The 115,343-nt window shown below is 35.8% G+C and carries 103 protein-coding genes, 4 pseudogenes and 2 riboswitches (2 of these 109 cut by a window edge); of the genes and pseudogenes, 62 read left to right on the forward strand and 45 right to left on the reverse strand.

Translation table 11 applies throughout. The annotated features are described in order from the left end of the window. The 6 genes in view from aroC to AB3K24_RS04615 are tightly spaced (at most 44 nt apart) and all read left to right on the forward strand, a layout consistent with a single transcriptional unit that may run on beyond the window. Positions 1-291: the 3' portion of a chorismate synthase gene (gene aroC / locus AB3K24_RS04590; protein WP_367974019.1), read on the forward strand. Its footprint begins 888 nt before the window's first position; the window shows 291 of its 1,179 coding nt (coding positions 889-1,179); its start codon lies beyond the left edge, outside the window; the stop codon is at positions 289-291. 44 nt (positions 292-335) lie between these two features. After that, positions 336-1,640, forward strand: coding sequence for a 3-phosphoshikimate 1-carboxyvinyltransferase (gene aroA / locus AB3K24_RS04595; protein ID WP_367974020.1), 1,305 nt, complete (start codon positions 336-338; stop codon positions 1,638-1,640). Beyond that, on the forward strand, positions 1,637-2,479 hold the full coding sequence (locus AB3K24_RS04600) for a prephenate dehydrogenase (protein WP_367974021.1): 843 nt from the start codon (positions 1,637-1,639) through the stop codon (positions 2,477-2,479). The genes aroA and AB3K24_RS04600 overlap by 4 nt, the downstream gene beginning before the upstream one ends. A 16-nt stretch (positions 2,480-2,495) precedes the next feature. Next, positions 2,496-3,296, forward strand: a complete 801-nt coding sequence (locus AB3K24_RS04605) for a shikimate kinase (RefSeq protein WP_367974022.1) — start codon at positions 2,496-2,498, stop codon at positions 3,294-3,296. 3 nt (positions 3,297-3,299) lie between these two features. Beyond that, positions 3,300-3,854 carry a hypothetical protein gene (locus tag AB3K24_RS04610; protein WP_367974023.1) on the forward strand — a complete coding sequence of 185 codons (555 nt, stop codon included), beginning with the start codon at positions 3,300-3,302 and terminating at the stop codon, positions 3,852-3,854. Next, positions 3,851-4,744 (forward strand): type I 3-dehydroquinate dehydratase, encoded by an 894-nt coding sequence (locus AB3K24_RS04615; protein WP_367974024.1) that lies wholly within the window; start codon positions 3,851-3,853, stop codon positions 4,742-4,744. The genes AB3K24_RS04610 and AB3K24_RS04615 overlap by 4 nt, the downstream gene beginning before the upstream one ends. A gap of 36 nt (positions 4,745-4,780) precedes the next feature. Here the strand turns inward: AB3K24_RS04615 and AB3K24_RS04620 are convergent, their stop codons facing one another. Next, on the reverse strand, positions 4,781-4,978 hold the full coding sequence (locus AB3K24_RS04620; protein ID WP_367974025.1) for a YjzD family protein: 198 nt from the start codon (positions 4,976-4,978) through the stop codon (positions 4,781-4,783). 127 nt (positions 4,979-5,105) lie between these two features. On the opposite strand from AB3K24_RS04620, the gene AB3K24_RS04625 reads away from it, so the two are divergent. The 10 genes from AB3K24_RS04625 to AB3K24_RS04670 all read left to right on the forward strand — a co-directional run bounded on the left by AB3K24_RS04625 (position 5,106) and on the right by AB3K24_RS04670 (position 16,733). Next, on the forward strand, positions 5,106-8,453 hold the full coding sequence (locus AB3K24_RS04625) for a DNA polymerase III subunit alpha (protein WP_367974026.1): 3,348 nt from the start codon (positions 5,106-5,108) through the stop codon (positions 8,451-8,453). Between the two features lie 95 nt (positions 8,454-8,548). Further along, the gene (gene pyk / locus AB3K24_RS04630; RefSeq protein WP_367974027.1) at positions 8,549-9,970 is read left to right on the forward strand and encodes a pyruvate kinase; all 1,422 of its coding nucleotides are present in this window, start codon (positions 8,549-8,551) and stop codon (positions 9,968-9,970) included. Between the two features lie 195 nt (positions 9,971-10,165). After that, positions 10,166-11,362, forward strand: a complete 1,197-nt coding sequence (locus AB3K24_RS04635) for an ammonium transporter (RefSeq protein WP_367974028.1) — start codon at positions 10,166-10,168, stop codon at positions 11,360-11,362. Between the two features lie 61 nt (positions 11,363-11,423). Then, positions 11,424-12,434 carry a PhoH family protein gene (locus tag AB3K24_RS04640; protein WP_367974029.1) on the forward strand — a complete coding sequence of 337 codons (1,011 nt, stop codon included), beginning with the start codon at positions 11,424-11,426 and terminating at the stop codon, positions 12,432-12,434. Further along, the gene (ybeY, locus tag AB3K24_RS04645) at positions 12,415-12,897 is read left to right on the forward strand and encodes an rRNA maturation RNase YbeY (RefSeq protein ID WP_367974030.1); all 483 of its coding nucleotides are present in this window, start codon (positions 12,415-12,417) and stop codon (positions 12,895-12,897) included. The genes AB3K24_RS04640 and ybeY overlap by 20 nt, the downstream gene beginning before the upstream one ends. Beyond that, positions 12,881-13,357 (forward strand): diacylglycerol kinase family protein, encoded by a 477-nt coding sequence (locus AB3K24_RS04650; RefSeq protein WP_367974031.1) that lies wholly within the window; start codon positions 12,881-12,883, stop codon positions 13,355-13,357. Before ybeY ends, AB3K24_RS04650 begins: the two co-directional genes overlap by 17 nt. Before the next feature lie 107 nt (positions 13,358-13,464). Then, complete coding sequence (era, locus tag AB3K24_RS04655; RefSeq protein WP_367974032.1) at positions 13,465-14,376, forward strand: GTPase Era; 912 nt, start codon at positions 13,465-13,467, stop codon at positions 14,374-14,376. A gap of 43 nt (positions 14,377-14,419) precedes the next feature. Continuing rightward, complete coding sequence (gene recO, locus AB3K24_RS04660; RefSeq protein ID WP_367974033.1) at positions 14,420-15,211, forward strand: DNA repair protein RecO; 792 nt, start codon at positions 14,420-14,422, stop codon at positions 15,209-15,211. Continuing rightward, on the forward strand, positions 15,208-16,176 hold the full coding sequence (locus AB3K24_RS04665) for an asparaginase (protein ID WP_367974034.1): 969 nt from the start codon (positions 15,208-15,210) through the stop codon (positions 16,174-16,176). The genes recO and AB3K24_RS04665 overlap by 4 nt, the downstream gene beginning before the upstream one ends. Further along, positions 16,173-16,733, forward strand: coding sequence for a histidine phosphatase family protein (locus AB3K24_RS04670; protein ID WP_367974035.1), 561 nt, complete (start codon positions 16,173-16,175; stop codon positions 16,731-16,733). The genes AB3K24_RS04665 and AB3K24_RS04670 overlap by 4 nt, the downstream gene beginning before the upstream one ends. Before the next feature lie 124 nt (positions 16,734-16,857). Here the strand turns inward: AB3K24_RS04670 and AB3K24_RS04675 are convergent, their stop codons facing one another. Genes AB3K24_RS04675 through AB3K24_RS04685 form a run of 3 tightly spaced genes read right to left on the reverse strand, consistent with a single transcriptional unit; the run spans position 16,858 to position 20,382 of the window. Continuing rightward, positions 16,858-18,216 carry an aspartate kinase gene (locus AB3K24_RS04675; RefSeq protein WP_367974036.1) on the reverse strand — a complete coding sequence of 453 codons (1,359 nt, stop codon included), beginning with the start codon at positions 18,214-18,216 and terminating at the stop codon, positions 16,858-16,860. Position 18,217: 1 nt separating this feature from the next. Further along, positions 18,218-19,099 (reverse strand): homoserine kinase, encoded by an 882-nt coding sequence (gene thrB, locus AB3K24_RS04680; protein WP_367974037.1) that lies wholly within the window; start codon positions 19,097-19,099, stop codon positions 18,218-18,220. Next, complete coding sequence (locus AB3K24_RS04685; protein ID WP_367974038.1) at positions 19,096-20,382, reverse strand: homoserine dehydrogenase; 1,287 nt, start codon at positions 20,380-20,382, stop codon at positions 19,096-19,098. The genes thrB and AB3K24_RS04685 overlap by 4 nt, the downstream gene beginning before the upstream one ends. A gap of 105 nt (positions 20,383-20,487) precedes the next feature. On the opposite strand from AB3K24_RS04685, the gene thrC reads away from it, so the two are divergent. The 4 genes from thrC (at position 20,488) to AB3K24_RS04705 (ending at position 24,564) form a co-directional block, all read left to right on the forward strand. Beyond that, positions 20,488-21,948 (forward strand): threonine synthase, encoded by a 1,461-nt coding sequence (gene thrC, locus AB3K24_RS04690; protein ID WP_367974039.1) that lies wholly within the window; start codon positions 20,488-20,490, stop codon positions 21,946-21,948. Between the two features lie 114 nt (positions 21,949-22,062). Then, complete coding sequence (gene glyA / locus AB3K24_RS04695) at positions 22,063-23,295, forward strand: serine hydroxymethyltransferase (protein ID WP_367974040.1); 1,233 nt, start codon at positions 22,063-22,065, stop codon at positions 23,293-23,295. Between the two features lie 47 nt (positions 23,296-23,342). Further along, the gene (locus AB3K24_RS04700; RefSeq protein WP_367974041.1) at positions 23,343-23,879 is read left to right on the forward strand and encodes a 5-formyltetrahydrofolate cyclo-ligase; all 537 of its coding nucleotides are present in this window, start codon (positions 23,343-23,345) and stop codon (positions 23,877-23,879) included. 172 nt (positions 23,880-24,051) lie between these two features. After that, positions 24,052-24,564, forward strand: a complete 513-nt coding sequence (locus AB3K24_RS04705; protein WP_367974042.1) for a Crp/Fnr family transcriptional regulator — start codon at positions 24,052-24,054, stop codon at positions 24,562-24,564. A 44-nt stretch (positions 24,565-24,608) separates the two neighbouring features. Here AB3K24_RS04705 and AB3K24_RS04710 read toward each other — a convergent pair whose 3' ends face one another. Then, positions 24,609-24,908: a hypothetical protein gene (locus AB3K24_RS04710; RefSeq protein WP_367974043.1), complete on the reverse strand. Its 300-nt coding sequence runs from the start codon at positions 24,906-24,908 to the stop codon at positions 24,609-24,611. Further along, positions 24,908-25,810 carry an N-acetylmuramoyl-L-alanine amidase gene (locus AB3K24_RS04715; RefSeq protein ID WP_367974044.1) on the reverse strand — a complete coding sequence of 301 codons (903 nt, stop codon included), beginning with the start codon at positions 25,808-25,810 and terminating at the stop codon, positions 24,908-24,910. Before AB3K24_RS04715 ends, AB3K24_RS04710 begins: the two co-directional genes overlap by 1 nt. Before the next feature lie 148 nt (positions 25,811-25,958). Between AB3K24_RS04715 and AB3K24_RS04720 the strand changes: the two genes are divergently transcribed. After that, positions 25,959-27,206 carry an acetate/propionate family kinase gene (locus AB3K24_RS04720; RefSeq protein WP_367974045.1) on the forward strand — a complete coding sequence of 416 codons (1,248 nt, stop codon included), beginning with the start codon at positions 25,959-25,961 and terminating at the stop codon, positions 27,204-27,206. A 92-nt stretch (positions 27,207-27,298) separates the two neighbouring features. Here AB3K24_RS04720 and AB3K24_RS04725 read toward each other — a convergent pair whose 3' ends face one another. Continuing rightward, positions 27,299-28,237 carry a dihydroorotate oxidase gene (locus tag AB3K24_RS04725; protein ID WP_367974046.1) on the reverse strand — a complete coding sequence of 313 codons (939 nt, stop codon included), beginning with the start codon at positions 28,235-28,237 and terminating at the stop codon, positions 27,299-27,301. Positions 28,238-28,340: 103 nt separating this feature from the next. Between AB3K24_RS04725 and AB3K24_RS04730 the strand changes: the two genes are divergently transcribed. The 31 genes from AB3K24_RS04730 to AB3K24_RS04880 all read left to right on the forward strand — a co-directional run bounded on the left by AB3K24_RS04730 (position 28,341) and on the right by AB3K24_RS04880 (position 62,757). Next, positions 28,341-30,221 (forward strand): ABC-F family ATP-binding cassette domain-containing protein, encoded by a 1,881-nt coding sequence (locus AB3K24_RS04730; protein WP_367974047.1) that lies wholly within the window; start codon positions 28,341-28,343, stop codon positions 30,219-30,221. 113 nt (positions 30,222-30,334) lie between these two features. After that, positions 30,335-31,201 (forward strand): DNA-processing protein DprA, encoded by an 867-nt coding sequence (dprA, locus tag AB3K24_RS04735; RefSeq protein WP_367974048.1) that lies wholly within the window; start codon positions 30,335-30,337, stop codon positions 31,199-31,201. 40 nt (positions 31,202-31,241) lie between these two features. After that, positions 31,242-33,329, forward strand: coding sequence for a type I DNA topoisomerase (topA, locus tag AB3K24_RS04740; protein WP_367974049.1), 2,088 nt, complete (start codon positions 31,242-31,244; stop codon positions 33,327-33,329). Between the two features lie 274 nt (positions 33,330-33,603). Continuing rightward, the gene (locus AB3K24_RS04745; RefSeq protein WP_367974050.1) at positions 33,604-34,038 is read left to right on the forward strand and encodes a PTS sugar transporter subunit IIA; all 435 of its coding nucleotides are present in this window, start codon (positions 33,604-33,606) and stop codon (positions 34,036-34,038) included. A gap of 15 nt (positions 34,039-34,053) precedes the next feature. Continuing rightward, on the forward strand, positions 34,054-34,548 hold the full coding sequence (locus tag AB3K24_RS04750) for a PTS system mannose/fructose/N-acetylgalactosamine-transporter subunit IIB (protein WP_367974051.1): 495 nt from the start codon (positions 34,054-34,056) through the stop codon (positions 34,546-34,548). 24 nt (positions 34,549-34,572) lie between these two features. Then, positions 34,573-35,433, forward strand: a complete 861-nt coding sequence (locus tag AB3K24_RS04755) for a PTS mannose/fructose/sorbose/N-acetylgalactosamine transporter subunit IIC (protein ID WP_367974052.1) — start codon at positions 34,573-34,575, stop codon at positions 35,431-35,433. A gap of 1 nt (position 35,434) precedes the next feature. Continuing rightward, positions 35,435-36,289, forward strand: a complete 855-nt coding sequence (locus AB3K24_RS04760) for a PTS system mannose/fructose/sorbose family transporter subunit IID (RefSeq protein ID WP_367974053.1) — start codon at positions 35,435-35,437, stop codon at positions 36,287-36,289. A 24-nt stretch (positions 36,290-36,313) separates the two neighbouring features. After that, complete coding sequence (locus tag AB3K24_RS04765; RefSeq protein WP_367974054.1) at positions 36,314-36,616, forward strand: PTS sugar transporter; 303 nt, start codon at positions 36,314-36,316, stop codon at positions 36,614-36,616. A gap of 201 nt (positions 36,617-36,817) precedes the next feature. Then, on the forward strand, positions 36,818-38,173 hold the full coding sequence (locus AB3K24_RS04770; RefSeq protein WP_367974055.1) for an MATE family efflux transporter: 1,356 nt from the start codon (positions 36,818-36,820) through the stop codon (positions 38,171-38,173). 205 nt (positions 38,174-38,378) lie between these two features. Beyond that, positions 38,379-39,773 (forward strand): hypothetical protein, encoded by a 1,395-nt coding sequence (locus AB3K24_RS04775; protein WP_367974056.1) that lies wholly within the window; start codon positions 38,379-38,381, stop codon positions 39,771-39,773. After that, positions 39,754-41,406 (forward strand): lectin-like domain-containing protein, encoded by a 1,653-nt coding sequence (locus AB3K24_RS04780; RefSeq protein WP_367974057.1) that lies wholly within the window; start codon positions 39,754-39,756, stop codon positions 41,404-41,406. Before AB3K24_RS04775 ends, AB3K24_RS04780 begins: the two co-directional genes overlap by 20 nt. Before the next feature lie 215 nt (positions 41,407-41,621). After that, on the forward strand, positions 41,622-42,650 hold the full coding sequence (locus tag AB3K24_RS04785) for an acyltransferase (RefSeq protein ID WP_367974058.1): 1,029 nt from the start codon (positions 41,622-41,624) through the stop codon (positions 42,648-42,650). Next, positions 42,650-43,861: a glycosyltransferase gene (locus AB3K24_RS04790; RefSeq protein WP_367974059.1), complete on the forward strand. Its 1,212-nt coding sequence runs from the start codon at positions 42,650-42,652 to the stop codon at positions 43,859-43,861. Before AB3K24_RS04785 ends, AB3K24_RS04790 begins: the two co-directional genes overlap by 1 nt. Before the next feature lie 7 nt (positions 43,862-43,868). Continuing rightward, on the forward strand, positions 43,869-44,144 hold the full coding sequence (locus AB3K24_RS04795; RefSeq protein WP_367974060.1) for a hypothetical protein: 276 nt from the start codon (positions 43,869-43,871) through the stop codon (positions 44,142-44,144). Next, positions 44,137-45,039, forward strand: coding sequence for a polysaccharide deacetylase family protein (locus AB3K24_RS04800; RefSeq protein WP_367974061.1), 903 nt, complete (start codon positions 44,137-44,139; stop codon positions 45,037-45,039). Before AB3K24_RS04795 ends, AB3K24_RS04800 begins: the two co-directional genes overlap by 8 nt. Before the next feature lie 336 nt (positions 45,040-45,375). Beyond that, a complete protein-coding gene (gene dnaG, locus AB3K24_RS04805) occupies positions 45,376-47,232 on the forward strand; it encodes a DNA primase (protein WP_367974062.1) in 1,857 nt (618 codons plus the stop codon). Positions 47,233-47,295: 63 nt separating this feature from the next. Next, complete coding sequence (gene rpoD / locus AB3K24_RS04810) at positions 47,296-48,594, forward strand: RNA polymerase sigma factor RpoD (RefSeq protein ID WP_367974063.1); 1,299 nt, start codon at positions 47,296-47,298, stop codon at positions 48,592-48,594. Positions 48,595-48,655: 61 nt separating this feature from the next. Next, positions 48,656-48,702: riboswitch (PreQ1 riboswitch) on the forward strand. A gap of 6 nt (positions 48,703-48,708) precedes the next feature. After that, positions 48,709-49,272, forward strand: coding sequence for a QueT transporter family protein (locus tag AB3K24_RS04815; RefSeq protein ID WP_367974064.1), 564 nt, complete (start codon positions 48,709-48,711; stop codon positions 49,270-49,272). After that, on the forward strand, positions 49,272-50,009 hold the full coding sequence (locus tag AB3K24_RS04820; protein ID WP_367974065.1) for a 3-oxoacyl-ACP reductase: 738 nt from the start codon (positions 49,272-49,274) through the stop codon (positions 50,007-50,009). Before AB3K24_RS04815 ends, AB3K24_RS04820 begins: the two co-directional genes overlap by 1 nt. 184 nt (positions 50,010-50,193) lie before the next feature. Continuing rightward, on the forward strand, positions 50,194-51,240 hold the full coding sequence (locus AB3K24_RS04825; protein ID WP_367974066.1) for a 2,3-butanediol dehydrogenase: 1,047 nt from the start codon (positions 50,194-50,196) through the stop codon (positions 51,238-51,240). An 89-nt stretch (positions 51,241-51,329) separates the two neighbouring features. Beyond that, positions 51,330-51,809, forward strand: a complete 480-nt coding sequence (locus tag AB3K24_RS04830) for a glutathione peroxidase (RefSeq protein WP_367974067.1) — start codon at positions 51,330-51,332, stop codon at positions 51,807-51,809. Positions 51,810-51,924: 115 nt separating this feature from the next. Further along, on the forward strand, positions 51,925-52,923 hold the full coding sequence (locus AB3K24_RS04835; protein WP_367974068.1) for an AI-2E family transporter: 999 nt from the start codon (positions 51,925-51,927) through the stop codon (positions 52,921-52,923). A 137-nt stretch (positions 52,924-53,060) separates the two neighbouring features. Then, a riboswitch (FMN riboswitch) is annotated at positions 53,061-53,204 on the forward strand. A 119-nt stretch (positions 53,205-53,323) separates the two neighbouring features. Beyond that, positions 53,324-54,367: a bifunctional diaminohydroxyphosphoribosylaminopyrimidine deaminase/5-amino-6-(5-phosphoribosylamino)uracil reductase RibD gene (gene ribD / locus AB3K24_RS04840; RefSeq protein ID WP_367974069.1), complete on the forward strand. Its 1,044-nt coding sequence runs from the start codon at positions 53,324-53,326 to the stop codon at positions 54,365-54,367. Then, a complete protein-coding gene (locus AB3K24_RS04845; RefSeq protein ID WP_367974070.1) occupies positions 54,352-54,948 on the forward strand; it encodes a riboflavin synthase in 597 nt (198 codons plus the stop codon). Before ribD ends, AB3K24_RS04845 begins: the two co-directional genes overlap by 16 nt. Then, positions 54,941-56,134 (forward strand): 3,4-dihydroxy-2-butanone-4-phosphate synthase, encoded by a 1,194-nt coding sequence (gene ribB, locus AB3K24_RS04850; protein WP_367974071.1) that lies wholly within the window; start codon positions 54,941-54,943, stop codon positions 56,132-56,134. Before AB3K24_RS04845 ends, ribB begins: the two co-directional genes overlap by 8 nt. A 14-nt stretch (positions 56,135-56,148) precedes the next feature. Continuing rightward, entirely contained in the window at positions 56,149-56,625 is a 477-nt protein-coding gene (gene ribH / locus AB3K24_RS04855; protein ID WP_367974072.1) for a 6,7-dimethyl-8-ribityllumazine synthase, read from the forward strand. Between the two features lie 125 nt (positions 56,626-56,750). After that, on the forward strand, positions 56,751-57,671 hold the full coding sequence (locus tag AB3K24_RS04860) for an aldo/keto reductase (RefSeq protein WP_367974073.1): 921 nt from the start codon (positions 56,751-56,753) through the stop codon (positions 57,669-57,671). A gap of 313 nt (positions 57,672-57,984) precedes the next feature. Further along, the gene (locus AB3K24_RS04865) at positions 57,985-60,624 is read left to right on the forward strand and encodes a cation-translocating P-type ATPase (RefSeq protein ID WP_367974074.1); all 2,640 of its coding nucleotides are present in this window, start codon (positions 57,985-57,987) and stop codon (positions 60,622-60,624) included. A 192-nt stretch (positions 60,625-60,816) separates the two neighbouring features. Beyond that, positions 60,817-62,139 carry a Y-family DNA polymerase gene (locus AB3K24_RS04870; RefSeq protein WP_367974075.1) on the forward strand — a complete coding sequence of 441 codons (1,323 nt, stop codon included), beginning with the start codon at positions 60,817-60,819 and terminating at the stop codon, positions 62,137-62,139. Then, complete coding sequence (locus tag AB3K24_RS04875; RefSeq protein ID WP_367974076.1) at positions 62,132-62,503, forward strand: hypothetical protein; 372 nt, start codon at positions 62,132-62,134, stop codon at positions 62,501-62,503. Before AB3K24_RS04870 ends, AB3K24_RS04875 begins: the two co-directional genes overlap by 8 nt. Beyond that, positions 62,500-62,757, forward strand: coding sequence for a hypothetical protein (locus AB3K24_RS04880; protein WP_367974077.1), 258 nt, complete (start codon positions 62,500-62,502; stop codon positions 62,755-62,757). The genes AB3K24_RS04875 and AB3K24_RS04880 overlap by 4 nt, the downstream gene beginning before the upstream one ends. A 12-nt stretch (positions 62,758-62,769) precedes the next feature. Here AB3K24_RS04880 and AB3K24_RS04885 read toward each other — a convergent pair whose 3' ends face one another. After that, positions 62,770-63,423, reverse strand: coding sequence for an Rgg family transcriptional regulator (locus tag AB3K24_RS04885; protein WP_367974078.1), 654 nt, complete (start codon positions 63,421-63,423; stop codon positions 62,770-62,772). Beyond that, positions 63,353-63,610 carry a helix-turn-helix domain-containing protein gene (locus AB3K24_RS04890; protein ID WP_367974079.1) on the reverse strand — a complete coding sequence of 86 codons (258 nt, stop codon included), beginning with the start codon at positions 63,608-63,610 and terminating at the stop codon, positions 63,353-63,355. Before AB3K24_RS04890 ends, AB3K24_RS04885 begins: the two co-directional genes overlap by 71 nt. A gap of 154 nt (positions 63,611-63,764) precedes the next feature. Between AB3K24_RS04890 and AB3K24_RS04895 the strand changes: the two genes are divergently transcribed. After that, positions 63,765-68,375 carry a glycoside hydrolase family 70 protein gene (locus tag AB3K24_RS04895; protein WP_367974080.1) on the forward strand — a complete coding sequence of 1,537 codons (4,611 nt, stop codon included), beginning with the start codon at positions 63,765-63,767 and terminating at the stop codon, positions 68,373-68,375. Positions 68,376-68,557: 182 nt separating this feature from the next. Here the strand turns inward: AB3K24_RS04895 and AB3K24_RS04900 are convergent, their stop codons facing one another. Further along, positions 68,558-69,529, reverse strand: coding sequence for a LacI family DNA-binding transcriptional regulator (locus tag AB3K24_RS04900; protein WP_367974081.1), 972 nt, complete (start codon positions 69,527-69,529; stop codon positions 68,558-68,560). Between the two features lie 130 nt (positions 69,530-69,659). Continuing rightward, positions 69,660-70,439, reverse strand: coding sequence for an SDR family oxidoreductase (locus AB3K24_RS04905; protein WP_367974082.1), 780 nt, complete (start codon positions 70,437-70,439; stop codon positions 69,660-69,662). 191 nt (positions 70,440-70,630) lie between these two features. Here AB3K24_RS04905 and AB3K24_RS04910 point away from each other — a divergent pair, with 191 nt between their 5' ends. The 5 genes from AB3K24_RS04910 (at position 70,631) to AB3K24_RS04930 (ending at position 75,602) form a co-directional block, all read left to right on the forward strand. Continuing rightward, entirely contained in the window at positions 70,631-71,962 is a 1,332-nt protein-coding gene (locus AB3K24_RS04910) for a gluconate:H+ symporter (RefSeq protein WP_367974083.1), read from the forward strand. Positions 71,963-72,054: 92 nt separating this feature from the next. Continuing rightward, positions 72,055-73,020 carry a Gfo/Idh/MocA family protein gene (locus AB3K24_RS04915; RefSeq protein ID WP_367974084.1) on the forward strand — a complete coding sequence of 322 codons (966 nt, stop codon included), beginning with the start codon at positions 72,055-72,057 and terminating at the stop codon, positions 73,018-73,020. Positions 73,021-74,399: 1,379 nt separating this feature from the next. After that, positions 74,400-74,648, forward strand: a complete 249-nt coding sequence (locus AB3K24_RS04920) for a transposase (protein ID WP_367974085.1) — start codon at positions 74,400-74,402, stop codon at positions 74,646-74,648. Positions 74,649-74,670: 22 nt separating this feature from the next. Beyond that, complete coding sequence (locus AB3K24_RS04925) at positions 74,671-74,823, forward strand: hypothetical protein (RefSeq protein ID WP_367974086.1); 153 nt, start codon at positions 74,671-74,673, stop codon at positions 74,821-74,823. A gap of 41 nt (positions 74,824-74,864) precedes the next feature. Next, positions 74,865-75,602 (forward strand): IS3 family transposase, encoded by a 738-nt coding sequence (locus tag AB3K24_RS04930; RefSeq protein ID WP_367974087.1) that lies wholly within the window; start codon positions 74,865-74,867, stop codon positions 75,600-75,602. A 61-nt stretch (positions 75,603-75,663) separates the two neighbouring features. Here the strand turns inward: AB3K24_RS04930 and AB3K24_RS04935 are convergent, their stop codons facing one another. The 6 genes from AB3K24_RS04935 to AB3K24_RS04960 all read right to left on the reverse strand — a co-directional run bounded on the left by AB3K24_RS04935 (position 75,664) and on the right by AB3K24_RS04960 (position 82,903). Beyond that, the gene (locus AB3K24_RS04935; protein ID WP_367974088.1) at positions 75,664-77,220 is read right to left on the reverse strand and encodes a hypothetical protein; all 1,557 of its coding nucleotides are present in this window, start codon (positions 77,218-77,220) and stop codon (positions 75,664-75,666) included. Between the two features lie 199 nt (positions 77,221-77,419). Beyond that, entirely contained in the window at positions 77,420-77,959 is a 540-nt protein-coding gene (locus AB3K24_RS04940) for a hypothetical protein (RefSeq protein ID WP_367974089.1), read from the reverse strand. A 66-nt stretch (positions 77,960-78,025) separates the two neighbouring features. Then, positions 78,026-78,445: a hypothetical protein gene (locus AB3K24_RS04945; protein WP_367974090.1), complete on the reverse strand. Its 420-nt coding sequence runs from the start codon at positions 78,443-78,445 to the stop codon at positions 78,026-78,028. Between the two features lie 218 nt (positions 78,446-78,663). Then, the gene (gene dcm / locus AB3K24_RS04950; protein WP_367974091.1) at positions 78,664-79,908 is read right to left on the reverse strand and encodes a DNA cytosine methyltransferase; all 1,245 of its coding nucleotides are present in this window, start codon (positions 79,906-79,908) and stop codon (positions 78,664-78,666) included. Positions 79,909-80,022: 114 nt separating this feature from the next. After that, positions 80,023-80,670 (reverse strand): hypothetical protein, encoded by a 648-nt coding sequence (locus AB3K24_RS04955; protein WP_367974092.1) that lies wholly within the window; start codon positions 80,668-80,670, stop codon positions 80,023-80,025. Between the two features lie 211 nt (positions 80,671-80,881). After that, positions 80,882-82,903 carry an RNA-directed DNA polymerase gene (locus tag AB3K24_RS04960; protein WP_367974093.1) on the reverse strand — a complete coding sequence of 674 codons (2,022 nt, stop codon included), beginning with the start codon at positions 82,901-82,903 and terminating at the stop codon, positions 80,882-80,884. Between the two features lie 241 nt (positions 82,904-83,144). Here AB3K24_RS04960 and AB3K24_RS04965 point away from each other — a divergent pair, with 241 nt between their 5' ends. Then, positions 83,145-84,317, forward strand: coding sequence for a reverse transcriptase domain-containing protein (locus tag AB3K24_RS04965; RefSeq protein ID WP_367974094.1), 1,173 nt, complete (start codon positions 83,145-83,147; stop codon positions 84,315-84,317). Positions 84,318-84,993: 676 nt separating this feature from the next. On the opposite strand, the gene AB3K24_RS04970 is transcribed toward AB3K24_RS04965, so the two are convergent. Then, a complete protein-coding gene (locus AB3K24_RS04970) occupies positions 84,994-86,058 on the reverse strand; it encodes a hypothetical protein (RefSeq protein ID WP_367974095.1) in 1,065 nt (354 codons plus the stop codon). A 409-nt stretch (positions 86,059-86,467) separates the two neighbouring features. Here AB3K24_RS04970 and AB3K24_RS04975 point away from each other — a divergent pair, with 409 nt between their 5' ends. Next, a complete protein-coding gene (locus tag AB3K24_RS04975; RefSeq protein WP_367974096.1) occupies positions 86,468-87,226 on the forward strand; it encodes an SDR family oxidoreductase in 759 nt (252 codons plus the stop codon). A gap of 93 nt (positions 87,227-87,319) precedes the next feature. Here the strand turns inward: AB3K24_RS04975 and AB3K24_RS04980 are convergent, their stop codons facing one another. From AB3K24_RS04980 to AB3K24_RS05020, 9 genes and pseudogenes are all read right to left on the reverse strand, one after another. Next, a complete protein-coding gene (locus AB3K24_RS04980; protein WP_367974097.1) occupies positions 87,320-88,240 on the reverse strand; it encodes an IS30 family transposase in 921 nt (306 codons plus the stop codon). A gap of 140 nt (positions 88,241-88,380) precedes the next feature. Further along, positions 88,381-89,652, reverse strand: a complete 1,272-nt coding sequence (locus tag AB3K24_RS04985; protein WP_367974098.1) for an SMODS domain-containing nucleotidyltransferase — start codon at positions 89,650-89,652, stop codon at positions 88,381-88,383. Continuing rightward, positions 89,639-90,205 (reverse strand): SLATT domain-containing protein, encoded by a 567-nt coding sequence (locus AB3K24_RS04990; protein WP_367974099.1) that lies wholly within the window; start codon positions 90,203-90,205, stop codon positions 89,639-89,641. The genes AB3K24_RS04985 and AB3K24_RS04990 overlap by 14 nt, the downstream gene beginning before the upstream one ends. A gap of 101 nt (positions 90,206-90,306) precedes the next feature. Continuing rightward, a pseudogene (locus tag AB3K24_RS04995) lies at positions 90,307-90,560 on the reverse strand (hypothetical protein). Beyond that, a complete protein-coding gene (locus AB3K24_RS05000) occupies positions 90,557-90,826 on the reverse strand; it encodes a DUF3781 domain-containing protein (protein WP_367974100.1) in 270 nt (89 codons plus the stop codon). Before AB3K24_RS05000 ends, AB3K24_RS04995 begins: the two are co-directional and overlap by 4 nt. Next, a pseudogene (locus tag AB3K24_RS05005) lies at positions 90,823-91,191 on the reverse strand (hypothetical protein). The gene AB3K24_RS05000 and the pseudogene AB3K24_RS05005 overlap by 4 nt, the downstream one beginning before the upstream one ends. Beyond that, positions 91,184-92,043 (reverse strand): annotated as a pseudogene (locus AB3K24_RS05010) (DinB/UmuC family translesion DNA polymerase); the annotation flags it as partial. The pseudogenes AB3K24_RS05010 and AB3K24_RS05005, both read right to left, overlap by 8 nt. A gap of 127 nt (positions 92,044-92,170) precedes the next feature. Further along, complete coding sequence (locus tag AB3K24_RS05015; RefSeq protein ID WP_367974101.1) at positions 92,171-93,268, reverse strand: hypothetical protein; 1,098 nt, start codon at positions 93,266-93,268, stop codon at positions 92,171-92,173. A gap of 469 nt (positions 93,269-93,737) precedes the next feature. Further along, positions 93,738-94,400 carry a hypothetical protein gene (locus AB3K24_RS05020; protein ID WP_367974102.1) on the reverse strand — a complete coding sequence of 221 codons (663 nt, stop codon included), beginning with the start codon at positions 94,398-94,400 and terminating at the stop codon, positions 93,738-93,740. A gap of 644 nt (positions 94,401-95,044) precedes the next feature. On the opposite strand from AB3K24_RS05020, the gene AB3K24_RS05025 reads away from it, so the two are divergent. Further along, positions 95,045-95,848, forward strand: a complete 804-nt coding sequence (locus AB3K24_RS05025) for an IS3 family transposase (protein WP_367975574.1) — start codon at positions 95,045-95,047, stop codon at positions 95,846-95,848. A gap of 739 nt (positions 95,849-96,587) precedes the next feature. On the opposite strand, the gene AB3K24_RS05030 is transcribed toward AB3K24_RS05025, so the two are convergent. From AB3K24_RS05030 to AB3K24_RS05105, 16 genes and pseudogenes are all read right to left on the reverse strand, one after another. Continuing rightward, positions 96,588-98,189: a UvrD-helicase domain-containing protein gene (locus AB3K24_RS05030; protein WP_367974103.1), complete on the reverse strand. Its 1,602-nt coding sequence runs from the start codon at positions 98,187-98,189 to the stop codon at positions 96,588-96,590. Next, entirely contained in the window at positions 98,174-100,150 is a 1,977-nt protein-coding gene (locus AB3K24_RS05035) for an ATP-dependent nuclease (protein WP_367974104.1), read from the reverse strand. The genes AB3K24_RS05030 and AB3K24_RS05035 overlap by 16 nt, the downstream gene beginning before the upstream one ends. A gap of 510 nt (positions 100,151-100,660) precedes the next feature. Then, on the reverse strand, positions 100,661-101,233 hold the full coding sequence (locus AB3K24_RS05040) for a serine/threonine-protein kinase (protein WP_367974105.1): 573 nt from the start codon (positions 101,231-101,233) through the stop codon (positions 100,661-100,663). A 751-nt stretch (positions 101,234-101,984) separates the two neighbouring features. Then, complete coding sequence (locus AB3K24_RS05045) at positions 101,985-102,926, reverse strand: AbiH family protein (protein ID WP_367974106.1); 942 nt, start codon at positions 102,924-102,926, stop codon at positions 101,985-101,987. Positions 102,927-103,452: 526 nt separating this feature from the next. Further along, positions 103,453-103,551 (reverse strand): annotated as a pseudogene (locus tag AB3K24_RS05050) (putative holin-like toxin); the annotation flags it as partial. A 586-nt stretch (positions 103,552-104,137) separates the two neighbouring features. Next, positions 104,138-104,347 carry an HAD hydrolase family protein gene (locus AB3K24_RS05055; protein ID WP_367974107.1) on the reverse strand — a complete coding sequence of 70 codons (210 nt, stop codon included), beginning with the start codon at positions 104,345-104,347 and terminating at the stop codon, positions 104,138-104,140. Between the two features lie 4 nt (positions 104,348-104,351). Next, positions 104,352-104,915: a hypothetical protein gene (locus tag AB3K24_RS05060; protein WP_367974108.1), complete on the reverse strand. Its 564-nt coding sequence runs from the start codon at positions 104,913-104,915 to the stop codon at positions 104,352-104,354. 5 nt (positions 104,916-104,920) lie between these two features. Next, a complete protein-coding gene (locus tag AB3K24_RS05065) occupies positions 104,921-105,454 on the reverse strand; it encodes a hypothetical protein (protein WP_367974109.1) in 534 nt (177 codons plus the stop codon). Positions 105,455-105,459: 5 nt separating this feature from the next. Next, positions 105,460-106,206 (reverse strand): hypothetical protein, encoded by a 747-nt coding sequence (locus tag AB3K24_RS05070; RefSeq protein WP_367974110.1) that lies wholly within the window; start codon positions 106,204-106,206, stop codon positions 105,460-105,462. 10 nt (positions 106,207-106,216) lie between these two features. Then, complete coding sequence (locus AB3K24_RS05075; protein WP_367974111.1) at positions 106,217-107,059, reverse strand: phosphotransferase family protein; 843 nt, start codon at positions 107,057-107,059, stop codon at positions 106,217-106,219. 11 nt (positions 107,060-107,070) lie between these two features. After that, positions 107,071-107,640, reverse strand: a complete 570-nt coding sequence (locus AB3K24_RS05080) for a glycosyltransferase family 2 protein (RefSeq protein ID WP_367974112.1) — start codon at positions 107,638-107,640, stop codon at positions 107,071-107,073. 52 nt (positions 107,641-107,692) lie between these two features. Further along, a complete protein-coding gene (locus AB3K24_RS05085) occupies positions 107,693-107,857 on the reverse strand; it encodes a hypothetical protein (protein ID WP_367974113.1) in 165 nt (54 codons plus the stop codon). A 510-nt stretch (positions 107,858-108,367) separates the two neighbouring features. Beyond that, entirely contained in the window at positions 108,368-109,669 is a 1,302-nt protein-coding gene (locus AB3K24_RS05090; protein WP_367974114.1) for an McrC family protein, read from the reverse strand. A 1-nt stretch (position 109,670) separates the two neighbouring features. Continuing rightward, a complete protein-coding gene (locus tag AB3K24_RS05095) occupies positions 109,671-110,774 on the reverse strand; it encodes an McrB family protein (protein WP_367975575.1) in 1,104 nt (367 codons plus the stop codon). A gap of 40 nt (positions 110,775-110,814) precedes the next feature. Beyond that, on the reverse strand, positions 110,815-111,093 hold the full coding sequence (locus tag AB3K24_RS05100; protein ID WP_367974115.1) for a hypothetical protein: 279 nt from the start codon (positions 111,091-111,093) through the stop codon (positions 110,815-110,817). 53 nt (positions 111,094-111,146) lie between these two features. Continuing rightward, on the reverse strand, positions 111,147-112,079 hold the full coding sequence (locus tag AB3K24_RS05105) for a hypothetical protein (protein WP_367974116.1): 933 nt from the start codon (positions 112,077-112,079) through the stop codon (positions 111,147-111,149). A 459-nt stretch (positions 112,080-112,538) separates the two neighbouring features. On the opposite strand from AB3K24_RS05105, the gene AB3K24_RS05110 reads away from it, so the two are divergent. Beyond that, positions 112,539-112,727, forward strand: coding sequence for a hypothetical protein (locus tag AB3K24_RS05110; RefSeq protein WP_367974117.1), 189 nt, complete (start codon positions 112,539-112,541; stop codon positions 112,725-112,727). A gap of 265 nt (positions 112,728-112,992) precedes the next feature. Here the strand turns inward: AB3K24_RS05110 and AB3K24_RS05115 are convergent, their stop codons facing one another. Next, positions 112,993-114,444, reverse strand: a complete 1,452-nt coding sequence (locus AB3K24_RS05115; protein ID WP_367974118.1) for a peptide MFS transporter — start codon at positions 114,442-114,444, stop codon at positions 112,993-112,995. Between the two features lie 359 nt (positions 114,445-114,803). Further along, positions 114,804-115,343 carry the 3' portion of an NADPH-dependent F420 reductase gene (locus AB3K24_RS05120; protein WP_367974119.1) on the reverse strand. It continues 147 nt past the right edge of the window, so only the last 540 of its 687 coding nucleotides appear in the window; its start codon lies off the right edge, out of view; the stop codon is at positions 114,804-114,806.

The following is a 115,343-nucleotide window of genomic DNA, read 5'->3' on the forward strand; positions in this document are numbered from 1 at the left end:
GGATTTGAAGGCGGCATGACAACCGGTGAGGCGATTACTGTTCGTGGTGTCGTAAAACCGATTCCAACCTTATATCGTCCGATGAAGTCAGTTGATATTGATACGCATCAAGAGCATAAAGCTTCTATTGAACGTTCAGATACAACTGCAGTTACAGCCGCCGCGGTTATTGCTGAATCTATGGTAGCGATTGAACTTGCAATAGCTATTTTGGATAAGTTTGATGCGGATAACATTGAGCGCATGAAAGAACAAGTGGCAGCATATCGTGAAGAGATTCGTACGTTTTAATAAGTAGCCTTGGCTACGTACATACTTAAAAAGGTAGAATAAATATGATTAAACTAACAAAAGCGCCAAAATCAGGTCTCCATGGTGAGATTACCGTACCTGGGGACAAATCCATTTCTCATCGGGCATTAATGTTTGGTGCTATTGCAACGGGTGACACGATCGTTGACAATTTTTTAATGTCAGATGACGTCATGCGGACAATGACATTATTTCGTGAACTTGGTGTTAATATTAGTCAAGTGGGGCCACAAATTAAAGTGATAGGAAAAGGGTTGGCTGGCTTTACGAAACCAAAGCATGCACTTAATATGGGTAATTCTGGGACATCAACGCGCCTTTTAATGGGCTTATTAAGTAAGCAGCCTTTTGATATGCCTTTTTTTGGTGACGAGTCACTGAGTAACAGACCATTAGGCCGCGTGGCAAAGCCATTATCATTAATGAACGCTAAGTTTGACTTAACAGCGGACGAATTTTTACCGGGAACGATCAAAGAAAATAACAGATTGCAGGGCATGACATACGAAATGCCGGTGGCATCAGCACAGGTTAAAAGTGCTATTTTATTGGCTGGTATACAAGCAGAAGGCGAAACCGTTGTTATTGAAAAAATGCCTTCAAGAGATCATACAGAACGTATGTTACGGCAATTTGGCGGAACCATTGTCACAGACAATGGGGTAATTACTGTGCAGCAACAGCGGCAATTGCATGGACAACATGTACTGGTACCCTCGGATATTTCAAGTGCAGCATTCTTTATGGTTGCGGGATTAATTACCCCAAACTCTGAAATAACCTTAAAAAAAGTGGGTGTTAATCCAACGCGTGTTGGGGTGATTAAATTACTTGAACGTATGGGTGCTAATATTATGCAAGAACCAATTCCTTCGGACGGAGAAGCGTTAGCAGATATTATCGTCAAATCACAATCTTTGCATGGCATTAATATTACGGCAGATGATATTCCAAGCGCGGTTGACGAGCTACCTATTTTGGCATTGGCCGCAACACAAGCGCAGGGGGACACTGTGATTAGTGGTGCGGCAGAATTACGCGTGAAAGAGACAGATCGTATTGCGACTGTAATTAGTGAACTGACAAAAATTGGTGCTGATATTGAAGAAAAGCAAGACGGGATGATTATTCATGGCGGAACGCCGCTTCATGTACCGCAAGGTTCAATATTACTGGATTCGCATGGGGATCACCGTATCGGTATGATGAACGCAGTTGCTGCATTGATTACTGAAGGGGATGTTATCTTAACTGGCGAAGATGCTATGGGTGTTTCATATCCTGGATTTTTAGCAGATTTAGTCTTATTAATGAGAGAAAAAATATGACAAATATAGTTGTTGTTGGTCTAGGTGAAATGGGTGCATCGTTGGCTAAAATTTTAACTGCTCAGTCTGACAATTATGTTGTCGGCGTGGATATGAGTGAACAGTCTTTGCGTTACGCATTAGAAAATCATCTCGTCTCAGCGACTAATTCTCGGTTGCGGGATGTGGCGTCACAAGCTGATGTCATTATCTTGGCCACACCGGTAACCAGTATTGAAAAAAGTATGCAGCAACTAGCAACAATGTCGTTGAAAAAAAGCGTTATAATAACTGATACAGGATCAACAAAACGAGATATTATGGCAGTGGCTGAACAAGTATTAACCCCAATGAATATGAAGTTCATTGGTGGACATGCCATGGCGGGCACACACCAAAGTGGGGTGACCTTTGCTAATGAGAACTTGTATAGACACATGACGTACTTCTTAGTACCCAGTTCAATTAGTGAGAGTAGTCAATTACAAACAGTACTGCAACCATTAGCAGCTAAATTTATGACTATTGATGTTGCAAGGCACGATGCGTTAATGGCGACAATCAGTGATGTACCACATATTGTCGCATTTTCATTAATGAATGCGGCGACGACACAATTAGGCCCATCGACAATGTTTGGCCAATATGTTGCTGGTGGATTCAAAGATACAACACGCATAGCTGCTAGTGAGCCAAAGCTTTGGGCAGACGTGTTATTAAGCAATAAAGAAGCAGTGCTAGCGAGTCAAACGCAGCTGCGCAAACAGTTAGATTTGTTTGCGCAGGCAATTGAAAATAATGACGATGATGCATTAATAGCGCTTATTTCATCTGCACGAGAATCAAGAGAAAATTTATAAGTAAAGTGAGAAAATAATGATTAAAGAACCGGATACATTGATGCTTATTGGGTTTATGGGTGCTGGGAAAACGACCGTAGGCAAAGAAATAGCACGGCAACATCATTCTAAATTTATTGATATTGATTCTGAAATTGAACGTGTCGCGGGACAAACTATCGCTGAAATTTTTGAAAATCGCGGTGAAGAAGGATTTCGTCAATTAGAGACTGAAGTTTTAAACGATGTACAAACATTTAAAGGTATTGTTGCAACTGGCGGGGGTGTCGTAGAACAGCAAGAAAACTTGGCGGTATTGCAACGTTCACCAGCAACGGTAATCTATCTACACGGTAACTTGGAAAGTACGATTGGGCGATTAATATTGGAGGGGCAACGTCCTTTGTTGCAAGAAAAATCTACAGCGGAATTTTTCGCTTTGTGGCAAAAACGCGATCCAAAATATCAACGAGTCGCTAATTTTACTGTAGAAACTGTTGGTAAAAAGCCATCGCGTATCGCTGCTGAAATTATTGCGCTATTTAGTGCTAATCAAGATGAATTGGCATTATTACAGTTACGGTCACAAATTGATGCTTTTGATCGTCAAATTTTTCAAACAATTGCTGAACGTTTTCAAGTGGTTGAAGATGTTGCGCGTTATAAAGAAAAGTTTGGTATAGCAGCAATACAAAATAATCGTATGGTTCAGCAACGAATAGCTTTGAAAAGTGATTTTAATACCAATCCAGATATCACTGATGAGATGATTGATGATATTATGACTATTTTAATGCAAGCAGCTATTGATAAAGAAGTGAAACAATTGAATAGGTGACTTATGAATATACATACACTTGGTCCTACTGGGACTGATTCATACCGCGCGGCAAAACATTATTTAACAAATGAAACGTTGATTTTACATGCTAGTTTTGAAGAAATTGTAGTAAATTTTCACAATTATCGTGGCGATAAAATAGTGATGCCAGTTGCCTTTAAGTCTAACAAACTGGATGGCGTGGACTGGGCAGAGTTTAATTACTTGAACTGGATGAATCTTGAGATTGAAAAGACATTTTCTCTACCTTTAATGACAATGAGTCTTGTTGAAAATACGCAGTATCAGCGAAATATTGCACTGATTCATGCTGCAACAGAGGGGTTGATGAAGCGTTATTTAACAAAAAGAGATTTAAATAATGCATCTGGACCATCAATCGTGTTTGCCCCGAGTAAAATTGTGGCATTACAGGACTTTATAAAAAATCAAAATCGGTTTACAATTATTTCAGAAGAACAATTCAAAGAAATTCCAGAAAGCAGTGACGAGAAATATCAAATTAGGCAAGCGTTAAAGCCTCAAATGGTATGGGTCGTCTATAAAATACTATGACACTTAGAGAATTATTACAGTTGCCAAGCACCAATAATAAACCAATTATTACGGTACCTTTAACGTTAGGACCTGCTGAAAAATTTGGTCCGTTCACACAAAAATTGCAGCAACAAAATCCAGATATGGTTGAATGGCGTGCAGATTATATCGCTGATAGCTTTAGTCAGGCAGTGATGTGGCAACAAGTTAAATTAGGGGCGCAAAACGAACTCGCGCAAAAAGACGTGTCAGTGATGACTGAAGCAAAAATGTTAGCTGAAATAGACAATGCGAAGCAGGAGTTCGAGGCCAACTGGCCGGTAATGAATCAGCAAATTATTAAAGAATTAATTGGGACTGTCTTTGATAGTATTGGTGAATTTCCGGTCATTTTGACGTATCGGACCACAGCGCAGGGTGGACAAGGTGAGATGTCGGCTGTTGAGTATGCGACATTTGTGGTTACTGCATTATATTCTGGTTATCCATTTGCAGCCGTTGATATTGAATACTCATTAGATGAACTTTTACGTCAAAAAATTATTGATGCGGCACACAAAGTGGGGATACCTGTGATATTGTCATATCATGATTTTAATATAACGCCAAAAAACAGCGCAGCAATTATACTAGATATGGCAAAACAGTCAGCAGATATTATTAAGTTAGCAGTTATGTCACAGTCTGAAAAAGATACGCAATACTTACTAGACGTAACGAAAAGCGTTGCCGCTAGTATCAGTCAACCATTGATTACTATGAGCATGGGTGACTTTGGTAAACGTTCACGTATAGAGGGCTATCATTATGGCTCAGAAATGACATTTGCTGTACTTGATGGCACACGCCTCAGTGCACCAGGTCAGTTAACGGTTATTGATCTGGCGCGAGCTTGGCAACAAGAATAATAAAAAGACGTGAATAATTAAATTCACGTCTTTTTATTATTCTTCAATGGTAGCTTTTTGTGATGCAGCCGATCCTGAAATTGCAGGGATTGCAATGACTGCAATTTCACCGATAACCACTGCGATAACCGCAACGGTTATGAATGAATAGGTTCCTTGCGTCAATTGCGAAACAATGTATCCTAAAATTTCACCAAAAATTGCTGACCAAACAGCGACAGTAATAAACTTCATAAGTTTCACCTCTTTACAAAACTATCATACGCTTCTTATAAAAAATCGCAACCTTTTCAGGCAATTTTCGTGTATAATTAAAGGGAACAAAGTTTCGTATAACTGTATGAAACATATCGGAGGCCTAATGTACGCACCCTTGCAAATTGTGAGCGCCTATAGCTTATTGAAAAATCCTAATACAATTGAAGAAATTATTCAAACTGCCAAAAATCGTCACTATCAGGCTATTGCTTTAACCGATATAAATGTGATGTATGGCGCTGTTAAATTTTACCAAGTGGCTGAAAAAAATAATATCAAGCCGCTATTTGGTTTGACTTTACAAGTTAACGGATTAGTTAATACCGCAACGCCGTTTCCAATCATACTCATTGCGGAAAATCAAATAGGCTACCAGAATTTAATGTGGATTTCATCGGCCAAAATGACGACTAGGGCAAGTGAGATGACATTAGATGTGATTTCTGATCATTTGATAGGAATCAATGTTATTTTGCCTAATGATAGTGAAATGTCGCAATTTATTGCATCTGAGTACGGTCAGGCTGCTGATTATTGGCAACAACTTATCACAAAAATTGATCCCCAAAAATTATATTTAGGAATTAACCCACAATTAGCGCCACAGATTCAAGAACGATTAGTTGATTTTAGTGAAAAAAATCAAGCAACACTTATTGCGTTGGATAATGTTGACTATCTTAATCCTGACGATGCTTTTACAACACAAGTTTTAAAGGCAATTGACGCAACTGTTAAATTAGATGGGATTAAAGTATTATCGCAGCAGCTGGGAACCCATGTGTTGCAAGATCTAAATGATATTAAGACAGCTTATTTTGTTAATGATGCGTTAAAGACAGCTTATTTAAACAATGAATTACTTGTATCAAGCAGTCATGTTAATATCATATTTAAGCAAACTGCGACCTTACCAAAATTTAGTATACCAGATGGCGAGCAGACTGCAGGTGAGTATTTACGTCATATTTCTGAACAAGGGTTATCAGAACGTCTCAAAAGAAAACAAGTTACTTTAGAACAGTACGAGAAACGTTTACAATACGAATTAAAAATCATTGACAGTTTAGAATTTAATGATTATTTCTTAATTGTTTGGGATATTATAATTTTTGCACACCAAAAAAACATTCAAATGGGTGCTGGGCGTGGTTCTGCAGCAGGTTCTTTAGTAGCTTATGCTTTACGAATTACTGATGTCGATCCGTTACAGTTTGGCTTACTATTTGAGCGTTTTTTAAACCCGCAACGTATCCAAATGCCAGATATTGATATTGATTGGCCAGATAATAAACGTGACTTAATATTAACCTACTTGCACGATAAATATGGTCAACGTAATTTCGCACAAATTCTGACATTTGGGACTTTAGCTGCCAAACAGTCTTTACGTGATACCGCACGTGTATTTGGCGTATCGCAACAAATGATGACACGCATGAGTAATGCTGTTCCTCAAGGTAAGCAAGGGCATAAAGTGTCAATTCAAGATGCATTGAATGAATCTGATCGCTTGCAAACTGTTTTATCTGATATTGATAACGGTGACTTATTACTTAAAGTGGCACAGCATATCGAAGGATTACCACGTAATTATTCAACTCATGCGGCTGGTGTAGTATTAAGCTCAGAGCCACTGGTTAAGACACTACCAGTGCAATCTGGGACAGATGAGCGTTTACTGACGCAATTCGAAAAAAATCCAGTCGAAGCATTGGGTTTGCTTAAAATTGATGTTCTAGGTTTATCCAATTTATCGATTTTAGCGCAAACGTTGTATGATGCTAAAAAGCAGTTACCAGAACATTTTGACATTAGCAACATACCACTTGATGATTCAAAAACTTTGGCTTTATATGCTAAGGGAGACACGAATGGGGTCTTTCAGTTTGAATCAGCAGGAATTAAAAATGTTTTGCGACAATTAGAGCCAACAACGTTTGAACATATTGTTGCGGTTAATGCGCTTTATCGACCAGGACCAAGTCGTAATATTCAAGCGTTTATTCAACGACGTCATGGGCGCGAAAGTGTCACAATAATTGATCCAAGTCTCAAACAAATTTTGGCACCCACTTTTGGTATTATTGTCTACCAAGAGCAAGTGATGTTAGTTGCAGAGGCTTATGCTGGTTTCACTTTGGGCGAAGCTGATCTTTTACGAAGTGCGATGTCAAAGAAAAAGTTAGAAAAAATGGCGGCAATGCATGAAAAGTTTGTGCAAGGCGCAGTATCTTTAGGTCATGATGTTAAACAAGCTGAACAAATTTTTGCTTATATAGACGAGTTCGCAAATTATGGTTTTAATCGCTCGCATGCCGTTGCATACAGTAAGTTATCTTTTGAGTTAGCTTACATGAAAGCGCATTATCCCATTGCTTTTTTTACTGCATTATTAAATGCTAATATTGGGTCCCCTGAAAAAATACGAAGTTATGTTATGGAAGCAAAGAAGCGCAAGATAGTGGTCCGACCCCCTAATATTAACCAATCACAACGATTTTGGACAGCAAATAATCAAGAACTACAGATGGGATTGAATAATATCCGAGGTGTGCGAACTGATTTTGTGTCGGCTGTCTTAGAGGAACGACGAGATAATGGCAGTTTTAAATCCATTCAGTCATTTATTCGTCGATTGCCTGATAAATTGCGCAAACAAGATACTTTGGTACAACTGGTTTATGCTGGGGCATTAGACACTTTTGGTTATAATCGGGCAGAATTAATAATGGCTTTGGCTGATCTAATTGAAGCAGCTGGATTTGGAGATTTTATTTTAAATGAAACTAAAATAAAAAGAAGCGATGACATGATATTGACTGAAAAATTAGCACATGAAAAAGAAGCCATTGGCACTAATTTATCGGGACATCCATTGGATGACTATTCAGATTTAATTGTGAGTCAAAAATTTGATCAAATTGCCGGTTTGACCAAAAAAGACCAAAAAGCCAAAGTAATCGTTCTCATTGACAGTGTTCGCAAAACACGTACAAAAAAAGGTGAAGAAATGGCCTTTATGACTATTTCTGACATAACCGGTATAATCGGTGTCACGGTGTTTAGTCATGTGTTAGATAAGGTAGGCGATCTACTAAAGGTAGGGACCATTCTTGCAATAAATGGCAAAGTAGATAGTTATAATGGTAAGCTATCGGTTATTGCAAATCAAATATATACTGTGCCTGATGAACAACCAATAGAAAAATCAGCAGGTACTTGGTTTTTACAGTTTGACAACGAACATGACACAGTTGGCAATCGAAATGACGTCATTGAGGTGCTAAAAAAGCATCATGGTGCTAATCCGGTTGTGATATATTGGCAAAATACTGAACAAAAACAAACACTTAATTCAAAATTTTGGGTTGGCTATGAAAACGCTGTCATTGTTGAATTATCAACGTTATTAGGCTACGAAAATGTCGTCTTTCGACGCAGTCAGTAATATTGTGACTTGTATAAACGCTTAATAATGTATAAAATAGACTTTGGGTAGAGTTGCACAAGCAACAACCAAGATAACTAAGGAGCTATTTAACCATGAAAAAGACGAAAATCGTCTCAACACTTGGTCCGTCATCATCTGATGTCGAAACAATCGTAAAGTTAATCCAAGCGGGTGCCAATGTATTCCGTTTTAACTTCTCACATGGCGACCATGAAGAACATTTGGGTCGTATGAATGCAGTTCACGAAGCTGAAAAAATCACTGGTAAAACAGCTGGTATTTTGTTGGATACAAAGGGTGCAGAAATCCGTACAACAAAACAAGCTGATGGTAAGATTGAATTCCATACAGGGGATACATTGCGTATCGCAATGGATGAAAATCTTGAAGGCACAAAGGACAAAATTGCTGTTACTTATGCTGGCTTGTTTGATGATGTTAACGTAGGCGGACAAGTGTTGTTCGATGACGGTTTGCTTGGTACAACTGTTCTTGAAAAAGACATGGCTAATCGCGAACTTGTCGTTCGTATTGACAACGATGGTATTTTGGGTTCACGTAAGGGTGTTAACGCACCTGGTGTTTCAATTAATTTGCCTGGTATCACTGAAAAAGATGCTGATGATATTCGTTTCGGTTTGGATCACGAAATTAATTATATCGCTGCTTCGTTTGTTCGTAAGCCTGAAGATGTGCTTGAAATTCGTGCACTATTAAAGGAAAAGAACATGGAACATGTTCAAATTATTCCTAAGATCGAATCTCAAGAAGGTATTGACAACCTTGATGCTATTCTTGAAGTTTCGGATGCATTAATGGTACCACGTGGTGACATGGGTGTTGAAATTCCTGCGGAAAATGTGCCTTTGGTACAAAAAGACATGATTCGTAAGATGAACAAGTTTGGTTTGCCTGTTATTACAGCAACACAAATGCTTGATTCAATGGAAGAAAATCCACGTCCTACACGTGCTGAAGCTTCCGATGTTGCCAATGCTGTGTTTGATGGTACTGATGCAACAATGTTATCAGGTGAATCAGCTAATGGGGATTACCCAGTCGAGTCTGTTGCTACAATGGCTGCAATCAACGAAAAGGCTGAAACATCATTGCGCGAAAATGGTCGTCATCAAGATATTTTGTTTGACGAATCTAGTGCAACTGAGTCTGTTGCCTCTGCTGTTACACGTATCTCACGTAGTGTTCATGCTAAAGCAGTTGTGGTATCAACTAATTCAGGTTACACAGCACGTATGGTTTCAAAGCACCGTCCTGACGTCAATGTATTAGCGATAACTTATTCAGAACGTGTACAACGTGGTTTGACTTTGAACTATGGTGTCGTGCCTGTTGTTTATGATGCCCCATCAACAATCGATGAAATGATTGCTTTGGCTAAAACAGCTGTTAAGGAGCAAGGCTTGGCCAACTCAGGTGACACAATTGTTATCGCAGCTGGTGTGCCAATGTCACAATCTGGAACAACGAACATGATTACTGTTCAAACTGTATAAATCATATATTTTAGTAACAAGAGTTGTATTTGTTTGATTATAATATAAAAAAACAACCGTTTCTTATGAAATGGTTGTTTTTTTGTATTCAAAAATTAAAAAATAGTTAGATGTTATAAAACCTGTCATAATCAATTCAATATAATTGGTCTACCTGTTATGATTATAACAACGAAAGACAGAGGAGCGGTTTTTATGAATACAGGTGATTTAGCATGGGTATTAATATCTGCGGTTTTGGTATGGTTAATGACACCAGGATTAGCACTTTTTTATGGTGGTTTAGGTGAAAAACGCAACTTATTGCACACGATGTTTGTACCAATTTTAATTATTGGTATTGCCACACTAGTTTGGTTTGTTGTGGGGTATTCATTGGCCTTTGGCGGATCAGGGAATGTGATCGGTAATTTTAATCATATGTTTATGACTGGCGTATCATTTACAAAGTCAACGAAAGGTTTAACGATTCCTGATGGTGCCTTTGCCTTGTTTCAAGGGATGTTCCCGATTATCACAGCAGCAATTATTACCGGATCAGTTATTGGTCGTGTTCGCATTAAAGCGATGATTGTATTCATTACTTTGTGGTTGATTTTTATTTACTCACCTTTGGCACATATGGTTTGGGGTGGTGGCTTATTGGCACAGTTAGGTGCGATTGATTTTGCTGGTGGCACGGTGGTTCATATTTCAAGTGGTGTGACTGGCTTAGTATTAGCGTTAATGATTGGACATCGACATCATGATAAGCATATTCCAGTGAGACCATCTTACGTTTTAATTGGTGGTGCGTTGCTATGGGTTGGTTGGTTTGGATTCAACTCAGGATCAGCTTTGGCTGCTAATGGGATAGCTGTATTGGCTTTGGTTAATACATGGTTCGCTTCAGCGGTAAGCGTTTTAACTTGGGGATTATCTGAGTATAAACTGCATGGTCGTGCAACCTTGGCTGGCATTACAAGTGGTGGTGTGGCAGGCTTAGTGGCTATCACACCTGCAGCTGGATTTGTTGCACCTTGGGCTGCTGTGATTATGGGATTGGTAGCTGGCTTTGTTGGTTTTGCTGGCATTACGTTTGTTAAAAATAGTTTTGGTTATGATGATACCTTAGATGCTTTTGGCATTCATGGTATTGGTGGAACCGTTGGCGCAATTTTGACCGCAGTGTTTGCTGATAAAAGTATTGGCGGCGTTGCTGGTGTTATCAATGGTGACGTGTCATTGCTCTGGAAACAGTTTGTCGCAATCTTGTTTACCATAGCTTTTGCAGCAATTGGCACATTTATTTTAGCAAAAATCACCGAAGTTATTGCCTCACCTCTTCGTTTGACGGCATCTGAAGAGGCACAAGGATATGATGATATTCTGCATGATTTAACAATTGAATGATGGGCATTAGCCTTTTTTTTGTGTTAAAATTAAAAGAAAGACTATAAAGGGGATCTGTCATTTGTCAGCACAAATACAGCAAGTTTTTACATTCGAAAATGCAGAACAACAAGCAAAATTAATTGGCGTTAATGATAATATTCTGCGTCTAATAGAAGAAGGTTTGACGGTCCATTTACATGCACGTGGCGACCAAATGACTATTTCTGGTGATGAAGACAAAGTCCAGTTAGCCAACTCGGTATTGCATGAATTAACTGATTTAATTAAACACCAAATTAATATTTCACCAACTGATGTTGTTAGTGCAGTTACTATGGCACAACGTGGTACTTTGGAATATTTTAGTGATTTGTATTCCGAGACATTGATTAAAGACAACAAAGGACGTGCTGTGCGCGTTAAAAATTTTGGACAACGTCAATATGTACAGGCTATACGAAAGAGTGATATCACGTTTGGCATTGGTCCTGCAGGGACAGGAAAAACTTATCTAGCAGTTGTGATGGCCATTGCGTCACTAAAGCGTGGTGAAGTGGAACGTATTATCATTACGCGTCCGGCTGTTGAGGCTGGGGAATCACTCGGATTTTTGCCCGGAGATCTGAAAGAAAAAGTAGATCCATATTTACGGCCAATCTATGATGCCATGAATGCTATTATTGGTGCAGAGCACACGCAACGTTTAATGGATCGTGGCGTGATAGAAATTGCACCTTTAGCCTATATGCGAGGCCGCACGTTAGATGATGCCTTTATTATTTTGGACGAAGCGCAAAATACAACAAATCAACAGATGAAAATGTTTTTAACACGTTTAGGGTTTGGCTCAAAAATGATTGTCAATGGTGATATTTCGCAAATTGATTTACCACGTGGTGCGCAATCAGGTCTGATTTCTGCGCAGCATATTTTAAAAGATGTCAAGCGTATAACGTTTATCAACTTTAGTAGTGCTGACGTGGTACGCCATCCGGTGGTGGGATTAATAGTGAATGCGTATGAAGCCGCAGAGACTAAATTAGTAGCGTTGAAAAAGGAGCAAAATGCTAATGGATTTAGCAATAATTGATCAAACAAAAGATAGTGTCACACAGTACCACAAAGATTTAGTATCTACGCTTTTAAATTTTGCCGGAAAAGCTTTAGAATTACCTGATAATACGGAAATGTCAGTAACATTTGTTAATAATGATGAAATTCAACGTTATAATCGTGATTACCGTGGTGTCGATAAACCAACAGATGTTATTAGCTTTGCGTTAGAAGAGGGGGATGACACATTTGACTTATCACCTGAAGGTGATTGGGCAGATGATATCGTTAAAAATATTGGCGATATTTTAGTATCTGTTGATATTATTTCATCACAAGCTGACTATTTAGGTCATAGTTATGAACGTGAACTTGGTTTTTTGGTAGTTCATGGTTTCTTACATTTGAATGGTTATGATCACATGATTGGTGATGCTGAAGAGAAAGAAATGTTTGATTTACAACGAAAGATTTTGGATGATTATGGCCTCAAGAGATAACGAACAAACAGAATTAGAAGGTTTACCAGCGCATGAAAAGCGACAAACAGTGCGCAATAGTAGTTTTTTTAAAGCTATGCGTAACTCATTGAATGGTATATGGCTGATTTTAGTTCGTGAACGCAACATGCGAATTCATGTTGTTCTAGCTTTTTTTATTTTGGTTGCGGGTCTCCATTATGGCTTATATCGCGCAGACTGGTTGTGGGTTACAATGGCTATTTTTATCGTCGTCTTTAGTGAGTTTTTAAACACAATTATTGAAGCTGTGGTAGACTTAGTTGTTGAGAAAAAATATCATCCGCTTGCGAAACTTGCTAAAGATGTTGCAGCTGGTGCAGTACTGGTAGCTGTCGGCGTTGAAATCATTATTTTATTGCTTATTTTTCAACCATATGTATGGCGTCAATTTGGTATTGTAACTAATTTTTCGGATTTATTGCATCAGTTTCAGCAATAAACGGTGGTATGAATACAAACGCGACATATTTAATATTAGGATATAACGTTGGGCAAGATGCCCGCGTATACAATAGGAGAAAGTCGACCTAGGCGTCGCATTTATTTATGACAGAAACACCATTTAAATCAGGATTTGTTACCATTATTGGGCGACCAAACGTTGGAAAATCCACGTTACTTAATCGTATTGTTGGCGAAAAAATTGCCATTATGTCAGATAAAGCACAAACAACACGTAACAAAATACAAGGTATTTATACCACAGATTCAGCGCAAGTTGTATTTATTGACACACCAGGCATACATAAGCCACAGAACTCATTAGGCGATTTCATGGTTAAGTCAGCATTTTCTGCCTTGCATGGCACAGATGCCATTTGGTTTGTTGTGGACGCAACAATGGCGCGTGGACGTGGTGATGATTTTATCATTAATCGTTTAAAAGAAATTAAAAATACGCCAATCTATTTGTTAATTAATAAGGTCGATGTATTAGCGCCCAAAGACCTATTAAACATTATTGCAAGTTATCAAGAAGATGCACCTGAGTGGGCGGAAGTATTCCCAATTTCGGCGCGTGAAGGCGATAATGTACCCGAACTACTAGACAACATTATTGTCGGTCTTGAAGAAGGCCCACAATATTTTGATGCTGATCAGCTAACAGACCATCCAGAACGTTTTGTAATTGGTGAATTGATCCGTGAAAAAGTATTACAATTAACACGACAAGAAGTGCCACATTCAGTTGCTGTTGTTATTGATAAAATTTCACGTGAAAGCGAAGAAAAAATACACATTCAGGCTTCTATCGTCGTAGAACGCCCCACGCAAAAAAATATTATTATCGGTAAACAAGGTGCAATGATTAAAGATATTGGAACACGAGCACGTAAAGATATTGAACGTTTAATGGGCGACAAAGTCTTTCTTGAAACTTGGGTTAAAGTCGAGCCACGTTGGCGTGAACGACCACAAGCATTACAATCTTTAGGATACAGTGAAGACGATTATTAACATTAAATGATGTGCGATTTTGCGCATCTACGAGGGTAACCCTATGGCAGTAATCAAAGGCATTGTGCTGTATACAAGACAATATAAAGATAATGACTTGTTAGTTCGTATTCTCACAGAAACACGTGGGTTACGGACTTTTTTGGCGCGAGGTGCAAAAAAACAAAAGTCGCATTTAAGTGCGGCTATGCAACCTTATACGGTAGTCGTGTTTGAAGGGGCTTTCCCAAAACAAGCGGTTGGGCTAGGTTATATTAATGATATTCAACAGGCAACATATTATCAACGACTTGTTGAAGACATTGAAGCAAATGCCTATGCTGCGTTGATTACTAGTTTAATCGATGAAACTTTTGAAGAAGGGGAACCCATTACTCGTTGGTACAATCAATTGTTATTGGCACTTCGGAAGCTTGATGAGGGATTAGACCCACAAATTATTGCTAATATTTTTGAAATCCAATTATTAGTACCATTGGGAGTGGCACCAAATTGGCAAGCTGATCCAATTAGTGGGAAAACAGATGGTCGCTTTGACTATTCTGAAAAATACAATGGTATTATTTCTGAAAATCATTATGAATTGGATGAACATCGATTAATGTTAGATCAAAAAACAATGTTTTATTTGAGACAATTTAGTGTCATAGATTTGAGACAAATCCATCAAATTAAAATTTCAGTGACTACAAAGCGTGGTTTACAACGTGTCATTGATTATATTTATGACAATCAAGTTGGGTTAAAGCCGCGGGCCAAAAAATTTATTGAACAAATGCATGCATGGCAAAATACCCTAAAAAACTTTAGGCAGAAAAAAGAAGGCACATCATGACAACTAAAAAAATTCTGGTGCTTCATACGGGTGGCACAATTTCAATGTACGAGGATCAAGATGGCGATGTTGAAACAGGCGCAGATAACCCATTAACTGATGTCAAACTGGTCATACCAAATGTTGATTTAACTGTCGAAAGTATTTTTAATCTACCTAGTGAGCATATCGGACCAGTACATATGTTGCAATTACAGCAACGTATTTTAGAAGCAGGTAATGAATTTGACGGGGTTGTCATTACACATGGCACTGACACATTAGAAGAAACGTCCTTTTTTCTAGATAGCACATTGTCTACACATTTTCCAATTGTGATGACAGGCGCAATGCGTTCGTCCAATGAGTTGGGATCTGATGGTATATATAACTATCAATCAGCTTTACGTGTTGCAGCTAATGACAATTCATGGGACAGAGGGGTCTTAGTTGTCATGAATGATGAAATTCATGCAGCGCGATTTGTAACGAAAACGCATACAACGAATGTCGCCACATTTGGCTCACCAATCAGTGGCACAATGGGTCTTTTAACAAAGCGTCAAATTATTTATTTTTATAATTTACCTAAACGTCGTGTATTGCCAGTGTCAAATGTCCAAAAAAGCATCCCCGTATTAAAGGCATATGCAGGAATGGATGGGCAGTTATTAGAGCTGCTCGCTGCAGCAAATATTGATGGCATTGTTATTGAAGCGTTAGGTGCTGGTAATTTATCTAAAGAAGCGGCAAATGGGGTCCTGTATCTTTTATCACGAGATATTCCCGTTGTCATCGTGTCGAGAAGTTTCAATGGTGTTGCTGAACCAGTTTATGATTATTTGGGTGGTGGTGTGCAATTAGAAAGAGATGGGGTTATTTTTGCAACTAGTATTAATGGTCAAAAAGCACGTTTAAAGTTATTAATTGGGTTAGATAATCAACTAACTGATAATGATTTGCGTGAGTACTTGCATCAATTATGAAGATGATAACAAATGTTTATTTTATACGACATAGTATTCGTGATATGGCCATTCAAGACGATAGGTCAGCACCTTTGACAAAAGCGGGTTATTTGTTGGCGGAAGGGTTAACTTCTTTGTTTAAAGAAGTGCAGATAACTGCTATTTATTCATCACCATATAATCGTGCGCGTCAAACAGTTCAACCAACTGCCACGTTACTTAATTTACCTATTATAACGGTTGATGATTTGCGTGAACGGCGCACAATCCCTTGTCAAGACTGGGAAGCACATTTGCAACGCTTATGGACCGATTTTAACTTATCTTGGCAGGGCGAAGAAAGTTTAATGGCAGTTTCGAATCGGGTTGTAGCGGCATTTAAAACTATTTTGTCTTCAAAATCAGGTGATTTTATTATTGCAAGTCACGGCACTGCGTTGGCGGTGTTATTTCATGCGTTAACTGACGGTCAGTTTACTTTTGAGGATTGGCAAAAAATGTCAATGCCTGAAGTGTATGTTGCGCAATTTGAGGCACAAAAATTATTGTCTTTCAAAAAATTACAAATTAACTAAAAAGCGTGTTGACTGGTAATATCAAGTCATTTATTATGAAAGACTAATTAAAAAAATCCTATGCTTGAAGGAACCCGACTAGATTATCTAGCTGTAGGTTGCATTTTCAAGTATAAGATTTTTTTTAGGCTTTGAATATATTGTCATAAATGGCTTTGACTGCCCGATTGGCTAAATCAGGTTGAATACCAAGCATAATTGAAATTTCACTTGCCCCTTGATTGACCATTTGTAGGCTAATGCCATGCTCTTTTAAAGGTGTGACGATTTCGGTTAGTGCACCAATACGATTACGCATGCCTTCGCCAACAATCATGATAATACCATAGCTAGGCAGCCATTTTAGGGTGTCTGGTTTAATATCACTTGCTATGTCTGCTAGCATGTTGTCAACTTGCTCTTGTGAAAGACTTGTTTTATCAAAAATAATGGTTAAATCATCGATTCCTGAAGGCATATGCTCATAAGAAATATTATGACGTTTTAATATTTCTAATATACGCAAAGTAAAACCAACTTCTTTGTTCAAAAGATAACGGTGCAAATATAAAGCTGCAAAACGATTTGAATTGGCAATACCTGTCACAGGACGTGTTTGCTGCACTTCGGTGGGTGGTACGATAAATGTGCCAGGTGCGTCTGGTTCATTTGTATTTTTGATATTGATTCGAATACCACCTTGAATGGCAGGAATAATGGCTTCATCATGGAAAACAGCGAAACCAGCATAGGAAAGTTCCCGCATTTCGTCATAAGTCATTTGTTGAATGGCTGCAGGATGATCAATGATTGTTGGATTGACCGCATAAATGGCGCTAACATCCGTAAAGTTTTCGTACAAATCCGCACTCAAACCACGTGCCATGATTGCACCTGTAATGTCAGATCCGCCTCGTGAAAAGGTTGCCATGTCGCCATGTTTTGTATAACCAAAAAAACCAGGTATGATGAGACGCTCGCTTGTATTTAAGTCAAGTTGGGCAATTGTGGTATATGATTTCACATCAAATGTAGCGGCACGTGCATTGTCATCTACTTGCAAACCAATTTCTTGTGGATCAACAAATCGTGCGGGAACACCAAGATGACTGAATATTTTAGCAACGAGTTGTGCATTTAAATATTCCCCATGGGCAGCAAAAGCAGCATAGAGATAATCAAATGAACGATAATGTTTTGTTGCCAGGTGATCGATCTGTTCATCGATGTCTGCTAACTCATATGCTGGGAGTTTGAAATGATTGCCAATCGCATGGTAACGATTTTTAATCGTCTCGATAACTTCAGTTGCATCCGTGTCTTCGACAGTTGCCTTAGCATATGTAAGCAATAAATCAGTTACTTTTGTGTCATCTTTAAAGCGTTTTCCTGGGGCAGAGACAACAATAACTTTACGATTGTCATCAGACTGGATAATGTCGAAAACACGTTGTAATTGTCGGCCGTCAGCGAGGGAAGAACCACCAAATTTTGAAACTTTCATGCTATTTTTCTTCTTTCATTATTTTTAAACCTGTCAGATCTTGTTTGAGAATTTTTACTCGACCTGGCAAGTTTTCTGCTAATAAGGCCGATACTAAACTATCTGTCTGATCTTTGGGAACAATCGTCATAACAGTTGGCCCAGCACCAGATAAATAGGTGCCGACAATGTTTAGTTTGTGTGCTATTTGACGAATGATTGCCAAATGAGGGACTAACGTAGCGCGGGCATTTTCATGAAAATGATCTTGCTCAATCAATGCGCTTGCGGTTGTCAAATCATTCGCGTTTAAAGCAGCGACTAACGTATTACTAATGGCACTTGCTGCAACACTTTCCTGAAATGATAAACTGTGAGGTAATGCTGATCGTGCTGCAGACGTTAACAGTTCGTAACTCGGAATAAATGTCACAAAATCAACGTCTTTAGGCACTTTTAATGGTGCATGAAAAACACGGGCACCGTCATAATATGCGGCGACACCACCGCCTAATAGCGCTGGTGCGACATTATCAGGGTGCCCTTCTAATATCGTAGCTTGGTGTAGTAGTTCGTCATGAGATAAGTTTAATTGCGACAAGACGTTAGCCATGGCTAATCCGGCTAATAGCGCTGATGACGATGAGCCTAAGCCACGTGCTAAAGGAATATCAGATGTGACAATGATATGATGTGGTTTGAGAGTAGGCGACAAAGAAAGTGCTGTCTGCACGATAAAATGTCTCTCATCATGAGGCATGTCATTTTCAAAATCGTGATCAACTAACCAAGTCGTCGTTTCTTCGTGAATTTCTAGTGTCAAGTAAAGTTGTAAGGCCACACCAAGTGAATCAAATCCGGGGCCAATATTTGCACTTGTTGCAGGCACTGTAATTGTTATCATGAGAATATTTTATACTCCGCGGCTAAGTTAATCCCGTCTGCATTACGAAGGGTTGTATGGATAACATTTAATTGTGCATCACTTGCTGGATGTGTTAAAGCAATCAAGCGTGCTGTACCATTAGCTGCTGGTGTTTGTTTTAAGTCAGTAAAGCTCATTTTTGCTGCGGCAAACATACCAGTGACAGAATACATGGCACCAGGTGTATCATCAACTTCAACCACGATAAAACGTCGAGCAATGCGTTGTGAAGGTTTAGCTAAGTCCAGATCTTGATTGAATGAATTAAAAGGATGGCCAGGTGTATTTAAGGCTAAATCTGTGGCGACATTTGTTAGATCACTTAAAACAGAGTTAGCGGTCGGCATTTCACCAGCACCAGGACCATATAACATAACTTCACCAACGGATTCGCCATTGACGAGGACAGCGTTATTTTCATTATGGACAGTTGCGAGTGGATGCGTGAGGGGTACGAGCTGCGGCGACACTTCAATGCTAATGGCTTCTTTGGTGCTGCCAACTCGTTGTGCAACGCCAAGCAATTTAATGACATAACCAAAAGCATGTGCATCGGTTATATCGGCATCGGTTACGTTAGCAATACCAGTAATTGCCAGGTCGCCTAGAACAGGTTGTACGCCAAAAGCAAAATTTGACAAAATAATTAATTTGTAAGCAGCATCAAAGCCTTCAACATCATTTGTTGGGTCGGATTCTGCAAACCCCTTATCTTGAGCTAATTTCAAGGCATTAGCGTATGACAGATTGTTACTTGCCATCTGCGTTAAAATAAAGTTACTCGTACCATTAATGATACCAGCAACACGTGAAATTTCATCCGCAGTGAAGCTAGTTGATAGCGTTCTTAGTATCGGGACACCACCTGCAACTGCAGCTTCGAAAAACAAATCAACACCATTTTTTTCTGCAATACTCACGAGTTCTTGTCCACGACTTGCAATAAGATCTTTATTTGCCGTCACCACATGTTTTTTTGCATTCAGTGATCGCTTAATAATATCGTAAGCTTGATCTAAGGTGCCCATGACTTCAACGACAATTTGAATATCAGGGTTATCTAAGATATCCGTTGCTTGATTTGTAATGGGAAAATTTTTAACAAAGCCGGTACGTTCTTTTGCTAAATTGTAAACGACAGCATGCTTGACGATTAGTCGAGAACCGGTGCGCTTTGTGATTTGCTCTGCGTTTTCTTGTAATATCTTAACGACGCCACTACCAACTGTTCCTAAGCCGAAAAGGCCAATTCCAATATCCATAATCCATTCCTTCATTCGTTATTCTTATAATTCTATCATTTTTATTCATAATTATGTCGTTATTTGTTATAATTTAATAAATTAGATAAAAGGAAGTTGCACACGATGAAATATGTTTCCACACGTGGCCAGGCGCCAACGGTAACAGCCAGTCAAGCTATTTTGAATGGTATTGCACCGGATGGCGGGCTTTACGTACCAGAAAAATGGCCTGAAATAACATTGGATTGGTCGGCTTTGAAAACGCAAACCTATGCAGATTTAGCAACATTAATATTTGATGCTTTCTTTGATGATTTTAGTGTCTCTGAAATTGATTGTATTATTGAGAAAGCCTATGGCAAACAGTGGCAAAGGGACAATGTGGTATCATTTCACAAAGAAAATAATTTAACCTATCTTGAGTTGTTTCATGGGCCAACGCTGGCGTTTAAAGATGTTGCCTTACAGGCGTTACCACATTTAATGACTGCTGCGGCAAAAAAACAAGCGACTAGTGACAAGATTATCATTCTAACAGCAACGTCAGGTGACACAGGAACAGCTGCTATGAGTGGCTTTGGCGATGTCCCCCAAACAGAGATCGTTGTCTTTTATCCAGAAGAAGGTGTTAGTGCTATTCAAAAACAGCAAATGCAAACAGAATCAGCGGATAATGCGCATGTTGTTGCAATTACTGGTAACTTCGATGATGCACAAAAAGCAGTTAAAACGCTACTTGCTGATGATAACCTAGCACAAGACTTAAAGGCTAAAGGGTTAAAATTTTCATCAGCAAATTCAATTAATATTGGCCGTCTCGTGCCGCAAATCGTTTACTATATATATGCCTATGCCCAGATGATTAAAGCGGGTGAAATTCAAGCCGGGGATGATATTAATGTTGTTGTACCGACTGGGAATTTTGGCAATGTTTTGGCCGCCTATTATGCGAGTCAAATTGGGTTGCCAGTGAAACAGTTTGTGGTTGCTTCAAACGAAAACAATGTATTAACTGATTTCTTTGAAACAGGTATATATAATCGTAAGCGTGATTTTAAAGTAACGAATGCGCCGGCAATGGACATCCTTGTTTCTAGTAATTTAGAACGCTTGTTGTACTTTGCTAGTGGTCAGAATGGGGATGAAATTCAAACCTATATGACAGAACTGCTTGAAAAGGGTGAATATGTTGTAAATGCTGACACACGTGCTAATTTAAGCAAATTTGTTGCTAAATTTGCGACACAAACGCAGGTGTCTGACACAATTAAAAAAATTGCCGACACAACAAACTATACAATTGATCCGCACACAGCTGTTGGCCGTTATGTTTATGAGCAAACGGGCGTGACAGGACCAACTTTGATTGCCGCGACAGCGAGTCCTTATAAGTTTGCAGAAACTGTCTTACAAGCATTTAATATGGCAACAGACTCGGGGCAAGCAGCATTGAACCGGTTGTCAGAAGTGACAGGAACTGACATTCCTGTTCAAATTGCGACGTTATTTAATCAACCCATACGTCATAAAAAGCTGATAGATTCAAAAGAAATTCTGGCGACGTTACAGCATGAAATTTTTTAAAAGCGAACAATGTTGTTTGTTATTTCAAATAATTCGTGATTATCCGGATTATTCAACCGCAAAAACAGTTTTGAATACGTTATAATTAGGTTATTAACGTATTAGGAGAATAACATGTCATTTAAAGAGCACGATCCCGAAGTTTGGAGCGCCATTCAACAAGAAGGTGCGCGTCAAAACCGCACGATTGAATTAATTGCTTCAGAAAACTTTGCCTCACAAGGTGTTCGTGCAGCGCAAGGTTCGGTTTTAACAAATAAGTATGCTGAAGGCTATCCTTATAAGCGTTACTATGGTGGCACAGAGTATGTTGACATCGTGGAACAACTCGCTATTGATCGCTTAAAAGAACTCTTTGGCGCCGAATATGCCAATGTGCAGCCACATTCTGGTTCACAGGCCAATGCTGCTGCTTATATGGCATTTTTGAAGCCTGGCGACAAGATTTTGGGTATGAATTTAGATGCAGGTGGACACCTCACACATGGTGCTAAGGTGTCATTTTCTGGTAAAATGTATGATTCATATACTTATGGATTAGATTCCGAGACAGAACAACTTGATTATGAAGCCATTGCGAAACAGGCACGAGAAGTACAACCACAATTAATAGTTGCTGGTGCGTCTGCCTATTCACGTATCATTGACTTTACAAAATTTCGTGCAATTGCTGATGAAGTTGGCGCTTTCTTGATGGTTGATATGGCGCATATTGCAGGTCTTGTAGCCGCTGGATTACATCCCAACCCAGTCGGTATCGCTGATGTTGTGACGTCAACGACACACAAAACTTTACGAGGCCCACGTGGCGGTGTTATCTTATCACAAGAAAAATATGCTAAGAAAATTAATTCTGCTATTTTCCCTGGTTCACAGGGTGGCCCATTGGAACACGTGATAGCTGGAAAAGCAATTGCCTTTGGTGAAGCGCTACAACCTGAATTTAAGGTATACGCAGCACAAGTCATTAAAAATGCACAGGCAATGGCTGATGTTTTTAATCACACTGAAGACATTCGCGTTGTAGCAGGTGGCACAGATAACCATTTATTTAACTTAGATTTGACAAAAACTGGTTTGAACGGTAAACAAACACAAGAGTTGTTAGATACTGTTTCAATTACGACTAACAAAGAGGCGCTACCAAATGAGACATTGAGTCCATTTGTAACATCTGGTATTCGAATTGGTACGCCTGCAATGACGACACGCGGCTTTAACGAGGCTGATTCGCGACAAGTCGCCGACTTAATTGTGACAGCTATTCATAATTATGATGATCCAAAAGTACTAAAAGCAGTTAAAAAAGATGCTGAAATTTTAGCTATGACACATTTATTTGAATAAATAAATGACAAGTCGACTCAGGTCGGCTTTTTCTATTAGGAGCAAGTATGTTAGATAAAAAAACATTGCGTATCATGCAGAAGCAACGATTAGCTGATTATGTTGGCGCTCAGCGTGTGGATGAAGAAGTAATATTACGAGATTTGTTATTTCGCAGCAACCAGTGGCAGGCAGCTAAAATCATTGCTGTCGTATTGAGCACTGCTTCAGAAGTTAACACACAGCCAATTATCTCGCGTGCATGGGCAGAAAATAAACGGACAGTTGTGCCTAAAATTATTAATAAACAGATGATATTTGTTGAAATAACGGCTCATTCAACATTTTATGTAGGTCAAATGAACATTAAAGAACCAACAGACAGTACAATTTTTGCTATTAATTTGATTGATTTAGCAATTATTCCGGGGTTGGCATTTACTAGACAAGGGGAACGACTGGGTTTTGGTGCTGGTTACTATGATCGTTTTCTAGCAGTTTTTAATGGTGATACGGTTGCATTATCTTTGAACATACAACTTGTGACAACGTTGCCACTGGCAGCTCACGATCAAAAGGTCAGTCATATTTTGATTCAAAGTTGACAATCATATTAATGGCACTAACCATTAGAATGACGGCTACCTCGTCATTCTTCGTTTGAGACAATGCAATCGTGTGAAATCAAATTGTTTGACTTTTCACAATGCACTCTGTATACTTACTATTTGTAATAGGAATTAGAATACAATACGCATAGTATAAGGAGAACATATCATGATGACATGGCTTCGCAACTCACGAGTTGCAATGTGGATTTTAACAATTTTGCGTGTGTACCTTGGCTTTCAATGGACCTTGGACGGTTGGGCAAAAATAACTGCTAAAGGTGGTTTTGATGCTTCTGGTTTGATTATGGGGGCTATAAAAAATCCCGTTCTAACGCCAGATAAAACAAAAGCTTTTCCTTGGTATGATTTGTTTCTGCGTGTGACGACAAATGATGGTCAAAACACGTCAGTTTTTTCATTTCTTGTATCTTGGGGTGAGTTGCTGGTTGGTTTAGGGTTGATTTTTGGTACGCTGACATTGGCTGCAGCTTTTTTCGGACTAGTTATGAATTTTTCATATCTTGGCGCTGGTGTTGTATCAGTTAATCCAACGTTCATATTCATCGGGACAATTTTGTTGATTGGTGGCTACAATTCTGGTAAAATCGGGTTGGATTATTGGGTTACACCTTTCTTACGAGAGAAATTACCCTTTTTGAAAAACGATATTAAGGTTTAAAAAAAATGACATCATCCTTGTAAGAAGGAAGGTGTCATTTTTTGTTAATCAACTAATGGTAAAATATTGACAATAGAAATGCGGTCACTATCGTCATTTTTTAAACGTGAAATAATTTCGTTGTAACGCTGTTCTGATAGTGGTTCTTTTTTGTCGAAAGTTAGAATTTTATTGTCAATATGATTGCTCGTACTTGGATATTCTTCGATACGATAAATAATCAATAATTTTTTATAGGCAAATGGTTGGACAATCATACCATCCAAATGTTCTTCCACTTGCTCTGTTGTTTGAGTAGCAATGTTGTCTTCAAATGCCTGTTTTGTTTTCTTAAATAATGCCATTATTTCATCTCCGTATGCTGTTTAAAGTAAGTTTCTAATCCGTGAGTAATTAAGGTAGCAACTGCCATTTGGTATTTTTTCGTACGAATTTTTTTAAAGTTTTCAGGATTGTTGATGTAACCAAGCTCAAGCAATGTCGCGGGACGGGTTACCCGATCCAATACAACATATTGTGTACGATCAATCCCACGATTATTAATCGGTAGACTATTAAGTGCCTCGCTAAGAGCGGTAGCAAGTGCATGACTATTTTTATGATAATAGAATTGTGACACACCACTTGCAGTTGTCGCACCATCTTCATTACCTGCGTGATCAAAATGAATTGAAATTTGTGCATCTGCTTGATATTTTTCAGCTAAGCGTGGGATGTGTAGTAAAGGCACAAGAACGTCTTTGTCACGTGTCATGAATACACGGGCACCAGTCTTTTGCAAGGCTGTGCGCATATGTCGCGCTGTGCGTAGCGTATATGTTTTTTCAAAATACTTACCGTTGACAGATGAAGAGCCATTATCACCTGACAAACCATCGTATTTTTCTCCTGGCTTGCCACCATGTCCAGGGTCTAAAACAATTGTAGCTTCACTAATTGGTGTTGCTGTACGTAAAGTTTTTGATTCAGCCACCCAACCGGCTACCCAACCAATTTTTTCGTTATCTGCACGTCTTACTTTGTACCAACCACGAGTTTTTTTCAAAATAATGAGGTTAGTGCCACGCTTAAGAGCGGCCGTAGATTTGTATGTTCGCGCAGGTCCAGAACGAAACTGTACGTTATTGGGTTGTGTTGATATTTTATCTTTATTAACCAGTGAATAAACCATGCCAAATGTAGTAGTTAATACAAAGACAGTGATTATGACACCGATTAAATTGCTTAAGAGCCATTTTTTAATCATTAATATACCTGCGTGAGTAATTTTATATGCATAAATATTGTAACATATATCAACGTGTCCTTTATTTTCAAAAAATGTTACAATAATTCTATGACATAGCAAACGTCGTATGTTATGAATATACTTAAAAGGTAAAAAGGTAGACATAATGTCAAAAGTAATGGCGGTCAACGCCGGCAGTTCATCACTCAAATTTCAATTATTAGAGATGCCTGAAGAAAAGGTATTGATGCAGGGAATTATTGAGCGTATTGGACAAGAAAACGCTGTAATTTCAATCAAGTACGGCCAAAACATTGAGCCAAAACGTTTGATTGGTGCCGAAGAGGGACATATCACACTGACAAAAAACGGTGGTCAAAAATTCGAACACGACATGGCAATTAAAGATCATGATCAAGCGATTGACATCTTACTACAAAAGTTAACAGATCTTGGTATTGTTAAAGATTTTAATGAGATTACAGGCGTTGGTCATCGTGTTGTTGCCGGTGGTGAGTGGTTTAATCATTCTGTTGTTGTGACTGACGACGTTTTGACAAAAATTGACCGTTTGGCGGATTATGCACCATTACATAATCCTGCCAATGCTATGGGTATCCGTGCTTTCCAAAAATTGCTCCCGGATGCACTTTCTGTTGCGGTATTTGATACCTCTTTCCATCAAACAATGCCCGAAAAGAATTATCTTTATAGTATTCCTTATGAATTTTATGCACGCTATGGGGCCCGTAAATACGGTGCTCATGGCACATCACATCGATATGTGACAGAACGTGCGGCAAAAAAGTTAGGCATTCCGCTTGAAAAATTCAATGCTATTTCATTCCACTTAGGTGCAGGTGCTTCCGTTACTGCAATTAAAAATGGTAAATCATATGATACATCAATGGGATTCACGCCGTTAGCAGGTTTGACAATGGCGACACGTTCTGGAGATATTGATCCATCATTAGTTTACTATATTCAAGAGCGTGAAGGTTTGTCAAATGAAGAAATGTTGTCAGTATTAAACAAAAAATCTGGCTTGTTAGGTATATCAACGATTTCAAGTGACATGCGTGATTTGGAAGAAGTTCGAGAAACTAATAAACATGCTAAATTAGCACTGGATATGTTCTATGATCGTGTTATCCGTTATGCTGGGCAATACTTTGCTGAACTTGGTCGCGTCGATGCGGTTATCTTCACGGCTGGCATTGGTGAAAATGATGCACTAACACGTGCCAAGGTATTGGCGTCGTTGGCGTTTGCTGGCGTTAAAATAGATGATGCAGCAAACAATGTCCGTGGCAAAGAAGCTATTTTGACTACGGCAGACTCAACTGTCGCTGGCTTGTTGATTCCGACGAACGAAGAATTAATGATTGCTCGTGACGTGGAAGCCTTGCGTTAAAATTAATATCATTATAAAGTTTATTATTTTACAGTATATAATTTAAAAAAAGCGGGTGATATTTTAAAATATCACCCGCTTTTTTTATAGATTTATGATATGACTTTTAATTGACCACGCACGTCATCTAAAGAAGTATAGCCTTTTGCTGTAAGTATCTCGGTTAATTCTGTTTCTAACCGTTCAAAGACATTGATGCCTTCAATAGCGAGTTGTGAGCCAACTTCAACTAAATCAGCACCACACAAAATGTGATCGTATACATCACGGCCAGTTGTCACACCACCAGTGCCAATAATTTTAATGGTTGTATTTAATCTGTTACGGAGTGCGCGAACATTGGCTAATGCTGTTGCTTTGACTAATGTGCCACCAATGCCACCAAAACCGGCTTTAGGTTTAATAACGACCGTATCTGTGTTCTCATCAATGACTAAGCCATTACCAATAGAATTAATGGTGTTAACAAAAGCTAAGGGGAATTTATTTAGGACAGCAGCAATATCGTCAAAATGAACAATATCAAAATAAGGTGGTAATTTAACACCTAAAGGCTTTGTAAAGAAAGCAAAGGCCTCAGTTAATATTTGTTCTGTGGCTTCAAAATCATAACCGGTTTGCGGTTTACCAGGGACATTTGGGCATGACAAATTTAATTCAATGAGACCGTCAAAGTCGGCGTCTTGTAGTTGATGTAACATATCGATGTTTTCTTGCTTAGATAAGCCAGCAATTGAAAAGAAAATTGGCTTATCAGTTTTCTTGGCTGAGACATAGTTCATGTAATAGTCAAACCCTTCATTTGGCAAGCCCATTGAGTTAATAGTGCCTAAGCCATGATTCAATTCATAGTAACGTGGTGAGGGATTACCAGGACGTACTGCCGGTGTGGCAGATTTAGTGACAACAGAGCCAGTATATTTAGAGGTTAAGACGGTATCAAGTTCTGTCGTTGTTTGACACATGACACCAGCAGCATTGAGTAAAATATGATTAAAATGGTAATTTTGAATGTTGGCAGTTAGTTGCATAATTGGTCTCCTGTGACTTATGTAATTTCCTCGTGAAATGTTTATCTAAGTATAACAAAAAAATAACACGATAAAAAGGTCGAATGTTGGGTATAATAATAATATGAAACAATTTAGAGTAGACAATTTAAAAAGTACATATGGCGAGAAGTTGTTGTTTAACGATATCTCATTTTTAATTACAGAAGGTGACCGTATTGGTCTGATTGGTGTCAATGGATCAGGGAAAACATCCTTGCTCAATGCTATTTCTGGTGTCAATTTGGCAGATTCGGGTAAAATATTCAAACAAAATGATTATACCATTGGGTATTTAACACAAAATCCAGAATTAGATGATAATGCCTTAGTCATGGATGCGATTTTATCAGGCGATCAACCTGTTTTTAAAACGATTCGACAGTATCAATATGCATTGCAACAATTTGGTGAGCAGCCGACGAATAGTAGTATCGCACAAAAGTTTGAAGATGCACAAAATGCCATGGATCGCGACGAGGCATGGACAACAGAAGCGCAAATCAAATCGATTTTAACACAGTTACATATGCCTGATTTACAACGTCAAATTAGTGAACTATCGGGTGGCCAGCGGAAACGTGTCGGGTTAGCACAAATATTAATTGAAGCACCTGATTTATTGATTTTAGATGAACCAACGAACCATTTAGATTTTGATTCAATTGCGTGGTTAGAAAAATATCTTACCAATTACAAAGGTGCTGTATTAGCAGTAACACATGATCGCTACTTTTTGGATGCGGTGACCACGCGCATTTTTGAGTTGTCATTTGGTGACCTTTATGAGTATAAAGGCAATTATCAAGACTATATGATTGGTAAATCGCAACGTGTTGAGCAAAGTAAGGTGGCTGACCACAAGCAACAACAGCTTTATAAGCAAGAGTTGGCCTGGATGCGTAAGTCAGCACGTGCGCGTACAACGAAACAAACAGCACGTGAAAATGCTTTTTCTGAATTAGCGTCACAAATGGATAATTTGAAATTAGACGATGATGTTGCTGTGAATTTAGGTCAGCAACGTTTAGGTAAAAAAGTAATTGTTATTGAAGATGCCAGTATTAAGTTCGATGATAAAGTGATTTTTAAAAATTTCAATTTACGTATCGCAGCTGGGGATCGTATCGGAATCACCGGTGAGAATGGTGCCGGAAAGTCCACCTTTTTAAATGCAATTGCGGGTCGCTTACCAGTAACAAGTGGTGTCATTGAATTAGGTGAAACGGTCAAAATGGCCTATTATACGCAAAGTACAGAAGACATACCGGATGACAAGCGCGTCATTGCTTATTTATCAGATGTTGCTGAATCGGTGACAGATAAACATGGTAATCAGGTGAGTGTTTCTGAGCTGTTAGAGCAATTTTTGTTCCCACCGTTCATGCATGGTACATTGATACGTAAGTTGTCTGGTGGTGAAAAGCGCCGATTATATCTCCTAAAACTATTGTTACAACAGCCAAATGTCTTGTTATTAGATGAACCAACAAATGATTTAGATATTGGTACGTTAACTGTCTTAGAGGACTTTTTGTCAGGATTTTCTGGGGCGGTTATTACTGTCTCGCATGACCGTTACTTTTTAGATAAAGTTGCCAATCAGTTATACATGTTCCAAGGAAATGGTGTGGTTGAACGTTATGATGGCTTATTTAGTCAGTATCTGGCACAACATGCGGACGATCGACCAGTGACATCAGAAAAAAATTCTGTTGAAAAGTCCAAACCAGTGACGATACAAAAGAAAAAATTGACTTATAATGAGAAAAAAGAATGGGCCACTATTGAAGATGATATCGCAAAGTTGGAAAGTAGATTGGGCGACATACCAGATGACATGGCAAAAAATGGGACAGACTATGTTAAACTTGGTGATTTGCAAAAGGAATTAGATCAACTTGAAACGGTACTTGATGGCAAAATGACGCGTTGGGAATACTTAAGTGAAATTGTAGAAGGTTAGGTCTAATTTAATAGGTGAACACATAGGTAATTGTTGTAGTTCTGGTTAATGTTGGGTCAACTTTTTTGTGACAATAAGACTGCGACACCGTATCATTTTCTGAGGGAAACGATATGAACTTAAAACAGCAATTACTGGCTATTCATTTAACACAAGGCATCGGCATGACGACAGAGGCACGTATTATTGGCGCGATTAATGATAATTTGTTACCCATAATTTATCCTTGGCCGTTAGACTTAATATTGCAGATAACCAACCATAGCTATCATGATAGTATTCGTGCGACCTATGTGCATGCCTTGCAACGTGCGAGTAATTTCAAAGCACACTATATCACCTACTATGATCAAATTTATCCCCAGCGGTTACGAGAAATCTTTGAACCACCACTTGTCTTGTTTTATGAAGGGCAATTAGCTGCCTTAAATTTACCGAGTTTGTCAGTTGTTGGGACACGTTCAGCGACAGCTTATGGCTTGAAAAGTTTACGTCAATTGTTACCACCCGTCATTCAATCGGGCGCAGCGATAGTTTCAGGTTTGGCACAGGGAATAGATGTCATGGCTCACCAAATAACCTTTGCTACTAGCGGTGTCCCAATAGCTGTGATTGGGACAGGGACAGATATAGCTTATCCGAAACGCAATGCATCCTTGCAAAAGCAGATTGGACAACAAGGATTAATAATAAGTGAGTACGCACCTGGTGTGGGTCCACAACGATCTCACTTTCCTGCAAGAAATCGTATCATTGCTGGATTATCTTCAGCCACCTTAGTCATTGAAGCGAAAATAAAATCAGGTAGCTTAATTACAGCTAACATCGCTTTACAAAATAATCGTGAGGTGCTATCGGTACCAGGTTCTATTTTTTCAGAAGAATCACAAGGTACGAATGAATTGCTCAGTCTTGGGGCAAAATTAGTGACAAAACCACAAGATATTATAGAAAGTATCCAAATACTTGATATAATCTGATATGCTATATACTAAGAAGTAAATTATAAGGCATATTCTAATGGTTGAGACAAAAAATAAAACAACAAAATCAGTTACAAAGAAACCAGCAAAACGTAAGCGAGCTAAGGCTAAGAAAAATCTTGTTATTGTTGAAAGCCCGTCGAAGGCAAAAACAATCGAGAAATATCTTGGAAGCTCCTATAAGGTTGTTGCAAGTTTAGGGCATATCCGTGATTTGCCAAAGTCAACGTTGGGCGTTGATGTTGAACATGATTACGATCCAAAATATATTAACATCCGCGGTAAAGGGGATGTTATTAAAGGATTGCGTAAAGAGGCAAAAGCAGCAAAAAAAGTCTATCTTGCTAGCGATCCGGATCGTGAAGGAGAAGCCATTGCTTGGCACTTACAACATATTTTAGATTTGGATCCTGAAGAGCCTAATCGCGTAGTGTTTAATGAAATTACGAAAGATACGATAAAAAATGCTTTAAAAACCCCGCGTAAGATTAATCAAGATCTGGTTGATGCACAACAAGCGCGCCGTATTTTGGACCGCTTAGTCGGGTATTCAATTTCACCAATTTTATGGAAAACGGTCAAACGTGGGTTATCTGCGGGACGTGTACAATCAGTTGCATTGGGGTTGATTATAGCGCGTGAACGAAAAATTCAAGCATTTGAACCAGAGGAATATTGGACATTAGATTCTGAATTTAAGAAATCACGTTCAAAGTTTAAGTCGTCATTTTATGGCTTTGATGGCAAAAAACAACCTTTACCGGATAATGACAGTGTGCAAAATGTATTCAAGCGGATTGATCAAGCGGCTGATTTTAATATTATCAAAGTTGAAGCAAAGGAGCGAAAACGTAATCCACAACAACCTTTTACAACATCGACGATGCAACAAACTGCTAATACACAGTTAAATTTTCGGACGCGTAAAACGATGATGGCTGCCCAACAATTGTATGAAGGGGTTAATTTAGGCCGTGGCATTGGTCAAATTGGTTTGATTACCTATATGCGTACAGATTCAACACGTATTTCATCTCTTGCACGTAATGCAGCAGCGTTATATATTCATGATACTTGGGGAGAAGAATATTCTCAACATAAACCGATTCAAGGTAAATTGCCAGAAGGCGCGCAAGATGCGCACGAAGCTGTTCGTCCGACTGATGTCGCAAGAACGCCTGAAAGTATAAAGGATAAGTTAACCCCGGATCAATTTAAACTCTATTCGCTTATCTGGTCGCGTTTTGTGGCCAGTCAAATGACGCCTGAAATTTTGGACACTATGGCAGTGACCATTGAACAAAATGATGTTATTTTCCGAGCGAACGGTTCTAAAACTAAATTTCAAGGCTTTACTAAAGCATATCCAGCAGCCAAAGAAAAAGATAACGCCCTACCAGATTTGTCCGAAGGGGATAAAGTCAAGTTAATTAATACTAATCCAGAGCAACACTTCACATTACCACCTGCACGTTACTCTGAAGCGGCATTAATTAAAGCTTTGGAAGAAAATGGTGTGGGTCGACCGTCAACTTATGCACCAACATTGGATACAATCCAACGACGAAACTATGTTAGAATTGATGCGCGTAAATTTGTCCCCACTGAGTTAGGTGAAATTGTACAAACAATTGTTGAAGAGAGCTTTCCAGATATTACAGATACACATTTTACAGCTAGCATAGAACGTGAACTAGATGAAGTGGAAATAGGTGATAAGCACTGGGTACCGGTCATTGATTCGTTTTTTAAGCCGTTTTCAAAAGAGGTTGAACAAGCAGAAGCTACGTTAGAAAAAGTCATTATGCATGACGAACTTGCCGGTATGAATTGCGAAGTTTGCGGTGCACCAATGATTGTCAAGATGGGCCGTTATGGTAAGTTCTATGCTTGCTCACGATTCCCAGATTGTCGTAACACACAAACAATTATTAAAGAGATTGGGCTGTTATGTCCAAAATGCCACAAAGGGCAAATTGTTGAACGTAAAACGAAACGGCAACGCACATTTTATGGGTGTTCTCGTTATCCAGATTGTGACTTTGTGTCATGGGATAAGCCAACGGAAAAAACATTATCAGACGGTACGACGCCAAAAACAGATAAAAATGGCGTAACAGCGTAGTAAAATAGGTTGATTTGTCGTCAGTAATCAATAGATCAATTATTGTTAACAAAGCTTAGTTGTGAAGAAAAACCCGCCAAGTTTGTTAGATTTTTTCTAACAGACTTGGCGGGTTTTCTTAGAGGCACGAAGCTTTTTTTACTGTGGTTAAGGTGTTAGACATTATTTGAGGCACGTTATTGTTTTTTATTAAATAAAAGCGTAAAATAATAATTAAAGTTATGTAAGCGCTTACGTAAAAATGTTGCGAATTGTGTTAAAAAGGGAGGAAAAAATGAATGAACTTATTTTAGTCAGTCATGGCAGATTTTCAGAAGGGCTGAGAGATGCGCTTGGTATGTTTATTGGCGAGAATATGGCTTCAGTACACGCAATAGGACTTCAACCGGGCGAAGACACACACATTTTGGCGGCACGTTTTAAAAAGCTCATGTCTGAATTGCAGCCTGATGCGAAACTTATTGTACTAGGAGACATTATTGGCGGTAGTCCGCTAACTACCATAACCAATGTTTTGTACCAAGAAGGTATATTAGAAAAAGCAGTTGTCTTGGGCGGGATGAATTTTCCAATGGCATTGAATGCGGCAATTCTAAAAGATAGCCTCAAACAACAGGAATTCGTAGCAGCTGTGATGAAAGAAGCTGTATCAGCAGTGCAACAGTTTTCATTAGTTGAAAAATCAGATGAAAATGATGAAGATATTTAAAAGGGAGAGCAGATTATGAGCATTTCATTTGTACGTATTGATGATAGAATTATTCACGGGCAGACAGTCACACGTTGGGCGAAAGAATATCCATGTGACGGGTTAATCGCGGTAAATGATGCGGCAGCATCGAATCCAGTTCTAAAAGAGGCTTTTATAAGTGCTTCTGAAAAAAAGACGTTTGTTTGGACGTTGGCACATTTTAAGGAAAAAGAAGCGCAAGTTTTGGCATCTAAGCGACAATATTTTCTGATCACTAAAACACCGCAGGATATGAAAACAATTCTTGTTGACTTTGGATTTGTACCAGGAGATGTTAAAAAAGTTATTGTTGGACCGGCTAATGATCGACCTCATGCGGTTAAACTAGGAAATAATCAATCTATTCTTCCTGAAGAGGCAGTAGCTTTCGAAGCTATTCAAGCGCAAGGTTATCAAGTTAAATTCCAATTATTACCGGATGTGTCAATTGGTTATTGGAATGATTTCAAGGGAAAATTTGATTTGTAATTTTATATAAAAGAGGTGAGAGAGATGACAATTAGTTGGATACAAGCGAGTATCTTAGGCATATTTGCCAGTTTGTCCTCTATGCCAGGTATGGCAGGATCTACGATTGGTAATTATACGTTAGGACGCCCGTTAGTTGGTGGTTTAGTCTGTGGCCTTGTTCTGGGAGATCTGAAAACAGGTATTGCTGCTGGCGTAGCCATGCAGTTAGTATACATTGCATTAGTAACGCCAGGTGGTACGGTTTCAGCCGACTTGCGCGCGGTATCATATATTGGGATACCGCTTGCTATGGTGGCTATTCACTCGCAAGGTTTAGCGGCAACATCTGCTAATGCCGCAGATTTAGCCAAGTCAATGGGGACATTGGTTGGCACTGTTGGGACAGTATTGTTCTATGGTACTGCAACGATGAATTTGGTTTGGCAACATATAGGTTGGCGTGCGGTTGAAAAAGGTGATTTTAAAAAATTGTACGCAGTTGATTGGGGTTATCCTTGGATTTCGCATTTGTTCTTCTCTTTTATTCCAACAGTCTTAATGACGCATTTTGGTTCGAGTGCTGTTCATGCACTTAGGACAGCGCTGCCTATGGATGGGTTACCAATGAAAACATTATTTACTGTGGGTGCCTTACTACCCTGTGTTGGTATTGCCATTTTGTTGAAGCAAATCGTTGAAGGCCCAATTGATTTTATACCGTTCTTTGTTGGATTTACATTTGCGGCTTCACTAAAATTAAACTTAGTTTCAGTCACTGTCATATCACTTATTTTTGCAATGATTTTTTACAAGTTGGATATGGCAATTAGTACCAATCGACAGCCAATACCGAATGGTTCAAATGGCACAATAACTGACGATGAGGAAGAGGAGGATATTTAAAATGGCAAATACAGAAAAAAAGACACTTTCTCGTAAGACCCTAAATAAATCTTTTCATCACTGGTTTTATGGCCATTTGACAGTGTTCTCACAAGAACATATGCAGACATTTGGCTATTTAACATCTATGTTGCCCATCGTTGAGGAACTATATGATAGTAAAGAAGATCAAGAAAAGGCAATGAAGACCTATACGGCTTTTTTCAATACAGAACCGCAACTGGGGACTGTCATTGTTGGTGTTACTGCTAGTTTGGAAGAGGCACGAGCGAGTCAAGGAATTGGTGTGGGCGAAGTTGACGATACCACGATCAATGGGTTGCGTGCTGGACTTATGGGACCAATTGCAGGTATTGGTGATTCACTTGTTGTGGGTACATTAATTCCGGTTATCTTAGGTATTGCACTTGGCATGTCGTCAGGTGGTTCACCATTAGGGGCTATATTTTATATTATTGTCTGGAATTTACTCGGCTACTTCGGTATGCGATTTGCTTATTTCAAAGGCTATGAATTAGGTGATAAAGCGGTTGGTATTTTGATCGGTGCACAGGGAAAAGCAATTAGAAAAGCGATTGCGACAGTTGGCGGTATGGTTGTTGGTGGCGTTGCTGCAACCTGGGTAACGGTGAAAACGTCGTTTAGGCTAACAAATGGGTCTGGTAAATCTTACTTAGTGTTACAAAACCAACTGGATTCAGTTTATCCAGGCTTGCTGACAGCGTTGTTCATAGTGCTTTGCTGGTGGTTAATGGCTAAAAAAAATATTTCTCCTATCAAAGTCATGCTAATTTTGGTGGTTGTCGCATTCATCGGTGTATTAGTCGGCTTCTTTAATCCAGGATTGACATACTAGTTAATCATGCGTGAGGAGAGGACAATGACAATAAATACTGAAAATATAGAAAAAGGCTACCAAAACGAAATATTATTTCAAGAGCGTATGCTTCGTAATTTGCAGCATTGGCAATCGCTTTTTTCATTATTAGCGGGTATTGGTGTGTTGTTAATTTATTTTTTCAGAAATCAAAGCATTTGGTTTTTGGGTATCGGAATAGCGTTATGCGTGATTAGTATATTAGTTATAGTGATTGTGGGGTATGCAATTTATACTGGTAAGAAAAATGTCACGCAAGTCATTCAACGGTATGAAAAAATAGCAAAAAATACCACATCTAATTAATTCTATTTATAAGTAAAAAAAACTTCAGTTGACATGCCATCAAGGAAAACTGAAGTTTTTTGATGTTAAACGACTAAAACAAAAAATGATTTAATAACGGTGGTTTAATAAAAAATTAAGCCAAGTACTAGTCAAATAGATGTTATTCCGGTAAAATAAGTATTTAGTTTATGACGACTTATTTTGGAGATGTGATTAATTATGCGAGACTTAACTCAAGGTTCACCAGCTAAGCAAATTTTATTTTTTACCATACCGTTGGTTGTTGGTAATCTATTTCAGCAACTTTATAATTTTTCTGATACCGTTATTGTTGGACAAACATTAGGGGTTAAATCTTTGGCGGCTGTTGGTGCAACTGGTTCCATTATGTTTTTAATTTTGGGCTTTGTGCAAGGTTTTACGGCTGGTTTATCTATCATTACGGCACAACGTTATGGTGCTCGTGATATTGCTGGCGTGCGTAAAAGTATGGCCTCAACGTTAATTGTATCAACATTAACAACAATTGTTGTCACGATTCTTAGTTTACTAGCGGTTTATCCATTATTGAAAATTATGCAGACACCTGCGGAAATTTTTGATCAAGCGTTTATTTTTATTGCTATTATCTTAGCAGGACTTTTTGCCACCATGGGGTATAATGTCACAGCTAATTCGCTGCGCGCCATCGGAGATTCGCGATCGCCATTAGTCTACCTTATTGTTGGTATGATCGTGAACATTCTACTTGAATTATGGTTTATTATCGGGCTGAATTATGGCGTTGCTGGTGCTGCTATTGCAACCGTTATCGCACAGCTTGTATCAAGTATATTGAGTTTTTGGCATATTTATCGGTTTTCCCCTTTATTGCAAGTGAACCGTTCTGATTTGAAATGGGATGCGGCAGATATTAGAATTCACTTGCGTGCTGGATTGCCCATGGGCTTTCAAAGCTCAATAATTGCTATTGGCGCGTTAGTTTTGCAAGGCGCGCTTAACACATTAGGGACAGATGCAGTGGCCGCAACGACGGCTGCGCAACGTATTGATCAAGTTGCCACGCTACCATTAATGTCATTTGGGATTACAATGGCAACGTTTGCTGCCCAAAATTATGGTGCCCAACAATATGAACGCATTCTTGTTGGGGTGAAACAGGCGCTAATCATGAGCATGGGATTTGGCCTGTTCATGGGAATTTTAGAAATCGCCTTTGGTGATTTTGCGGTCATGTTGTTTGTGGGATCAGATCAGCATCGTGTGCTTGATTTAGCGCAACAATATTTCTGGGCTAATGGTGCTTTTTATTATATTTTATCAGCGTTATTCATTATTCGGTACGTGTTGCAAGGACTAAATGATTCCAAAACACCAACTTTTGCAGGTATTGCTGAATTGTTAATGCGTACGGTGGCTGCAATTACTTTGGTCGGTCCATTTGGCTTTTTTGGTGCTAGCTTGGCCAATGTACTGGCATGGAGTGGTTCACTAATTGTCATGATTCCGTCTTATCGACGCGTTGCCAAACGACTGCGAGAACAGCAAAAAAACAAAATTGATGAGCAATATTAGTTATGTGACATACGTTTCTCTAATCGACATGATGCATTATTTTTAATTTTATATATTTTCGAGATAAAGGATTGACATATAACTGACATTTTATCGCATATATTTACTTGATAGCGAAAAAATAGTCACTATATATTAATGTTTGATTTTGTTGATGTATGTTAAAATCGATGAGGTTAGCAAATTAAATATAAGAGAGACAAGTATGCAAAATTTGAATTTATTTCTGAATAAAAATGATGCGTTGAAAATCGAGTTAATTAATTATATTTTAGAAAATGATTTTAATTCATATGACATGCGGCATTTAGAAATCGAATTTTCAATATCTGATTACATGCTGAAAGAAACCATAGATTCTTTAAATGTTGATCTCCGCAATCAATTATGTTTTGAATGGTTGTTTATTGAAAAAGGTATGGTGTATCAACAATACCGTATGACACGTTATCACCTTTACAAAATTGCGAAGTATTATTTCTCACTATCTCCCTTAAAAATTATCTTAGAACAAAGAATTATAATAGGTGATTTTCCAAAGTACACTGTGATGCAAGCAGAATATGGTTGGAGTGCATCCTATTTTTTTGCTCAAAGAAATCAATTAATTAGTTTGGTTGAAGATGATAGTAGTTTTACTTATATACAATTCGTATATGCAAGTTTTACATACTTTGACTCAGTGCCAGAATTTAGTAGGCTTGTGCATCGGGTTAGCGACGAAATTTTTAAATTTTTAATCGAAAAAAAATTGATAGATAAACGTCGATATCAGCATGAAAAACTATTAATAGAAATTTGTGTGTCTGAAATCATTAATAATGGGGATACTTTGTTTGATAACATGAAGAACCAAACAAAATTATCAATCCAAACAACACAGTGTCTTCCTAAGACAATCCTATCGTTGATTGGCAATTCAGAATCGAATTATCTCATTGTCTTACTAAACATGCTTGATTCCTTTGACTTTTTAAATAAAAGTGATCATTATTCATATGCAAATCAAAAAGATATGAATCAAATTCATAAAATAATTTATCCATTAGTTTCATCTTTTTTTACTACTTTTGATGTTGAAACAATTGAAGAACTCAGCATGAACATTGCACGCTACACACAACGTTTTAGTATGAAAAGCCAGTGGGTATTTTCTTTAGAGGGGCAAGTAGCAATTTCATACTTTAGGGATATATTTCCGTCAGTTGTGTATTTTTCGGAAACGCTTGTTGAACAAATAAATAAGAATGGTGAATTGATTCCTAGTAAATATCTCAATTTCTACCTTTTTAACATTATTAGTATCATGTATGAAGAAATTACAATTGCCAAAGTTGATGCCGTAAAAATAAATGTTAGTTTTTCTGCAACAGAATTAACCAATGAAATGATAAGCTCGATGCTCAAAAATCATATTAATCATGCGAGTGTTTCTTTTATTAAGAATGCTAAAAACGCTGATATATATTTGTCAGATACAATAAATGATGATGTGACAGGTGAGCAAGTTATATGGAAAAAGCCACCAATTATAAGTGACTGGAAAGCATTAGGCGAATTAATTATTAGCATAAAACAAAATGGCAAAAAAATATTTTAAAAAGAAAAATTTAATCTACGCAACGACTATTGCGATGCTTTTCTCCCCAGCATCTAGCCTATTTAATTGTCAAAATATTAAAGCTGAAAGTTGTATACTTAACAATCAAAGCAATGGTAATAATGATCTTGATCATTTTGAACTTAATGGTTCTGCTAGATTACAAAACAATACTTTTACTTTGACTGATGATAAAAATCATCAGTCTGGCACAGCATTTCTGAACACGCCTATCGATTTTTCAAAAAGTATCGCCTTGGATTTATTGGTCAACATTGGCAATAAAAAGCAACAGATAGGTGGCGGGGACGGCATTGCGATTAGTTTTGTGCCACTAAAAAAAATTAGTGAGATTACAAAAGCAGATGGTGGTGCGTTGGCGCTTGGTGGTATACCCAATGTATTCGGATTTAAAGTTGACACTTATTTCAATAGATATGGTGAGATAGGCAAATTTGATGCCGATCCTGGCCAATTTGGACAGGCACAAGGTGATGGGGAAGCGTTTGGGGCTTTTTTTGAGTCGTCTGAAAATGGCGTGATTAAAACGCTTGGCCAAGAAGCAACAAAAATTACGGTGCCTAAAGCGCATGTTTTTCAACCCTTAACTTTTGCGTATGATAAAAATACTGATTTGGTAAACGTGATATATGATAACCAGAATTGGCAATATCAATTGAACCGAACACAAGCATTTGACCAACCAATGGTACTTGTTATTTCAGCAGCAACGGGACATAATCATAATTTGCAGCAAGTCATTGTTCGTCAAACTGATTTTCATCCTTTTACATCAAAAGTAACTATTAATTATTTTGATGAAAAAAAGAACAAACTAAGTCCTTCAACCGAAGTTTCTGGAAATATTAATGCGCAATATGTTAGCCAACCAAAAGATATACCAGGATATCAGGTCATTAGTACCCCTAAAAATAGTGTTGGTCTTATTTCTGAAACAAATGAAGCTGTCGATTATTACTATAAACCGATAAAGCATGATGTTGTTATAACATACAAGTATCATAATAATGTGTTGAGAAAGGATATTTTATCTGGCAGTAGTGATGAAAAAATAAGTTATTCACCTAATTTAGTTCTCAAAGTTTTGAAAGATTATCAAGTTAGCCACTCCGAATGGTTGGGAGAATTTCTAATCCCTAAAAATAATACCCCTATTTGGTATTTTGAAATCACTTTAGTTAAAAAACCAATAGTAACAGTGAAAGAAGCACCAAAGATAACTCATGATCATATACAATCTGCGAAGGCCAAAGCCAGCGTATCGCATAAAAAAGACAGTTTAAAAGCAAGCAACGGCCCATCGATGGCACAGGATCACGTAAAAAGTGACGCAAAAGAAGTGAAAAATGATTCTCAGAAGACTGTTGACAGGCCAAATAATAACAAGGTTCCTACAACTGATTTGGTTTATTTGAATCATGACACGTCATCACGCATGCAACATTGTGTTGCTCAAACGTTTTATTCGAATAAGAGGGATGGTGATGACGTTGTATTTCAGAAGAATATTGCTTTGAAAAGCACACAACCCAGTCCTATAGATAGCAATATAACTGATTTTACGCGTGTTTTAGTCACATTATCAGCATTTACGACATTTACAAATAGATGACATAGTCAGATTTTTCATATGACGCAGTCAGGATAAATTCCTGATTGCGTTTTTTTAATTCAGTGCTATTGAAAGTGTCAAACAATTATTTTTTTCTGTTTTTATATTTTTTAGAAAAACAGAAAAAATTATATACAGTATTTGCAGGTAAGATGGTCTGGTGCACGGCCTGTAAGCGCCACGCACCAGACTATTTTTAAAGGAGTTTTAAGGTGATGCGTTATTATCAAATTGATTGCATTAAGGTATTTGCTGTTTTTTCCGTTGTGGCTGTTCATTTTTTATTAAATTCAGGTTTTTATGACATTCAAATTGATTCATGGTTAGCATGTTTATATACACTACTACGTTTAACTTTTATTACGGCGGTGCCATTGTTTATTATGACAACAGGTTATTTAATGGGTGAAAAAAAACTGAGTTCAGAATACGTTGCCCGCTTGTTTAAAATATTAATTGTGTATGTTGTCGTATCATTAATCGATTGGTTAGGACAAATCATATTTTTAAACCATATCATGTCGTTTAAGGATGCTTTATATGGGTTACTCGATTTTTCAACGAACAGTTATTCATGGTACGTTGAAATGTACATTGGATTATATCTTATCATACCAATTTTAAATGCTGCGTGGCATAACCTGTCAGAACCGCAATATCACAACTATATTGTATCGGTTGCCGTCATACTTTTATTTTTACCCTCTCTATTTAATTCAGGTGGGAAAATTATATCTGATTGGTGGACTGGCGCATATCCTGTCGGTTATTACTACATAGGATTATATTTAAAAACGTATCCTGAAAAATATCAAAAATTAAGCACACGATTTGTATGGCTGTCTTCTGCTATGACATTCTTAGTCTTATCAGCATTGACATTATTGGCTAACTATCACAAAATATTCGCCTGGACAAATGAAAATGATTATATGGGTTATCAGCCGATGATAATGGCTATTCTAATTTTTGTCCTATTACTACGACTACCGTTTAAAAAGAAGACAGTCGGTAATTATCGACTTTTAACTAAAATTTCAAGTATGACATTGACCATATATCTTTTTTCAGATCTTAGCGACAGCATCATTTATAATCAGTTTAAAATACTTGTGCCAGATGTGCAACACCGTCTTCTTTTTGGACCACTCGTGGTCACGTTGTCGTTTCTAATAGCCACAATACTTGCTATTATTGTCGCATATATTATAAAAAAATTTTCTAGATCCAGTAGGAGGGTTTAATGGTTTCCTTTTTTAATGTCGTTCAACTTTATACAGCATATTATCCGATAATTATGACTATAGTCTGGATCATGGGATCATGGGTTTCAGGACTGATGACTAATCGCGCTATGATAAAAGATGATTCTCAAGTGAAAGTGACAGTTTTATTAGCCATGTTTAATGAAGAATACACGATTAGTATGGCATTAAATTCTCTGAGTTGTTTGACATATGAAAATTTTGATGTTGTCATTGTTGATGATAAAAGTGAAGATGAATCAGTCACTATCGTTATGCGTTGGATGACAGCGCATCCGACTATTAAAATGCGACTCATACAGCTACCCAAAAATTTGGGAAAAGCGGCAGCCTTGAATGAAGCGATTAAAGTCATTCATGCTGATTTTGTTTTGGCAACTGACGCTGATGCGACTTTGGCGCCGGATAGTATTCAACAGTTGTTAGCAAGGGTTACCAATGACCATATTGGTGCTGTTACTGGTAAACCAATCGTTCGTAATCGCACAACGTTGTTAGGTCGATTACAAGCACTAGAATATGTCGTCATCATAGACCGAATTAAAAGAGCTCAGGATAGTTTGTATGGCGGCATTATGACAGTTGCTGGCGTCATTTCTCTATATCGAACGGATGCTTTACGTGACGTTGGGGGCTTTGATAGTGCGGCAATAACCGAGGACATTGATATTACTTGGCGACTTAAGAAAAATAATTGGCACGTGCATTATAATCCTAAAGCATTGGTTTATATACTAGTGCCTGAAACATTGAAAGGCTTCTTCAAACAGAGAATACGTTGGTCTGTCGGTGGATTAGAGGTGCTATTGAAAAACATCAGTTGGTCGTGGAAACAAGGATTTTCTGCTCAAACATTATTATTACTTGATATGTGTTTTAGTCATATTTGGGCCTGGTTTTATGTGATGACTATGACGTCATTTATAATCACTTCCTTTGCTACAAGAACTTTTTCGTTACCAGGTGTTATTATTTTTTTGTACGTCTTATTATTTATAATCATGTTTATACAAGGCATACGCCAAGACGAAAAACAATCTCATTTAAGTAAGCGTGATTTATTTGAATTACCATTCTATAGCATTTTTTATTGGTCAACAGCATTGATGACAGCAATTATTTCTCAATTTGTTGTGATATTTAGTAAAAATTCAAATGGTAAATGGACTAGTCCGGATAGAGGCAGGTAATTTTAAAATGTACAACATTATTAGACGAAAAAACGCACTAGGAGATTTTTTTTCATGTCTCGCAACATTATTTTCTTGGGGACTGATTATAGGGATTATGTTATTGTGTTTAGCAACGCAATGCCGTATTTATTCCGATGGCATCGTTGTTTTGCAATTGCTTTTAGGTGTAAATATGGCGGGCATGAATCAGGGGATACATGTGCTTATGATTTGTGTGACTTTAATCATTTTGCCAACACTGATGGGCGTACTTGCCAAAAAAAGGACAGACCATGCTTAAAAAACAACGGAAAATATTAATTTTTATTATTTTTTTGATGATGACCTGTTTTGTGGCACTAATCTGGTTATCATGCGAGCAAATAGGATTTCAAAAAAGGCAAAGACAGCATGTGGATTATACGTATAAGGATTTTGCAGCCAATAATAAAGCCGTTACTGATGGTGTCATTATTCTAGCTTATCATCGTATTCTTAAAAATAGTGTCACGACGTCAGTCGCACAAAAGGTATCACAAAATCCACAATTACATGAATATAATGTGAATGAACCAGAATTTGTCAAACAGATGGCATGGTTGAAAAAAAACAGCAGCGTATGGTCGATGACGACGTTTCTTAAAAAAGTACAAGACAATGACATTAAGGGAAAACACGTTGTCGTAACATTTGATGATATTGATACAACATTACCACGTAACGTGGCACCAGTTATGAATGATAAAAAAATACCGTACACTATGTTTGTGATTACAGGCAAGGTTGGTCAAAATATGGATGGGGAACAGATGGCATCTTGGCAGCAATTGAACCAGCTGGCAAAAAATCCATTGGTTGATGTTGGTTTGCATACCCACAAATTACATTATCAAGAAAATAATCAGCCTATTCTATCAACTAGTCACATTTCAAAGCAGCGAATGATTGCTGATTATAAAAAATCGTATCAAACGCTACAAAAAAAAATGCAGGTTAAACCAACTGTGTTTGCGTATCCTTATGGTAGTAAAAATAAGAGTTTAACTCATTATATGGCTGGGCATGGCATGCAAGGTATTTTTTTGTTAGAACCCGGGATTATTACAAATGACTTAGCAAACATAAAAAAAGGTATACCAAGATTTATCGTTACCAATTCAAACTTCAATGCCTTGCAATTATGGTTAGAGAATTAATTAATAATGCTAAATAAGGCATAAAAATGATTAAATGTGTCATAATGCTAATAATGATTTTCGATCAAAAATTTTGAGAAACAACGAAAATAAAACGATGCTATCATATCATTCATAATTGGATAGAAACACGCCTAAAAAAGAAAAAAACACATGTCGACGTTTTATTTCAAGTTAACATAATCTGGTTGTTGAAAAAAAAGAATGTTGATATAACAGTGTGTTAGGTAGCATTATGGGGATTGACAAATTACGACGTGCAACGTATAATTTAATATAGTTCAATTTAAATGTCGCAGACGCTTGTTTGCGACATTTATTGTTGCAAGGTGGTCTATGGCAAATCGAATTCCAGAAACATTTATTGCGGAAGTACGTCAAAAAGTGAATATTGTTGATGTGATCGGTCAATACACTGATCTTGTCAAGCGTGGTCGTCAATGGAACGGTTCTTGTCCATTTCATGACGATCGACACCCGTCGTTGTTTGTTGAAGAAAACAAACAAGTGTTTAATTGCTTTTCGTGTGGTCGATCGGGTTCTGTTTTCTCATTTTTAATGGAAAAAGAAGGCCTGAGTTATCCTGAGGCAATCTTGTCGTTAGCTGAAAGTGTGGAAATGCACGTTGATAGCAGTATTTCTGCTGGTGTGACACGACAAGTTGATGGCACAACACAAGCTATTTATCAACTACATACGGCAGCGCAACGGCTGTATCAGCACATCTTGTTGAATACAACTTCTGGTGAGCAAGCACTGGCTTACCTCCATGATAAACGTCAATTAACTGATGATATTATCAAAAATTTTGGCATTGGGTTTGTTCCAGAAGATAATGCTTTATTGAGTTACGCGCACGATCAAAATATTTCCCGAGAAGTATTGCAGGCGTCTGAGCTGTTTATTTCGAATGATCAAGGTGAGTTGCGAGATCGTTTTTCAGACCGTATTGTTTGGCCAATTAAGACTGAACGTGGTCAAGTTATTGGCTTTTCTGGTCGCGCACGCAACGCTAATAATAGTATTAAGTACATGAACAGCCCAGAAAGTCCTTTCTTTACGAAAGGAAAAATTTTATATAATTTTGATCGCGCTAAGAATCAAATTCGTCAAACAAACACCGTTATGATTTTCGAAGGATTTATGGATGTTATTGCTGCAGATATGGCTGAAAATCCAATTGGTGTAGCGACCATGGGAACAGCGCTGACACGTGAACATGTGAAACAATTAGCACGTGTAGCGCAACGCATTTTGCTAGTATATGATGGTGATGTAGCAGGACAAAATGCTGCACGCCGTTCGATTGATTTGATTCATGAATATGCACAAAATGTTGATATTGGTGTCATACATTTACCAGATAATCTTGACCCTGATGAGGTGCGCATTCAGTTAGGTTTACTAGCGTTAAAGCAAGCATTAGAGCAGAATATTCAAACACCAGTAGAGTTTTTGGTAAATACCGCACGTGTGGGCAAAAATTTAAGCAATCAAGTCCAATATCTGGCTTTTTTGCAAGAAGTGATGCAAATATTGAAAGTAGCATCGCCTGTTGAACAGGACATTCAATTGATGCGCATTGCCAACGAATTTGGTACTTCTAAGCAAGCGTTACAAGCGCAATTACAACAAAGCATCGACCAAAAGGCAAGCAAATCAAGTTATTCCCAACCAACGTATAGTACACTGATTGAACCGCCAGTGTCTGGGTCAGATTATGATAGTGGCTTAGGACAAACAAACGTTAATCAAAATATTACACAGGTTGAGCAAGCTGAAAGAGCGCTAATTATGGCGATGATTAAATCACCACAGGTTATGTTACAAGTAAAAGAAACGACAGGTTTTGCATTTGTACATTCAGATTATCAATTATTGATGATGTTGACAAACATTTATCAGGCACAGCATCCTGGAAATTTTGATTTGGCGCAATACATGGATTTTATCCAAAAACCAGAACTAAATCAAAAAATTATGGCAATTGAGCGCGCTTATGGCGAGCTTGCAATTGAAAAAGAAGCTATTAATGATTATCTTCGTATGATTATGTATGACGCACCTGTTGATGCAAGAATTCGTCAACTGCAGCAGTTAATTGATGCAGCTAAACAACAGCATGATGATGCAAAACTGTTACAGCTGATGACAGAATTAATTAATATCAAAAAGAAACAATCACAACTATAAATATAACTAAAGGCGCATTTTTATACCCCCTTTGAAATGCCCTTATGCTAGGAGAAATAATCAATGGCAACTATATTAGCTTCAAGTAAAATTTCAGACATCAAGGATTACCTAGATGAACAACATATTTCATATAATAGCCGTGCGAAAAAGGCTGAACTTTTAGCGTTAGCACAAGGAAAAACACCAGAAGAAGCTGCTGCTGCCGGTAAAGCATCGAAACCTAAAGTGGCAAAAAAGTCAGGTATTATCAAAAATCCTGAATATGATAAAGCTGTTAAGGCGTTGATTGCGGAGTACAAAGCTGCGAAGGCGATTACTTATGCAGATTTGGCAAAACGACTAGCAGAACCATTTAACTTGGACGGTGAAAATATCGAACGGTTAATGGAAAAGGTAGAAGATGCTGGTGTAGCAATTGTTGATGAAAAGGGCGAACCAGCGCCAGAAGTATTGAAGGCAAAACAAAATAAGCCGTCAAAAGAAGAGTTAGATCAAGCACAAGAGACGCCTGCTGGCATTAAAATAAATGACCCTGTTCGCATGTATCTTAAAGAAATTGGTCGTGTTAATTTATTGAAGGGCGACGAAGAAATTAACATTGCTAAACGTATTGAAGATGGTGATGTTGAAGCGAAACAAGAATTAGCAGAAGCTAATTTGCGTTTGGTGGTTTCTATTGCCAAGCGGTATGTTGGCCGTGGTATGCAGTTTTTGGATTTGATTCAAGAAGGTAATATGGGCTTGATGAAAGCCGTTGATAAATTCGATTATACTAAGGGATTTAAATTTTCAACCTATGCTACATGGTGGATCCGTCAAGCAATTACACGTGCTATTGCTGATCAGGCCCGTACGATTCGAATTCCTGTTCATATGGTTGAAACAATTAATAAATTAATTCGTATTCAACGTCAGTTGCTTCAGGATTTGGGTCGTGAACCCTTACCTGAAGAAATTGGGGCTGAAATGGATCTGACACCTGATAAAGTCCGTGAAATATTAAAAATTGCGCAAGAACCTGTGTCACTTGAAACGCCTATTGGCGAAGAAGATGACTCACATTTAGGTGACTTCATTGAGGACAATGAAGCAGTGTCACCAGCTGATTCAGCGGCGTATGAAATGTTACGTGAACAACTTGAATCTGTGCTAGAGACTTTAACTGATCGTGAAGAAAATGTTTTGCGTTTACGTTTTGGATTAGAGGATGGTCGCACCCGCACATTGGAAGAGGTAGGTCGTGTATTCGGTGTTACAAGGGAACGTATACGCCAAATCGAGGCCAAAGCTTTGCGTAAGTTACGCCATCCTAGTCGTTCTAAGCAATTGAAAGATTTTATGGATGATGGGAACAATTAACACGCTAATTTTTTAAAGCCACAGGACATGTGGCTTTTTTTGTGGGCCTATGGTAAGCTAATTATTAGCGGTTCATCAACCATCCCGCTTATAAAAAACTAGGAGATTTTTAGTATGCAAAGAAATCTAGCTAAATCTAACACCCCCATTAGTCAAACACAAAATATAACCATGATTGCAGTCATTGCAGCTGTTTATGCTGTAATCACATTTGTGATTCAACCATTTGCATTTGGACCGGTACAATTACGCGCGTCTGAAGGGTTAAATCATCTAGCAGCCTGGAATAAACGTTATATTATTGCATTAGGATTAGGCGTATTTATTGCCAACTTGGTGTCGCCACTTGGTTGGATTGATTGGGTTTTTGGTACAATGGGCACTGTTATTATGACTGGTATAACATATTTTTTGACACGTCATGTTAAAAGTAGCATTGCCAAAATTATCATCAGTTCAGTTGTGGTTTCTACAATAGGCATGGCGATTTTAGCTGCAGAATTTACCTTTGCTTTTAACATTGGTGCTCATGGTGCTTTTCCATCGGGTTCAAATGGTGGGATCATTGCCCAATGGCTGGCATATTACTTTAGTGTGATACCAGGTGAAGTTGCCTCATTAATTGTCGGTGGCGTTGTCATATATGCATTAAGTAAGGTTATTGATTTAAGTAAATAATGATTGAACAAGACTATACAAATAAAAATATTTTATTAACCGGTGCCGCGTCAGGAATCGGTTTTTCGCAATTAACCACATATTTGGCTGCTGGTGCGCATATTTATGCATTGGATTATCAAAAAATTCCACTACAACATCCGCGACTCCAGTCTTTTCAAATTGACTTAAGTGAACACGATCTCTTGCAAACATTGATTAAAAACATAATAGAGACGGTTGATTTTGATGTGTTATTGAATACGGCTGGCATTTTAGATCATTATCAACCATCATTAGACACTTCATTATCTGACTGGCAATCAGTGTTGAACACGAATCTCACACCGATGTTTATCTTAAGTAATGCTGTGTTGCCAAGTATGTTGGCACGTGGTTATGGTCATATTATTAATATGGCCTCAATTGCTGGTTTTTCAGCTGGTGGCGGTGGTGCAGCCTACACTGCAAGCAAACATGCTATTATTGGTTACACGAAACAATTGGCATATGATTATACGGCCCAAGGACTACATACGAATGCCATTGCGCCTGGTGCGATTAATACACCGATGAATGCGGCAGATTTTGTTGGTGATGGGAAAATGGCCAAAAAAGTTGCCTCTCAAACACCGGCAAAACGTTGGGCCAGTGCACAAGAAGTCGCTGATTTAACGCTATATTTAACAAGCCCACAGGCAGATTATATCAATGGTGTCGTTGTACCAATTGACGGTGGCTGGACTTTAGGTCATTAGTCACTCTCAATAATTTCATGGCATACTAACTACAGTGTGATGCGTTTAATTCGTATCCTGTAGTTTTTTTGTTGTAAAAATAAAGTCATTTAGACGATCACTTTCATCTCACAGTGCTATAATGAAACCAACTAAGTAGTTATTATTGTTGAAAAATTACTAGTTAAAGCAAAGGAGAATTATAATGAAGGCAGCTGTATGGCATGGCGTGAAAGATGTTCGCGTTGAAGACGTGACATTGAAACCAACTAAATCAAATGAAGTGGTTGTACGTGTTGCGTACGCAGGCATCTGTGGTAGCGATTTACATGAATATCTTGAGGGGCCAGTGTTTATTCCTGTTGATAAACAAGATGAATTAACAGGTGGACAAGCACCATTAACGATGGGCCATGAATTCTCAGGGATCATTGAAAAAATTGGTGCTGATGTGACGCATTATAAAGTTGGAGACCATGTATCAATTAATCCAACGATAACGAAGGGACATGTGCCAGATGATGTGGATGTCTACGACGGCTACAGCTTTATCGGCTTGAGTACAGATGGCGGTTTCACGTCACACGTAAATGTACCTGAGGATAACTTATATCATTTGCCTGAAGACTTTTCAATGAAATTAGCAGCCACGATTGAACCTACAGCAGTTGCAGTTCAAGCCGTTAAAGAAGGCGGTCTGCGTTTTGGTGAAAAAGTTGTTATATTTGGTGCTGGTCCTATTGGTGTGTTGGTTGCTGCAGCTGCAAAGGCAGCTGGTGCGACTAAGATTGTTGCTGTTGATTTGTCTGAAGTACGTCTCAATAAGGCACTTGAAATGGGCGCAACTGACATTGTGAACCCAAGTCAAGTAGATGATACAGTCGCTGCCATCAAAAATATTATTCCTGGTGGTGCTGATGTCTCATTTGAAGTAGCTGGTGTCCAGCCCACATTTGAACAAGCAATTGATGCAACACGACCACGGGGGACCATGGTCATTGTATCAATATTTGCGCGCCCGATTACATTTAATCCCATGCAATTAATGAATGCTGGTGTTAAACTAACAACGACTATAGCTTACTCAAAAGAAACTTTCCAACAGACTGTTGACCTTGTAAGTAGCGGTCAAATTGATGTAGCTCCTGTGATTACTGATATGATTAAATTGGATAATATTGTATCAGATGGTTTTGAATCATTAACACATGATAAGTCTCAAGCAAAAATTATAGTTGATTTAAGTGAATAATAATATAAGCAGCCACTTTTTATTTGAAAGGCTGCTTTTGTCTTATTAATAACAATACGGATTGACCAAGTTCGTAGAAAGGAAAACTAATGTCTGATAATATCTATCAATTTACTGTCATGAAGGAGAATGGGGAGACTTATTCACTTGATGAACTACGGGGGCACCCAATCGTTATCGTTAATACGGCGACTAAGTGTGGTTTTGCCCCACAATTTTCGGATCTTGAAGCCATTTATCAACAATATAAAGATGACGGATTGATGATACTTGGATTCCCATCAAACCAGTTTAAACAAGAATTAGATTCTAGTCATGATGCCGCAGAAGCTTGTCGTCTGTCTTATGGTGTGACATTTCCAATGCATCAATTAATTGCAGTTAATGGTAAAAATACAGATCCTTTGTTCAAGTATTTGAAAAAAAGTGCTACGAGTCCATTAGGAAGTACGATTAAGTGGAATTTCACTAAGTTTTTGGTTAATCGTGAGGGGCAAGTAGTGAAACGTTTTGCACCAAAAACGAGTCCAAATGATATGATTGACGATATCAAAAAAGTGTTAAAATAGGTAGAAATGACGGCCCTAAAAACGTTTTGGATAGTTAATGTCTGAAACGTTTTTATATTGTCTGACTTATCTTTGCCATTTCGTATATAATAAATGATATAGAGGGGGGCGTACAATGAATTCATTTATGTCTTGGCGTCAGAGTCAGCTGTATCGTTATTTTGTGTTAGCAGTTATTATTGTATTGATTGTTTTTTTGAAACAATTTATGTCATTATTACTACTCACAATTATTTTTTCATATTTAGCAATTAATGCTGGCAAACGGGTGTCCGCAATTTTAAAAACATCACGTGCATTGTCGATTGCAATCGTTTATATTTTGGCAATAACTTTGATCGTATTAGCCATTAATCATGGTGCGGCAACGGTGATCCATCAAGTGAGAAGTATGGTGGTACTGGCAACGGACACTAGCTGGCATACCAATAGTTTCCTAAGAGAGATATACAAAAACGTACATCAATATACGAATGTCTTAAATACTGATCAGCTTATTTCAAAGGGGATTACACATTTAAATCAAGTGGGTCATGTGTTATATGAGCTCGTTTTAGCGTTGCTATTTAGTTTCATATTTAGCATGACCTATCCACAGTTAAAATCCTGGTCAATGCACTTCTTACATAGTCCATATAACAAATTTTTTGGTGAATTTTATATTATTATTCATCGCTTTATTGTTATATTAGGTAGATTGTTCGAAGTACAACTCATGATTGGTGTGATCAATACAGCAGTAATGGTAGCTGTCCTAGCCTTTTTAAAGTTTCCATACCTACTAGGTTTTACAATTTTGATATTTATTTTGGGCTTGATTCCAGTTTTTGGTGTCATTATTTCATTGGTGCCATTGACAATTACTGCATTTATCATCGGAAATTGGCATACAGTCTTGATTATATTAATAGCTGTCGCATGTGTTCATTTTCTTGAATCCTATTTCTTACATCCACACTTTATGTCGCAACGCACGCACATGCCGGTATTAGTTATTTTACTGAACTTGATTATTATGGAAAAGATATTTGGCGTTTGGGGATTGGTGGTAGGATTACCAATTTTGACATTTCTACTTGATTTTTTCAGAATTCAAAAATTTAACAGCCAATGATTGCAAGTTTAAAAATACATGTTGAAGCGACCCCCTGAATTAGAAAAATATAATTCAGGGGGTCGCTTCATGTTGTCAAAAGACATGTTTTTTATTGACAGGATATTTTTAAAATGTTAGTCTTAACTTGTTAAATAATTAATCTTCGGGGCAGGGTGTAATTCCCGACCGACGGTGATGGTAGCTTGCTACCTCAGTCCGTGACCTGCGTTTTTATTAACGTGGTTGACACAGTTAGATTCTGTGACCGACAGTTAAAGTCTGGATGGGAGAAGATTTTGAAATTTCTTGGTATTGCTCACAATATCTGGTCTTTTTGAATTGATCTTAATACTTTGACCCCCGATGTATTCTTATGATACATCGGGGTTTTTTGTTCTGAAAAAATAGGAGGTAAAAGATGAATGATTTAACATTAATGTCACTAGCTGCAGAATATGCTGCTAAAGCACGACCAGAAAACACATTTGAAAATCCAAGAGTTGGCGCAATTATTGTCAAAAATGATCAAATTTTGTCTACTGGTTTTCATAAGGCATATGGCATGCCACATGCTGAAATAGACGCTTTTAATCACTTAAGGGATAAAGACTCAGTTGTTGGGGCAACAATGTATGTTACTTTGGAACCTTGTGCGGTGAGAGGTAAGGTCGGTTCATGTGCTGAAGAAATTAAGCAGTGGCAGTTATCCCGCATTGTGATTGGTGCTAGTGATCCTAATCCAACAACGCATGGAAAAGGGATTGCACTGCTTCGTCAGGCTGGTATTCAGGTAGACATTTTAAACACGCAAGATAGTATACGTCTAAATCCTGCCTTTCATCATTATTTTCAACAAAATGAGTCCTATGTACAATTGAAACTAGCACAGTCTCACAATGAACGCGTGACTGTAGCACCAAATGTGCAAACAAAAATAACAAACCAAGTTGCTGACGTAGAAATACATCGACAGCGTGGGTCTAAAAGTGCGATTCTTGTTGGTAGCGAGACGGTGATTGTTGACGCACCTAGCTTGAATGTGAGATATATTAGTATCACACATCGACAACCATTACGCGTGGTGATTGATCGACGTGGCCGTTTGATAAACAATCAATTAATTAACAAACAAGGTTGGTTAGTTTATACAGAAAATCAAGCATTTTCTGAAAGAGAGCCGAATGCTGTATTAATGACAGCGGGATTACCTGGCATTTTAAAGGATTTAAAAAACAGAAATATGCAATCAATTATGGTAGAAGGTGGGCCAACCATGATTAAATCATTTTTAAAATTAAATTTGTGGCATCAGTTTATTATGTATACCTCGGAACAATTATTACCTGATAATGGTGTTAATGGCTTGCATTTAGATCAAGTGCCCGATCATACGTCATATGTTGGCAATACTAAAAAAACAGTTTACATTAACCATAGGAGACCGTCATGTTTACAGGAATAACACAAACAACTGGTACGATAACACAAAAAAAGTCACGTTCTGACAATAAATTATGTTTACGCATTAAAACTGATGGGCCTTATTTCAGTGATAGTCAGCTTGGTGATAGCATTATGATTGACGGTGTGTGTTTAACTATTGTGTCATGTCATGCTAGTTGGGCGCAATTTGATATCATGTTACCCACATGCGACGCCACAATAATTAAAGCTTATCAGTTAGATCAAGTTGTTAATCTCGAGAAAGCAATGTTAGCATCAGATAGGATTAATGGTCATATTGTTTTGGGCCATGTTGATGGTACTGCTGAAGTGGTTGATCAACAGATGATTGAAGAGACAACGCTATTGACCATTAAACCAAAAGATGATAATTTAATGAATCAAATTGTTTCTAAAGGGGCAATAGCTATTTTGGGCGTCAGTTTGACTGTTGTTCAAGCGACTCAAAATACCTTCACAATTGGGTTAATTCCATATACCCTGACACATACTAATTTAAGTAACATCCAAATAGGTCAGGTTGTCAATATTGAAACTGATATTTTAGCAAAATATATTAGTGGGGGAAAAAATGATTAACGAGTCGATAAACAATGTACGTCAAGCAATAACAGCGTTAAAACAAGGTGAGTTAATCATTTTAACAGACGATCAAAATCGCGAACATGAGGGAGACTTAGTTGGTTTAGCCTCTTTTGTGACGCCCGAAAAAATTAATGACGCTTTATCACTCGCAAGAGGCGTTTTGGCAGTGCCGATGACACGAGAACGTGCTAAATCGTTATCTTTATCACAGATGACAAGTAACAATTCTGAAAAATTTAGGACAAAATTTACTGTTAGTGTTGATCATGTAGACAGTAAAACTGGTGTTTCTGCATATGAAAGAGCAAATACAATTAAACAACTGGCTAATTTAAGCACAACATCGCTTAATTTTGAAACGCCGGGACATATCTTTCCGCTTGTAGCTGAAGATGATGATGTCTTAACAAGGCAAGGTCATACTGAAGGTGCGGTAGCGCTTGCACAAATTGCTGGGGTACCGCCGGTCGCTTTTATTATTGAAATTCTAGATCAAGATGGGCACATGGCACTTGAACCAGCACTGACCGAATTAGCCAATAAAAATCACTTACTCCAATTATCTATAGCAGACATTGTAACTTATCGCCGCCACGAAGAAGCCCAGCTTGTTAAGGCGGGTGTAACAGTTCACTTACCTACAAACGACGGTGATTTTGACCTCACAGAATATAATGTAGGACAAGTTGAGCCAGATTTATTAATTAGAAGTCGTCGCACTGTGGCTGATGTACCGTTAGTGAGATTACATTCAGCATGTGCAACAGGTGATCTATTTAGTTCACAACGTTGTGACTGCGGTGCACAATTACAGCAATCACTGCAAATGATTGGCCAACAAGGTGGCGCGTTATTGTATCTACGTCAAGAAGGACGCGGTATTGGTTTACATGAAAAATTACGTAGTTATGTGTTACAAGAAAACGCTTATGACACATATGATGCAAATATTTATCTTAATCATCAACCTGATGAACGAAAATACGCAACTGCAGCAGCAGTTTTGAAAGCTGCTGGCTTACTAAAAATTCGGTTGTTAACAAATAATCCGGAAAAAATACAAAAATTACACGACTATGGCATTGAAGTTGCAGCACATGTGCCACTCATAACTGGAATAAATGATATCAATAAAGCATATATGATAACTAAAAAAACAAAATTCGACCATATGTTATAAGGAAAGGTTTACGAATGATTTATACAGGAAATTTAACAAACCATAGTGATCGGCGCATTGCAATTATTATCAGTCGATTTAACGCGCTCATTACAGAACAATTATTACGAGGAGCGCAAGAAACATTACAAATGCACGGTGTACAAAAAGAAAATGTGAGTGTGTTTTGGGTACCAGGTGCTTTTGAAATTCCACTGATTGCGAAAAAAATTGGACAGACAAGTCAATTTGATGGCATTATAACATTAGGGGCAGTTATTAAAGGGGAAACATCACATTATGATTTAGTTATTCATGCTGCAACAAATGGTATTAGCAATGTGAGTCTAAAGACCAACGTCCCGATTGTTTTTGGTGTATTGACTACCGATACATTAGAGCAAGCACAACATCGTTCTGGCGCCAAATCTGGTAACATTGGTGCAGATGTGACAACGAGTTTGCTGGAAACTTTAAGCATATGTGATCAAATCGGTCATATGAAAAATTAAAATAGTGTGAACGATAGATCACGAATTCACATAGCGAAATAATAACAATATTATGAGCAAATTACCAACTCAAAATGTCACTTTGTTATATAATGGCAATTGTAGGGACTAACTAGGAGGATATCATGCTAATTAATCAAAGTAATGGAACGACAATTGACGATAAGGCAGCTAAATTAGGTATTGGTACCAACAAAGTTGGCGGTCATAATTTATTTGATAATTTAAATGATCAAGATGGCTACGATGTTATTAAAGAGGCGCTTGATTCTGGTATTAGTATGCTTGATACGGCGTATATGTATGGGTTAGGTCGTTCTGAAGAAATCATCGGAGAAGTCATCAAGCATTACCCGAGAGAAAATATCAAAATAGCGACAAAAGCAGCGCAAGATCCAGACAACAATTTAGTGCCAAATAATGATCCCGTCTTTTTAAAAAAGGCAGTGGCAGACGCTTTAATTAGATTGCAAACAGATTATATTGATATTTTTTATATTCATTTTCCGGATGATAAGACACCAAAAGATAAGGCAGTGGCGGCTTTAAATGAATTAAAACAAGCAGGTAAAATCCGTGCGATTGGCGTTTCTAATTTTAGCGTAGAGCAGGTAAAAGAAGCTAATAAAAATGGGCAAGTTGATTATGTTGAAGATCACTATAATCTCATTGCGCGTCAGGCAGAGCGTGTTTTATGGCCCTACTTAAAAGAAAAACATATCAAATTCGTCCCTTATTTTCCATTGGCATCTGGTTTATTGACAGGAAAATATACAATTAATGATAGCCACAAGTTTAAAAACGTTACAAGTGAACAATTCAAAATCATTATGTCAGCATTGGCAGAGGTGGCGATTATTGCCAAAAATCACGAAGCAACAATAGCACAAATAATCTTAGCATGGTATATCAAAAATCCTGAAATAAGTGTTGTTATTCCGGGTGCTAGGACGCCTAGCCAGGTAGCTAGCAACGTTGCAGCTTTGACAGTTGATTTATCTGAAATCGAGTATCAAGAAATCGACAATTTTTTTAACAAATTTTAACTTGAAATTAATTTGCACGAATACGAATAAATGAAGTAACTCTGTAAATTTGGCGTTTTTATTCAAATTTATAGGGTTTTTTTATGGGTATAAAAGATAGATTGCGTTAATTATGTTACAATATATATAACAGATTAATTAAATAACCCCCATAATTAATCTGTTTTTTCATTTTTTTATCATTTAAAGATGTCGTTGCTGAGATTAACAGCAAAAAAATGTTGATAATATTTTTTCTGTGCGCATATCATCATTTTGAACACGTTAATTTTGTAGCTGCATCTAAATTATTGAAATTTAAGGAGAATTTTAAATGACAGCATACCGCAAAGGTATTAAAGAAACAATCGCATCACAGGGCATTGATGTACAAGAAGGATTAAGTGAGGAACAGGTGCGTGCTAGCCGCGAAACGTCTGGCAGTAACGTGTTTGTTACAAAAAAGAAGGAACCATTGTGGCACAAAATCCTAATTAGTTTAAAAGACGTTGCAACGATTATATTATTGATTGCTGCGGTTATTTCATTTGTGGCGACATACATAGAAGGTACAGGGCACTATTTTGAAAGCTTGCTAATTATTGGCATTGTTGTCATTAATTCATTTCTTTCTATTTTTCAAGAAGGAAAAGCTGAAAATTCGCTGGCAGCTTTACATAATTTAAATCGGACACAGGTTAAAGTTTTACGAAACGGTGAGACAGATCTTATTGACGCAGATGATGTTGTTTTAGGCGATGTGTTAATCATTGATAATGGTAGCGCAATCGTAGCTGATGCCCGTTTGATTGAAGCGGTTGAATTGCAGGCAGAAGAATCTGCATTAACAGGGGAAAGTCTACCTGTTGAAAAGGATGCTAATGCAACCTTTGGTGCTGATGCTGAGGTGAGTTTAGGTGAACGTGTGACGATGGTATATCGTGGTACGACAATTGTCAACGGTCATGGTAAGGCTATTGTCACGGCCGTCGGCATGCAAACAGAGATGGGGACAATTGCTGGTCTCCTTAATGCTGAAAATGGGACACCATTAACGCCACTACAACGACGGTTGATTCAATTGGGCAAAAATATTTCTTGGGTTGCTATTGGTGCGGCATTGGTTGTTTTAGTGCTTGGTATCGTTCAAGGAATGGATTTACAACACATTTTCTTAACTGCCATATCATTAGCCGTTGCGGTTGTCCCTGAAACGTTAGCTGTTATTGTGACAATGACATTAGCTTTGGGTGTGCAAAGAATCGCACAAAAACACGCAATTATTCGACGGTTACCGGCTGTTGAAATATTGGGAACGACAAATGTTATTGCGTCTGATAAAACTGGGACATTAACACAAAATAAAATGACTGTTCGTAAAGTGTGGCAAAATGAACAAAATCATTTGAGTGAAACAAATGAACCTTTAGATGCACAAGCCATAGAAGTTTTGTCACTAGCAGCTATTTCGACAAATGTGTCAATTAAAAAAAGTGATGGGCAAACTATATATGATGGTTTGCCAACTGAAGTAGCCTTAGTGCGTGCTATCGCAGAGGATACACCACGTGATATGTTACTGGATAAATATCCACTTGTAGACCAGATACCGTTTAACTCAACAAAGAAGCGAATGACAACAGTTCACAAACGTCCTGAAGGTGGCTATATTGCTATTACGAAGGGGGCATTTGATGTTTTGTTACCTATGTTGAAACAGGGTAATGTGGCACAGGCCGAAAAAATTAATACGACCTTTGGTCGTGAAGCTTTACGTGTCTTAACGATTGCTAAACAAACATTTGATGTGATGCCAGAAAATCCAACCCAGGCATTTTATGAGCAAAACTTAACCCTAGTGGGGTTGGTTGGTATTATTGATCCACCACGACCAGAATCAGCTTTAGCTGTTGAAAAAGCGCGTCTCGCCGGGGTTAAAACAATTATGATCACGGGTGATCATGTTGAAACAGCCAGTGCGATTGCTTCTGAAATAGGTATTTTACATGAGGGTGATCAAACAATTACGGGTTCAGAATTGGCCAAGTTATCTGATCAAGAACTTGATGAAAATATTAAAGCATATACTGTTTATGCGCGTGTCACACCAACTGATAAAATTAGAATTATCAAATCATGGCAGCGACAAGATGCCACTATTGCCATGACTGGTGATGGTGTTAATGATGCACCTGCATTAAAAGCAGCCAATGTTGGTATTTCTATGGGTGAGACAGGTACGGATGTTGCGCGTGACGCATCGGATATTATTCTCACAGATGATAATTTTGCAACGATTGTTGACGCTATTTCAGAAGGACGTGGCGTATATATCAAAATCCGAAAAACTATTAACTTCTTATTGAGTGCGAATATATCAGAAATAATAGTGATTTTAATTGCAATGCTCCTAGGATGGGGATCGCCACTGTTGCCGGTACATTTATTGTTTATTAATTTAGTGTCTGATGGTTTACCAGGATTTGCTTTGAGCCGTGAGCCGATACTAACAAATGTCATGAATGAACCACCAATGCCTAAAAAAACTAACTTATTTGCACAAGGACTTGGGCGACAAATAGCTATCAATGCTACGCTATTTGCAATTGTGACATTAATAGCTATTTGGATTGGTCAAAATGTGGTCTTGGGTGGTTTAGCAGCCAATGAACAAGTAGGGCAAACACTAGCATTTATTGTCTTGTCAATGACGTCTATTATTCATGTTTTTAATATTCGTTCAGAAAAATCGTTATTTTCGATTAAATACAACGCCAATCCAGGATTAATAAATATGGCTATATTGGCAGCAGCTATCACATTGGTAGTATCATTACTGCCTGTTACACAAGTCTTGTTTGGACTAACAGCAGTTTCATTAGGACATTGGATAATCATTATTATTTTATCGTTAACACCAACGGTTATTCTTGAAGTTTTGAAACGTGTACAACCAACGTTGTTTAAAGTATAAAACAGTATGCGCTGGATTTTTGTCACAGTGATCTAATATAACATTATTTATAAGTTAAAAACGACGTATCTATTATTTTGATAGATATATCGTTTTTTTAATTTTGTATCAATTAGAGTGCAACGACTTGCTAAATAGAACGTTTGTTCGTATAATTAAGTATACAAATACACAATACTTTGAGGCATATCAATGACTAAATCAAAAATAACTGAATATGATTATAGTGAAGAAAAACGTCGTGTCATTTTTTTAATTGATTCGAAGAGTTTTTACGCTAGTGTGGAAAGTGTTGAACTTGGCATGAACCCGTTGCAGTCTTTGCTGGTAGTCATGTCAGAACAAGAAAATACTAATGGTGGCCTTGTACTAGCCGCGTCTCCCTTAGCTAAGAAAAGGTTGGGTATTAGTAACGTGACACGACAACGTGATGTGCCTAATGTGCCAGGTTTGATAAAAGTACCGCCACGTATGAATCTGTACATTGCTGAGAATTTACGCATTAATAATATCTATCGTCAATACACAGCGGACAACATGTTATTACCTTATTCGATAGATGAATCTATTTTGGATATGACAGATACTTGGGCGTTTTTTGGTAACACACCAGAAAAAGTGGCATTAAAAATACAAAAGCAGGTACGCTCAGAAACTGGTATTTATCTCACGGTAGGTATTGGTGATTCACCAGTATTAGCTAAACTTGCCTTAGATATTGAAGCGAAACACGCGAAAAATTTAACTGGTATTTGGCATTATGAAGATGTGCCAGACAAATTATGGCCAATAACAAAATTACATGATGTCTGGAGTATTGGATCCAAAACGGCCAATAAATTAGAAAAGATGGGTATTCATTCGATGTATGATTTGGCACATCAAGATCCTTATTCATTTCGTGACAAAATGGGTTTAATGGGCGAACAACTTTATGCGCTGTCATGGGGCGTTGATCGATCCAATTTGGCTGACGTAATAACTACACAAAGTAAATCTTATAGTAACTCACAAGTTTTACCACGAGACTATTACAAAAAAGAAGAAATCGAAATTGTTGTGCGCGAAATGACAGATCAGGTTGCCACACGTATTCGTGCTCATAATAAGAATGTTTGCTTAGTCAGTCTTTTTATTGGTTATTCGTTTGATGAGAGTAAAAAACAGGGCGCACATGGCGTCAAAAAACAGCAACGTATTGAACCGACTAATAATACAAAAATTCTCATGACGGTTATGGTAAAATTATTTGAAAAACATTGGCATGGTGAAGTCATCCGTCATATTGGTATTGATTTCGGCGATATAATCGCAGATTTTGGCCTTCAAATGGACTTATTTCAGCAACCAGAACGGGTCGTACAAGATAAAAAAATAGATCAAGTTGTTGATGACCTGAGACAACGTTTTGGTACTATGTCAATCATGCGAGCCATGTCAAAGGAAAAAGGTGGCACGGCAATTAATCGCGCCGGACTTGTTGGCGGACATAATGGTGGGAATACTTATGACTAATAATAGGGACTTCAGCCGCATCGTTAATAATTATTTTAAAAATGATTACCGTGAACGGGGCAAGATGAAGTGGCAGGGCTTCTTTTTGTCTGATCACACGTCATCACTTAAAAAAGATGATAACCAGCGTATAACCGTAACAAAAAAATTACCTCGTATCCCATTGAGCGAGGTACAAAATATGTTACGCTCGGCTGCAGAAAACTATAAAAAAGTTACTGTGCAACAAAATATAAAAGATTTAGAAGGGCATATGGTGCCAAACGTCTCTGGTGTCGTTATGGGATTTTCGGATAACGGTGTCTATATCAATCAAAAATATATTGCGTTTCAAAACATACGAACGGTGGTTGAAAAATCATGACACAAATTGATGATATTGTATCAGATATTCAGCAACTATTTAAAAAGCAAACCAACACGATTTATGCAGTTCGAATTATTAATCAAATCTATTCTAAAAAAGTTAATATATTTTTCGAGTACTATAAACTCGGTCAAGCCACTCATACGCAGCAAATAGCGCAATTAGATGACAGTTATCGTTTAAAAATACCTGAAATAGCTAAAAAAATTCGGCATGAAACAAAGCTAACAGTTCATACTAATATTACTTAACGCATGATAGGATTAATTAATCTTATCATGCGTTAATATATGATCAAATAGGGATTTAGTCTTATTAAGGTGCAGACGTTTAATAATATTATAAGCGTCATTAATTTTTTGAGTATTATTTTCAAAAACACCTTGCAAAAATAATAACCAAGTTTGAAATTCAAAGTCCTGTTGGTCGAATGTTAAATGTCTAATTTTATTTAGCAGGTCACGCGTTAGGGTGTAATTATGTTGTACAATAGTCGCTTCCAAAATCATAATTAATACAGGTGCTACCATACGAGAGGTACTAGTAGACATTTTCCCCTCAATATATTGACTAATAATATCAATAATATAAGGTTTTATGTGTTCAACGCTTATCATATTCATAATAAAAAAAAGTAAGCAAAGATCATAGTATTGCCAGTTTTCAATACCAAAAAAGTAATCTATCAGTTCATTTTGCACAGATGATGGTGCTAATTTAAAATCTAAATGATACCGTGTAGATTGTGCCATTAAAAAGAAATGACGCAATGCAATATCATCTGGACGGTTAGTGGACATTATTTGGATTGAGTTACAAATTTTTGTTATTTTAATCTTATCTTGATCAATATATACTTGCTCTAATTCTATTTTTAACAGCGCTAAGCTGTTTTTTTTTACCAAAAACAGTTTCAAAATAGTCAGAAACGGGAACGTTTAAAACATCACAAATTTGTTGTAGTGCACGATCAGTAGGTGACGTGAGACCATTTTCTATTCGAGATATCATGGATTGAGATCCTATTAACTCACCTAATTCATTTTGAGAAATCCCTCTTAATTTCCTTATTTTTCTAATAATTGACCTGTTGTTAACTGCCATTAGTGCTCCCTATGTTTAATATTCATTTATGCATATTCTGAGAATAACTCTTTCATTAGTGTATATTGAAAAGGTTGATTGTGTCAATCAGGAAGTATGCCATAGTCTCTGATTGACACAAACAACGAAATAATTTTTTTGGAGAAAAATGAACATGGGAAATCAAGAAACAGCGTGTCGAAAAAAGTTATATAAATCAGGTAAATTATGGGTCACTGCGGGGGTCTCATTAATTATTGGTTTAGGTTTGTCGGTACAACAAGTTAATGCTGATACAACGCAAAGCGTTGCCACGACACAAGTAAAAACCGTACCGGATAATACGCAAACAGTAGCACCTACTGTGCCGGTAGCTCAAACAGGGTTAAGTACTGTGCAAGATGTACCTGTTCTTGGGACTCAAACAAACACGGTAACAGATACGCCTCAAAATACCGCAAATACTAATGATACAACGTCTCCGGTTGCCAATGATTTATCAGGTAAAGATACGGCTTCAGTTACTAATGACAAAGCGAATGTTCAAGATTCAGGAAATTCTGTTGCTAATCAAAGTCAGAGCCATGATAACAATGCCAATACAGTACCAGAAAAGGATAACCTCCCAGTTAATACATCTAATAAAGATGATGTGAAGACGGATACAATTGGGCAACCCGCGACGAATCAAAATATTAGTCAACCACAAAATGATGATCAGGCAGCCAAGAATGATCAAGTGGCAAATGTTCAAAAAAATAATGATGTTGCTAATAAAACTGATAATTCTGTGTCTACAAAAGTACCGACAAATGATCAGGTAAACAAGACAGCAACGGACAATAATCAATCTGCAAAACCAATTGAATCAAATCAATACAATTCTAAAAATATCCAAACAATCGACGGTAAAACATACTATATTGATGACAATGGTCAGGCAAAGAAAAACTTCACCACAGTCGTTGATGGGCAGGTGCTTTATTTCGACAAAGAAACGGGTCTTTTATCACCAACTAATGATTATCAATTCAAGCAAGGACTGACAAGTCAAAATAATAGTTTCACAGCGCATAACGCTGCTGAAACTACTAGCAAAGATAGTTTTACAGCAATTGATGGTTATCTAACAGCTGATAGTTGGTACCGTCCTAAAGATATATTAACGGATGGAAAAAATTGGGAACCGTCATCTGATAAGGATTTTAGACCACTATTAATGAGTTGGTGGCCAGATAAGATGACACAAGTTAATTATCTTAATTACATGAAAAGCATTGGTTTGAGTAATAGTTCAGTTGATTTTTCTGCTAATGATGATCAAAGTACACTAAATCAGGCTGGACAAGATGTACAGGTGAAAATCGAACAAAAAATTAATCAGGAAGGTCAAACCAGTTGGTTACAGCATGATATTTCTGATTTTGTTGATAGCCAATCCAATTGGAACGTTAATAGTGAGTATCCAACAACTGGTGATGATAAAGACCATTTGCAAGGTGGCGCATTGCGGTATGTTAATAGTGATAAAACACCTGATGCAAATTCTGACTATCGCCTTTTAAACCGTACACCTACAAACCAAAAAGGCTACTCATCATATGCTATTGATCCAACACAAGGAGGTTATGATTTTTTATTAGCTAATGATGTTGATAATTCAAATCCCGTTGTTCAGGCAGAACAATTAAATTGGATGTACTATTTATTGAATTTTGGCTCAATTACTAATCAAGATGCCGATGCCAATTTCGATAGTATTCGTGTGGACGCTGTTGATAATGTGGACGCGGACTTACTACAAATTGCCTCAGATTATATGAAGGCTGCTTATGGTGTTGATAAAAATGATGCCACTGCTAACCAACACCTATCAATTCTCGAGGATTGGAGTGATAATGACGCGGCGTACGTTAAGGATCAGGGTAATAATCAATTATCAATGGATAATAAATTGCGTTTAGCGTTAAAATACTCTTTAACAATGCCATTAATTGATCAAGACGGTCATGCCGTTCGAAGCGGCTTAGAACCACTAATTACAAATAGCTTGGTTGATCGCACCACGGATGCAACGAATAATATAGCACAACCTAATTATTCGTTTGTACGGGCACATGATAGTGAAGTACAAACCGTGATTGCTGAAATTATTAAGGAAAAAATTGATGCAAGTTCTGATGGGTTAACACCAACAATAGATCAATTAGAACAAGCCTTTAAAATCTATGACGCTGATCAATTAAAAACAGACAAAGAATTCACACAATTTAACATTCCTAGTACCTATGCCTTGCTATTAACGAATAAAGACACTGTGCCACGCGTTTATTATGGTGATCTATATACTGACGATGGCCAATATATGGCGAACAAATCACCTTATTATGATGCAATTAATACCTTGCTACAGTCGCGATTAAAGTATGTGTCAGGTGGACAAAAAATGTCTATGGCATATATGACGGGTGACAGTAGCATGGATGCGCAAGGTAACCGTGGCTTATTGACATCTGTACGTTATGGCAAAGATGCTATGACAGCAGATGACAAAGGGACTGCTGAGACACGCACACAGGGCCTTGCTGTTATCGAAGGTAACAATCCTGAATTGAAATTAAGTACGACTGATCAGGTTGTTTTAAACATGGGTGCTGCGCATAAAAACCAAGCCTATCGCCCAGCAATATTAACAACCAAGAATGGTATCGTGACATATCTAACCGATGCAGATGTTGACCAATCATTAGTTAAATATACGACCAGTAACGGTGAGCTCGTGTTTAACCAGTCGGACATACAAGGGGTTGCTAATCCACAGGTGTCTGGCTACTTAGCCGTCTGGGTACCTGTAGGCGCTAGCGATATACAAGATGCAAGAACGAGCAGTGACGATGCGCAATCTGTAAAAGATAATAAAACATTACATTCAAACGCTGCATTAGATTCGCAAGTGATGTACGAAGGCTTCTCAAATTTCCAGTACTTTCCAACGACTGAAAGTGAGTATGCAAACGTTATAATTGCCAAAAATACTGATTTATACAAAAGCTGGGGCATTACCAGTTTTGAATTTCCACCACAATATCGATCAAGTACAGAGGGTAGTTTTTTAGATTCAATTGTTCAAAACGGCTACGCTTTTACCGATCGTTATGATCTAGGTTTTAATACACCAACGAAGTATGGCACAGTTGATCAACTACGTGATGCAATCAAATCTTTGCACGCCACAGGAATCAAAGCAATGGCTGATTGGGTGCCAGATCAAATTTATAATCTAACTGGTAAACAAGTTGTGACAGCAGAACGTGTTAATAATTCTGGGGTGTATAATGAAAATTCTGTGATCAATAAAACACTTTACGCAGCTGAAACTGTTGGTGGTGGCGACTATCAAAAACTATATGGTGGCGCATTTCTTGACACGATTAAGTCATTATATCCTTCGTTGTTTACAACAAATCAAATTTCAACAGGTGTGCCAATGGACCCCAGCGAAAAGATACAAGAGTGGTCAGCAAAATACTTTAATGGCAGTAATATACAGGGACGTGGCGCCTATTATGTCTTAAAGGATTGGGCTACTAATGAATATTTCCAAGTGAGTTCGGCGGACAAAAACAATGACTTCTTGCCTAAACAGTTGATGAATGAAATTTCTAACACAGGTTTTACTTCTGATGACAAAGGCATGACATATTTTTCAACAAGTGGCTATCAAGCCAAAGATACATTTATTCAGGATGAAAAATCAAATTGGTATTACTTTGATAAAAGCGGGTACATGCTTTATGGCCTGCAAACTATTAATAATGTCGGTTATTATTTCTTACCTAACGGTATTGAACTACAAGATGCTTATTTGTCAGATAGTCAAGGCAACGTTTATTATTTTAATAAGCAAGGTAAGCAAACTGCTGACGATTATTTCATGGATAGTAATAAAGATTGGCGATATTTTGATAAAAATGGTGTCATGGCCAGAGGTTTGACTACTATTAAGTCACATATACAATATTTTAATCAAGATGGTACGCAAGTTAAAGACAAATTTATCACAGATGTGGACGGTAAATTACGCTACTTTACGTTAGATTCTGGTGATATGCTGACTGATCAATTTAAAGAATTAGCTGACGGCTCATGGGCCTACTTTGGGATTGATGGTTTGGCCGTTAAAGGACAACAGACAATTAAAGGGCAAAATCTTTATTTTGATGATAATTATCACCAAGTTAAAGGGCATGAACAATTAGATAATCAAGGGATACTTCGCTTTTATGATGCGGACTCTGGTGAAATGATAAGTAGCCGTTTTGAAAAGCTATCTAATAACTCATGGGCTTATTTTGATGCTAATGGCCAAGCGGTTAAGGGTTATCAAACAATTAAGGGGCAAAAACTTTATTTTGGTGATGATTCTTACCAAATTAAAGGACATGAGACAGTTAATCAGCAAGGTCAAATACAATTTTATGATGCGAATTCCGGCGAAATGATTACAAATCGTTTTGAAAAACTTTCTGATGGTTCATGGGCTTATTTTGATGCCAATGGCCAAGCAGTTAAGGGTTACCAAACAATTAATGGTCAAAATCTTTACTTTGATGATAATTATCATCAAATAAAAGGTCAAGCAGTTACTGATAAGCAAGGAATAGCACGTTATTATGACGCTAATTCAGGTGCAATGGTGACGGATCATTTTGAAAAATTATCTGATGGTTCATGGCGTTATTTCGGCAATGACGGTACGGCTAAAGTCAGTCAACCGACTGTTTAAAATATGATATTTGTATGACCTCCAAACCGATCGCTTAGACGCAATTATTTTGTCTAAGCGATCGGTTTTTATTATGACAGGTAGTCATCAGTTGAAATTAAAAAACGTAAAGATTTTGTCTTCACGTTTTTAATGGCCAATAAAAACCATAGTTTATTAAAAAATGTCACATTACAATCAGATTATTCGAAACGTGAAGGAATAACTATTTGTTTGATATCAGCAGTATGTTGCTCTGAAAATTGCCGCATTAAAATTTCAGCAGCTGTAGCACCCATAAGGTAAGGAGATTGTTGAATGAATTTGTATTTTGGCGCTAAGTATCTAGGAATATTAGTATCCACAAAACCAGTTATTCTTTGTCGGCTGGTCGGTTCATTCAAAAGATCAGTATTGGCTAATAATTGAATTAATAACCGTTCTTTCAAGACAAATAAAAGATTTTTAGGATTGTTTATATCTATTTCATCGGATAATTCAGACAGATCAAGATGATCTGTATCAACTTCGATAAGTTGGACGTGATCAAAAACCGAGCGTACGCCTGCAATTCTTTCAATGCGTGTTGATATACGATTAACGGGCTCTGTAATGATAGTAACTTTGTTAAAGCCTTCATCTAAAAAACTCGCCATGGCAAATTTTGTTACCTGAAAATTATTCGTGGTGACAGTACTAATTTCGCCATTACCAATGTCTCGATCAATTAGAACGACAGGTGTATCGTTATTCGTAAATTTATCAATCAAATGAGGTTCGGTTGATAATGGTTGTAAAATCAAACCAGCAAAATCTTGATTATAAACGGATTCTAGAAGAGCAGATTCGACTGCTATATCTGAGTTTGAATCAAAAAGCACGCCAATATAGTTTTGCGCGCTCAAAAGAGAGACAATTCCTTTGAAATATTCAGAAGAAAAATATTCATCAATATTTGAGGCAATTACAGCAACTAAATTAGATTTTTGTTTTGCTAACTGAACAGCAGCTGAGTTTCTAACATATGCGGTCTCTTTGATTATTTTTTTTAATTTTACTGCTGTTTTTTCAGACATTTGATTCAATTGGCCATTAAGATAACGGCTAACTGTAGCAGTTGAAACATTTGCTTTAGTAGCGATATCTTTGATCGTTAATTTTTTAATTTTATCCATACTATATAATCCCTACCAATCAAATTAAAGGCTCAGTATTTTAGACATACTCTAAAATACTGAGCCTTTTTCATTCTAGCATTTGCAACTGATATTTACCAATGTTTGTGCTGGTTTTGATATAAAAGACCTATCTTAATAAATAACCGCCATCAACTGGAAGCGTTATGCCGGTAACATAGTCAGAGGCGTGACTAGCCAGAAATACAACTGTTCCCATGAGTTCTTTAGGATTTGCCCAATGTCCAGCTGGAATGTGTTGCAGAATTTCCTTATTTCTTGTTTCATTTTCTTGCAATGCTTTGGTCATTGGTGTATCAATGTATCCTGGTGCAATAGCATTAACCTGAATGTTGTGAACTGCTAATGCGTCTGCGTAAGCTTTAGTTAAACCAACGACGCCATGCTTACTTGCAGTGTAGGGGAAAATATACTTTCCAGCGCGATAGGACTGCATTGAACCAATGTTGATGATTTTTCCGCCACCATTTTCAGACATTAACAGGGCAGCAGCTTTAGAAATGTGATAGACAGCGTTCAAATTCAAATTAATCACTGCATCCCATTCTTCATCTGGAAATTCTTGCCAGTCATGTCTTTTCTGCATCCCTGCATTGTTAACGAGAATGTCTAATGTCTGACTGCTGCTTTTTACAAAATTGATAATCTGATCTGCGGCATCTTTCTTTGTAATATCTAACTTGAGAAAATTAATTGTCTGTCCATAAGATTCAACGATTGCTTTTGTTTCGGTCCAACCATCTTCACTATAAGAAACGACTAAAATATTAGCACCGACTGAACTTAAGGCTTCAGAGTAGTACTGTCCAAGTCCAGATGCACCACCTGTAATTAAAGCTGTTTTGCCAGTGAGACTGAAAGTATTGAGTGAAAAATTTGGTGTTGTCATGTCTTTTCTCCATTATTCTAATGTTAGATCAGGTAAAAAATCCATCATTTACGTAATCGCTTACGTTGAAATCTGTGTACCTGTATGATACTACTATAAAAATAAATACGCAAGTATGGACTTTTAGAAAGAAAACGCTTACAATACAAATATAGCGTAACCGCTTACGTAAAAAACGGAGGAAATGAATCATGCCACTATTAATAACATTAACATTTATTATTTTATTGATATTTATGATTGTTAAGTTGAAATTAAACACCTACATCGCTTTATTGCTTACAGCAGTCCTGTTGGGTGTGTCTTTAGGCATTCCAACAGAAAAATTACCTGCTGTCATTGAAGCTGGTATTGGTTCTCAGTTAGGTCATTTGGCCATTGTCTTTGCTTTAGGAGCCATGATTGGTAAACTGGTTTCAGACACTGGTGGGGGATATCGCATTGCCCAAACCTTAATTAAAAGGTTTGGTGTTAAACAGATTCAGATTGCTGTTGTCATTGCTTCGTTCATTGTTGGTATTGCGCTTTTCTTTGAAGTAGGATTGGTTGTCTTATTACCAATTTTATTTGTTATTGCAAGCGAGTTGAAAATACCATTGTTATATTTAGGTATACCAATGGCCGCTACATTAAACACAGCACATGCTTTCTTACCACCTCATCCAGGTCCAACTGCTATTACAGCAATTTTTAATGCAAATATAGGACAAGTATTGTTAATTGGGGTCATCGTTTCTATTCCAACTGTCATCGTTTCTGGCCTATTGTTTAATTGGGTTTTGCAAAAAGTATACCCTTCGGTGTATCATAAGACGATACCAAATATATTTGGTGATCTGAAAGAATTTAATCTTGATGAGACACCAGGCATTGGTATTAGTGTGGTAACATCAATGATGCCTGTTATTTTAATCGGATTAAGCACAATTATGCAACCATTTTTAGGAGGTAAAAGTATACTAAAAACTGCAGTGTTATTCATTGGTAGTCCAGATATTGCGATGATTTTGTCGCTGCTATTCGCACTTTATACTATGGGTATTAGGCGCAAGCAAACCCTTGACATGTTGAGTGGTAGCTTGACAGATTCTGTCAAGCAAATCGCCATGATGCTCTTGATTATTGGTGGTGGTGGTGCCCTGAAGGAAGTTCTTGTGCAGGGTGGCATATCAGACTATGTTTCTCAAATATTCGCTACAAGCAACTTATCTCCAATATTTGCTGCCTGGTTAATCACTGCTATCATAAGAGTTAGTCTCGGATCATCAACGGTTGCTGGTATAACTGGTGCTGGATTGGTATTACCTATGGTTCAGGCTTCCAGTGTGAACCCAGCCTTAATGGTATTGGCAGTTGGTGCAGGATCAGTGTTTGCAGATCATGTTAATGATGCAGGGTTCTGGATGATCAAAGAATACTTTGGCCTATCTTTAAAAGAAACATTACTATCATGGACGACTTTAACAAGTGTCTTATCTGTTTCAGGTTTAATCTCAGTCTGGTTAGCATCATTCTTTTTCTAGAAACAGGTTTATCACTAATAGTCATGTTTTAGTCAATCAAAGATGCGATATTTTAAGCGTGTTATTAATTTTGTGTTAGAAAGGTAAAAACGATGATATTAAATTGGGCAATAATTGGCACTGGAACGATAGCTAATGAAATGGCGGCATCACTTCTGAAGAAAGATAGGGACATTTATGCAGTATTCGGACGTCACTTGGATAAAACTAAGCAATTCGCTGATAAATATCGTATACAAAAGCAATTTACAAGTTTAAAAGACTTACTTTCAGATAAGCATATTGACGCAGTTTATATTGCAACACCGCATAATACGCATTTTGAGATAGCAAAGCAGGCTTTATTGCATGATAAGCATGTATTGGCAGAAAAAGCCATTGTTATCAATCGAAATGAGCTAGATGAGCTTAGTAATATAGCTCGTGACCGAAACTTAATGATTATGGAAGCCATGACGTTATTGCACATGCCACTCATTAAGAAAGTTAAATCACTAGTTTCAGAAGGAGCATTAGGGCATATTAAGACCATCAATGTTACTTTTGGTAGTCATAAACCTTATGATGTCAAAAACAGATTTTTTAATCCTGATTTAGCGGGTGGGGCGTTACTTGATATTGGTGGGTATGCGTTTACAGCGGCCCGCTACTTCATGTCAGAACAACCAGCCACTATTAGTTCTTTCGTAAATTATTTTGAAACAGGTGTAGATGAGCAATCAGCAACAATTTTAAGTAATTCAAAAAATGAATTAGCTACTATCTCTTTATCCATGCAAGCAAAGCAGCCTAAAGCATTAACGATTTCAGGAACAAAGGGGTATATTCGCGTACTTGAGTTTCCACGTTCACAAGAAGCGACTTGGTATCATACGGAAACAAAGCAGCGCGAGGTGATTACTGCCGGAGACACGGCGGATGCATTAGCATATGAGATTGAAGATTTCGAGAGTGCGATTGACAATCCAAGTCAGATTGAGATTTATAATGATATGACTGCCGATGTATTCAGCATTTTCGAGACTATTCAGGCTGAATGGCAATCTCGAAATTATTGATTAAATAGTTCATTATAGCTCAAACATTGTAGATATTCTTTGGGTTTTTCGTTTTTTATGTATCGTTCGAAGTAATTTATGTTAGCTGTGGACATGGCAAATTTTTTGAAAAATAAGTTGACCGTAAATCTTTCGGAGTGATTAGTAAGTTAGCACGCAAAACTATGAAATAAAGGCGGACATCGTACTGAATGTTATGATAAATTTTACTTTCGATAATATATATTATGTTAACTAAATAACTCCGTGCAAGTCGATTTACGTACGTTTAATCATATAGATTCTTGCATATTATAATTCTATTTTTATGACACATTATGACAACATTTTACTGTCTTTTGTTTATTATTGCTATTTTGTCATATATCATCACTATGTGTACTGACTTGCTTTTTATCTTATTGCATATCTGCCTGTTTTTTACTTGTTTATTATATAAACCATATGTTGGTACATCTGTAATTAAAACAAATGTTGGATTACTAAAAACATCATTATAGAATCTAAGTTGCTAAAGTCCGCCTTTCGATCCCTGTGGTACTGTATATTGAATGTACATAATTTGCGATGGTTTAACTTTACCTTGTTCAACATCTGATACAAATTCATAGTGTGTTGTTGTTTTTTCATATGCAAACTTATCTTTGAGGTGCCGAAGATAGTAATCGATGCCATAGAGTATGAGAGTACAGTAATAATGACAATCCTCGAGGACAATTTCAGGCTCATAAACGACAATTTCAGGTTTAACAAAACTCCGATAATCGGAATTGTACTTATAATGCATTTTAATGCAACCGTTGAAATGATACCAGCGAATATTGATATTTCTACAGGTCTCAATTCATGTTCTTGAATAAAAGGAAATATTTTTTCATTAGTGGTGATAATGCCCAAACTAAGAAGGAGAGGAACATATTGATAGCAGATACTAGTAAGTTTGGAAAAAATAAGAGATATACCATAATTCCAATATTTAGAAACAAAATAACCTCATATGTTCGGTACCTTATGAGCCATTTCTTCTCGGCTTTTCTTTTTCGCTTTTTTAAAATACTTAAATTAAACATACTTTCTCAAAATTTCCTTACTCAACAACATTTTAATATATACCAAACTTCTTGGTAAAGTCAATATTCAATTGTGGTAAAACACGAACAGTAATAAAACTGTTATGGCAATATCTCGCTTTTTCCCGATTTTCTCGTGTTTTACACACTTGATCTTGCCTAAGCTTTAGCATTGTAAGCGTAATTTTTCAGTCTATTAACGCACGTTGCCTCTAATTCCTTATATAAAATAAAAAAGTCTAAGAGTGAAGTGAACCCAATAACTTGGACAGAATAGAAAATCTGTTCAGAAAGTTATTGGGTTTTCTTATGTCAAAATATTCAAATGAATTTAAACTAATGGCAGTTAAGGAATGGCTGTCTGTTGGGACTATGGGAACACCTGCTTTAGTTAAAAAGTACAATATATCATCACCTGCGTTACTTGCACAATGGCGCGATGAGTATCTGGGAACTGGTTCAATTGGTTCTAAAAACAACAAAGCCTATTCACCAGACTTCAAAATAACCGTACTACATTACCTTAAAACTCATTCCCTCTCTGAGGCTAAAACCTAAACCGAAAGGCAGACCACCAACTATGGGACGCAAGCACATTCAGCCACTCACACCTGAACAACAAGAACTCGCTGACCTGAAACAGGAAAACTATCAGCTCAAGATGAAAGTGGCAATTTTAGAAAAATTAAAAGCCTTAGTGGACCAACGAACCGAGAAAAACAAACGGCAGTAACATCACTAAGGCGGACTAAATACTTTAAGTTGCATGACTTATTGACACTAATTGGCTTGAAACGTAGTACGTATTATTATCTAGCAGCTCATCCCATCAATACGTCATCAGATAACAAAATAGCTGACGTGATCCGTCAAATCAAGTCACCACAATTTCAAACTGAATATGGTTATCGGCGTGTGACAACCTTGTTGCACGATCAAGGCTATTTGGTGAATCATAAACGTGTGTTGCGCATTATGCGTCAAAGCGCGCTACTGAGTACCACATATAACACGCGTAAGCGGCGTTACAATTCTTATCGTGGTACGATTGGCCGTATTGCCGAACGTGTCATCAAGCGTGATTTTCAGGCTGAAGCACCGTATCAAAAGATTGTCGCTGGCGAAGTCTTATCGTATCACTTAGCCACAACACCAAGTATGACGTTAGTTATTAAGCCGTTAAAATCCTTATCAAAATATCGTGGTGCTGTGATTCATAGCCATCAAGGCTTTCATTATCAAACCTCAATGTTCATCAACACGTTAAAATATTTTGGGATGACACAAAGCATGAGTCGCAAATCAACTCCAATTGATAATGCGCCAATCGAGAGTTTCTTTCACATTATGAAAGCTAATATCGTGCATGGTAAGCACTATCAAACGTTTCATGAATTCAAAGTCGTCGTTGATGTCTTTATCAACTATTACAATAATCGTCGTATCAAGCAAAAAGGCAATGGTCTGTCGCCAGTTCAATATCGGCAACTCATCACTGAGTATGTTAGTTAATTAATTCTATTGTGTCCAACTATTGGGTTCACTTCAAGAGAGACATTTTTTGCAATAATATTTAATTCCACAAATCTTCTGGTGGATTTTCTGAATCTACATAAGTAAAACTCATTGATATTGGACGATTGTCATTGTACTTTGTAAATGTAATAGCATTAATCCCTATCTCTTCGAGAGTATCTGTTGTGAGCAACTCACGATTTTTGAGTTGGAAAATATTTTTTAAAACCCATTCTCCAAAAATAAATTGTGAGGACAGGCTTTGTATGGCTTTCCCGTTATCTTGGTTAATAAACATTACCATTTTTTCTTGAGATGGTAATAGCTCAAGCGTAAAGGTTCTGTTTTCTTTTGTACTAACCAACTTTTGACCATTCAATAAACCACCATTCTTTACAAAAAAATCTGGATTTTCTGTGTGAAATTTTTTCGAATTAGGGATTGGAATATAAACTTCATAAGGTGTTTTATAGTTTCGCCATAAAATAGTTGTGGCTAAGTTAAATAATTCCGAACCATGAGACAAATATTTTGTCACATCAGAACGCAATCGTTCACGATCTTTTTTTGCTTTATCTGACGAAAAACTATCAAATGCCACTTTATTAAATTTACTAAGCCAGTCGCTAGGCACACTCGTATCCTGTTGTGATAAACTAACTATTCTGTGATATCGTGAATCATTTTTATCCAGTTTGGTTTTAGGAGAACCATACCATGCATTAAATCCTGATCTACGTTCAATTTTTATCATGAATGTCACAGACTGACTGATGTGGTCATCTACAGCCTTGGTAGTTTCAGAATTTAAGTTAGCAAACAATTTGAAAGGATCTTCAATATAAGTTACCGGCCATTTTTCAATACCAATATCTTCATTGCTTATGCCAGTTCCACTATGACCCTTAAATGACATTAATAATTGACTATCTGCCGAATTATATTGATAAAGATGTTGACCATCTGTAAATTGAAAATTTTGCAACATATTAGATTTGGTAGGACCAATTATTTGTAGATGTTTAAGATCAATACTACTGTACGAAGTTTCACCAACTAATATATATGGTTCATCATTCTGCTTATCTTTGTTAACCGAACCAGATGGCATTAAGACATGATAAACAGCTTCAACTTGGCTATCAAAATCAAATCCCTGCAACTGGCTTTTAGATGATGAAATTCGTTTGTTTCTTAAAACAGCTATTTTCTTTGCTAATTCTAAATAATCATCAAAATCGTCATCGCTTGAACCATTTTGTTGTCTTTTTTTAATTCTTTCAATAATAGATCCCCATTCATCTTGTTGACTATCTTTTTTGAATTGAGCTATTTTTTGAAACCCTGATTTGACACCAAATGATTTAATACCAATAATATATTTTGAACCATCAGTTAATTTCACAGAAGCATCGTATGATGAATTACCAATGTCTTCAATTGTTGCATTAAACGATTTTTTAAAAGATGCCTCTTGAAATTTCGAGTTGATAATTGGCGCTATAATGATGCTATCATTGCTACTTTTCTGAGCAAAAGCTTCACTTAGAGAAGCAAAATTAGTGATTAATAGTTTGTATTGATTTTTATTACTTTCATCTAGTAATTTCCACATAGAAAACTCCATAGCATATTGTCAGGTTATTTCTATTATACCTATGTGTACTAAAAAAGCAAAATTCTAATGAAAAGTGCTTTCAATATATATTGACCAATATTAAATAATATTCACAACTTACATCCTGATTTTTTTCAGAACCATACATCAAAACTTAATGGTTTAAGCTTAATTTAATTTGGCTAAAATTTTAAGTTTAAGAAACGACCGGAATGAATACTCTTTGATCTGCTTGGTTATCTGCTGGCAAATAAATTAACTCGGCTTGAATATTTGGTACCTCTACAATTTGCATAACCACTTCATCTAAACTATTTAACTGTTTCTTTTGGGATATTTGATCAATAATTTTTTCCATCCTCATGTTTTCAATTGAAAATCTTTTTTTGGAGTCTTGAACATCATGATAGTTTTTTGCTGTCTTGGTTGTTTTGAATATATATTCTCCAAGTATTCCCCAAGGGTGTATAATTTTGGGTTTAAATAAACTCTCTACTGTAGAGTCAAAGCGACGTTGGTTCTCAATTATTTCCGCTTGTGTTTGTTTTTTCTTAGTCGCGTACAAACTAGAAATTTCATATTCAAAATTAGCATAAAAACTATCATTATAGTTCTTTTTTAATTGCGTAGTTAGTTCTTGAATGATTTCAATTTGATTATTAAGTTTCATTCTAGATCCAATTTCAATTGTTTCAGCAAACAAAAAAAGTTTACTAGCTTCAAATGCTATTGACATACTAAAATTAATGTCACTTATGAAGTGAACCCCAATAGTTGGACAAAATAGAATTAACTAACAGACTCAGTGGTGAGTTGCCGATATCATTGACATAGCTTGCATACCACCTTGCAATACCATAGCTGGATTTAATGCGCTATTTAAACTTATGCTAGTAAATCCAGCATGTTCCATAATTTGCCTTGAAGAGTTTTTAACAATAGTGCTTGTGGTCCCATTTACAAATTTAGAAAGGTTACTTGGATTAGTAGTGGCAGAAAATAAACCATTAGGTGCTTGAGATAAAATTTGTGCTAATGTGAATTTAGAGTTAGCTACTTGAGCTCCTATCTGAGTAATATTTCCCGCAATTAAGGAAGCATTAGGAATAAACACTTCTTTATATTTTTTAATCGTTGCTTGAGACAAATCTGTTGGCTTTCTTAGTTGTATTGTATCTCCCAATTGATTTTTAATCTCAATTATTTCTGGTTCTTTCTTCATTATTAATTTCCATCCATATTTTATTTAACATTTTGAATGTTATTTATCTATTAAAACTAAATATAAGTAATTTTATCATATTACTATTCAAAAATTATATGGGCAAACAAATAATAAAATATTTTTACAAATTACAATGATTTTTTTGAGTTTCCTTATAATACATCTGAATATACTAAAAAAGCACCATTCTAATGAAAAGTGCTTACTGATATATATTAACCAACTACCGAATAAAATTCATAATTCCCACCACGCTTTATGGCATTGAAGAAGTCATCATTTTCAAAAATTGGTAACTCCTTTTGTCTATTCAAGTGACTATCATCTTCAATGGCAGTTTCCTTATCGTCATACCAATCAACGGTGAATGATTCACCCGCCATACGACCGTCCATTTTAGTGTAAACTAAAGCTACTTTGTCATCAGTTTTTGGCAATGCAACATCTGTTGTCAGTGATTTAATGGCTCTATTGATACTCTTAGCTAAGCGAGTAATCACAGGAACCACAACAGAATTTCCTGCTTGCTTATACAATGCCCCCATTGATTCATCAACGGGAAGATGATAATTTTCAGGATAACCCTGTGCATTAAAAGCTTCTCTTGGTGTGAGTTTTCTAATATCCCCATGATGAGTACGAATTAGTGGCACATTATGGCCACCAGTACCCATATTAGCTGTTAATGTAGGAACAACACCCGATTTATTTTCACGAACATACTGACGTCGCCATTGATAAACAGTCTCTGAACTCTTCATAGCTTCTATTAATTGAGGATAAAAAGTTTGCTTATCTTTCTTATAGAAGAACCTGTCTTCCATAAAATCTCCAAACTTTGTGATTTCACCAATCTTTGCATCAAAATCAATAATATCAGATAGCTTAGTCGTTAAATTAATTTTTTCTGGAAAACTAAAATTATCAAATGCTTTTTTGTCTTTAAAGCCAACAACATAAATACGTTCTCTATTCTGTGGAATATTACCGTATTCTTTAGCATTAAGAACTTTCCATTTAATATGATAACCCGAATGAACAAGAAATTCACGAATAACTTTAAAGGTATTGCCATGATCATGTGTCACAAGATTTTTTACGTTTTCTAAAAAGATAACCTTAGGTTGTAAAAATCTTATGATACGGTGTGTTTCAAAAAATAGATCTCCACGATTGTCCTCAAATCCATGACGATAACCTGCAATACTGAACGGCTGGCAAGGGAAACCAGCGAGTAGTACACTAGCATTTGGTGCTTCTGCTTTGACTTCTTTTGCATCAACTTGCTTAATATCTCGTCGATCAAGATATGTTCCACGACTTTTGAAGTTTGTCTCAAAAGTATGTTGCGCATTTTTATCAAACTCATTTGCATAGACTGTACGATACTCACCTGCATCTTCAAACCCTAAATCAATTCCGCCGACTCCGGCGAAAAAGCTAACGATGTCATTTTTCATGCCAAATCCTCCTTTTTAATTTTTTTGTTTTATAACAAGTATTAATTGTACTACATTTAATAAAAAAAAGTAGCAAAGCTTGCCACCTAATTAGCATATAAATAAACTAACTGTTTATTTATTTTTATAATAGTCAAGGAAATTTAGGGGATTCCTTAACTCTTCATATCCCCAGATGTAATTATCCGCGTCCAGAGTTGTGTTGGTTCCTGGAATATTCTGTCCCTGAAAATAAATATGACGGTTTTCTAAGTCTTTCATAGCATTAATAAGAAATTTCTGAGGTATATATCCATGTATAGTACCACTGGTCATATCTGAATCAACGTTAACCGCAAACCAAAAAGAAGGTATAATGTCTGATGATGATTTTATCAATTTGCTCCCATCAGTAGAGAGTGACCAATCTTTTCTTTCTAACATAAGATTATGTGCCCGTTGGCTAGAAGCCTTGACATCAATTCGCCATTTATAGTTTTTACTAGTAATTATTTCTAAATCAAAACCATCGTCCCATTCGGATAAAGGATAAATAGTCAGATCAGGTTGATTAGAAACTTTTACGTCATTATCGATCAGGAAGTTATATAAGATTAATTCAGCAGACTTGCCCCTTTTAGCATCTGTATATATTTGATCCGACGAGCGATGAAGGTTACCACCAGTGCGGTGATTTCGATGATTTTCTCTCATTGATAAACTAAAATTTTCAATCAAATTTATTTGATCGTCATTAAGCTTTATTTTAAAATAGTTTTTCATAAATTATTCTCGTTACACCTCGTCTATATTAAAGCAATAATTGAATCAATATTCATTTTTTCGGTCTAAATACTAATGCTCCTATACTTAAATTCCTGCCTCCATTGCTTTCTGCTCTTATGCTAAAAAGATGTGATCAATTGTAAGGCAAATATTTTATTTTATGGACTGAAAAAACAGTCCATTTTCGTTATAAGAAAACAGTATATGGCTAAACACTTGTTAACCCGTCAAAATTAAAATTACTGTCAATTACCTTTTTTCGAAGTACCATTTCCAAGAAATGATCAAAAGAGGCTCCCCACTGATAATACGAAATGCCGGATAATTCTGAGGACTTATTTTTCGATCCTTGTAATTTGTCAATTTCTGTTTGAAATTTTGCTTGTAGTATCGAACGAAATATTTTAGACTTACCTGGAAAATAATAAAAGTCGTTTAAAAGATAGAAAAAGTTCCCATTTTCTACAGCAGCTATACCTTCATGTTTATATTTAGATAACTTACTAGTGAGTAATTCGCAAACTGACTCATAAACTGAAATATATTCTTTTAAAATAATATGGTTTTTCGAGTCATATACATAGTTAGTAATTGCAGTCAAAACAAAATAGTCATTTAATAATTCTCTCTGTTTTAGAAACTTCTGCAAAATAAAAGAAGGAAGAAAATAATCATATTTTTTAAAGAATTCCATGAGCGTAACAATTTCGTAACCTTCACTAATTTCGAACCAATCAGAGGTGAGCACATTGCATATATGTTGAAAAATAAAATTAATAATGCCACGTGGTTCATTGCTAATTTTTGTATCGGATAATAGTATTGAAAAATTAGATTCATTGTCTATGATTGAGTCAATCTCTTTTAAAATACGTGATACAAAAACAATGTAATGTCGAACAGACTTAAAACAAAAATTAGTTTTTAGTAGAGATGTTACACCTACTAAAATAGACATAGTCTGCCTAGAATTTATTTGTGAGAACTTTATTAGGCCGTGCAGACTTGAGAGACTATAATTTACCAATATGTCTTTCCTTGAAGGTTCATTTAATATTAAATTATTTACGTTATCGAGAAGAACTTCCCAAAGATATGTTGATCCAAGATACTGTTCTATCGTAGTATCAGAAGATTCAAAATTTTTTTGTTCGCTAAATTCAATAAATCTCGACTTTTTGAAATCTAAAAAAATTTTTTTTAATTCCACTACTTTGGTATAGAGGATACTTGTTGTATCTGGAAAATTTTTAATTTTAGAGTCATTAATTGACAAGTTGAACGTTCTTAAACTAGAAGCATATTGATTTTCAATCATATCATTTAATAGAGGATCATTAGAAAAAATAAAGATATCGTCAACATAACGTATCACACAAAAATCCTGATTATTTACTTTATTGCAGCTTTCTAATAGTTTCTTTTCAACAGATTTATCTACTTTTGTCATGAGCAATTCTGCTATAATTCTTGAAAATTCTGGACCAACAACAATCCCATTCGTTTCCTGAAAATTAATTGACTGCATCAATGAATCAACGACAACTTCGAATGATTCAGAAAGTGGACCTTTTAAATCTTTAATTTCTTTAGCAATTGATTTAGAACCTAAAAGTGCCCATGTTAATGAATGAGTATATATACTAGGAAAAAAGTTTTGCAAATCAATTTTCTTTGAAACCTTATACTTTAATTGGATTTCTTTGAATTTTGAGTTAGAGGCCATTCCAGAAAAGCTTGGTGCCCATGCGTAAGAAAAATAATGAGCAAAATTCTCAACGCTTTCTTCTGAACTTACACCACTTTTTAAATCAAAAGAAGACAACATTTCAGACATTTCATTTTGTTTTTTTTGCTTTTTTCTAATAGTATTTTTATTCCGTCTCAAAGGCATTCTAAAACTGAAATTAGAATTCATACTATCTAAAATGTCATCTTCAAATTTTAGAATGAAATAAAGAGCTTGAATTTGGGCTCCTGGATGCAACAAACTCATTTTTCTAACTTTATGTCGGGACACTCTTGTGGTAAAGTTAAGTGGCTTACTTTTTAAGAATCCATATTGGCAAGTTTGCTCTAGGGAAGATGCCGGATTATTTGTATTAGTTTTGATTTCTTTCTTTATTTTTTTTTCACTGAATAGGTCATTAGTATAAAGTACCTGATTAGAAAAAAGAGCTGGAATTTCTTCAGGTAAAATATCAGTACGTAAAAAGTAATTATTAGCCATGTTATTATTCTCCTGACTACTGTATAATACAAGTATACTAAAACTCGGGAATTAAAGGTATATTTCTTTTCTAATCGAAAAATATACGATGAAGGGAATAATGAAATATACTTACACAAACAGAAAATACCAACCTAGTACTTTCAGCGGGCAAGCATGCTTGTAAATAATCAATTTAATTTTTGATTATTTTTTCATCTCAACTGAGTTTTAGTGTACATAAATTAGGATCGAATAGAAAATGAATTCAAATAACTACACTATCTCAAAATTGAATAAAAAAAGAAATATATATAAAATCACTGATTCTAAGTTAGAAAATGATTATCATGAGTTAGCTGAATTATTTAAACATACATATAATCATTTACCTAACAGAAATAGGGCATTAAAAAAAGTTGTTCGTTCTCTCACCCCTCGTTTATATAATATGAATAAACAAGGCCATTATTTTGTTACATGTTTACCCAAGACAATTATTCGAGGAGATATCAAAGATTTTTTTCCTTCAATAAATAAGCATATACTTTATAAGCACATTATACATTCCAGCAGATTAACTTTAGACAACTCTCATAGAAAACTGCTTTCAGATATGTTATTCGACCCTAATTTTATCGGACTTCCACAAGGGTTATCTATATCTTCTATTCTTTCAGAGGTATATCTAGAAGAATTTGATAAACTAATAGAATTAAAATTTCCTGAATGTGTTTACATACGATACGTTGATGACTTTCTACTTATTTGCCCAACTTCACAGATTTATAAATATAATTTTTCAGCTATGATTCAAAATTTATTGTCTGAATATAAACTAAAACTATCTGATTCTAAATTCTCAGTCACTTCTTTTGACGATTCCAGCGAATTCGTTTTCCTAGGGTATCATTTCCGTCGGGAAAATAAATCCATGATAATTAGTATTGACAATTCAAAAATCACTAAGCTACAAAAAAGAATTAATTCATACTTCTATGACTATTTAAAACATGACACCTCTTTTGAAAAGCTTTATTTAAGGTTGAAAAATATCTTTTATGGTGTTACCACGTTGGCTCCTAGCACTAGTTCTAAACAACGACAAGGTATACCGTACTCATATCCACACATTACATCGTTCGAAAATATACAATATCTTATTAATAATATTGAATATCAATTAAAAAAATGTAGAAATTTAAAGTTCATGGAATTAAAAAAAATAAGAAAACTTTATTTTCCATATTCTCATTTTGATAACAAAAGAAGTGACGCGGTACAAATACTTTTAAAACAAAGGTTTAACTATTTAAATCTCAATGTTAAACAGCTTGTTAGTTTACTTAAAACATTAGATTCTAGTTTTGTTTATGCAAACCAACCTAAAACTAGTTTAGTTCATCTTTTGTTTTTTATGCTATATAATTCATAAAAAATACTTTTCTGAATGTCTTACGGCACATTAGAATAGGCAAGTATTATTCAGATCACTGTCTACTTTTGAAATTTCATTTTTTATCTATATCTAACGACATAAGCCTTAGGCGCAACTTATATGCCACTATAAGTGCTCATCTCATCGATCTTATGATTTTCTTCAACACAGTACCAGACTTTTCTCTCTGTACCTGCGCTTGATTAATAGCTCATAATCATATAAAATTAGGTTATTGAAAATAACTTTAAATTTTGATTCTCATTAATAACGTTGTCGAAGGCATTATTTTATCAATCAAGAGTATATTTAGTTTTCAATGTACTGAAACACAGCTAGTAAATCTAGTTGTGTTTTTTTGTGCTGATTTTTAATGTTAATACTTTCTTAAGAAATATTCGTGTTTGACAAAAAGAATAAGCACAAGGAATGTTACAGAAGTATTTCAACTCCTGTTTCACACCTTATGCTTATAAGTTTATACTTTAAGATGTAAGTGTCAACCCAAAAACAATGGAAAAATTGCAAGTCATTTCAGCAATGTTAAAACACGGTCCACGGTTTCTAAAGCTTATTTTAAGGCTGTTTAACATCTTGGATGCACAACTAAATTTCTAAAAAAATACAGATATTCAATATACAATATGAGTATCTGTATTTTTTATATGCTACGCTATAATCTTTTACTGATTGCTTTTGTGAGTGCATTTCTGTCATTTATCGTTAATGCAGCTTGAACATATAAACTCCAAGCAATAAATCGACAGTTTCCAATCTTACCAGCTAACCATATACTTTCTGAGGTTTGCACGTCAATGTCATCATAATAGGACTTTACATGTTCAAAAGTACCATTACCATTAATAAACAGGTACTTTAATTTTCCGTGCTGAATAATGTAGTCTGAAATGTTTTGACTAGCTTTGAGCACTTTCTTGCTTTGTTGCTTTGTTGCTAAGTTTGCCCATTTTAGATAAGTAGCCCAAGGTGTAATATCGAGATGGATTAACGAATTTTCAAAATAAGAAAATCCTAAAGGAAATACTATGCGATTTAGTTGATTGAACCACTGTTTATAAGGAAACTTGTTAAAATAATTGATACAAGAGTAATAAACTTTTTCAGCTTCTTCTAAACTCAAATAATCAGTATCTTTTTTGTGCAATATATCACGATCGACTAATCTTTTTTTACTTGCAGTTAATAGTTGTTGTTTATGGTCACGAAATTCCAAATCAGATGGATTCAAGCTGATAGTCGCCGAGTGCGCTGTTTCGATGTTACCAAAAAATAATACAGGAACAGATTGGCTAATTATACCAATATTATCAGGAATTGGTTGTCTAATAAAATTTATGATTTTTGTTTGTAATGCTGTTGTTGGTATTTTTGGTCCCTTTACTTCTTGATCAAGTAAATTTATAAGAGATTTTATAGTGGCAGGATTTGCTGTTTTGTAATTGAATTTCTTTCCTTTTAACGGAGTTTCCCCTTCATAAGGTTCCAAATCAAACCAAACCCTGCCTTTATCTAAACCGGTTAAATGATAACCAATCCGATCTCCTAAACGATAGTCTGCTATTACCACTTGATGATACATGACAACAATATGTTTAATCTTATTATTGATAATTGTGTCCAGCTTTATTTTCCATGCACCCGAAGCACGCTGTTTTAATGCCTTTTCACTATTAAATTTTTTATTTAGTTTGATAATCATTACTTTTGATTTAGACATTTTCAGCTCCTGAAGTGTAGTATCTAATTCATTTTAAAATAGACGACAAATAAATTTTAGCATAAAAAGTTAATGATTTGTTCAATATATTTTTATTTTGATTGCTGTTTGAATGTTCTTTTCTCATACGCACGACGATACCTTTGCATCGTTTTATATTCTTTATCAAACATAAATAGCCATTGTAACTACCAAAAAAGACCGATTACTTAACACCCCTAACCTCTCTACCAAATTATGAAGTTATTAGCCTTTTGCTTTGTCAGCTTGATTAGTAACGTTCTGCTCCTATACTGAAATTCCGTACTCTAGGGCGAAATCCGAGATAATATAGTATAGGAGCAATTTCTCTTGCATTAGAGTTAGCTCTAAAGAATATAATATAAGTGTATTTAAGAAAGGATATATTATGGTTGAATATAATAATATCATAGACAAGGTAGTAGTCATTACTGGTGGAGTTAAAAATTTAGGTGCTTTAACGGCAAAAAGTTTTGCCCAAAAATCAAATAAGTTAGTGTTGCACTATCATCAAGAAAAAGACAAGCGTGTGGCAAATGATTTGAAAGCTGAGTTAGAGCATAAAGGTGCTGAAGTAGTATTTTATCAAAGTGACCTATCTAGTGAAGCTGATATTATTGGACTATTTGATTTTGCTGTTAAAAAATTTGGTAAAGTTGATATTGCTATTAACACAGTTGGTAAAGTTCTAAAAAAGCCAATTCTTGATACAAGTGAAGAAGAATTTGATAGTATGGACACTATTAACAATAAAATAGCTTATTTTTTCATCAAACAAGCTTCTAAAAATCTTAATGATAATGGACACATCATTACAATCGCAACATCACTATTAGCAGCCTATACTGGTTACTATTCAACTTATGCGGGCAATAAGGCGCCAGTTGAACATTACACTAGGGCTGCTTCAAAGGAATTAATGGGCCGACAAATATCCGTTAATGCCATAGCTCCTGGGCCAATGGATACCCCATTCTTTTATGGTCAAGAAACAGAGCAATCGACTGCTTTCCATAAATCGCAAGCAATGGGAAACCAATTAACTAAGATTGAAGATATTGTGCCAATAATTCTATTTTTAACAACTGACGGTTGGTGGATTAATGGACAAACAATATTTGCTAATGGTGGCTATACTACTCGTTAAAATATGTAAAAAAGTGACATAACTTAATTGTTATGTCACTTTTTATTACCAATGATATCAGTTTCTAATTAAATTTATGGCAGATTGCAAGAATTAACTGAACACCACATGTTGCAGAAAAACTTGTCTTGGTGATTGCCAATTAAGTGTTTTCATCGGTCGCTCATTAATCCAGTGATTAATTTGGTCTAATTCTTGCGTACCAACGGTTTCTATCTTGCGTTTCTTTGGTATGAAACGTCTCACATAGCGGTTTAATACCTCGTTACTCCCACGCTCTTCTGGTGAATACGGATGCGCAAAATACATTGGCAGTCCTAACGTGGTTTCAATCGTGTCATACTTGGCAAATTCACGACCATGATCAACCGTAATTGACTTGGCATTTTTAATCCCTGAAAAAAACTGAATAATCGCTGGGGTCACGGCGTGACTGTTACGACCACTGACATGACGGACAATATGTTGGCGACTGAACCGTTCAGTAATCGTTACTAAGACATCACCACGTGTTTTACCTGATTGCATCGTATCCACTTCAAAATGACCCAATCTTTGTCGTAACGCCACTGATTTTGGGCGTTGCTCGATGGAACGACCATGGGCAAAAACACGGTGTCGGCCATCATGAGAGCGTTTGCGCCGGGTACCTTGATCTGGTAAATCTGACAAACCGACCGACAATAAGCCATCATCTATCCAGTTGTAAATTGTTTTAAAAGCGATGCCAAGTTCATGCGCAGCTGTTTCAGGAGACCACTTATAAACGCCCAGATGTTGATTTAAAAAGGCAGCAATTTCAGGGGTTAAACAGTTGCGACGTCCCCGACGTTGCCTATTTTCCTTCGCTAAATGTTTGGCTATCTCGGCATTATAAGGCGACACGCGTTTAATTTCATAAGCGATTGTTGTGGGTGAGCGTTTCAAAAAGCGGGCAATGGCACGAATTGAATAGTGAACTTCAAGTAACGTTTGAATGACAGAACGTTCATGAGATGATAAAATAGAAGACATAAGCTGCAGATCCTTTATGGTTGATTTTAGTCAATTACCATTAAAGCGTCTGCAGCTTTTTTATGCAAGTGTTCAGTCTTATTTTACAATCTACCGTTTATATATTGGTAGTAATTATTCTAATGCTCATAAAGAACCTATTAGTTATCAACCCCGTTTAGAGCGTCAATTGGTACTCTGATATAATTTCTAGCGATAACAGTTTGTTGAGAAACAACATAAATTTCAACAAAATGATTTCCAGAAAAGCTAGACGGTTCTACATGAACCTTTTTGTCAGATAAAATTTTACCACGTTCTAATGAATGTGATTTTGCATAGCTACCAACATTACACACTTTCCATAAATATTTGACATTATGCGGAGCGTCATCGCTAATTTGAGCTTTAAAAGCTAATTGTAAATTTTTAGCTATTTTTCTCTTAGAAAACAAAAGCCTTTGAAGTGTTGAGGTTCGGTATCCATTTTGTTCAATAATGGCGTCCAGGGCAACTGTATATTTGATACCCATTGAGTATCTGTCTTCAATGAATGATTCACTTTCGGCAGCAGTATACCCAGGAAACTTCTTCCCGAGCATTTGAGAATACAATTGATTCCTCTCTTCACTGTTTTCAGCGTCTTTAAGTTCATCGGCATAGCGTTTAGCTTCATCGGCAAAGACTTGATCATCATTGTCTATCAAGTCTCCGCTACCCATCATTGTGTAAACACTGCCTGACTGTTCCCCCAGATAAGTCAAAAAACCTATAAAAGCACTCTCCAAAGTATAAGTAAAACTGTAAAAAGAATTAGCTTCTAAAAATTCGCATAACAATGTATCAATGACAATGCCCTTAAGTTTAATTCCTTGAAAACTTCTCCAAGAACGAATTAACCGAGCAATTTCTCGGTAACACTGGAACTGATTTGATGCGTCTAGTGCCTTATCTATTTCATCATTCGGATTTGTCACTTCCCACGATCCTCCTGCATTCGTGTTAGGAAAATCGAACTTTTGATCGAAACGCTCAAAAACGGGAATTAACTCAATAATTCCTTTTTTCATTTCGATACTAACAACTTGTCCATCACTATGTAATACAGTATTAGGGTAACGTTCAGAAATTACATCTTTAACTGATGTTAAAAGTTGAGATTGTATGTTATTTTGTCTTTTATCAAATTGTTCCTTAACCGTTGAAGGAAGAACAAATAAAACATCGTGATCACTTGTGCGTTTTGTATGTGTTTTTCGTCCGTAACTTCCTGCAACAATAACATTTTCATTGTCAGAATCTGTAGCCCAATAATGTGAATTGAGCTTTTTTACAACAGATTTTAAAGTATTTTCAAAATCGTCATCATCTTCAGAGCTAGGTGTCAATGTATCTGTTAACCATTCTTGTAAAAAATCATTACTTGATGTCATGCAAAGCCTCCAATATTTCTTTATCTATAAACAAAGGATAATCTGTATCCTTTACATTATGTTCTTCCTCTTTTAACTGCTTGCTAGCTAACTGAACAGACTTTGAATCAGTGGCAGGAACTAATTTAGACAGTGAAAGTCTTTCTTGTTCAAGAGATAGCCACTCGTCGTTGATGGAATCAATGTCTCTATTATCGAAAGCTAAATCGCGTAAACAATCCATCAATTTTTCTCGTAAAATAAACTGGTTATTAGCATATTCTTTTGATTGCTGGAATAGCTTTTGATAATCCCATGCTTTTAAAATTCCTGAACTTACAAAATTAATTAATCCCAATACCGCAGCAATAAGCTTAGCCCATATTGAATCTACAAAAAGCAACGAAAGTGCACCAGTGGATGTCAGGCCTGCCGTAGTTATTTGAATAAACTTCCACCGACTATCTAACTGCATATACTTTTCAGCTTGTTTTTCATTTATTTTATGTGTCCACCCTACACTTACTATTGCGCCCAATAATGCGTTTTTTAATCCCTTGGCTCTAGTCGACATTATTTCTCCATTAACAATTTTTTATATCATTATAATATTTTTATTAACTAATTGCTATCACACAAATAAATTAACCGTACAAAATGAGTGATTTTTCAATTTCACTTACTGTATATATTTGTATTTACTTTTAGCCTTGTTGTTTTGCGAACTTTAGCAATGATTTCGGGTATCTGTGCTCTGTACTCACTGTCTAATCTGGCTATTTGCTGTGAGTGTGTCGATTATAGTATTCAAAGAAAATATTGACCTTTTTTGAGTATATCTAATTAACCACCCTCACCTCATAGATTGTGTTAGGCTGTTTAGAAAACATCTTTTTAATATCTTCAATGACTGCATCAATTTGATTCATTTCGTTGTCCCTTGTAATTTGTTTATCGTAATCAGACGGTAATTATTTTTATTGATTGTTAGTACAACACCTTCAGTTTTATCTTCAATGTAATAGTTTTTACCTCGACAAAGGATTGACATAAGCTCACTATTTAAAACCCTTTGTACTAGTGCCTCAATCTGAGTGGATGTCATGTCCCGACTTAACTTTTTGTTTACACGTTGATAAACCAAAGCAGTATAACAAACATGAGATTGGATTACCTTGAATAATTCGTGTGTCATTCTTCTTTCACCACCGCTCTAATATTTTCAAATGCAATATAGGACTCATTAATTATAGACCCTAAATCCGAAAAGCCATCTACCATACCTGTCGTGTTAGGAACTAAGTTGCCGTTCGTGTCCTCAATATTTTGTTGTACGGTCACAAATTCATAGTTGGCCGATGCATGACGCAAGATATTTTGACATTCAGTTAAGGACATCGTTGGTGATTTAACAGGTACTTTGTTCTCGGCTTGTGCTTAACGTTTTAACGCTGAGGTATGGTCGGACAGAAAATAACCATTTCACTTCACTTTCCCACGTTCACGATAATCGTTTTGAAAATAATTATTGATCATCTTACTAAATTCTTCGTCACTCATAACTGTTACCTCCATTGTGACCACCAACAAGGCTGGCACCGGTTTTTAATCGCCGTGCCACCTTTTTCTTTGGACATTGCCCGCATCAGGGCTGTTGTGCCAAACCGTTTCCGAAGTTCATCAACAACTTGATCAATCTTATTGGATTTAATTGATCGTTCTGGTTGTTCAAATAAGTCAAGCTGTACGCCAGTATCTTCAATTAAGCAACCATAATCGCCATTAGTTTGCGTGTATCATTAGTGAGATCAATTCTTTGTTGCTTTCTAAAGTCATGAGACCCTGGTGCTCACTTTCTACAAAGGAATATCCGATGAAAAGACTGACTAAACAAGTTTGTTTCTTGTGTGCTCTAATTCTAGTAGCCATTTCACGGACAACAATTTCAATTTCTTTTTTTGTTTATAATCACGCGGCAATACCTGGGAATTACTGTATGATTTGCTTTTAGGAACAACGACCTCAGTCATATGCGTGCGATCAATGCCCTAAGATAAGGCAAATAATTGCTCTCCAACCAACCCCAATTTTGCTCTAAATTGATGAGGTTCTGATGCGCCAAGTCCTACATGGAATGAATACTCATCACTTCCAGCTTGTGTGCTGTATGGGAGCCAAGCCAATACCTAGCTTGGTAATTAATTGGCCATAGCTTGGTCGGCACATCCTCATAGTGCCAGACAGACGCCCGTTAGACTCTTTGTATTCTTTGCTTCAATATCTAAGGCAATTTTTGATAGTATAGGTGTATTCACCAATACCAACTGTTAAATAGACGCCAGTTCCCGCCCTAACCTGTTTTTGAATTTTAAAAGCCACTTCTTCGGGGGTCTTACCAAACAACCACCAGGAATCTATATGTCGTTCGTTCTCTCATGTCCCCCCTATTTTTGATTTAATATAATATTATTCATTACTTTTTCCATTCTAAACAATATTCATAATTCCATCAATCAAAGTTTATCCATAAAATTAATTATTAGTTTGATGCTTCATCAAAATATATCGTTTGTATGTCATCTATGGACTGAAATGATTGTATTGTGTTTTTTATTGAACTTTTTTTGGTTATAGCATTTTCGATATTTAATGCATGAAAAAGAGATTGCATTTCTTGGTTGTCAAATATATCACCCTTTTCCTGAAATATTTGGTAAGGAATCCATATCTCATAGTTGGAATATAATAACTTTACATAGGTGTCATTTTCTGGTGAATTTACGAATGACCTACTTCTATTAATGTGTTTTTTATTTGGAATGTATGCAATGGATTTTAGGTGAGATGGTAAATTATAATTTCTATTTAGAATGTCTTGGATTTTGACAACGTCATTAGCTGCATCAGACAGTTTCAATTCCCTCTCTTTAAAAACAGAAGTAAAATCATTATGATAATTATCAAAGGCTGAAAGAAACATTATTAGTTTGTTATTTAATGTATACAATGAATATGCACTTTCGGAAGTAATGGAAGGATAAGTAGAAAAAGTATCATTTAGAAAGTCATATTCAACAATGGAATTTGTTCCTACAATTTCTCGTATTTTCTCTGTCTCAATTTTACTAAATTTTGACAAAAATCGAACTAGATTACTGGGACCAGTGCCATAGTATCGAACATTAAATTGATAACCAAAATCCTCACAGTCAAATACTTGGCCATCTTTAGTTATGAACGCTGACTTTGTAATGGGAACGTTTTGCAAAACATTATCTTGGTTAGAAAAAACACTTTGAGAGCTTGCTGTCTTGAGAATTCCATAGGCAAAAAGATCCAAGGGCTCAAAAGAAACAACAACTTTTTTTAAAGCCATTTGTAATGGTACTGAGGGTGTATAGCCTTTATTACGTTCTTTGCTTAAATACTCTTCATTCAATTTATGTTTGATCGACATATTGTACAGTGAGAAAGCGTTTTGAAAACTAGTTTTATCAATATCTCGAGATTCATTTCTAAGCTCGTTCACAGTTGTAGGAGAAATGCTTGTAGTTCTGCTGATTTCTTTTGTACTAATTGATGAATTTAAAAGATTACGAATTGATTTGTACATGTTGTATTGGTTTGAAACTGACATAATTATTAGTTACCCTTCCTTTTTATAGGTCTATTTTAACTCTATAAAAATAAAAAAACAACCGTTTAAAGTCCTAAATAGACCATAAACAGTTTAAAACGGCGAAATTAGCTGTAAAACATATTTGATTCCGAAACTATTTATAATACTTGGGAGAATAAAACCAACACTTCCCTCAAACAAAAATATCATTTATATTTTTATTTGAGTATTCTTCACACTATTAATTCAAAATGTTCTTGATATTGTATTTCTGTCAATAACTTGCTGAGACTGAAATCAGTAATGTTGAATTTATCAGCAAGCATCTCACGGCGATTCTTATCAATATCCTTCACTGTGAATCTTTTTGACAGGATGTGAGATATTTTAATCGCAATATCTAGTGTGGGTAGCTGATGATAACGGTCTTCCTTGTCATTTGCGTAAACGTTTAGTAATCATTTGATGTCATAATAAAGTTTTCTTCTTACATTCCTCTTGATATTTGTGATTCATATTCTTCTTGAGCCTTTTCTTGTTCAACCTTATTTTGATTCCTTAAGAATTGACGTTCTGCGTTTGTTTCAGCGCGAATGTCTTGACACCACAGGCAACTAATTTTATTAAATGAGTTACCACGTACTGGCATTTGATCACTAATGTGGTTTGTTTTTGTACTTTGATTGTCATTCAACGGATGACTATCCAAATTTTTTTCCTGAGTTCTGGATGCGATTTTAGTCTTCTCTGTGTTACTATCTTTATTGCGCTTTTTAACCTGGCTTAACAATTCAGACATTTTAAAGTCTGCATATTCAGGTTTTAGTTCTTTTGCAAATAAATCATCCAAAAGTTCATTAGTTAGCTGATTTGCTTTAGCCAGCTTACTCTTGCCAGATGTTAATTGCGTATTGCCAACCTGCCAACGTCCTTTCATGTCTTGCGGTAAGGCATCATAAATTTGTTTAATGACTTTTGCATGACGATCACTTAATAGATTTTCTGGCGCTGACTCAACGATTTCTTTTTTAAACCCACCAAACCAAACAACATCGTTTTCATCTTCTCCCAAAGGTAAATTAAAACCTTTATTGATTAGCGTTTTAATAACCTCCTTCTCCGCATGCTTCAATTTATTTTGGTTTATCATGCGTGTTTCAGGATCATAAAGATTATTTTTAACTAACCAATCTCCCCTGATCGAGAAAGCGAGTTCATGGATGTTATTACCATTTTTCTAGGCCACATATAAGTCTTTTCTAAGTAATGAAATATCATAATTTAGTTTGTCGCTACCAAAGATTGGATGCGCTTCTGTCACCGCAGAATTTCGGTTAGCATACCCTCGCTTGCAAAATTGTTCCTTTAAGTCAATTAAATTCGTCATTGATTCATTATTGAAATCACTTGTCTTCTCCGAATTATTAGCGTAGTCAACTAATGTTCCTATACTGAAATGCCGGACCACTTTCTTTCTAAAGCGTAATCCAAGATAATATCGTATAGGAGCTTTTATGAAAAAATATACCCGAGAATTTAAATCGTTAATTGTGACCTTGTACAACCAAGGTCGTTCAATGAATATCACTTAGCTGTTCAAACTGTCACCGGTTGGGTTAAAAAAGCTGAAGTCATTGGCACTGATGATCAGGGTCAACCGGTCACTCGTGCGCAATTTAATATGCTTCAAAAAGCATACGACCGCCTACAAGAAGAAAATAAGACCCTAAAAATTGCGGCGGTTTTACTGGGTCAAAGAAAGCAAAAGTAACGCGTAAGACCCATCTGCCAGTCATTCAAACCCTTTTGAGTCAAGGCTTTAAGCTAGTCATGGTGCTGAGAGTGCTAGTGATTCCCAAAAGCACTTACTTTGATTGGACGCATTATCATGAGCCGACTCGTCAACGTGAAGATGGCATTTTAACAGATTTATTGCTTGAAATTTGGCAGAAAAACTATCACGCCTATGGTGCGCCACACTTGCAAATCGCCTTAGCTGACTTGCATTTACATCATGGTATCAAGCGTATTAGACGTTTGATGAAGGCAGCAGATATTTATTCTGTGATGGTCAAACGCTTCAAACAACCAACAACAACGGTTGATTACAAACAACGACCAAATTTGATCAAACATCTCACGTCAGTGAATGCTTGGAGCATGGACATCACTTATTTGAAATTAACTGATGGGCAATGGGTGTATCTTGCGTCCGTGTTGGATCTAACTAGCCACAAAATTTTGGCTCATCAAATCAGTGCTACGATGGACACAAAGTTAGTGGTGTCAACGTTACAACGGGCTTTATCGCAACACGCAAAACCAGATTATTTGCACACCGATATGGACAGTCAATTTACCAGTTTTGGCTTTGAACAAGTGTTACAACAACAAGCTATTGCGCATTCTTATTCAAAATTAGGCCATCCTTATGACAATGCTAAAATTGAGAGTTTTCATTCACTCTTAAAGCGAGAAATGATTTATCAATTCAGATTTACCTCGCTGGCACATTTAATTTTGGCTGTTGCGAACTATTTAGACTGGTACAATGATGAACGTATCAGTGTTGTGCATCGCGACAAGCAAGTCGCTTAAACGAACAGCCCTAGAGAAAAAAGAGTCCGAACTATTGACTTAGGAGCACACAATTTCCCTAGGCTTTTGCCTTGTAGTGATAATCTATTAAATTTGTTAACCATTTTTATTTTCTCTACTTTCTTGTGTATTAAAAAAGAACATTTGATTTAAATGTTCTGACTATAATTATTCATTTGTTTTGATACTTAAATTTTTTTCTCCTTGTATTTACAAATTTTTGTTGTTTTCGGTTATCTTAAGAAATATTGGCTAGTATTTTTTTTGAAAAGATAATAAACTTAAACTTTTTTGGAGATAAATATGAGTTTAACAAAATATAAAACCAAAGAAGCAGGTCATAGCTGAGTTTATTTGATATATATATATTCATACTTCTCTTAAATATTTTTGCATTCAAAAATATTCTCCAAAAAAGAATCATCAATTGATTTAGGTAAATTATTATCTTCTGAAATAACTGAGCTGATAACTCACTTTGTAAAAAAATGATTTAAATTGGCTGAAAACTCTCCTTTATATATAACCTTTCTTTTTTGTGACAAGGTCAGCTTGCTCTATGCCACCTCTCGCAAATGCCGAATTAGTAGAATATTCCTCGTTATAGAATGCAACAATTGATGATTTGAAATCTGGTAAGTGTCTCTTAGCTCGCATAGAAGACTTGTAAACTTGATTATCTCGAAGTATACTTTGGAAATAAATCAGTCGGGATTCTTAGTATACGAGCAGCAGACTATTATAGGTTTTCATAATTAATATTTATGGATGAAAATTTATGTTTAAATGCACTTAAAAAATTGGGGTGTCTAGAAGTATTTACATAAATTGCGAGTCCATGCTTAGCCCTAGTAATACCGACATAAAAAAGATAAGACATTAAATCAGAATCTTTATTAAACTTATCAGATTCAGAGTGATAAAAGTTTAATATATTCCAATTTCTGTTACCAAAATAACCATAATCTATATTTAAAATTACGTTATCAAATTCAAGGCCTTTTGAACTGTAGATGGTAGAGCTTCCGTTGTTTATTTTTTTCAAGTTACTATAGAATCTATTAATATCAAATAATTGTTCATAGTTTATTTTTGACAATAATAATTCAACTTCATCTTTGAGCTTATATTCATCATTTAAATGCAGTCCTAAATTTATTAACTCTGCATATTGAATACAATGAGTTTTTTTTTGATTACTTAGGATTCTCGCAATATCTTTCATGGAAACTGAAACCAATGACTCAAGTGTAAAAATATTTTGTAGTGAAACTACACTATCATAATCAGATCCAAAAAAAAGATTGCTATAATTCCATAATGCTTTAATTCTAAAATTTAATGCGTCCTGGTTTAAAACTTCTTTCCAATCTAATTCTCTAGAAGATAGAATTCCATTTTTTAACATCTTAGCAATATCACCGAATTCAGTTGCTTTGGTTTTGAGACCGTTTGTATTTGAAAGAACTACACTTTTTTCAAATTGCATCTTTTGATTAATCAAAGAAACTTTATCATTTGAAAGCGTAGATTTACTAATAAATACTGTGGGCCTGGTTTTATTAATATCGTAATCAGTTACTTTCGCTATTTGCTGTAAATTATCATAGCTACTTCTTGAGATATTAAAAAAATCTACTAAATCTTTATCGGATCTATAATTAAATTTCAAATAGAACTTTTTGGCCTTGAAAGATTCTAGAATAGAATTTAAATTATCTTTACGTGATTCTAAATAAATAGACTGAAAGGGATCACCATAGAGGCCAAGAACGGACTCAGGTGAAACGTGTTCAAATAAAGCTTCAAGAAATTCTGAATCGGTATCTTGAAATTCATCAATTAATATATAATCAAATGAGTTAGTTATTAATTTTGAAAAATCTGGTATTTGTTTCAAAGCATAAGTAAATATTTTTAAAACTTCATCGTGAGATAACCATAAGATACTATTTTCTTGATTAAAAGAAGCAACACCCAACTCTCCATATTCAACACTTTTCACCTGATCAATTGATATTCCAGATAAACTTTGAATTTCAAAATTGTCAAATGAATATAATAAATTTAAAATCTTTATAGCAATTGAAGATAGAATATTCCAAGCAAATGAATGAACTGTTGACATCATGATATGTGTATTGTCTGTCCGGCTATATAACTCATCTATGGCTGCATTTGAAAAACTTATAACTGTTATTTTTTTTTGTAAAAAATTCAATTTTTTGATATCTTGAACTAATTGGAATGTTTTTCCAGCGCCAGCAGCACCTCTCACCTCATAAATTCCGTTTGAAAAAAAATAATAGTCTGGATTATTGTCGTTTATTTTGCTAACCATTCTAACCCTTTCGTCAGATAAGTAGGTATTTGAAAATCTGTGTTGGAAATCAAATCTAGGCTTTGTAGCGCGAAATCAGCTTTGCCTTTTTTTAACAACTTTTTTTCTACGTCGTTTAAACAATATGGATTATTTTCAGCTAGTTCTTCAACATCATCATATATGAGATCATGAAGTTTGTACATTTCCATGTTTAATTTACTCTTTGTAACCATCGCACTTTCAAGAGTTCTAGGCAGAAAATTATACTTCTTGTTCCATCCTTGAGTAACTATTTGGAAATTAAAACTGGCATTTTCTCTGTTAGGAGTCATTTTTCGAAATGCATGGATATACTCTGACTCTTTACTTTGCTGAATAAGTTCAGATAAATCTAATTCTGTTAGTGTCGGCACTGAACTGTCAAATAAATATTTTAGATTATTATTAGTTGTTCTTATTGGTCTATTTTTATCTATATCATCACTTATGTTGACTGTTTGTTTATAATCAATGTCTGTTATCAGAAGAACCTTATCATAATATAAATCAGAAATAACTGATTCGTAGCTACTAAAATAAGTCCCGACAGGTATGAAAGCTATTTTCTCACTAAGAAGTTTAGGAATATTTTTTCTTATCATTGCGGTTAACATTATTTTTTCAGCGTTACCTTCGTAGGCAATTAACTTATCTGCAAAAAGCATTTCAGCATTATAGTTCAAAATTAATTTCTTTAATTTGTCTCTACCAACTTGACTTTCACCTCCTAAAGAATTCCAATTGATAAATTTGGTTTCATTGTTTATCTGCCTACCAATAATTAGTTCGAAATCTAATTCAATTGAAGATACCGCCATTTCAGGAGAATGAGAAATTATAGTTAATTGATAAGGAATATCTAATTCAGATGCTTGTTTCTCAATAAATTCAGAAATTTGTTGAATAAAAATATGTTGCAATTGAGGATGAGTAAATGCTTCTGGTTCTTCAATAACAAAGAAAACTGGATTTTTCAAACCTAAATTTTTCATTTGAGAAAAACTAGCAGAAACTCTAGCAATTATATTGTAAATGTTTTGGTAACCAAGTCCTTGTGCATTGAGAGGTAATTCAAAGTTGGATAATTTTTTAAATGTTTGCGCAATTCGAACTTTGGGATTTTCAAACCATTCGTCAATAGTTAGTATTGCTTTTAAGGGATTTTCAGGATTACTAGGATATGCAAAACTTTTTAAATCAGATTGCAAAGATTTCATTTTAGGAGTGACTTTCTGATTAATTTGATTTTGCAAATCCAAAAAGACGTCCTCAACATCCTCATTTTTAGAAATCATTGTTGAAAATTTTTCAGAGAACTGGCTTTCAGTAGCTTCTTGGTTTCCTAATTTTCCTCTATCAACAAAACGAAATGCCATAATTGGAAACATTATAATTTCCCCTTTTTGAACATTTTTTAATCTTGATTGACTCTGAGGCAAAAATTTAATGAATGATTTATTTATTGGTAGTAATTTTTCTCTGCCAAATTCAAAATCATCAGCAGAACCAACATATACCTTTTTAGTAAATAATTCTAATAATTCTTTAACATTTAACACATCTTTTAACAGTTCATGATTCTCTTCAGGAATAGAATAAGAAATTTTAACTACAGTTTCACCGGAACTACTAATCTCTGATAAAAACTTCCAATAATCTACTGGTAAATCCTGCCAACTATACTTAATAACTATTTCAATAGAATCATATTGTGTGATTCTAGAAGGGCTATTTCTGTTTTCCATTATTTTTATTAATAAATCAATATTTATGTCTTTCAGACTCAATTTAGAATTAAATGAATTAAATGCTTCTATAATACTGGTTTTACCAATATTATTTTTCCCAACTATTATATTGTCTTTTTTTAAATATAAATTGCTATATTTAATAGAACGAAAGTTTTTTAATTCAATTTGAATTATATCAAGTTTTGTCATCTTTATCCTCTGAAATTGATTAAAAATATACTCATAACAATAATTATAACTCTATCACAGAAATTGATGTCTATAAATTTTTAATTCTGAATGTTGAATATAACTTTTGACCAATAATGTTAAATTGTCTCGATTGTTTAAAAGCCTTCTGATACACAGGGTGTTGAAAAAATCTAGTTTTTACAAAATGTAATTTAGTATCTTATATTTTTCGAAAAAAAGATTTTTGATATCAAAAAAAATTTGTGACTAACCTAATTATTTTAAATTTTTTCTTGTACCCATTATAATACTGACATTGAACGTATTTCATACAATGAAAAGCACAAAAAATTTTTTTTTGCTTTTCGGTTGCATGTTTACAGAATGACATTATTGCTTGTTTTGAATTTGTTTAATCTAGTGCAACGCGCAGTAACATCACACAATTTTATATTTTACGGAAAAAATATAAAAAAGTTGATTCTAGTATGGAAGCAAGGAAAGATATTTTTTCATGATTAAACTAAATTAGAGAATCCTTGTCAATACCTCTCTTAACCCAAATTTTGACTCTTCCGTAAATTCCGAGGGAACTTTATCACATAAACTAAAATCAATCCATGTGAGATGTTTGTTTGTTGTATCCCAAAAAAGATGTTCTGCTTTTAAGTCATTGTCACACCTCTTGACTTTAAGCATAATATCAATAGCTTGATTAAATTGTTTTTTTATTTTCTCGGAATCACTTGGAGACAGTGGTTGAATTTGACTTAAAGGTGCACCCTGAGCTTTTTCCATGAACAAATAAGTATTTCCATCCTTGGTAGTACCATGAGCATACAAATTCGGGAAAAATTTTTCACCACCAAATAGTAATAGAGCCTCTACATCTTGATCTGCTGGTATATTTAATATTTTTAAAATTACGTTTTGATTAATAAGTGTATAAACTAACGATCTATTACCAGTTGAATTAATTGAGATTAATTGATTACCATTAACAATCCCATTAATTGGCTTAGAACCTAAACATGTTCCTAACATTACAATTTTTGTTTGCAAAACAGGGGAGAGTGTCTTATATGCATTTGTTGTTTTCATTTTTGTTTGCCTAATAGATTCCTTTTTATTTGTTTGCATAAATAATTATTTTTAGTATACTCTACTTCGGTAAAAAAATCATAATGAAAAAAATAATTTATAAATAAAGAATGTTGAAGTATAAATATAATTTATCGCACGTTTTTGACCATTCAATAATGATTAATTTTCTGTCATTTGTTAATCTTTCAAATGATGGCTTCAACGACGCCAAGCCTTAGGTGTAACATATACGCGACCTTATGCACACATCTCATCGGTACGACGATTGTTTATCAACACAGTACCAGACTTTTCTCTCTGTACCTGCGCTTGATTGATGGCTGATAATCATATAAAATTAGGTTATTGAAAATAACTTTAAATTTTGATTCTCATTAATAACGTTGTCGAAGGCATTATTTTATCAATCAAGAGTATATTTAGTTTTCAATGTACTGAAACACAGCTAGTAAATCTAGTTGTTTTTTTTGTGCTGATTTTTAATGTTTATACTTTCTTAATGATTATTCGTATTTGACAAAAAGAATAAGCACAAGGAATGTTACAGAAGTATTTCAACTCCTGTTTCACACCTTATGCTTATAAGTTTATACTTTAACGTTTTCAACCCCCAAAGTAACAAATAATCTAAAAAATTTGATTTTAATTGCGCTAATCCGTTGTCACTATTGTGATTGCGGATTTTTTTACAGTTTCATTAGAAAGCCCGTTTTAGGTCTTTTTATTGGTTTGCATTTATTAATTATGGTCAATCACTAGTTATTTTTGCGCTTTGACCGTTCCAGTCCTCTTTGATGTTAGTAATTGAATTGTTTGTGAGTTTCAGAATTCTGGATGTTTTAGTAAATTTCACTAGGTAAGGATCAAAACCTTTTCCGTTTTCATTATCAGAGGCATCAATGCCAAAAATAATATTTTTATCCTTCAGCGAACCATGAATGTTTCTGTAGATCAATATATCATTACTAATTTTTGGAGTGTAGTTGAATGACAATACTTGAGTCGAAATAATGGGATCATCGGCTATAATCTTATATAACTTTGTTGCATTCAATACATACCCTGTGTCACTTGATAGTTGTTCATCAAGATACTCCGAAAAAGCTGATTCGAATTTTTTGAGTTCTTTCAAAAGCAACGGTGATAGAATGCTACGAACGGCACTGAGACTAAGAATAAAATTTTCAGAGTCACCGAAATCAGTTTTTTCACTAACATAGTCTTTGAAATTAGGATATGAATGTACCAATTTCTCAATTATGTAGTAACTGAGCCAATAATCGCGTAAGGCATGTTTTTCATTAGTGTTCAACACAGAAGCACCATCAATCATGTCCCTAAATTGCCAGGAAATTGGAATAACTTTTGCCGCATCCTGAAAAATATTGTCATAAAAATGTACATTAGTTCCATGCACACCTTGTAAAATTTCTTTTATGACAGACTCTACATCTTTCCAATTCTGCAAGCTATCAAAATTATTTTCTAGATAAGTGCAAATCAATAAATCCCAAACGGAACTCTGCTTTTTATTTTTCAACAGGTTGTCTTCCCAATTATGATTTATGGAGTTATTCTCATTTAAATTGTTTAAATAATACCTTCTCTTGTAAAAATCAGCAAAAGTTGATTTTAATCCTGCTTGCAAATCGAACCCGTTTCCTAAAATAAGCCATTGGCTATAATTCATTTGGCAACCTCTTTTTTACTAATTCATATATTATTCAGAATAGCATATCTTTTTAAGGAATAACATACGATTCTATATGTTGTTAATGACAGTTAAATCTGTTTCATCACGAATGTTCTTAATGATAGCGGAATGCCTTGACAATATGAATGATCCAAACGGACTATCTGCTGAAAATAAGTTATTCTGGGTGTGGCTCCCCCCTTCCCTGCTCAACACTGTTGTGGCAACTTTTGGAATATAGCGGGAAAGAAAAGCCACGTTTTTTTTTGATATAATTACCGATCAAATGTATGTGTGTTTGTCATTAGCACGCCCTCCTCTAATCAATTATTATGTAAAAACTGTTATACAAACATGAATTCGTTTAAGTAAGCAAACAAAAGATTAAATTTGTAACAAAATCAAAAGATATGCTATAACAAAGACATGGAAAAGAGCTGTAGCGCGAACTACGACTCCTGCCAAATCCGTTTTGACGGTGACTAAGCTTTAATAATCTTAAATGATTATCAGCCCTGCAGAGCTAAGGAGGGCATTTTTTTGTGCTGTTTTTTATCAACACAACAACTAAAGTAATTAACGTTAGGATAAGCATTCCAAAGTTAGTCATTTGTTGTAGCGCATCCGATACGGATACTTGTTGTCTCCTTTCCTAGAATATGGGTGTACAGTTGTAGCACCATAAGCACCACCTCTACTTGGGATAGCCACCATCTTAACTTGTATGCTGTAACTAGAATATCATACGTCAAAACAGCAATTGGTCTAAAGCATAGATGCTTGTGAAACAGAAAAATGCGTACTTAAATTAGTTTGTGAATTTTGCTATTTCACAAACAAAAAACAGACCTTCAAAAGCCTGCCTCTGCGCTACTTTCTATAGTGATAGTCATATTAACTTTAATTGGTATAGGTGCGTTTAATGATTAGCCTAACCTACTGAATAAAAATACTCCAATTTATTGACTTCTGAGCAAAATTCAATGATTGCATTGTCATCGGTCTACAATCACTTGTCATGATCAATAATAATCTGACAATCAGTTACTAGTTAATACAAAATAAATTTAAAAAATTTAAAATGGTAATTAGGCACACACTTCAACAAACTAATATGATTCCCTCTCTGTGCTTAGTTAATCTCTCACAAATTTGTTGGTTATGACATGATGTCTTAGGAAAATATGAATTTTTTTATCAGCATCCAATCAAAGTGCACCATCTATTCCAATCACTTCGGCATTAATTTGGTACTTAGACAATAATTTGTCGGTTACCGCAGGTGCAGGACCAGTTGCAATAATTATCCGAATATCCTTTCTGTTCAGTGTGTTCAGTTGCTCTACAGTTGCAGAACTTAGCAATAAATCATTAGGCAGCGTTCCATCAAAATCTGTGATTAATGTTGAATTATGCATTTTCTCACCTTCTAATAAAAAGTTCGTCTAACTGATTCGAAGTAATATCCTTATTAAACGTCAAATCCCCAACATAATAATTTTTTAACTTTTCAATTAACAGTTTTGGATCTGCTGTTTGTCTTGACTCCATTATCCATTCGTTAGGCCATGTCGGATCATTTGGAGTGTAACAATTATCACTAACAATTTTTTTAAACCTTCCTACATTATCTTGCAGATCCACTATAATATTGGATGATTCCAGCTCAATATGTGGAAAAATAATCTTGCTCAGAACGGCTCCATTTGATAGGTCTCTATTGAATATCTGTTCAATATCTTTATTAAGCAATTCTAGCTTGCCAGCGCAAGTTGTGTCTTGTTCTACATATGCTTTCCATATCCTTGATTTTTGCCATTGCGTAAAACCATATTGATGTAATTTTCTTTGAACCTCATCATTTCCAATGATAGTTCCCACCGCCAATCTTGTAGGCATTGGAACAGGTATGATCCAGTAGTCACCTTTTAAATGACAAATAATAACTCTATCGTTAGCAATGAATAAGGTTTCAGGATCATTCAAAGATTTTAGCAATAATGTGGTCTTTCCGGCCCCACTATTGCCACATAACAAAAAGCCTTGCCTTTTCGTTCAAACGCTGATGCATGTATAATTATTCCTCCTATGGATTCATATGTTTTGATAATAATAGGTCTTATTAATCTAAAGAGCACTTTATTTAGATTCTTTGAGTACTGATTTGCAACAATAGTAAATGAATTGTTTTCTTTAAAGAAAACAATATCATCTACAAAATTATAATAAACCATCTCATTTCCAATTAAGGATGCATCAACATATTCTCTGTTTCCAAACCTATCTTGATAAATTAGAATTTTCTTTTTGTCCTTAGTAAAACGTTTCTTGAAATCGGTTAATTTTTTTGAGTCAATTTCAAAACTAATATTGTATTCAATACCAGAATCTAGACTGGGCTGAAGAGTTCCTACATAGTTCTTGATTATCTGTTGCTGCTGTAGAAATATAGAGTCTGTTATTTCAAAATTAAAAACAATTCCAGATATGTTCACATTATTCAAAACACAATTAGATTTTTTCATAAGTTTTATTCCCTAAACATTAGCAATAGCTCTCGAGAGAAGAAGAAATCATCTTGAATAATTTCATGTGTGATTGAATCTGCTCTGCTCACACCCAAAATCGAAATAACATACGCAAGCATTTGATTAAACACTCGCTCCTTTTGGCTTTGATTACAATCAAGTGTCCTTAACCAGTAATAAATCATCGTTATAATTTGCTTACTTTCAGAAACGTAACTTAAGAGTAATGAGTACTGCTTATTATTTAAATTCCAATATTTATCAAGAATAGATTTGATTTTTCCTCTATTAAGTGGCGGTATTAAATCGATATAAACTAACCCATTGGTCTCCGAGCAAATAAAATTTTGCGTGTTAACATCTATTGAGTAGTCAGAATATAAAAATGATTGGTGGATATAGCACAGTAATTCCTTAAAAAAGTCTCCAGTACCACAAATATCTATGCTCGGCTTACACCATTCCTTCTGGGTGTATTCTTTACCAGCTGTCGATATAGCTACTGATAATGTAATTCCCGGAATATACATTTGCGTCAATAAGTATTGACCTTTATCTGACTTTAGATCATGAATTGGCGCAACTTGTAATCCAATTCGATGTAAAGCCGTGTAATATTCAATAATCTCTTGTTCGAAGTTCCCGTTAATCAAACTCATAAAAAGCAATTTTTCAAAATTTGAATGAAACGCAGCTCTTTTTATAACAGTGTCTTCTAACACTTCGCATTCACTATAGAAACCATTCACTTTAATACACCTACCTCTCGTCTAAAAATGCCAATACAGTTTTTTTGTTCTGTTTAATAAATTGTGAGTTCTTCTCAACATTTCCACTAGAAAACGATAGTCCACCAATTCCATGAATAAACTGAAACAGGTCTATTTTTTCCTGTACCTCTGAATTTATCAAGTCAATGTCTATTACCTGGTTATACCCACGATTAAACGCAGTCCAATTACTAAGTGATAGAGGTCTCAATTCATTTCGAATCTTGGCAAAATCAAAAAAGATATCAGTAAATTTCACGGAACCAAAATCAATCAGGTGTAAGCCGTTTATATTTTTTATCACATTTCCAATGCGAAAATCCATGTGTACGATTGCCAACGGATCATTCTTGCACTTGGTAAAACTTGTATCAAATTTTTGAGCAATTCTGTCATTGATTGCTTGTGAAAAAAACTGCTGTGAATTTTCGAACCATCCATAGAATATCGAATCAACACTTTGTTCAATAATCTTATTTTTCGGAATTGAGATAGCGTGAAATTTTCCCAGCATATACCCTAATTCGTATGATGTCTTTTCGTCAATTTCACTTTTTTGTAATGGATTCCCTGCAATCAATGGTCTTACCATGAAATATTGATTTTCCCGAAGCTTGCCAGCGTATAATACAGGTCCGGACTCTTCAAAGCTATCAGTCACGATTCGTTCTCTCCTATAGCTTTTGCTGGAATTAAATATTTTTACAAAGTACCATTCAAAGTTGCTCAATTGTATACCGAATGTATCCTCCGCAAAATTATCATTAAAATGAACAACTTTCTGCGGATGGATATTTATTATTTTTAAAACTAGGCTTAATTTGTTATTCATCTTGTAACCTCCTATTTTTTAGAACTCTTCATCAGCAATTTATCTTGATTACGTCCAAAAACATATTTTGAAAAAGAGAAGACTTTAATCATCCATGGTGAAAAAAAACAGGTCACAATGGAAAAGAATCCTTGTAATTTATGTCTGCCGCCTATTAGGCAATACAGCTCTTGATAAAATATCAATTGTAATATTAAAAGTAAAGAAATTGGTATTATCGTAATTGGATTTAAACAAATGATTAATAGAAAGATGGTCAGAATAAGCATTTCTTGTAGCGCATCCCAAATTAACCGAAGCAGTCTAATTCCATTGCTTAGTGTTTTATCACTTCTAAGAAAGACTTCAAAAAAAGACAGTGCCCCCATTGCAATTCGAACATTCTGATTAATTAAATCAGTTGTGGTTTCTACACACGATACTTTATTTAAAACTGGAATAATTTGTTCCTGTTCGCCCTTGAAAAACAAATAATAACCTGTTTTTATATCATCTGAAGCATTTGAAAATCCGCCAATTTCTTCCAAGAGATCACTTCTAATAAACATCCCTGATCCCATCAGTGTTGTGCATCGCGGCAAGCAAGTCGCTTAACCGAACAGCCCTAGAGAAAAAAGAGTCCGAACTATTGACTTAGGAGCACATTGTCCCACCTGCAATTGCAGTGTTTGTCAGTATTTCTTGGAATTTGTCAGATTTTAATTTTTGGGGTTCGGTTTTTATTAAACTAAATTCATCATTTAATTTATTCTTTAAGACAATTTTGTTTGCTGATTTAATGATTGCTTTTTCGTTCATATGTCTATTTTCTCCAAATTCTATCTAATTATATTATGCCACTAAACAAAGACGATTGGCTATTATAATCGACAGGGGTTTTTTAGTGATATCAAAAATTTGTTGGTTATCAATTTGACTAAGATTTATTGGGAAAATCAATGAACTTACAATTAAATAATTTATGGTCCCTCTTTGCCAATTTAAAAACGCATGACAGAAGTATTTACTTCTGTCATGCGTTTTTTGGAGATCACAATCCTGAAAAGCCCTTCCCGTGATCGGCAGTAATACTTTTAACGATTTCAGACGTGTACTTGCCCAGATATTTTGTACCTTATATTTAGAGGGTGTATTGGATACATTTACATTTTTTGAAAAGATAATTTGTGATCGTGCGCGCGTCCTGATGAATATTGACTTAATAAGGTAATGTGGGAGATTAACAGTATGGATTGATTTTCTTATCTCATTTTCAGTAGGAGAGGTTTAGTGGAATATAACTCAGATGGGGATAACGCTTTGATTAAGTTATTCTAATATATTTAAAATCTGTGTTTGCATATCGCTGGAAAGTAAATCTACGTATTTCACTTGAATTTTCGCACCAATCTCCTCAGGGGTTGGTGTCAAACTACGAAATTCTCGCTCAGTATACGAGCCTGAATAAGGATAAATCAATATAACTCTATCAACTTCTTCTTCCTTATGATGATATCGAGTATAGTAAGCATACATTTGATACAAATCAGCTTGACTCGGACCATTACCATCTAAAAATTTCCATTTTGTATCAGCGATTGTAACGGATGTATTTTTATACCTTATAACAATATCTGGCCGCAATCGGTATTCTTGTTTTGTCTCAGCAGTGTTATCAAATAGCGAATGAGAACGTTCCTGAGTTGAAACGTCTGCGTGTTGCAAAAATTGTTTAACCAATAATGCAATGTAAGATTCAAAAACCTCCTCCATAGGAAATAGTACAGCAAAAGCCAACGATGGGCCACAGAATGAAGTAAAAGATTTTCTACTTAAAAATATCATGCACCAATCAAGGACTTGTGTGTAATACTTATGATTTCTACCCAACTGCACTTTTTGAAACGTTTGGTCAGGAGCGGTCGTTGCACTGACAAATTCAAAATACTCTAGTTGTTCCAGAATTATTCGAAGATTGTTGTTATCCTTACTTTTTCGAAGCAATAATTCGAGAGTTGTTTTTATCAGTTGATTTTCAGCAGAATCTGCCTTAAATTCATCAAACTCATTATAAAAATATGATTGATTAATGCTATTTTTTCGTATTTGCTGTGTTATCAGCATTTTTCCTTTTAAGAATTTTTCGTTACTTTGAACACTTACATAACTTGATTTCACACCACGTTTAATAACTAAATCAGATTCAGTTAAAAACATCGAGATAAAAACTTCTAGTAAATTGCTTCGTTTAGCGTTGAGGTTTGTCATCTTAAATGTTTTACCGTTAATATTTCGAACTGTTCTTAGCATCTTTAGAAAAAGTTGTTGTACGACTGCCCTGTTATCACCCTCGCCATTTTTACCATAAATTTTAGGCAGAATTTCGATGGTTAAACCAGAATTCGTCTGTAAGACACCAACGTAGTTATTCGCTTGTACGCCGTTTCGAATTGGTTTCAAAAACGCATGAACAGCATCTTGTGAATCGGATTTTTTTGAATTTTGCTCATCAATGTAATTCTTAAGTTCTTCTATATCCTGTCTTGTTATGTGTACGCCATCAACAATTTTATCAGCAAAAATGGGTTGAAACTCTCTAATTGAAATTGACCTACTTTTCTGCGTCCTCATATCAATTATCTACTTCAATAATATGGTTAACAAATTTTAAGAAATCTTCCTCTGAAACTTTTTTATTCAAATGAAATCTTACATCATCATAGTCGCTTGTTAGCTGATTGAATTTTCTTCCAAAGATTGATGTTTCAGTTTTGTTCGCTGTAATATAGATGTCTTGTGTATCATTCAATACAGCTTGAATTTTTTCATAATCTTCATAGAAATATTCCTGTAATAGTGGAATAACTTTATTTTCAAATACCGCTTGCAGATCTTTCAAAGACTCAATGTTTAAGAAAAATGCATGACCCAACATGTGTTCCCTATCGTATAAAAATTCAATTCGTTGGTTCATTGTTCGAAGCATATCAGCTATGTTTACACCATTAATTTCTCCGACCTCATCGCTTATGATTTGTGGGTCTGGCATTTTCTCAACAAATTCAAATCGGCGACGTAAAGCAGTATCCATCATTGCAATCGAACGGTCTGCCGTATTCATTGTTCCCAAGATAAATACGTTTTGTGGAACACCAAACAATTCTCCCGAATAAGGCAATACAACTGATAACGCCTCTTTAGCACCTAGTCTTTTTGAGGGTTCAATTAAAGTAATGAGTTCACCGAATATTTTACTAATATTGCCTCGGTTTATTTCATCGATAACAAATAAAAAATTGGACTCTGGGTGCTTTTTTGCATCGTTACAAATTTTTTTGAATACACCATCTTTTACACGATAATTTATTTTTCCATCCTCTGTTTCAGCATAAATGCCTTCGATAAAATCTTCATATCCGTACGATTGATGAAAGGTAACAATTTTTATGAAATAATTTTCATCTGCAATTGATGTATCCACTACATACTTATTTATTTCTTCAGCTGCAATTTTCCCATTATCAGTAACTGACCATTTACCAGTTGCATCGATAGAGAAAAAATCCAATCCGTTTCTAAATGCAATAGTAGCTGATTGTTCGTCCGCGCTATTCAAAAGTGCAGTTGATATTATTTGATATGCATTTTTGCTTGATTTTATTTTCGCATATTGTTGCAGTAATGATAGTTCAGATATTTCTTTGACTTTCAAAGATGGATAGCCGTCGTTCTGCATCGCCAATAAAATAACATCATGCCAAGTGAGAGACTCAAAATTATAGTTTTCTTGCGCCAGATATCAACTCATCCTTATATTTGTTAATACTATATGTTTTACCTGTCCCAGGTGGCCCAAATAAAATTCTATTCCAGCCCAGAATAATATTGTTACTATTTGGAGTGGAAATATTATTAGCATTTTCTTCTTTGTCCTTATAATTCCAATATGTTTTAACTATATCTTTTATTTGATCAAACGTTGGTGAACCAGAACCAATTTGAATTTCTCTCAATGCTTTTGTTTGATAGTTATTGCGTCCACTACCTTTAAACACTTCAAGCTTTAAACTCTTGGAGGAATCATCACTTCTATCGTAGACGATATTGTTCACGTAATCATTAATGTAGCCGTTTTTTTCATCTGGCTGCCGCCATAAGCTTTATTAAAATTCCAGCCAAACCGAATACCTGCAACATTAATATTCGAGTTTTCAACTTTTTTATTTCTTCCTGTAATAAAATGATTAGTCAAAGTTTTCTCAGATGAATAATTATCATCATTTGTTTCATGTGCCCAATCACTGAACTGAACAAACTCTTTCATAACCGCTGCTAAACGATCAACTTTATAATCATCAACATTCAGTCCTGAAATAATGAACTTATCATTGCCAATCCAATTTTGATTCCATGATCTGACTGCAGGAAACTCAATCTGAATGACATTATCAAATTTTTCAGTTCCCGGAATTTTTATCATGTCGTAAAAATAATAATCTTTAAAAATTTCATTAGTTATAGGATTTGTCCAATCATGCTGACCAGCATTCTTAACGCTGTATATCCCCATAAACATACTGGTAGTTCCTTGTCCTTTTACGCCAACGGTTGTAACTACGAAATCTGTATCCTGGAAAATTGATTTGCTCTGTCTCTTTTGATATTCTTCATAGTTGGAATCATTATCTTTAACCCATGATTCAAATGGATGTCGTAATATTTTGACACGTGAGAAATCAGTTTCAACTGGAAAATATGGATATAATAATTCCTGCAACGTCACAGGAGACACTTTTATTGTAGATTTCGAATTTTCTTGATGGAATTTTTCTAACTTTTGAGCTATTTCCAATGCTTTCTTGGTCGTGATATTTCCAAAATTAACCTTATCTCCAAATTTTTTGGCTAAATTAATTTGCTCTTTTTCTCCGTATTTTGATAACAAAATGATGGCTCTATCACCCTTTTGTTGTTCATCAGTGAAAGTGGTATTTTCTAGTGGTGTATTATAAATATACTTTATTAATTCATCAGTTGTCATATGGTGACTCTCCTCTCTAAGCAAGTGATACTTCATAGCTAATTATATCACTCATGACTTATACAATAACCATTTTAAGAGAGGATATGACGTTAAATATGAGCCAGAAAAAATGGCCATTCATCTATTTTGCCAAACAACCTAAAACCCAAATATTCTAAACTACAACATTCCCACCGTCTTTAAACTTCACACTTTCATTACACTGTTATCAATTGGTGTCGCTTTACGTGGCACGCTTTGTCGGTTATGTGCCCGCTTTAATAGCCAGCCGATTCAAGATAAGGTACTTGTTGCTATCCGTGCCCCACCTCAGTTAAGGGCGCTAACACGAAATCAGTGTTTGGATGTAATGATAACGCATGAAAAATAACTTCACCACTATAAAAGTCTATGAAAAACAACCCAAAAGTACGTTCGTTGATCGTTTGAGCCACCCAACGGAAGTCAGTCACATCTGTGCCAATTTTTTTGAGTGGGCCGATAGGTTTGAAAGTGGCGATTAAAACGATTTTTGTGTACCATATCCTTGTCACTGATATTCAAAACAAAGTAAACCGTATTTCTGACAAAGCAGCTGTGCGTCCTCTTAAAAATCAACCTTGGAATACGATTGAAGTAACAATAAAAAACCTAATGGTTGCCTAATAACTTTGACACAACCAAACATTAATGACAAAAATTCATAAAATATATTGATAAACAACAGTAGTTTTATTTATGTTACTGTATCTCCCATTTTTCGTTAGCAACTGTATAAACACCTAAATTATAGCGACTTCCCTGTGTTAGTTTTTTAAGAACACTATACGATCGATTTTTTCGCAGATCAAATGAGTTAAATAGTATATACTTTCTTAAAATTTGATTGTTATTGTAAGACACAAATAAAGCAATCATAATTTTTCAGAAACTACTGGATTCCTTTCATCAAACTATGAATCGGTTTTGACAAACAAATTAGTATAACACCTAGAACAATTGATCCAAAACCAAACCAGAAAAAGTACGCCACCTCATTATGTGAGTTGTACAATGATACTAATTGTGCATTTAAGGCAGATCCAGCTGCAGATGATAAAAACCACATGGACATCATTTGAGAGTTAAATGCTTTTGGGGCAAGTTTTGTGGTAACAGACAATCCCACTGGCGAAATTAACATTTCACCCAGAATGACTAATGCCCAAGAACCTACTAACCATAATGGTGAAACCCTTCCCGCAGTTCCAAATAATAGACCTGGAAGCGCCATTAACAGATAGCTTGCACCTGCAAATATTAAACCAATAGCAAATTTCATTGGTGAGGTTGGCTGATTCTTTTTCCAAGCCATCCAAAGCCATGCAAAAAATGGTGTATAGAGCATGATAAATAAAGGGTTAAATGATTGGAACCAGGCTGCTGGAAACCAAGTTAAATCAACACGTTCTGCCGCAAATGTCGCCAAGACGACAGCGCCCTGCTCTTCAATTGCCCAGAATAATACAGCAGCCAAGAATAGTGGAATATAAGAGACAACACGTAGCCGTTCAATAGATGTAATTTTTTTAGAGGTTATCATTAACACAAAATAAAACACTGGAATTATGATAGCAACAATAGTTAACAAGTTAATAAAAGCAGATAATGAGTGCCATCCAAAAACAAACATTAATACAACTGCAATAACTAAAACAGCTATGCCTAATATTGTCTTGTTAATTAAAGGCCTAATCTCGTCGGAATTCAATGGGTCTGATGCATGCAAAAACTGTGGGTCTAAATTCTTTTGACTACCAAAATGATATGCAATAAGACCTATAAACATGCCAATGGCTGCCAATGAAAATGCCCAGTGATAACCAGCTACCTTCTGAACACTACCAACAGCCAAAGGGGCAATAAATGCACCTAAATTTATACCAAAAACAAAAATAGAAAATCCTGCATCTCGATTGCGACTATTTTCAGAGTATAGTGAACCAACTAATGTTGAAACTGTTGGTTTTAGGAAGCCAGTGCCTAAAATAATCAGTCCTATTGAACTGAATAAGGCAATAACGCCAAACGGTAAAGCTAGGACAATGTGTCCAAGCATAATAAGCGTCCCGCCAAAAAGAACAGCCGGTCGCGCACCAATCATACGATCAGCAACAAATCCGCCTATTGCCCCAGAAAGATAAACCATTGAGGCATAAATAGCCATAATTGATGCAGCAGTTGTACGGGTAATGTTCAATTCGCCTGCACTAATAAGATCCCACATATAATACAATAAAATCGCTCTCATCCCATAATAAGAGAAGCGTTCCCACATCTCAGTTGTAAATAACGTGAATAATCCACGTGGCTGACCAAGAAAAGTTTTTTCTTTATTTTCCAAAATATTGCTCCTGTTTTTTCAACTTTAATCTTCTCATGAATAACAATATTCACTGTGCCTCGTATTTCTTCAATACATTACAGAGATAAAGATTAAATGTTTTGTAACTGTTTCAAAATCATCGATATTTTTAAAACGTTTTACCTACTGACTTTACCCATTTTTAGCTTTGTTGTCAATACCACATTGAAAAAATTGGATAGTGAGTTGACGATGTCATACCGTCAACTCACTATCCAATTTGGCACATAATTAATTTTTGGAACTTAACAGAACACATGTCACCAACATGAAACTGGTACTTGATAATACACATCTATCTAAATTAGCGTAATCAAAAATATAGTTGGTCTAAAACATTAATGCCCGTTGTTTCGTGCTTTTAAAATATTCTGTCCATGTGCTGTACTGCTGAATCCTGCAATAATTTTCTGCAGCGTATATTTATCGACATTTGCACCAAAAGCCTCACTACCTGGTTCTAACTTAATGCCGTTCGATAACGGTCCAATAAACAATGGATCAAACCCAAGACTATCGACAAAATATGCGACCGCTTGCACGTCATTTACGCTATCACCAGCAATAGCTATTGCTTTGCGCTCAAACTTTTCGTTCATTTTTGATTCATCAGACAAGTTATGATATCCCATGTGATTGAAAGCCTTTACAACATGACTTTTGGATAAATATTTTTGAATCAATTCACTAGAAGACTGCATTGGATTGGTAAGGTCTGTTCGTAAGCCATCTACCTCCCACCAATAATTCATGGCATCAATAACGAGTATTTCTTTTAGACTGTCTTTATCAATGGTTTTATACTTACCCAGTGGTAGAGCCAAGATAACTATATCGACTCCGTCTGCCATTGACTTTGCATCAACTGCTAGTGCGCC

The organism is Leuconostoc aquikimchii (assembly GCF_040838325.1).
GTDB classification, from domain to species: Bacteria; Bacillota; Bacilli; order Lactobacillales; family Lactobacillaceae; genus Leuconostoc; species Leuconostoc aquikimchii.

Excerpts from the sequence above, each read along its gene's own strand:
- AB3K24_RS05015 (WP_367974101.1), bottom strand. The coding sequence starts at position 93,268 with ATGTCAGTTTCAAACCAATACAACATGTACAAATCAATTCGTAATCTT.
- AB3K24_RS04905 (WP_367974082.1), bottom strand. The coding sequence starts at position 70,439 with ATGACAACACCAAATTTTTCACTCAATACTTTCAGTCTCACTGGCAAA.
- dprA (WP_367974048.1), top strand. The coding sequence starts at position 30,335 with ATGAACTTAAAACAGCAATTACTGGCTATTCATTTAACACAAGGCATC.
- AB3K24_RS04725 (WP_367974046.1), bottom strand. The coding sequence starts at position 28,237 with ATGCAACTAACTGCCAACATTCAAAATTACCATTTTAATCATATTTTA.
- AB3K24_RS04750 (WP_367974051.1), top strand. The coding sequence starts at position 34,054 with ATGAGCATTTCATTTGTACGTATTGATGATAGAATTATTCACGGGCAG.
- AB3K24_RS04945 (WP_367974090.1), bottom strand. The coding sequence starts at position 78,445 with ATGAAGAAAGAACCAGAAATAATTGAGATTAAAAATCAATTGGGAGAT.
- AB3K24_RS04775 (WP_367974056.1), top strand. The coding sequence starts at position 38,379 with ATGCAAAATTTGAATTTATTTCTGAATAAAAATGATGCGTTGAAAATC.
- AB3K24_RS04650 (WP_367974031.1), top strand. The coding sequence starts at position 12,881 with ATGGCCTCAAGAGATAACGAACAAACAGAATTAGAAGGTTTACCAGCG.
- AB3K24_RS04670 (WP_367974035.1), top strand. The coding sequence starts at position 16,173 with ATGAAGATGATAACAAATGTTTATTTTATACGACATAGTATTCGTGAT.
- AB3K24_RS04920 (WP_367974085.1), top strand. The coding sequence starts at position 74,400 with ATGTCAAAATATTCAAATGAATTTAAACTAATGGCAGTTAAGGAATGG.
- glyA (WP_367974040.1), top strand. The coding sequence starts at position 22,063 with ATGTCATTTAAAGAGCACGATCCCGAAGTTTGGAGCGCCATTCAACAA.
- rpoD (WP_367974063.1), top strand. The coding sequence starts at position 47,296 with ATGGCAACTATATTAGCTTCAAGTAAAATTTCAGACATCAAGGATTAC.
- AB3K24_RS05095 (WP_367975575.1), bottom strand. The coding sequence starts at position 110,774 with ATGCAGAACGACGGCTATCCATCTTTGAAAGTCAAAGAAATATCTGAA.
- AB3K24_RS04990 (WP_367974099.1), bottom strand. The coding sequence starts at position 90,205 with ATGTCGACTAGAGCCAAGGGATTAAAAAACGCATTATTGGGCGCAATA.
- AB3K24_RS05085 (WP_367974113.1), bottom strand. The coding sequence starts at position 107,857 with ATGAACGAAAAAGCAATCATTAAATCAGCAAACAAAATTGTCTTAAAG.
- AB3K24_RS04875 (WP_367974076.1), top strand. The coding sequence starts at position 62,132 with ATGACTAATAATAGGGACTTCAGCCGCATCGTTAATAATTATTTTAAA.
- AB3K24_RS04865 (WP_367974074.1), top strand. The coding sequence starts at position 57,985 with ATGACAGCATACCGCAAAGGTATTAAAGAAACAATCGCATCACAGGGC.
- AB3K24_RS04815 (WP_367974064.1), top strand. The coding sequence starts at position 48,709 with ATGCAAAGAAATCTAGCTAAATCTAACACCCCCATTAGTCAAACACAA.
- AB3K24_RS04665 (WP_367974034.1), top strand. The coding sequence starts at position 15,208 with ATGACAACTAAAAAAATTCTGGTGCTTCATACGGGTGGCACAATTTCA.
- AB3K24_RS05090 (WP_367974114.1), bottom strand. The coding sequence starts at position 109,669 with ATGAGGACGCAGAAAAGTAGGTCAATTTCAATTAGAGAGTTTCAACCC.
- AB3K24_RS05040 (WP_367974105.1), bottom strand. The coding sequence starts at position 101,233 with ATGAAAACAACAAATGCATATAAGACACTCTCCCCTGTTTTGCAAACA.
- AB3K24_RS05105 (WP_367974116.1), bottom strand. The coding sequence starts at position 112,079 with ATGACAACTGATGAATTAATAAAGTATATTTATAATACACCACTAGAA.
- thrC (WP_367974039.1), top strand. The coding sequence starts at position 20,488 with ATGAAATATGTTTCCACACGTGGCCAGGCGCCAACGGTAACAGCCAGT.
- dcm (WP_367974091.1), bottom strand. The coding sequence starts at position 79,908 with ATGAAAAATGACATCGTTAGCTTTTTCGCCGGAGTCGGCGGAATTGAT.
- AB3K24_RS04615 (WP_367974024.1), top strand. The coding sequence starts at position 3,851 with ATGACACTTAGAGAATTATTACAGTTGCCAAGCACCAATAATAAACCA.
- ribD (WP_367974069.1), top strand. The coding sequence starts at position 53,324 with ATGAATGATTTAACATTAATGTCACTAGCTGCAGAATATGCTGCTAAA.
- AB3K24_RS04825 (WP_367974066.1), top strand. The coding sequence starts at position 50,194 with ATGAAGGCAGCTGTATGGCATGGCGTGAAAGATGTTCGCGTTGAAGAC.
- AB3K24_RS04720 (WP_367974045.1), top strand. The coding sequence starts at position 25,959 with ATGTCAAAAGTAATGGCGGTCAACGCCGGCAGTTCATCACTCAAATTT.
- AB3K24_RS04985 (WP_367974098.1), bottom strand. The coding sequence starts at position 89,652 with ATGACATCAAGTAATGATTTTTTACAAGAATGGTTAACAGATACATTG.
- ribB (WP_367974071.1), top strand. The coding sequence starts at position 54,941 with ATGATTAACGAGTCGATAAACAATGTACGTCAAGCAATAACAGCGTTA.
- AB3K24_RS04980 (WP_367974097.1), bottom strand. The coding sequence starts at position 88,240 with ATGTCTTCTATTTTATCATCTCATGAACGTTCTGTCATTCAAACGTTA.
- AB3K24_RS04780 (WP_367974057.1), top strand. The coding sequence starts at position 39,754 with ATGGCAAAAAAATATTTTAAAAAGAAAAATTTAATCTACGCAACGACT.
- AB3K24_RS04620 (WP_367974025.1), bottom strand. The coding sequence starts at position 4,978 with ATGAAGTTTATTACTGTCGCTGTTTGGTCAGCAATTTTTGGTGAAATT.
- ribH (WP_367974072.1), top strand. The coding sequence starts at position 56,149 with ATGATTTATACAGGAAATTTAACAAACCATAGTGATCGGCGCATTGCA.
- AB3K24_RS04880 (WP_367974077.1), top strand. The coding sequence starts at position 62,500 with ATGACACAAATTGATGATATTGTATCAGATATTCAGCAACTATTTAAA.
- AB3K24_RS04820 (WP_367974065.1), top strand. The coding sequence starts at position 49,272 with ATGATTGAACAAGACTATACAAATAAAAATATTTTATTAACCGGTGCC.
- AB3K24_RS04600 (WP_367974021.1), top strand. The coding sequence starts at position 1,637 with ATGACAAATATAGTTGTTGTTGGTCTAGGTGAAATGGGTGCATCGTTG.
- AB3K24_RS04975 (WP_367974096.1), top strand. The coding sequence starts at position 86,468 with ATGGTTGAATATAATAATATCATAGACAAGGTAGTAGTCATTACTGGT.
- era (WP_367974032.1), top strand. The coding sequence starts at position 13,465 with ATGACAGAAACACCATTTAAATCAGGATTTGTTACCATTATTGGGCGA.
- AB3K24_RS05035 (WP_367974104.1), bottom strand. The coding sequence starts at position 100,150 with ATGACAAAACTTGATATAATTCAAATTGAATTAAAAAACTTTCGTTCT.
- AB3K24_RS04800 (WP_367974061.1), top strand. The coding sequence starts at position 44,137 with ATGCTTAAAAAACAACGGAAAATATTAATTTTTATTATTTTTTTGATG.
- AB3K24_RS05030 (WP_367974103.1), bottom strand. The coding sequence starts at position 98,189 with ATGGTTAGCAAAATAAACGACAATAATCCAGACTATTATTTTTTTTCA.
- pyk (WP_367974027.1), top strand. The coding sequence starts at position 8,549 with ATGAAAAAGACGAAAATCGTCTCAACACTTGGTCCGTCATCATCTGAT.
- AB3K24_RS04730 (WP_367974047.1), top strand. The coding sequence starts at position 28,341 with ATGAAACAATTTAGAGTAGACAATTTAAAAAGTACATATGGCGAGAAG.
- AB3K24_RS04715 (WP_367974044.1), bottom strand. The coding sequence starts at position 25,810 with ATGATTAAAAAATGGCTCTTAAGCAATTTAATCGGTGTCATAATCACT.
- AB3K24_RS04635 (WP_367974028.1), top strand. The coding sequence starts at position 10,166 with ATGAATACAGGTGATTTAGCATGGGTATTAATATCTGCGGTTTTGGTA.
- thrB (WP_367974037.1), bottom strand. The coding sequence starts at position 19,099 with ATGATAACAATTACAGTGCCTGCAACAAGTGCAAATATTGGCCCCGGA.
- AB3K24_RS04845 (WP_367974070.1), top strand. The coding sequence starts at position 54,352 with ATGTTTACAGGAATAACACAAACAACTGGTACGATAACACAAAAAAAG.
- AB3K24_RS04685 (WP_367974038.1), bottom strand. The coding sequence starts at position 20,382 with ATGGATATTGGAATTGGCCTTTTCGGCTTAGGAACAGTTGGTAGTGGC.
- AB3K24_RS05020 (WP_367974102.1), bottom strand. The coding sequence starts at position 94,400 with ATGATAAACCAAAATAAATTGAAGCATGCGGAGAAGGAGGTTATTAAA.
- AB3K24_RS04705 (WP_367974042.1), top strand. The coding sequence starts at position 24,052 with ATGATGACATGGCTTCGCAACTCACGAGTTGCAATGTGGATTTTAACA.
- AB3K24_RS04790 (WP_367974059.1), top strand. The coding sequence starts at position 42,650 with ATGGTTTCCTTTTTTAATGTCGTTCAACTTTATACAGCATATTATCCG.
- AB3K24_RS04625 (WP_367974026.1), top strand. The coding sequence starts at position 5,106 with ATGTACGCACCCTTGCAAATTGTGAGCGCCTATAGCTTATTGAAAAAT.
- AB3K24_RS04935 (WP_367974088.1), bottom strand. The coding sequence starts at position 77,220 with ATGTGGAAATTACTAGATGAAAGTAATAAAAATCAATACAAACTATTA.
- AB3K24_RS04830 (WP_367974067.1), top strand. The coding sequence starts at position 51,330 with ATGTCTGATAATATCTATCAATTTACTGTCATGAAGGAGAATGGGGAG.
- AB3K24_RS05065 (WP_367974109.1), bottom strand. The coding sequence starts at position 105,454 with ATGAAAAAATCTAATTGTGTTTTGAATAATGTGAACATATCTGGAATT.
- AB3K24_RS04925 (WP_367974086.1), top strand. The coding sequence starts at position 74,671 with ATGGGACGCAAGCACATTCAGCCACTCACACCTGAACAACAAGAACTC.
- AB3K24_RS05075 (WP_367974111.1), bottom strand. The coding sequence starts at position 107,059 with ATGAATAACAAATTAAGCCTAGTTTTAAAAATAATAAATATCCATCCG.
- AB3K24_RS04965 (WP_367974094.1), top strand. The coding sequence starts at position 83,145 with ATGAATTCAAATAACTACACTATCTCAAAATTGAATAAAAAAAGAAAT.
- recO (WP_367974033.1), top strand. The coding sequence starts at position 14,420 with ATGGCAGTAATCAAAGGCATTGTGCTGTATACAAGACAATATAAAGAT.
- AB3K24_RS05055 (WP_367974107.1), bottom strand. The coding sequence starts at position 104,347 with ATGCATAATTCAACATTAATCACAGATTTTGATGGAACGCTGCCTAAT.
- AB3K24_RS04770 (WP_367974055.1), top strand. The coding sequence starts at position 36,818 with ATGCGAGACTTAACTCAAGGTTCACCAGCTAAGCAAATTTTATTTTTT.
- AB3K24_RS04745 (WP_367974050.1), top strand. The coding sequence starts at position 33,604 with ATGAATGAACTTATTTTAGTCAGTCATGGCAGATTTTCAGAAGGGCTG.
- AB3K24_RS04890 (WP_367974079.1), bottom strand. The coding sequence starts at position 63,610 with ATGGCAGTTAACAACAGGTCAATTATTAGAAAAATAAGGAAATTAAGA.
- AB3K24_RS04755 (WP_367974052.1), top strand. The coding sequence starts at position 34,573 with ATGACAATTAGTTGGATACAAGCGAGTATCTTAGGCATATTTGCCAGT.
- AB3K24_RS04870 (WP_367974075.1), top strand. The coding sequence starts at position 60,817 with ATGACTAAATCAAAAATAACTGAATATGATTATAGTGAAGAAAAACGT.
- dnaG (WP_367974062.1), top strand. The coding sequence starts at position 45,376 with ATGGCAAATCGAATTCCAGAAACATTTATTGCGGAAGTACGTCAAAAA.
- AB3K24_RS04610 (WP_367974023.1), top strand. The coding sequence starts at position 3,300 with ATGAATATACATACACTTGGTCCTACTGGGACTGATTCATACCGCGCG.
- AB3K24_RS04760 (WP_367974053.1), top strand. The coding sequence starts at position 35,435 with ATGGCAAATACAGAAAAAAAGACACTTTCTCGTAAGACCCTAAATAAA.
- AB3K24_RS04710 (WP_367974043.1), bottom strand. The coding sequence starts at position 24,908 with ATGGCATTATTTAAGAAAACAAAACAGGCATTTGAAGACAACATTGCT.
- AB3K24_RS04785 (WP_367974058.1), top strand. The coding sequence starts at position 41,622 with ATGCGTTATTATCAAATTGATTGCATTAAGGTATTTGCTGTTTTTTCC.
- AB3K24_RS04860 (WP_367974073.1), top strand. The coding sequence starts at position 56,751 with ATGCTAATTAATCAAAGTAATGGAACGACAATTGACGATAAGGCAGCT.
- AB3K24_RS04915 (WP_367974084.1), top strand. The coding sequence starts at position 72,055 with ATGATATTAAATTGGGCAATAATTGGCACTGGAACGATAGCTAATGAA.
- AB3K24_RS04910 (WP_367974083.1), top strand. The coding sequence starts at position 70,631 with ATGCCACTATTAATAACATTAACATTTATTATTTTATTGATATTTATG.
- AB3K24_RS04940 (WP_367974089.1), bottom strand. The coding sequence starts at position 77,959 with ATGTCAATAGCATTTGAAGCTAGTAAACTTTTTTTGTTTGCTGAAACA.
- aroA (WP_367974020.1), top strand. The coding sequence starts at position 336 with ATGATTAAACTAACAAAAGCGCCAAAATCAGGTCTCCATGGTGAGATT.
- AB3K24_RS04765 (WP_367974054.1), top strand. The coding sequence starts at position 36,314 with ATGACAATAAATACTGAAAATATAGAAAAAGGCTACCAAAACGAAATA.
- AB3K24_RS04895 (WP_367974080.1), top strand. The coding sequence starts at position 63,765 with ATGGGAAATCAAGAAACAGCGTGTCGAAAAAAGTTATATAAATCAGGT.
- AB3K24_RS05045 (WP_367974106.1), bottom strand. The coding sequence starts at position 102,926 with ATGAATTATAGCCAATGGCTTATTTTAGGAAACGGGTTCGATTTGCAA.
- AB3K24_RS04795 (WP_367974060.1), top strand. The coding sequence starts at position 43,869 with ATGTACAACATTATTAGACGAAAAAACGCACTAGGAGATTTTTTTTCA.
- AB3K24_RS05000 (WP_367974100.1), bottom strand. The coding sequence starts at position 90,826 with ATGACACACGAATTATTCAAGGTAATCCAATCTCATGTTTGTTATACT.
- topA (WP_367974049.1), top strand. The coding sequence starts at position 31,242 with ATGGTTGAGACAAAAAATAAAACAACAAAATCAGTTACAAAGAAACCA.
- AB3K24_RS04900 (WP_367974081.1), bottom strand. The coding sequence starts at position 69,529 with ATGGATAAAATTAAAAAATTAACGATCAAAGATATCGCTACTAAAGCA.
- AB3K24_RS04835 (WP_367974068.1), top strand. The coding sequence starts at position 51,925 with ATGAATTCATTTATGTCTTGGCGTCAGAGTCAGCTGTATCGTTATTTT.
- AB3K24_RS04970 (WP_367974095.1), bottom strand. The coding sequence starts at position 86,058 with ATGTCTAAATCAAAAGTAATGATTATCAAACTAAATAAAAAATTTAAT.
- AB3K24_RS04700 (WP_367974041.1), top strand. The coding sequence starts at position 23,343 with ATGTTAGATAAAAAAACATTGCGTATCATGCAGAAGCAACGATTAGCT.
- AB3K24_RS04955 (WP_367974092.1), bottom strand. The coding sequence starts at position 80,670 with ATGAAAAACTATTTTAAAATAAAGCTTAATGACGATCAAATAAATTTG.
- AB3K24_RS04605 (WP_367974022.1), top strand. The coding sequence starts at position 2,496 with ATGATTAAAGAACCGGATACATTGATGCTTATTGGGTTTATGGGTGCT.
- AB3K24_RS04960 (WP_367974093.1), bottom strand. The coding sequence starts at position 82,903 with ATGGCTAATAATTACTTTTTACGTACTGATATTTTACCTGAAGAAATT.
- ybeY (WP_367974030.1), top strand. The coding sequence starts at position 12,415 with ATGGATTTAGCAATAATTGATCAAACAAAAGATAGTGTCACACAGTAC.
- AB3K24_RS04675 (WP_367974036.1), bottom strand. The coding sequence starts at position 18,216 with ATGAAAGTTTCAAAATTTGGTGGTTCTTCCCTCGCTGACGGCCGACAA.